The organism is Deinococcus sp. YIM 77859 (assembly GCF_000745175.1).
Taxonomy (GTDB): Bacteria; Deinococcota; Deinococci; order Deinococcales; family Deinococcaceae; genus Deinococcus.
In genome coordinates this window covers 2534494-2636324 of record NZ_JQNI01000002.1, presented here as the reverse complement: position 1 = coordinate 2636324, position 101831 = coordinate 2534494, and the positions used below count along the sequence as shown (strand labels likewise).

Here is a 101831-nt window from a genome sequence, read left to right as displayed (position 1 = left end):
CGCCTGCGCGATGGCCAGGCCGTCCAGGGTGGAGGTGCCGCGCCCCACCTCGTCAAGAATCACCAGGCTGCGGGGGGTCACCCCGTGCAGAATGGCGGCGAGTTCGCTCATCTCGACCATAAAGGTGGAGCGTCCTCCGGCGAGGTCGTCGCTGGCCCCGATGCGGGTGTGAATGGCGTCGTAGATGGGAAGCTCGGCGTGGTCGGCGGGCACAAAAGAACCCATCTGGTGCAGGAGAGCGCAGAGGGCCACCGTCCGCAGGTAGGTGCTTTTGCCCGCCATATTGGGTCCGGTCAGCAGCAGGGTATGCCGGTGCGGGCCAAGTTCAGCGTCGTTGGGCACGAACCTCCCGCCCGCCGCCCGCTCCACCACGGGATGCCGGGCCTGTACCAGCCGCGCCGTGCTCGGGGCGGTGCTGGGCCGCACCCAGCCGCTCTCCACCGCGATCTCGGCCAGCGCCGCCAGCACGTCGAGTTCGGCAAGCGCTCCAGCCGCCTCCGCGAGGGCTTCGGCGTGTCCTGCCAGGCCGTCACGCAGCTCGGTAAACACCTCGAGTTCGAGCCTTTGAGCGGCAGCCTCCAGCCGGACGATCTCGCGTTCGCGCTCGCGCAGATCGGGGCGGGTAAACCGGGCGCGGTCCTTGAGGGTGGCGATCTGGCGGTAGTCGGCCGGAACCCGGCCCAGGTTGGCGCCACTCACCTCCAGGTAGTAGCCGAACACGTTATTAAACCCCACCTTGAGGCTGCTGATCCCGGTGCGTTCGCGTTCGCGAACCTCCAGCTCGGCCAGCCAGGCGCGGTGCCCCAGGGCCTCGGCTCGCAGGGCGTCGAGCTCGGCATGAAAGCCGTCGCGAATCAGGCCGCCCTCGCCGAGGCGCAAGGGCGGGTCGTCCACCAGCGCGGCCCGGATCTGCGTGACCACCTGGGGCAGGCCCGCCAGACGGGCACGGATGCCCGCGAGCAGGCCGTCTTGGTCGCCCAGCAGCGCGGCGGTCTCGGGCAGCAGTTCCAGGGTGCGGGCCAGGGCCGCGACCTCACGGGGGGTGGCCCGGCGGGTGGCCACCCGCGCGGCAAGCCGTTCGAGGTCATGGGCGCGGTACAGCAGGGCCCGCACCGCTCCGCGCAGGTCGGCCCCACGGGTAAGCGTCTCCACGGCGTCGAGCCTGGAACGAATGCTGAGTTCGTCCAACAGGGGCGCCCGCAGCCAGGCGCGCAACCGCCGCCGTCCACCGGCCGTGCGCGTTTCGGCCAGCACGTCCATCAGGGTCATGCCCTGGGGAGACTGCGGGGTAAACACTTCCAGCGCCCGCACCGCCGCGTCGCTCAGGCGCATATGGGCCCCGGGTTCAAAGCGCACCACCCGCCGGACCATCTCCAGCCGGCCCTGCTGGGTGCGGCGGGCGTACCCCAGCACCGCGCCGCAGGCCCGCACCAGCGCGGCCGTCGTCAGCGAGCCGGGCACCTCGGCCAGGGTCTGCACGAGTTCTTGCCGGGCCGTCTCCGCCTCAAAGTTGGCGGGCGAGAGCATCACCGGAAAGCGGGCCTGAAAGTCGGCGAGCAGGGCCCCGTTGCTGGCGAGTTCGGGGGCGAGCAGCACCTCGCGCGCGCGGTGCCGAGCGAGTTCATCGTAGAGGGCCGCACGAGTATGAAAGGCCGCGCAGCGAAACTCGCCGGTCGAGACGTCAAGGAGGGCGAGCCCGTAGCCGTCCCCGGTCGCCACCGCCGCGAGATAATTCTCGTCGGCCGTGAGGAGCCGCTCTTCGGTCACCGTGCCGGGCGTGAGCAGTTGGGTCACCTTGCGGTCAACCAGGCCGCCGCCCGGCTCTTCCAGTTGGTCGGCGACGGCCACGCGCACGCCCGCCGCAAGCAGCCGCTCGACATTCTGGTCCAGCGCCCGCACCGGAATGCCCGCCATCGGCGTCGAGAAATCCTTGCTGCTCTTGTGGGTGAGGGCGATCCCCAGCAACCGCGAGAGCCGCTCGGCGTCCTCGCCAAAGGTCTCGTAGAAGTCTCCCACCTGAAACAGCAGCAGAAAATCAGGGTAGGCGTCGCGCAGGGCCACGTACTGCTCGAGCATAGGCGGCAGCACCCCCGACCCCGTTCCCTTCAACACGCTCTGCGGTACGCCCACCGACATGGGCGGAGAATAGCGTACGCCGTTCTGTTGTGGGCGGAATGGCGGTGACCCTTGAGAGGTGGGCAACAAGGAGAACCGCCCCGCGCGAAGGGCAGGGCGGTGGGAGGGAAGGAAGGGGTCAGCGGAAGAAGGGGAGGGCCTGGGCGACCTTGAGAACGGGCTGCGCCGCAGCCGAGCGGTTCAGCGACTGCTGGCCCAGGGACAGGGCCGAATCATTCTCCAGGTAAAGCCACTGCGCGGGCAGCGAGCCGGTCTTGAGGCTAAGCGTGCCGCCCTGCTTCGTGGCAGAGAGCGTGAGCGTCATCTTGTTCCAGCCCGCTTGCAGCTGCACGTTGATATTCCCCGTGACGGGGACGCCGTCCTGGGTACAGTTCAGTCGGCCCGATAGCCCCGCCGCCTTGTCGGCATAGACATATAGACCCCCTTCCATGCTGACCGACTCCAGGGTGCCGCCACTGGTCCTCACCTGGAAACCGGCGGGGGCAATCTCACCGCTCTTGCCCGCCTGCACGCGGAACGTGGCCACGTTCCCCCGCGCGTTGCTCGCTCCAGAGGTCGTGAGGCTCCCCGTGCAGCCCTCGGGCAGATCCGAAGTGAGGTCTAGGTTCGAGAGCAGCGCGGCATCCAGGCTGGGCAGCGTCAGGCTGAATCGGCCGTCGGCCGTGAGGTCAGCCGTGACGAGGTTGTCCTTGCCCTCCACCGAGACGAGAACCTTGCCGGCACCGCCCGTCCAGCTGGAGTACGTGATCGTCCCCGAGGGACTGGCGCTGAGCTCTTTGACCTGACCCGAGACCGTTTCGGGCTGCGGCGTCGAGGGCGTGCTGTTGCAGGACGCCAGCAGGAGGGTGGAACCGAGCAGCAGAGCGGCGGCTTTTTTCATACGTCTCTCACCCTATAAGCGGGCAGTGACCGGGGCAAGCAGATTTGCCCGGCAGCGTCCTCCCCCTGCACCGCGTCCCGCTCCCCTTGCCCTGCACGCAGCCTCCCGTAGCATGCGGGCATGAGTCCCGAAGTGTACGACCCTCGCATGGGCTACGATCCCCGCCGCAAGCTCACCGACGGCGACGTTCAGAGCCTCAAACCGGAGGGCTGGTGGGGAGATGACGGCAAGCTGTTTCGCGAGTTTCCCTTCGCCACGTACCAGGCCGGAGTGGATTTCGCCGTGCGGGTGGCAGCGCTCGCAGAGGCGCAAAACCACCATCCCGACCTTCACATCTTTTACCGCAGGGTGCGGGTCAACTATTTCACCCACGACGCGGGCGGAGTCACCCTGCGCGACATCGAGGGCGCGCGGGCCGTCAATGCCCTGTGGCGCGAGGTGACGGGCGCTTGAGGACGGTTCACCCCGTAGACCTCCTGTGGGACCGCGTGTCCCCACGGCGCCGGTACGAACTCACCGTGACGGTGGAGCCCTCTCACCTCGACGACCTGCACCACGTCAACAACACCGTGTACCTGGTCTGGTGCGAGCAGGTGGCCCGTGCCCACGCCCTCAGCCTGGGCATGGGCACGGACGCCCTGAGCCAACTCGGCGCCGTCCCGGTTGCCCGGCAACACGTCATCACGTACCACCGGCCCGCGCTGCTTGGCGACCGCGTCCGCCTGCGCACCGTGCTGGCCGAGCACGCGGGTGTGCGCAGTGTTCGCGCCTACAGCCTCGACCGCGCAGGCGAGCCCGGCCAAGCGGCGGAGCGCCTCGCGGAGTGTCAGACCGAGTGGGTCTGGGTGGACCCGACGACCGGGCGGCCCAAGCGTACGCCGCAAGCGGTGCTGGAGGCCTTTGGCTTTTAGGGGTGGGGAGCACGTCAGCGGTCGAGCGCCACCCGCAGCCCCAGGAGCACCATCGCCCCCCCGGTGAGCCGTTCGAGGAGGGCGCGAACGCGGGGTGTGCGAAGCCGAGACGCCAGCGTGCCCATCAGCAGAACGAGGGTGCCCAGCCACACCACACCCCAGCCGAAATGGATGAGGGCCAGCACCAAGGCCTGCGGCAGCGCGTCCTCTTCCGGCAGCACGAACTGCGGCAACACCGTGAGGTAGAAGAGCGCGACCTTGGGGTTCAGGACATTGGTGGTAAGCCCCTGGAGGAGAGCGCCGGTCAGGCTCAGCGCCCCTCCCTCGGTGGTGGGGACCTGGGCCGTGTGGCGGGCTTCTCGCCAGGCCCGCAGACCCAGATACAGCAGGTACGCGGCGCCGGCCAGTTTGACCCCCTCGTACAGGGCAGCGCTCCGAGCGAGCACCACGCTGAGCCCCAGGGCGCTGAGGGTGGCGTGGAAGAGCAGGCCGCTACACACGCCCAGCACCGCGCCCCACCCCGCCGCGCGCCCCCCCGCCAGAGCCGCGCGAATCACCAGGGCTGTGTCTGCCCCCGGCGTGACGGTCAGCAGCAGGGAAAACACAGCAAAACCGAGCAGGGTGCCGTCCATTCCCGCAGCGTAAGCGGCTGCGGTGCCCGCCGAGAAGCCCGCCCTAGGTCACCCGCCCCGCCGCCTCCACCGCCCGGTAGGCCCCGGTGTCGAGCAGTTCGCGCAGGACCTGCACCGTCGTCTCGAGCTCCGCCTCGGTGTTGTAGAGGGCGACGGGAGCGAGGCGCAGGATATCGGGGGCGCGGAAATCGGGGGTGATGCCGCGTGCCCGCAGCGCGAGGCTGAGGGCGTGGGCTTGTGGGTGGGCCAGGGCGACGTGACCGCCGCGCCGGGTGGGTTCGCGCGGCGTGACCACCCGCAGTTCGGGAAGGTGCCTCTCCACCAGCGCCATCAGGTACGCGGTCAGCTCCAGGCTGCGGGCACGCACCTCGGCCAGCTCGACGGTATCAAACACGCTGAGTGCCCCCTCCAGCGCCGCGAGCGCGAGGATGGGCGGCGTGCCGAGCTGGTAGGCGCCCGCACCAGCCGCGGGGCGAAAGGTGTGGGCCATTTCGAACTGCGTCGCCTTGTCGTGGCCCCACCATCCGCGCAGGCCGGGGACGAGATGATGGTGCCGCTCGTGCAGGTAGAGGCCTCCCGGCGCCCCGGGTCCAGCATTCACGTACTTGTAGTGACACCACACCGCGAAATCCGCGCCCCAGTCGTGCAGCTCGTGCGGCACGCTCCCCACGCTGTGGGCCGCGTCCCAGCCGATCAGGATGCCGCGTTCCCGCGCGGCGCGGGTCAGCCCCGGCACGTCCAGGAGCGCTCCAGAGCGGTACAGCACCGTCGGCAGCAGGACCAAGGCCACGTCATCCGTCAACGCCGCTCGGATCTCCTCCTCGCGCAGCGTCTGGCCGTCGCGGGCGGGAATCAGGCGCAGCTCGGCGCCGAAGCGCTCGGCCCAAGCGTGCAGCGCGTACACGTCGGACGGAAAATCGAGTGCGGTGGCGACGAGGTGGCGCCGCGCACCCTCCGGACGGTAGAGGGTGGCGAGCAGGGCATGCAGATTGGCGGTGATGCTGCCCGTGGCGATGACTTCATTGGAACGCGCCCCCACCAGCCGCGCGAGGGCAGGCGACAGCGTCTCGGCCAGCTCAAACCAGTGGTCCCAGCCGCTCACCGCGTCGCGCTGCCACTCGTCCAGACGGCGCAGCACGGCAGCGCGAGCCGCGTGGGGCATCACGCCCAGGCTGTTGCCGTCGAGGTAGATGCCGGGGGGCATCGCGAAGAGGTCACGTCTCATGCCCTCTCCTCCGGCAGGGTCCCCGCAGGCAGCAGCAGGGCGCGGGCCGGGGCCCCGTCGACACCAACAAGCGGCAGCGGCAGGCACACGAGGTCGTATTCTCCATCGGAAACCGCGCTGAGGTTGAGGCCCTCCACAATGAGGATCCCCGTCTCCCGGCAGGCCTGGTGGGCGGGAAGCGTCTTGCTGGTCAGCGGATCCACGCTCGGGCTGTCCGTGCCGATGAGCCGCACGCCGCGCCGCGCCGCCTCGCGCACCAGTTCCGGGGCCAGGGCCGCAAAGTCTTGGGGAAACTCGGCCCAGTGGGCGGGCTGACCCGTGTGCAGCAGCAGCCGGGGCGGGAGGCGTGCTGGCAGCTCCGCCAGGGCGGTGGCGGGCACCAGGCCCTCCTCGGCCCGCACGGTGACCACCCGGCACGGTCCCAGGTAGGCCGCGAGGTTCACTTCGTCCAGGCGCGCCCTGCATCGTCATAGTGCCAGGGAGCGTCCACATGGGTGCCCGTGTGGGTGCTGGTGCGCAGCTCGCCCGTGTTCACGCTGTCTCCCCGCGCGATACGGGCCAGGGGCTCGACCCGAAAGGGTGCGTCCCCGGCCAGGTGGGATGTCCGGGGGTCAGCCGCCTTGAAATGTCGATCATGGGGAGAAGATAGCGGGAAGCGATCACGTTCCCGGTGTGCTGCCCGGAAATACCGCCACACGCCCCACCATGTAGGCGCAGCCGTACAGGAACAGGGTGACCACCGGCAGCACGCGCAGGCCGCGGCGCGGGTGAACGAGGCGCCCTTGCAGCAGCACCTCAGTGACATACAGGCTCAGCAGGGCAAAGCCCGCGTACATCCAGTGCTCCCAGTTGCGGCTGGGATCCACCGGCAGGCCGTATTTGGTGACGCCACCGCCCACATCCGTCGCGCTGGGCACCCGAGCGCCCCCCACGGCCAGGACCACGCCGGTCACGACCGGCAGCAGTGTCAGAACCCAGGTCAGACGCAGCCACAGCAGAAAACCCGGCCGCACCTCGCCCCGCAGGGCTGGACCCAGACTCCACAGGAACAGCACCAGGGTGGCGAGCGCGTAGGGAGTAGGAAAAAGAAGGGCCAGCGCGCTATTGAACTGATACCCGTGAATCAGCCGCAGAAGGTCCATGTGCCCCAGCGTACCCCGTGGGTTGGGAGCCAAGGGCCCCTCACGCCGCCGGGCCCAGCGTGACCGGGGCTAGTCCACGGCGGGCAGGTGCAGCTCGGCTTCTGCGGGCAGGTAGGTGCCGGGCCGCAGGTCTGCGCCGTCCGCCACGCGGCGCAGCGTCACGCCCTCGGGCAGCGCGGCAAGGAGCACGCGCGGCCCGCTGGGTGTCACGCTCAGGCCGCGCAGCGCCGGAGCCTGCAGCGCGGCCCCCACGTCGGTGATCCCAGGGCGCAGGGTCAGGGCATGTTCGCCGTAGGGCCCGCACACGTGCAGGGTGACGCCATCGGCCCGCAGGCGCAGGGGAAGCCCCAAGCCGGCGAGCTGACCCAGCGGAGGCTGACCCGCCCGCGCCGCGCGCGCTACAGCGATGCTCAGCGAGGTCCCGGGGCGAGCACCTCCCCTTCGCCCAGGGAGCGCCCTTCTGCGTGAATCTCCAGGTCGGGAGGCAAACGCAGCAGCCGCAGGCCCAAGCGGTCCTGCTGAAACCGCAGGCCGCTGAGGTGCGGCACGCGGGCCAGTTGCCCCAGGTCAAAGGGGCTTCCCAACGGGATGGGCACAGGCGTCGCGGTTCCGTCCGCACTCAGGAGGGCCAGCGTGCGGTCTTCGCCGTACCGCAGACCCCGAACCTGGGGCGGGGGGGCGGCGAACACGGGCGCGGGGGCGGACCGAGCGCGGGGGCGGCGCAGGAAGAGCACGAAGAGCAGCGCGGCGGCCAGCAGCCCCAGCAGCGCGCCCAGGAGGGCCAGGGGACGAGGGGCGGACAGCGCCCCACCCGTCACGGGGGGCAGGCGCAGGAGATGTCCCGCCGGGCCAACCAGGGCGGGCGTCACGCGCTGCCCGTCCACCAGAGCCGTATTGGTGAGCCTCAGGGCCACCTCACGGCCGCCGGGCAGGTGCTGCCATTCGCCGGTTAACCCTGCGGGCAGGCGCAGCGTGCCGAGGTCGGCGTCCCCCTCCAGGCGGTAGCGCAGCGTGACCGTCTCGCCGGGCGCCAGGGTCCGGTCAGCGCCGGGATTCAGCCAGCCTAAGCGGGGCGCCGAACCAACCTTGAGGCGCAGCAGCACGCGGCGGGGAAGCCCCCCGGGGTGGCGGGCGGCGCACACAGCAGGACGGGCGTCCCAGAAAGCAAGCGTCCCTCCACCCGCAGTCGGGCCGAGCCGCCCCGCGCCTGCGCTTCCGCCAAGGCCACCCCGGCCTCCCCCGGCGCCAGCGTGAGGGGCGTGCCATCGGGGAAGGGCACCGGAACGCGGGCAGGATCGCTGACCGTGGCGAGGGTATACCCAAAGCGCCCACCCCCCAGCTGCGGCACCTGCCCCACAGGAACGGTCAGGCCCTGCGCGTAGCGGCTCTTCCGCAGGGCAGCCTGGGCGTCAGCGGGAATGGTGGTGCCCAGCGCGAGGTAATGCAGCGTGTCGAGCGGCCCACGAGCACGAAAGGCCCCCAGCGCGCGCGCCGCCGTCTGGTCAGGGTCCGGGTCGTTATCTATGCCGTCGGTCAGGACAAAGACGGTGGTCGCGTACAGCTCGGAGGCTGCAAGCGGCGCCAGGGCCTGGGCCAGGCTGCGGTAAAGGTACGTGTTTTGTCCGTCTGCTCGCAGCGCCGCCAGATCACGGTTCCAACGGGCGTGATCGCGTGGCAAGACGTACGACCGGCGCGCGCGCAATCCGCTGTCAAAGGTGAACAGTTCGACGCGGTCCGGCCGCTCTGATCGCACGTAGGCATTGATCGCCCCCTTGACCCGCTCAAAGATGTCCGCTCGTCCGTCCCCGATCCCGCGCATGCTGCCACTGGTGTCGAGCACAAAGACGGCCCGCGTTCGGCTGGGGAGGGCGCCGCTGGGGAGGGTGCAGGCAGGAGCCGCCGGAGCCCGCCTGAGGGTAACGCCGGGCACAGCGCCGCTCGGGGACAGACTTCCCGGCTGAGCGGACGCGCCCACAAGCAGGACGGCGGCAGTGAGAGCAGCGGCAGGATGCATACAGCCTCCCTATTCTGCCCGCCGGGCCGAGCGGCGTGAAGGGCTGCCCCGGCAAACCGTGCGGGCCGCTTTCCCATCACACGCGAATCAGACTGCCTTTTCTCTGCCGGGCGACACAGACAAGTCCTGACCCCTGATTACGCTTGTTACGTAATCCATTTGACCCATTTCAACTTCGGTTGTATACTGGAAAAACCTTCGGAGGCGCTCGTAGCGCCCATTTTTACCGCAATAAAGCCGTATTGCCCCGCAGTGGGAACACAGCAGGAGGACCATGACACAAGCTCCCCCCCAACAGGCCAGCACCCCGGACACCTACACGGCCGACTCCATCTCCATCCTCAAGGGCTTGGAAGCGGTTCGCAAGCGCCCCGGCATGTATGTGCAGGGCGGCACCGGCGTCGACGGGTACCACCAGCTCCTGACGGAGATTATTGATAACGCCATCGACGAGGGTTTGGCCGGTTTTGCCACCGAGGTCCACGTCATCATGCACGCGGACGGCTCCGCGACCGTTACGGACAACGGACGCGGCATTCCGGTGGACGTGATGAAGTCCGAAGGCCGCCCGGCGATCGAGGTGATTTTTACCGAGCTGCACGCGGGCGGCAAGTTCGGCGGCGGGGCCTACAAGGTGTCCGGCGGCCTGCACGGCGTCGGGAGCAGCGTGGTGAACGCGCTCTCCACCTACCTTGACGTCACCGTCAACAAGGGCGGTCAGCTGCATCACATCCGCTTTGAGCGGGGCGCCGTCACCACGCCGCTGGAGGTGCTCGGCCCGACGCCCAAGGACGTCAAGTGGGCCACCAAGGTCACCTTCCACCCCGATCCCACCGTGTTCAGCGAGTTCGAGAACCTCTTTCACTATGACCGCATCCGCGGAAGGTTGCGCGAACTGGCGTACCTGACCGGGCTCAAGATCGTGGTCCGTGACGAGCGGACCAACCTCCACGGGGGCGAGATCCGCGAAGAGGTGTTTTTTGAAAAGGGCGGGATCGCCAACTTCGCCCGCGCGCTCGTCACCGACGACTCCAAGCTGCTGTACGAACAGCCCATTGTGATGCGCGGCACGCACAGCGGCGTCGAGGTCGAGGTGGCGTTTATCCACGCGAACACCTACAGCAGTGACAACATCCTGACGTACGCGAACATGATTCGCACCCGCGACGGCGGCACGCCCCTCACCGGCTTTAAAACCGCCTACACCCGCATCCTGAACAAGTATGCCAAGGACAAGAACCTGATCAAGTCGGGCAACCCGGTTCCCAGCGGCGACGACCTGCTGGAGGGGATCTACTGCGTGGTGTCGGTGAAACTCGGTGAGCCGCAGTTCGAGTCGCAGGCGAAGGTCAAGCTGCTGAACAGCGAGGCGCAGACGGCGGTCAACGCCATCGTGGGCGAGAAGTTCGCCGAGTTCCTGGAGGAGAACCCGAAAATCGGGAAGACGATTGTTGAAAAGGCCGCCGAGGCTGCCCGCGCCCGCGAGGCCGCCCGCAAGGCCCGCGACATCGTTCGGCGCTCCAACCCCCTGGAAAACGACGACCTCCCGGGCAAGCTGGCCGACTGCTCGTCGCAGGATCCCGCGGAATCCGAACTCTTTATCGTGGAAGGCATCTCGGCCGGCGGTTCCGCGAAGGGGGGCCGCGAACGGCGCTTCCAGGCGATTCTGCCCCTGCGCGGCAAGATCCTCAACGTCGAGAAGGCAGAACTCAACAAGATTCTCAAGAACGCTGAGATTCGCGCTCTGATCGGGGCGATCGGCGCGGGCGTGGAGGGCACCGGGGACCGAATGCACTTCGACCTCTCCAACCTGCGCTACCACAAGATCATCATCATGACGGACGCGGACATGGACGGCGGGCACATCGCCACCCTGCTGCTGACGTTCTTCTACCGCTACATGCGCCCCGTCGTGGAGGCCGGTTACCTCTACATCGCGCAGCCACCCCTGTACCGCATCCTGGTGGGCCGCGAGAAAAAGGGCACCTACCTCTACACCGAAGAGGAACTCAAGGCACACGTCGCCCGCGCCACCAAGGAGGGCAAGAAGTACGAGATTCAGCGCTTCAAGGGACTGGGCGAGATGAACGCTGACCAGCTCTGGGACACCACCATGAACCCCGAAACGCGCGCCCTCAAGCAGGTCAGGGTCGAAGACCTGATGATCGCCAACGAGGTGTTCGAGAACCTGATGGGAAGCGAAGTGGGGCCGCGCAAGCGGTTCATTCAGGAGAACGCGCGCTTCGCCGAAATCAGCGTGTAAGGAAGTGAGGAAAAGAAGCCGCCTGCTCGTCGCAGGCGGTTTTTGTTGCCGTCCACCCGCCAGGCACAAAGACCATACCGACCGGACTGCGGCCAACAACAGCCTGAGTCCGGCGAGAAGGGTGTAGGCCAGCCACCTACCCGAAATACCCCAACAGATCCATGAGCACCCGCGCGTAATCGTCCGGCTTCAGCCCCTTTTTCTCCACCTTGACGGAGGGCGGAAAGGTCGTGACCTCGGTTTTGTGGGGGAAGCGCTTCAGGCCCGCCGCGTCGTAATCCAGCGCCTTATAGGCAAAGGTGACCTGCAGATGGGTCATCGTCTCGCCGATGCTCAGCGCCCGCTTGGCGACAGCGGTCAGCCGCAGCTTGGCGAGGTCGATGAAGTTCTGGACTTCGGGGGTGGGTGGACCGTACCTCTTGCGCAGGTCGCGCTCGACGCGGCTAACGGCCTGAAGGGTGCGGGCTTCCGAGAGCCGCCCGTAGGTGGCGATACGCGTCTCCTCGTCACCGCCAAAGTATTCCGGTGTGAGGCGGGCGTTGATGGGGAGGTCGATGGAGACGGAGGGCGGCGTCTCCACCTTCTCACCCTTGAGCCGAGCGACGGCCTCGGCGAGCATCTCGGTGTACACGTCGATGGAGACGGCCTGCACGTGCCCGTGCTGCTCTTCGCCCAGGATGTTCCCGACCCCGCGAATCTCCATGTCCTTTTCGGCGAGGAGGTGCCCGGAACCCAAGTCTTGCAGGTCGGCGATCGCCCAAAGGCGGCGCTGCGCGTTCTCGGTCATGCGCGGCGGGTAAAAGAGGTAGGCGTAGGCGGTCTGCTGCCGCCTTCCGACGCGCCCGCGAAGCTGGTAGAGCTGAGCCAGGCCCAAGCGGTCTGCCCGTTCGATCAGGATGGTATTCGCCTCGGGGATGTCCAGCCCGGTCTCGACGATCGTGGTGGAGAGCAGCACGTCAAAGGCCCCCTGCTCAAAGCCGAGCATGATCTCTTCGAGCTCCTCCTCGTTCATGCGCCCGTGTGCCACGCCGATGCGCGCTTCCGGCACGAGGTTGCGGAGGTACAGGCTGCGCGCGCCGATGGAGGCGATGCGGTCATGGATGTAAAAGACCTTGCCGCCGCGCTCGATCTCCGTGAGGATCGCGTCACGAACAGTCACCGGGTCGAAGGGGGCAAGCACCGTCTGGATGGGCTTGCGACCCTTGGGCGGCGTCTGGATGGAGCTCATGTCGCGCAGGCCGACCATACTCATGTAGAGGGTGCGCGGGATGGGCGTAGCGGAGAGGGCCAGGGTGTCCACCGCCTTCACGCCCTCAGGGATCTCCAGCTTGCCGTCTTTCGGCACCTCGGGGAGGCCGCGCAGGGCCCGCAGCTTCTCCTTTTGCCCCACCCCGAAGCGGTGTTCCTCATCGACGATGATCAGGCCCAGGTCCCTAAACTGCACGTCGCTCGAAAGCAGGCGGTGCGTGCCGATGATGATGTCCACCTTGCCCTGCGCGAGGTCCGCCAGGATCGCCCGCGCCTGCTTGTCCCCGGTGAAGCGCGAGAGGCCCTCCACACGCACCGGCAGGTCCTTGAAGCGTTCCACAAAGGTGGAGGTGTGCTGCTCGGCGAGCAGGGTTGTGGGAACGAGCATCGCCACCTGCTTGCCGTGCCCGACAACGCGGTGTGCGGCCCGCAGAGCGACCTCCGTCTTGCCAAAGCCCACGTCGCCGGAGATCAGGCGGTCGGCGGGGTGGGGAGCTTCGAGGTCCTTGAGCGTTTCCCGAAGGGCCGTCTTCTGATCCGCCGTGAGCTCGAACTTGAAGTTCCGCTCGACCTGCGCGTCCCACTCGGGCTGCGGGGGGAAAGCGTTGCCGGGCGTGACCTGACGGGCCGCGTACTGCACAAGCAGCCGGGCAGCAACCTCCTCGGCGTTCTTGCGGGCCTTTTCCTTCGCCCGCGCCCAGTCCTTTTTGTCAAAGGAGGACAGCACGGGTGGGTCATCGGTGGTGCCGGGGTGGCGGCGCAGCACGGGCAGCTGTTCGATGGGCACCGCGAGCCGGGCCCCCCCACGGTACTCCAGATTGAGGTAATCGCGGGTGACGCCCAGCACCGTGCGCGTCTCCAGGCCCTGGAACTGCCCGATGCCGTGTTCGGGGTGAATCAGGTAGTCGCCCACGTGCAGGCCCAGCGCGTCCGTGACCGGCTTTCCGGCCAGCCGCTTGCCCCGCAGGGCCGAGCCGCCCTGGAAACCGTAGATCAGGTCTTCGGTGAGGACCACCGTGCGGTGCTCGGGGATGGCAAAACCGCCCTCACCGTTCGCGCGCAGGAAACCAAGAGCCCCTTCCTCCACGCGGGGCACGCTCAGCCAGGGAATCTCAGGGGTGCCCAGCAGCTTGTCGGCCAGATACGCGGCGGTGCGGTCGTGGCGCACCAACACCAGGACGCGGTAGCCCGCCCCGCGCCACTCGTCCACGTCGCGCGCCAGTTCCGAGAGGCGGGCGCGGTAGAAGGGCAGCGTCTTGAGCCCCAGATCGAAGTCCGTGAGGTCGAGCGGCGCGCGGCCAAAACTCGTGACCTCCCGCTCCCGCAGCCGGGGCCAGAGGGTGTCGACCAGCGGCCCCAGCGAGGAGGCGTAGAACTCGGGGGCGTCGAGAAAGACCCGGCCCGGCAGCAGGTCGAGGCGGGTGGCGTCCCACTTCACTTCGGTGAGGTAGTCGGCGGTGGGTTCCAGGGTGAAGGTCTGGAGGCGCTCGCCGGTCAATTCGCCCGCCCCCAAGCGGCGCAGGGTATCCAGTTCGTCCCCGAAAAACTCGGCGCGAATCCACACCGGGTCTTCCCCGTTCGGCACGCCCGCCCCCGGCCCCAGCCGCAGCTCCAGCGTGTCACCGCGCAGGAGATAGCCCGTCTCGTCGTCTGCGGGGTCCTGGAGACGCTCGTAGCCCAGGCGTTCCAGCCGGGCAAGGAGCTCCTCGCGCGGATAGCTCCCTCCCACCCGCAGGGTGAGGGCGTGTTCCTCGGGGTGGGCCGGAAAGAGGTCCAGGGCCGTCGTCACGTCCAGGACAACGTGTTCCGCTCGTGCGTCCCAGTCGCGCAGCCCCGGATTCACGCTGACCGGCGCGCCTAGGGCTCCGGCAGAGGCGTAGAGGCCCAGGCGTTCGGGCGTGGTCAGCAGCACAGCGGGGCCGGGATGGGCGGCAAAAAGCGCCGCACGCGCCACCTGCGGCAGCAGGAGCACGTTTCCGACCGGCGCGGTCGGCATCAGTCTGGAGAGGTTGGGGGCGGCGACCGTCACCGGAAGATTGTACGCGGGCCGCGCCCAAGGGAGGGGGAGCAAGGGAACGGTCGGAACAAACGTTCGCCCCCTCTTAGATTACAAATTCAATCAACTTCTCTGCTACGCTCTCTTCGATGAAGCGGACGCTCCTTTTCCTCCTGACGCTGACCCTGGCCGCGAGCACGGCGCAGGCGCAGCAGGCCAAAGAACTTCGCCTGGGAGTCTTTCCCAATGTGACGCACGCCGCCGGGCTGGTCGGGATCCAGCGCGGCCTCTTTCAGAAAGAACTCGGGAACGTGCGGCTGGTCGTCAAGGAGTTTGCCAACGGCTCGCAGGTTAATGAGGCCTTTGCGGCGGGGGCGATCGACGCGGCTTATGTCGGCCCCGGCCCGGCGATGAACGCCTTCCTGCGCGGCGTGCCCATTCAGGTGATGGCGGGCGCGGCCAATGCGGGTGCCGTGCTGGTGGCGCGGGGGGACAGCGGGGTCCGCAACGTGAAGGGGTTGAGCGGCAAAAAGGTCGCGGTGCCCACCCGCGGTTCCACCCAGGACATCAGCCTGCGGCACCTGCTGCACGAGAACGGCCTGCGAGCGACGGACGAGGGCGGCACCGTCACCGTCGTGCCCATCGATCCGGCCAACATGCCCGCGGCCTTTGCGAGCAAGCAGGTGGACGCGGCGCTCGTGCAGGAGCCCTGGGGGGCCATCATGGAGTCGCAGGGGGCGCGGCTCATCGCGGGCGAAAAGGCCATTTGGGCGGGGGGCAACTACACCACGACGGTCCTGGTGGTGAGCACCCGGTTCGCCGCGCAGAATCCCGAGATCGTCAAAGACCTGCTGCGCGGGCATCTCGCCGCCATCAACTTCATCCGGAAGAGCAACGCGGGGGCACAAAAGGCCATCGCGGACCAGATCGAGGCCTTTACCGGCAAGCGGCCCAACACGGCGGAACTCTTCAAGGCGCTGGCCCGGACCAAGGTGACCTGGGACATCAACCTGGGGACCCTGGCCGAGTACGCCCAGCTCAACAAGGAGGCGGGCTTCGCGCGCGACGTGCCCGATCTGAACCGCTTCGTGAACCTGAGCGTGGTGCGGGGGCTGGCGAAGTAAGAAGCGGCCGGCCCCCGCTGGGGCTTCTCTGTTGCTGACCGCCGGACGCTGGGGGCTGGCCGCTACACTACCCCTATGACCGGACCCAAAAAAGGCTCCAGAGGCCGCCCCCCCAAGGGCAACACGGCACAGGGACGCGGGGGCAGCACGCGGCCGGTGCAGGCGGAGCGCACGGGCTCGGGCGCAGCGCGGGGCGTCCACCCGGCCCGCCGCCAGCCGGGCGAGCGACCCTTCGCGCCCAGCCCAGCACGCTCGGCCCCACCCAAGGCGAAAAAGTCAGCCCCGCCGGAGCTCAAGCGGGTCGAGCTGAGCCCACCCGCTGCAGACACGGTCTTTCACGACCGGGACGGCGAACCGCTGACCTTTCCGGACAGTGCGTTGCGGCGCGTCGCGGCACGCCTGCTATCCGAGAAGAAAAAGGCGTGGCGCTACCGGGCCTTTCCCTTCCCGCTCTTTACCGAGAAGGGCCACGAGCAGTCTTTCTTCTTCGATTTCTACGTCTACGACAACCAGGACAGCGTGATTCGGCTGATCCTGGTCGTTCCCTTCGAGTCACGCGAGGTGTGGGACCGGGTTGGGCGCTTCAAGCGGCAGTATCCCATGTACCGCTATGAGCTGTGGACGCCGGAAAAACTGGGCGAGTTGCAGGGGCCGCGCGGCCGCCTGGGCTTCTGAGCCCACAAGACCTTCCTTGATCCTTGACCAGAGTGCGCATCTGTAAGCCGACTCTGGCAGCAGATGAGAGGTTTCTGGTAACGTTTCCAGACATGGGCGGCGACTTCGCGGGTTGACCCGGAAGCCGCCGCTTTTCAGGATTTTTGTTTGAGCACTGGGCCATGTGCCCGTGGAGGCAACATGACGACCACTGAACCTGCTCCCTTCCCTGGCCTGACCGCCAACACCCCGGTCCGCGTTCGTCCCGGCAGTCCCTATCCGCTCGGGGCGACCTGGGACGGCAAGGGGACCAACTTCGCGCTGTACTCGGAACACGCCACCGGCGTCGAACTGTGCCTCTTTGACGAACAAGGCCAGGAGACGCGGTACCGGTTGCCGGAACGCACGGCCTTTGTGTGGCACGGCTACCTGCCGGGGGTGGGGCCGGGGCAGCGGTACGGGTACCGGGTGTACGGCGAGTACGCGCCGGAAAAGGGCCTGCGCTTCAATCCGAACGTGGTGCTGCTCGACCCCTACGCCAAGGCCCTCGACGGCACGGAACGCTTCGAGCGCGGCGTCTTCGGCTACGTGCCGGGAGGTGACGACCTCACCATGCAGACGGCGGAGCAGCGCGGCGCACCGCTGGGGATCGTGATCGATCCGCTGTTTAACTGGGTGGGGGACCAGAAGCCCAACATTCCCTTTCACCAGTCGGTGATCTACGAGACGCACGTCAAGGGCCTCACCATGACGCATCCCGATGTGCCCGAGGCTCTGCGCGGCACCTATGCGGGTGTGGCGACCGAACCGGTCTTGCGGTACCTCAAGGAGCTGGGCATCACCGCCGTCGAGTTCCTGCCGGTGCATCAGCACGTGGATGATCCCTTCCTGCTCGAGAAGGGCCTGACCAACTACTGGGGCTACTCCACCCTGAGTTTTTTCGCGCCGGACGTGCGCTATTCGGCGGCGGCGCGGCGGGGCGACCCGGCGGGAGCCGTGCCCGAGTTCAAGAACATGGTGCGGGCCCTGCACGACGCGGGGATCGAGGTGATTCTCGACGTGGTGTATAACCACACCGCCGAAGGCAACCACCTGGGGCCGACCCTGTCCTTTAAGGGGATTGACAACCCGACGTACTACCGTCTGGTGGCCGACAACCCCCGCTTCTACTTCGACTACACCGGCACCGGCAACAGCCTGAACGTTCGGCATCCGCAGACGCTGCAGCTCATCATGGACTCGCTGCGCTACTGGGTGACCGAGATGCACGTGGACGGCTTTCGCTTTGACCTCGCCTCCACGCTCGCGCGTGGGCTGCACGAGGTGGACCAGCTCTCCTCCTTCTTCACGATCATTCACCAGGACCCGGTGCTCAGCCAGGTAAAACTCATCGCCGAGCCGTGGGATGTGGGCGAGGGCGGCTACCAGGTGGGGAATTTCCCGGTGAAGTGGGCGGAGTGGAATGGCCTATACCGCGACTCCATCCGCGCCTTTTGGAAGGGCGAGGGCGGGCTCGCCTCCGAGATCGGCTACCGCCTGACGGGCTCTTCGGACCTGTACCAGAATGACGGCCGCAAGCCCTATGCCTCCATCAACTTCGTGACGGCGCACGACGGCTTTACCCTGCGTGACCTGGTCTCCTACAACGAGAAGCACAACGAGGCCAACGGGGAGAACAACCAAGACGGCCACAACCATAACCTCTCCTGGAACTGCGGCGTAGAAGGCCCCACCGACGACCCGGAGGTGAACCGCTTGCGGGCCCAGCAGCAGCGCAACTTCCTGGCGACCCTGCTGCTGGGGCAGGGCACGCCGATGATCCTGGGCGGCGACGAGATCGGGCGTACCCAGCAGGGCAACAACAACGCCTACTGTCAGGACAACCCCCTCAGCTGGTACGACTGGACCAACCTGGACGCCGACCTGCTGGCCTTTACTCGGCGGGTGATCGGGCTGCGCAAAGCCCACCCGGCGCTGCACCGCCGCAAGTTCTTCAGCGGCCGCACCATTCGTGGGGAGAACGTGCGCGATATCGTCTGGCTGCGCTTTGACGGCCAGGAGATGAGCGACGAGGACTGGAATAACCCGCAGACCCAGTCGCTGGGCATGTTCCTTGACGGCCTAGGCCTGGACGATATCGACGCCCAGGGCCGTCCCCTCACCGATGACCACCTGTTGCTGCTGCTGAGTTCCTCCTACATCGACCTGCCGTTCCGGCTGCCCGAGCTGGCGGGCTGTCAAACCTGGGAACTGCTGCTCGATACCAGTGACGACGGAGCCCGCGAATGGCGGCGGGCGGGGGAGGAAACGACCCTCAAGGCCCGCTCCCTCAAGCTCTACCGCTGTGCCCACGCTGAGCCGTCCACCCCCGCGGCCGACGAGGCGCAGGACTAACTTTCCGCCTTCAAAACCCCCAACTCAGCGTTGACCCGGCCCTCATCCCCGGCCGAGTCCCTTTCTCTACGCTGGCCCCTCGCCGCTGCCGTGAGGGGCACGGCCACAAGGAGTCTCGTAACCATTCCAAGGCTTTGGCCGTTGGCTTTCCTGGGGGTCATGACGTCGAACAAGTTTCCCAAGAATCAGGGGCGTGGTTGCGTCGCCCTTACCCGTCGAGCCGTATCGAAGGGCCATGTTAAACCCGCCCGCCCGGCTGCCCACATGGGCGACGGCTTGAACGGCGAGGTTGGCCGAGAGGCCCATCTCCCGCAGCACGGGGTAGGCGAGGTGGTGGAGCTTGAAGCGGCGGAACTCGGAATGCTCACGGGCCAACCGCAGCGCCACGTTCCATCCCGCCGCGAACAGCTCAGCCGTCGCCTGCGACGCCCCCGCCTGAACAGGGTCAGGCTTGAGCTTGCATTTGACGGTCAGCACGCTTTCCAAGGGGGCAACTCTATCATGCAAAGCTCGAAATACGCACTGGGCGTAACGGCCCTCGCCACCCACGGCGGCTCTATTCCTCCCACGCTTTCCAGCGTAGGTTTCCTGGAGGCTTCTTGATGACGATGTCCCCTGCTTCCGGTGCTCATCCTCAGAAAACGGCGCAGGACGCGCAAGCGCCCCGCCTGGGCGCGCACCTTCTGCCTGGCGGCGGCACCTGCTTTCGCGTCTGGACCACCACGACCACAGACGTGGCGGTGCGAGTCAATGGCGAGCCCCACCCCATGCACCCACAGGGGGAGGGTCTTTTTGAGCTGGTTCTCCCCGTCGGCGCAGGCACGCGGTACCTCTTCCTGCTGGATGGGGTGCCCACGCCCGACCCCTATGCGCTCTTCCTGCCTGACGGCGTCCATGGCGAGGCCGAGGTGGTGGACCTGCACGCCTATACCTGGCAGCACACGAACTGGCGGGGTCTTCCCCTCGCCGAGTGCGTGTTCTACGAGCTGCATGTGGGGACCTTTACCCCCGAAGGCACCTACCGGGCGGCCACCGAGAAACTGCCCGAACTGGCCGCGCTGGGGGTGACGGCCATCGAGCTGATGCCGCTGGCGGCCTTTCCCGGGGGGCGCGGCTGGGGCTATGACGGTGTGGCGCCCTACGCGCCCTACGCGCCCTATGGCCGTCCGGAAGACCTCATGGCCCTGATCGATGCCGCCCACGGGCACGGCCTGGCGGTCTTTCTGGACGCCGTGTACAACCACTTCGGGCCGGACGGCAACTACCTGAGTGCCTACAGCCCCCGCTACTTCACCGAACGCTTCCATACTCCCTGGGGCGCGGGGCTGGACTACGCCGAGCCGCACATGCGCCGCCTCATCACCGAGAATGCCCGGATGTGGCTGCGTGACTACCGCTTTGACGGCCTGCGGCTGGACGCCACGCAGGAGATGCAAGACGACTCGCCCGTTCACATCCTGCGCGAACTCGCTGACGAGGTCCACGCGCTGGGCGGCACCCACCTGCTCCTGGCCGAGGACTACCGCAACCTGCCCGAACTGGTCACCGAGTACCACCTCGACGGCATGTGGGTGGACGACTTTCACCACGAGGTCCGGGTCACGCTGACTGGGGACCGCGACGGCTATTACGCAGCCTTTCAGGGCGGCGCGGCGGCGCTGGCCAACGTGATCAACCGGGGCTGGGTCTACGAGGGGCAGGTCTGGCCGCTTGATGAGAAGCTGCACGGCGGCCCACAGCGGGGTAAACCCGCCGACGGTCTTGGCGCCGCCAGCTTCGTCTACTTCATCCAGAACCACGACCAGGTTGGGAACCGAGCGGTAGGGGACCGAGTGCATCACCTGGAACGCGTTCCTCTCGCCCTGTTTCGGGGAGCCTCGACGCTGCTTCTGACGCTGCCGATGACGCCGCTGCTCTTTCAGGGGCAGGAGTGGGCAGCCTCGGCACCCTTTCCCTTCTTCAGTGACCATCACGGCGAATTGGGCCAGCTCGTCAGCGAGGGGCGGCGGCGGGAGTTCAGTCTTTTCGAGGGCTTTGCGGGCGAGGTGCTCGATCCCCAGGCAGAGACGACCTTTCAACTCGCCAAACTGAACTGGGCCGAACGCGAGCAGGGCGAGCACGCCCGCACGCTCGCGCTCTACCGCGACCTGCTGCACCTGCGCCGCAAAGACCCCGTGCTGCGCCACCGGGACCGCAGCGGCCTGCGGGCCGGGCATGTCGGCGACGTGCTGTGGGTGCGCCACGTGACGGAGAGCGGTGAACGGGTGCTGCTGTGGAACGTGGGGCGGGAGGCGGCCGACGCCCAGGCGCTAGGCCTTCCCTTCTCGCTCCCCACTCCGGTGCTCCTGCACTCCGAGGGGCGCGAAGGAATGCGGCTCGAGCGCGGCGAGGCGGTGCTGCTGGGGTCCGACGCATGACCGCAGAGCGCACCCACATCCCCTCCGCGACCTACCGCCTCCAGCTTCAGCGCGAGTTCGACTTCGCTGCCGCGCGGCGGGTGCTGCCCTACCTCGCGCGGCTGGGAATCACTGACCTCTACCTCTCCCCCATCTGGAAAAGCACGCCGGGATCCACCCACGGCTACGACGTGACGGACCACGCCCAGATCAACCCAGAACTGGGGGGCGAGACGGGCCTGCGGCGGCTGGCAGCTCGCGCGCAGCACCTCGGCCTGGGCCTGATCGTGGACTTCGTGCCCAACCACATGGGCATTCAGGGCGGGCACAACCCGTACTGGGAAGACGTGCTCACCCACGGACAGGCCAGCCGCTACGCGCACTTTTTTGACATCTCCTGGCATCCGCTCAAGCGCGCCTTGGAGGGCAAGGTCCTGCTGCCCGTGCTGGGGGACCAGTACGGGCGGGTGCTGGAACGGCGCGAACTGCAGCTCATCCACGAGGGGGGACGCTTCTTTCTGACGTACTGGGAACGTCGCCTGCCGGTCTCGCCGCGCAGCCTGGCCGGGCTGCTGGGCGAACTGGCCGCAGCGGCCCACACCAAGGTCTGCGCCGAGGACCGTGCCGAACTGGCGAGCATCGCGCGAGCGGCGGCCAACCTGCCCGCCTCGGTCACCGCGGACCTCACCGACGCGGACCGCGTGGCGCGAGCAGAAGAGGCGCAGGTCATCACCCGCCGCCTAGGCGCGCTGCTGGACGCGTCTTCCCCGGTGCAAAGGGCGCTGGATGAGCTGCTGAGCGCCGTCAACGCCGATCCTGCTCGGCTGGACGCCCTGATTCAGCAGCAGAACTACCGCCTGGCCTCCTGGCGGGTGGCGAGCGAGGAGATCAACTACCGGCGCTTTTTTGACATCAATGATCTCGCGGCGCTGCGGATGGAGGACGCGCGGGTCTTCGCCTGGGCCCACGCCAAGCTGTTTGAGCTCATTCGAGACGGCGTGGTAAAGGGTGTGCGCCTCGACCACACCGACGGCCTCTTTGATCCGGCGGGATACTTCCTGTCGCTTCAGCGCGGCGCGGCCAGAGCGCTGGGCCGCGAGTGGAACGGCCCGGAGGACGGCCCCCTACCGCTGTACGTGGTGGCGGAAAAGATCCTGGAACCGGGTGAGCGGCTGCCGGAGGATTGGGCGGTGCACGGAACGACCGGCTACGACTTCCTGGCGCAGGTGAACGGCGTGTTTGTGGACAACACGAACGAGGAAGACGTGAGCGCCATCTATCGCCGTCAGACCGGAGACCGCGAGACGTACGCCGAGCACCTGTACCGGGGCAAGTACCTGATCCAGCGCCTCTCTCTTCCCGGTGAGGTCAACGTCCTGGCCGAGCACCTCGAGCGCATCGCAGAATCAGACCTGCGCTCGCGGGATTTCACGCTCTCGGCGCTGCGCGAGGCTATTCGCGAGGTGATCGCGGCGTTTCCGGTGTACCGCACCTACGTGCGTGCAGACGGCTCGCGCGAGCCTGGAGACAACGCGAAGATCAAGCAGGCGATCCGCGCCGCGCGCGAGCACAGCCGCCGCCTGGAACGGGACCTTGACCCCAGCCTGTTCGACTTCCTGGAGGCCGTCTTGACGCTCGACGCGCCCGACGCAGCCACGCGGGAACGGTACGCTTCCTTTGCGCTAAAATTCCAGCAGCTCACCGGCCCGGTGACGGCCAAGGGCGCAGAAGACACCGCCTTTTACCGCTATGCCCGCCTGCTCTCCCTCAATGAGGTGGGCAGTGATCCCGCTCACTTCGGGACGCCCCGCCGGGCCTTTCACGAGGAGGCCCTTCAGCGGGCCCAGCGCTGGCCCGCGGCGATGCTCAACACCAGCACCCACGACACGAAGCGCGGCGAGGATACCCGCGCCCGCATCAGCGTCCTCAGCGAGATGCCGCAGACGTGGATGGCGTACCTGAGCGCTTGGTCCCCCCTCATCCGGCCCCTGGAGCGCTCGCTTGACTCGGGCCGCGCGCCGCTGCCCCTAGATGTCTACGTCTTCCTGCAAACCGTGCTGGGGGCCTACCCGCTTGACGGCGAGCTCAGCGGCTTTGCCGACCGCCTCAGCGCGTACATGGTCAAGGCCAGCCGCGAGGCAAAACTGCGCACGAGCTGGCTGTCCCCCGACGCGGCCTATGAGGAGGCGCTGGACGGACTGGTGCGCGGCCTCCTCGCCAACGAGCGCTTTCTGGAGGGGCTGAGGGAACTGCACGGACGCATCAGTCCCTATGGGGCACAAAACGGCCTCTCGGCCACCCTGGTGCGCCTGACCGCGCCCGGCGTTCCGGATACCTATCAGGGCACAGAGGGCTGGAACCAGAGCCTGGTGGACCCTGACAACCGCCGCCCGGTGGACTATACGTGGCGAAACCGGACCCTCGCGCGCATCGAGAAACGCTGGCCGGAGGACGGCCTCAAGCTCGCCCGCGACCTCCTCGCTCGCTACGAGGACGGGGCCGTCAAGGTGCTGGTCACCTGGGCCGCCCTGCGGGCCCGGGCCGCCCACCGGGAGCTGTTTGGCCAGGGCAGCTACCGCCCACTGGAGGCGGGGAAGTACCTGCTCGCCTTTGCCCGCGAACACGGGGAGGACGTGGCGGTCACGGTCGCGCCTCGCCTGACCTATACCCTCACCCGCGAGCGAACGCCGTGGGCGCTGGGCGAAGTCTGGGGGAACCGGCAGCTCCCCCTTCCCCGCCCGGGCACATACGAGAACGTGCTGACCGGCGAGCGCTTCCGGGCGCGCGGCGAGAAGATTCCGCTGGCAAAGGTGCTGGAGGAGTTTCCGCTGGCGCTCCTGGTCCGGCGGGAGGGGTGAGGAAGGAAGCGTCCTCTAGGGCTCACCGCTGGCTCTCGTGCCTTTTCGGGAACCTTTTTCCTCCTGCCCGCGTACTTTGCCGTGTATGCAACTCACTGCGACTCGGACAGAATCTCTGGTTCGTACCTTTATGGCGCGGACGTACTCGTGGATGGCGGCAGGCCTGGCCCTCACCGCCGGGATCGCCTACCTCACCGCGCAGAACGAGGGGCTGGCCTCCCAGGTGATGGGCCTGCGGCTGCCGCTGATTTTGGCGCAGCTCGCCATCGTGTTTGTGCTGAGTTTGGCCGCGCAGCGCCTGAGCAGCGCCGTGGCGGGCCTCCTTTTCATCGCCTACGCCGCCCTGACTGGCCTCACCTTCAGTGCCCTGCTCCTTGCCTACAGCCCCACGGCGGTCACGGCGGCCTTCCTGACGACGGCGGGCACCTTTGGAGCGATGAGCGTGGCCGGGTACACCATCAAGCGTGACCTCAGCGCGCTGGGTCGCTTCTTCCTGTTCGCCGTGCTGGGTCTCCTGATCGCCATGATCGTGAACCTCTTTGTGGCGAGCAGCGCCCTGACCCTGGGCATCAGCATCGTGGGCGTACTGCTGTTCGCGGGTCTGACCGCCTACGACACGCAGATGCTGCGCAACCTGGCGCTGAGTGGCCTTGAAGGCGAGACGGCCGAGCGGGCGGCAATCAACGGGGCGCTCGCCCTGTACCTCGACTTTATCAACATGTTCCTGTTTCTCCTGCGGCTTTTCGGCTTCGCGGGGAGCAGTGACGACTGAGACGAACCCGCGCTGAGAAAGACCAGCACAAGCAAACAAGGCCCCGGCGGACCGCTGGGGCCTCTTGTTGTGCCGGGGCCTACCGAACGCCCGACAGCTTCAGCCAGTAGTAGTCGTACTTGCCCAGCGTCACCGGATAGAGGCCGCCATCCACAACGGGCGGGAAGTGACTGCCCCCCGCCAGGGTGACGGGCACAGCCCCCGGATACGCCGCGAGGTCAAGCTGTGCAGCCTGGGCGCTTCCGGCGAAGTTGCTGACAATCAGCAGGGTTTCGCCCTCAAAGTGGCGGGTAAAGGCGAGAACGGCAGGGTTACCGGTTTCGATAAAGGTCAGGTCGCCGTGGGCGAAGGCGGGGTGGGCACGGCGCACCTCGAGCTGCCGAGCGACCCACTTGAGCAGGCTGCTGGGATCCTGTTCCTGTGCATTGACGTTGACGCGCTGGAAGCCGTACACCGGGTCCTGAATGGGGGGATAGAAGCACTGCTCGGGCAGGGCCGTGGAAAAGCCGCCGCTGATCCCAGCATTCCACTGCATGGGCGTACGAACGCCGTTGCGGTCAGCCAGGGAGAGGTTATCGCCCATGCCGATCTCGTCACCGTAGTACAGGATGGGGCTGCCGGGGAGGGCGAGAAGCACGGTGGTGAGGAGCTCGATGCGGCGGCGGTCGTTGTCCAGCAGCGGGGCCAGGCGGCGGCGAATCCCCACATTGATCTTCATGCGGTGGTCGGGCGCGTAGGCGGCGTACATAAAGGCGCGCTCGTCTTCGGTGACCATCTCCAGGGTGAGTTCGTCGTGGTTGCGCAGGAAGGTCGCCCACTGCCCGAAACGGGGAATCTGCGGGAGGCGGCCCATGATCTCGCGGATGGAGGTGGTGTCTTCCCGCTTCAGGCTCATAAAGAGCCGGGGCATCACCGGGAAGTTGAAGCACATGTGAAACTCGGGCGCGGCCTCGCTGCCGAAGTACTCCACGACGTCTTCCGGCCACTGGTTCGCCTCGGCGAGCAGCAGGCGGCCCGGATATTCCTCGTCCACCATCCGGCGAAGCTTCTTGAGGATGGCGTGCGTCTCAGGCAGGTTCTCGCAGTTGGTGCCCTCGCGCTCGATGAGGTAGGGCACGGCGTCCACCCGAAAGCCGTCTAGCCCCAGGTCGAGCCAGAAGCGCACGACATTCAGCAGTTCCTCCTGCACCCGGGGATTGTCGTAGTTGAGGTCGGGCTGCGACGAGAAGAAGCGGTGCCAGTAGTACTTCCCGGCCTGCTCGTCGTAGGTCCAGTTGCTCGTCTCGGTATCGGTAAAGATGATGCGCGCGTCCGCGTACTCCGTGCCGGTGTCGCTCCAGACGTAGTAGTCAAAGTACTCGTTGGGGCTGCCGTCCGGCAGGGTAGGGCCGCGCCGGGCCGCCTGAAACCAGGGATGGTCACAGGAGGTGTGGTTGGTGACCAGGTCGCCGATCACCCGCAGGCCGCGCACGTGCGCCTCACGCAAAAAGACCTTGAAGTCTTCCAGGGTGCCGAGGTCGGGGTGGATGTTGACGTAGTCGGCCACGTCATAGCCGTCGTCGCGCAGCGGGCTGGGGTAGAAGGGCAGCAGCCACAGGCAGTCAACCCCCAGATTTTTCAGGTAGTCGAGCTTCCCGGTCAGGCCCGGAAAGTCACCCTTGCCGTCGCCATTGCCATCCGCATAGGTGCGAACGGAGAGTTCATAAAAGACGGCGCTCTTGTACCACTCGGAGGGGGGGACGGCCAGCGTCATGCGGCGCAGTCTAAAACGATGCCCCGAAGGGCTGCCAGAGGGTCCGCCGAGCAGGACGGCCGCCGACCCCCAGCAACGGCGTGAGCCAAGCAGCCTGAACCCGCTCGGGGCCCAGGTAGGCTGTCCAGACAGGCACGTTGCGGCGAATCGGAGGCGGCAAGCGGTAGGCACGCAACTGCTCCCAGCGGTAGGCCACCCCGTAGCGGCCAGCCACCCAACGCTCATGGTCAAGCAAAAAGGGCCGACACAGTTCCAGCCCCCTGGAGGCAGGCAGAACTTCGCCGTTGAGGCTGAAGCGGTGGCGGCGCCGTTCGAAGCGCAGCCTCCCCCCGCTGAGCTCCAGGGTAAGCCCCGAGCTGTGTAGCGTCAGGGGACCGAGGGTGTAGAGGCTGCTGCCCTGCGGCGCCGGCGCGCGGAGAAAGCCGCGCCGCTCCAGGTCGCCCCGGCGGGCATCCAAGCCCAGCAACCAGAACTGTACGGTCAGGGGACAGCGCACGACGGTGTGGAACCTTGCCATAAATTTGATAATAGCTTATCGTTATCAATATATGACGTCCACTCCCTCCGGTTCATCGGTTCCCATCACCGTTCTGTGTGGCTTTTTGGGCGCGGGCAAAACCACGCTCCTCAACCACCTGCTCACCCAGACGAACACGCGGAACATCGCCGTGATCGTGAATGAGTTTGGGGCGGTGAACGTGGACGCCTCCCTGGTGGTCCACACCGATGCAGAGACGATCGAACTGTCCAACGGCTGCATCTGCTGCACCCTGCGCGGCGACCTGCTGACGGCGGTTGACCGGTTGCTGCGAACGCGCGAGCTCGACCACATTCTGATCGAGTCCACTGGAATCGGCGAGCCTCTGCCCATCGCGCAGAGCTTTTGTCTGACCCCGGAGGAATTGGCGCTGGACCCTGACCTCCCCAACCTCAGTGGGCGGGTCCACGTGGACGCGATGGTCACGGTGGTAGACGCGGCGCAGTTTTTCTCGCTCTGGAACCGCGAGGATGTCTTGCCCGGCGATGCGTTCGAGCGGGGCTTTGGAGAACTGCTCGCCGAGCAGATCGAATTCGCTGACCTCGTGGTCCTCAATAAGCTTGATCTCGCGGCGCCGCAGGACGTCACGCGGCTCCGCGAGCTCGTGGCGATCACCAACCCGCGGGCCCGCGTCCTGGAGACCACGCACGGAGCGCTTGCGGCCGAAGAGGTGCTGCAGGTCGGCCTCTTCGACCCCGAGGCGGCCATGCGGCTTGACGCCTGGATAGAGGAGCTGGAACGTGAACACACGCCGGAGTCCGAGACCTACGGGCTAGGCACCCACATCTACCGTTCCGAACGGCCCTTTGACCCGCTGCGGCTCGAACGGGTGCTGGCCGGTGGTCTCCCGCCGAATGTGATCCGCTCCAAGGGTTGGATTGATCTCGGTGACGGTCTCGCGACCCTGTGGAACCACACCGGACGCCAACTCGTCCTCGAACAGGCGGGCCCCTGGCACAACCCGGCCGACGCCTCCAGCGAGCTTGTTCTGATCGGGACCGCCCTCGATCCGGCAGCGCTCGACGCCCTGCTTGACGAGGCCCTGGCCGAACCCACCGCCGAACTGTGAGCTTCCTCCCTTCCCACCCGAGTTGAAATTGATAAGGATAAATCAATATGCCAAGAGTGTGTTTCTTGACTGGAAAAAAGAACCGTGTGGTGAACCGGGTGACCCGGCGCGGTCGGGCGCGGGCACAGGGCGGCGTCGGCCGCAAAACGACCGGAGTCACGAAACGGGTTCAGAGGGCCAATCTTCAGAAAAAGCGTGTGCTCGTCGGGGGCAAGCCCAAGCGGGTGCGGCTCAGCACCCGAGCCCTGCGCCAGCTGAGCCGCGGTCCTGTTCAGGGAACGGTGCTGGCGTGAGACGAGCGCTTCTGGCCACCCTGCTCGGCGGCCTCGCTGCCGCCAGCTCGCCTGCCAGCCGGGCCGCCCCCATGCCGGTCAGCGCCACCACCACGATCGTGGCCGATTTTGTGCGGGCCGTGGGCGGTGAGCGGGTACAGGTCAACGTGATCGTGCCCACTGGCGGCGATACCCACACCTTCCAGCCCACGACGACCGCCATCCGTCACCTCAGCCGCAGCCGCGCCCTGTTTGCCAACGGCGCGGGTCTGGAGCCCTGGCTCCCCAAACTCCGGGCGGCTGCCCCCCGGGTGCCGGTCACCGAGCTGACGCGGGGCCTCAAGCTCCACGGGGCTGATCACGGGCACGAGGAGCACGAGGAGCACGACCACGGAGCCCTTGATCCCCACGCCTGGTGGGATCCTACCCTGGCGGCGGGCTACGTCCGTAACGCGCAGGCAGCCCTCACCCGTCTTGACCCGGCGGGCAAGGACACCTACACGAGGAATGCCGCCGCCTACATCCGGCAGCTTCAGGCGCTCGACGCCTATGCCAAGCGGCAGTTTGCGAGCCTGCCCGCCGCCCGCCGACAGTTCATCACCAACCATGACAGCCTGCACTACCTCGCCGAACGGTACGGGCTCAAGGTCATCGGAGCCGTGATTCCGGGGGGCAGCACCGAGCGTGAACCCAGCGCCCGCGAGCTCGCCGCGCTCGTGCAGACCGTGCGCAAGCAGGGCGTAAGGGTGATTTTTACCGAGAACACTGTGAACGCTCGCCTGGCCCAGACCCTGGCCCGGGAAACCGGTGCGAGCATCGCCCCGCCGCTCTACACCGATGCCCTCGGCCCCAAGGGCAGCGCGGGCGAAACGTACCTCAAAGCCTTCCGCTACAACGTGGACACGATGGTGCGGGCGCTCCGCTAGGGTGACCTGGAGGCAGGATGTTCCGTTCCGTACTGACCCTGGCCCTCGGCGCTGTGTTGGCCGCTGGCCCTGTGGCGCGCGCCTTTCCCCTCACCGTTTCGCACGACGTGGGCCGCACCCACATCGAGCGCCCGCCCAAGCGTGTGGTGGCCTTGGGGCCGCACGCCCTTGACCTGCTGCTGTCCCTGGGGGTCCAGCCCGTCGGCTACGGCGAGGCCGCCCAGCTGGGTCAGCGCAACTTCGGCGCGCCCATACGGGACATCCGGTATCTGGGGAGCCGCGTGCGAGGAACACCGATCAACGTAGGGGACCGCTTTCAACCCAACCTGGAAGTGCTGACCGCCCTGCGGCCCGACCTGATCGTCGGGGAGAACTTTGCGTCCGGCGTGTACCCACAGCTCAGCCGCATCGCCCCCACCCTGCTTTTCCGGGGCATCCGGCGAAACGACTGGCAGCGCACCCTTCCGCTGCTGGCGCGGGCGCTCGGCCGTGAGGCGCAGGCCGCGCGGGTCATCAAGCAACACCAGGAGCGGCTCGCTCGTGCCCAGCAGCAGCTCTCCCCCGCCCTCAGGGGCAAAAACGTGCTGGTGCTGTGGAACGCGGGCGGCACCCAAAAAGACCTCTTCACCGTGCTTGGACCGGAGGACTGGACGGGCGCTCTGTTCGAAGACCTCGGCATGAAGCTTCTGCTTCCCGGTGCCCGTGATCCCGCCCTCGCCACCGATGGCGGCTACAGCACCCTCGGCGTGGAGGCCCTCGCTGGGCTTGACCCCGACGCCGTCTTTGTCATCGCCTCGGGCAAAAACACACCCACCCGTGCCCGGCGGGACTGGGAAGCTGGCCCCATCCCCTCTCGGCTGCGGGCCAGCCGCAACGGCCACGTCTGGTTCCTGGACGTGCAGTTGTTCAGCCGCATTCGGGGACCCATCGCCACCGAACTTGCCCTCCGGGAGTTGCAGCGCCAAGGGGGGTTGGCTGGTAGATGATTTCGGCCTCGCAGTATCAGCGGCCCGCGCGGTATCCTCAGGGGATGCTGGGCGTGGAGAACCTCACGGTGCGGTACGGCACCCACACGGCGCTGGAGAACGCGACGGTGCAGTTTGCGCCGAGCACCCTGAGCGCCGTGATCGGGCCCAACGGGGCGGGCAAAAGCACCCTGCTGAAAACGGTGGTGGGGTTGACGCCGCCCACAGCGGGCCGGATCACCTTTGGAGAGGGCGGGAATGCGCGCGAGAACGTCGCCTACGTGCCGCAGCAGCAGACCCTCGACTGGGCCTTTCCGGTCACCGTCTGGGACGTGGCGATGATGGGGCGCACCGGGCGGCTGGGCTGGTTGCGCTGGCCGGGCCGCACAGACCGGGAACGGGTGGCGGAGGCGCTGCGCCAAACCGGCGTGTACGAGCTGCGCGGACGGCACATCGGGGCCCTGAGCGGGGGGCAGCGGCAACGGGTCCTGCTCGCGCGGATGCTGGCGCGGGACGCCCGCATTCTGCTGCTGGACGAACCGCTGACCGGCGTGGACGCTGCCACCCAGGAACAGCTTATGGCCCTGCTGCGCGCTCAGGCCGACGCGGGCCGCGCCGTGGTGATGGTCACCCATGACCTCGAACAGGCGCGGCGCTGGTGTGACCACCTGGTGCTGGTCAACCGGCGCGTAATCGCGGACGGCACACCCCAGGAGGTCTACACACCGCACAACATCGAAGCCACCTTCAGTGTGAGTCATCTGGGTCACACCCACGCGGAGGCCTAGCGTGGACTGGCTCACCGATCCCCTGCAATTTGACTTCTTCCTGCGAGCGCTCGCCGCCGTCGTGCTTGTCAGTGTGCTGTGTGCCCTGGTCGGGGCGTGGGTGGTGCTGCGCGGCCTCAGCTACATCGGGGACGCGATGAGCCACGCGGTCCTGCCCGGCATCGTGGGGGCGTTCCTGACCGGGGGGAATCTGCTGCTGGGCGCCCTTGTGGCCGCGGTTCTGACGGCGCTCGGCATCGGCGCGGTCGGGCAACGCAGCGGGTTGAAACAGGACAGCGCCATCGGCATCGTCTTTGTGGGGATGTTCGCCCTGGGCGTGGTGATGCTCTCGCGCGCGCCCACCTTCACCACAGATCTCAGCAACTTCCTGATCGGCAACCCGCTGGGCGTCACCCCCGCTGACCTGTGGGGGGCTCTTGGCGTCACGGTTGTCGTGGGGGCGCTGCTCACGGCCGTCCAGAAGGAACTCTTGCTCGCGTCCTTCGATCCTACAGAGGCGCGGGCCATCGGTCTCCCGGTGCGGAGGCTCAACAATCTGCTGCTCATTCTGATCGGGTTGGTGGTCGTCCTGACCGTACAGCTTGTCGGGACCACCCTCAGTGTCAGCCTGCTGATCACGTCGAGCGCCGCAGCACGGCTGCTGGCCCGCAGCCTGAAAAAGATGATCGGGCTGGCCGCCCTGCTGGGGACCGCGGGCGGCGTGACGGGCCTATACCTCAGCTACTTCCTGAACACGGCGCCGGGCGCGACCATCGTGCTGGTGAACACGGCGCTGTTTCTGCTGGCGCTGCTGCTGAGGCGGCGGGAGGGGGAGAGTTCCTAATCCCCACTCGCCCTGCTTGCCCGCTGAAGCGGCATCCGCCGCAGCACCGCCCACACCAGCAGCGTGCCGAGGACGGCAAACACCGCGCCCAGCAGGAACGCCGCACCGGGGAAACGGAAGGGGGCGCCGCCCCCGTTGAAGTAGGCGAAGACGGCGGTGGCGATGACCGGGCCCACCACGCCGACCAGGCTGTTGAGGCTGGTGATTGCGCCCATCACCCGGCCCTGCTCGGTTTCCCCCACCTGACGGCTGATCAGGCCCTGGATGGCGGGCTGGGCGAGGCCACCAAGCGCCCCGAAGATCAGCGAGAGGTACAGCAGAAACGGGGTACGCGCTGCGCTGAGCACCAGGAATTCCCCGATGGACATCGCCAGGCCCAGCAGGATGGTGCGCCGCTCGCCCAACACCGCGATCGACCGGCCGATAAGCCCGGCCTGCACACCCGCGGTCAGCAGACCGAAAACCGCGAGGGCCACTCCGTTTTGGGCGGGCGACCAGCTCAGCACCGTCTCGGTGTACAGCACCCAGGTGCTAAAGATCACCTGCCCCGCCAACCCCAGCAGCACGAACGTTCCCGCCAGGTTGCGGGTGATGGCGTACTCGCCCAGGGCCCTCAGCGGCGTAAAGGGGTTGAGGGCCCCGCGCTTGAGCGCCTGCCCCCGCGCCGAGGCGGGCAGCGATTCGGGCAGCACCAAGAGACCGTACAGGAAGTTCAGCGCCGTGAGGCCCGCCGCGACCAGGAACGGGAGCCGCAGCCCGAGGTCACCCAGGAAGCCGCCCAGCGCCGGACCCAGGATGAACCCCACCCCAAACGTCGCGCCCAGGAGGCCAAACTGCCGCGCACGGTCCTCGGGCGGCGATACGTCGGCGATGTAGGCATTCGCCACGGTCAGGCTTGCGCCCGTCACGCCCGCGATGATCCGGCCCAATAGCAGCCACCCCAGGCTGGGGGCGAAGTAGAGCAGCAGGTAGTCAAAGACCATCCCCAAGAGGCTGAGGAGAAGCACCGGCCGCCGCCCGTAGCGGTCCGACAAGGCCCCCAGAATGGGCGCGCAGAGAAATTGCATCACCGCATACGCCGCCGTCAGCCAGCCGATGAAGCGTGCGCCCGCCGCCTCCGACCCGGCCAATTCCTTGACCAACCCCGGCAGCACGGGAATGATCAGGCCGATGCCCATCACATCGATCAGGGCAGTTGCCAGAATGAAGATCAGAGCCGCAGGTCGCTGACGCATAACGGCTCACTGTACGCGCCGCCCGTCAGGGGTGGGAGAGCCATCTGACTTAACGTGAAAGGCTAGACGGTCAGCAGGACGCGCCCGTTCACCTCCCCGGCTTCCACCAGCGCGTGTGCCCCGGCCGCTTCCGAGGGGATTGCTCGCCAACAGAGGACTTCGGGACTGCCGTGCTGCTCGGCCAGGATGGCGCGGGACATGTGGGTAGCACAGCACGAAAAACCGCCCCCGGGGAAGGGGCGGCGTGTAACCGGGTGAGATTCAGTAGAACGTGGTGACGCGCTCGACGCTGTGGCGGTGGTGCGGAAAGCCTTCTTCCGCGCGCTTGCCGATGGGCAGCATTCCGGCAAACTGAACGTGGTCGGGCAGGCCGAGGAGTTCGCGGACCTTCTGGGGGTCAAAGCCCAGCATGGGCACCGTGTCGTACCCCAAACCACGGGCGGCAAGCATCAGAAAGCCAAAGGCAATGTTGGCCTGAGTGAGGCCCCACTGGCCGCGCTGGGCCACGTCCTGACCCGCAAAGCTCTGGCGCAGGCGTTCGGCACGGGTCTTGATCTGCTCTTCGCCCATGCCCGGGTGGACGGTTTCCTCTGCCGTTTGCAGCACGTCCTCCATATCGCTGTAGACCACGATCACGGCGGGGGCGCTCGTCACCTGGCTCTGGCCGTAGGCAGCCTCCTGAAGCTTGGCCTGGAGTTCGGGGTTCTGAACCACGGCGAAGCGGGTGGGCTGCACGTTGTTCGCGGTGGGCGCCAGGCTGGCAAGGCGCAGAATTTCGCGCAGGTCATCCTGGTTCATGGGCTCGGGCTGAAAGCGGCGGATGCTGCGGCGGCTCTCGATGGCCTCGGTGACGGTCAGGGGACGGGTCTGAACAGCAGTCATGGCGCTAGAGTATTTCCAGCACTTTGAAAAGTCAAGCGGTGTGATTTGCGGCGCAGTTCGGTTCGGTTGAAGGTGTACAGTGGGGGCATGAGCACCGCACACACGGGATTTTGTCCGGTTTACCGGGCCATCGGCGTGTTGCAGGAGAAGTGGGTGCTGCATATCGTCCGCGCGCTGCTGGACGGCGAGAAGGGTTTTAACGAACTCGCCCGTGCGGTGGGCGGCTGCAACAGTGCCACCCTCACGCAACGCCTCGAACACCTCGAAGCCCTCGCCCTCATCACCAAACGCACCGAAGACACCCAGGGCAAGCTGGCCCGCAGCGTCTACAGCCTCACCCCCGCCGGGCGCGAGCTTCAGGGCGTGATCGACGCCATCGGCACCTGGGCCCGCGAGCACCTGCGCGAAGATGCCGCCCAGCCCGTTTGAGCCCTCCTCTCCCCCATTCACCGTGCTCCGCCCGCAAGCCGGTTCCCGGGCACGCGGCCCAGCCAAGAAAACGCTCCAGCCGCAGCCGGAGCGTCTCTTTCCAAACGCTCGCCTACTCCAGTACCGCCTCGTGCGTGATCTCCACGTTCCCGGTCATCACGCGGCTGAGGGGACAGACCTGGGCGGCCTTCTGCACGTAGCCCTCAAAGGTGGCCTGGTCGATGTTGCTGCGGGCCGAGCCGCGCACGACAAGGCGCATGGTGCTCACCTTGAAGCCCTGGCCCTCGCGGACCATCTCGCAGGTCGCCTCGGTGCGCAGGTCGCCCGGCTCGTGGCCGTCGGCGGCCAGGAGCGCCGCGAGTTGCATGGTAAAGCACCCGGCGTGCGCGGCGGCGAGAAGCTCTTCGGGATTGGTGCCCGCCCCCTGCTCAAACCGGGTCTTGAAGGAATACGGGGCGTCATTCAGGACGCCGCTGCCGGTGCTCACGGTTCCCTGACCGCTTCTGAGGTCGCCCGTCCAGTGGGCGCTGGCCTTGCGCGCGATATCTGCCATAGAGGGCAGTTTGCGGCAGGCACGGGGCGCGGCGCGTTCAGGGTCGCTTAACGTCAAGGATAGACTGGCCGCTATGCAGCCAGCACGCTGGGAACCGTCCGCCTGGGATCTGCCCGCCGTACCCGTGCGGAGCTATGTGTGGCACGCCGAGAGCCCTCGCGCCGCCGTGCTGCTCGCGCACGGGCTGGGGGAATACGCCGGGCGGTACGTCGAACGCTATGGCCGCCTGGTTCCGGCGCTGGTCGAGGCGGGCTTCACGGTGTACGCCTATGACCAGCGCGGGCACGGCCGGTCGGAGGGCCGCCGGGCGGTGGTGGACGCCGCTGTTCTGGTCGAGGACCACCTGCGGGCGCGAGAGGCGCTGCGGAGTCAGCCGCTTCCCGTGTTCGCCTTTGGGCACTCGCTGGGCGGCTTGGTCACGGCAGCCAGCGTGGCGCGCGACCCGCGCGGCCTGAGCGGCGTCGTGCTCTCCAGCCCCGCCCTCCTGATCGGTGAAGGGGAACCGGCGTGGCGCAGGGCCCTGGCCCCGGTGCTGGCCAGGCTCGCGCCGGCTGCCCCCGTCACCGCGCTCGACAGCGGGGGTCTTTCGCGCCTTGCCGACGAGGTCGAGGCGTACCGGGCTGATCCCTGGGTCCACCAGGGCAAGGTTCCTGCCCTGACCGCCGCTTCCATGCTGCGGCTCAGCGGTGAGCTGTGGGCTCACTACGCCCGCTGGACCCTGCCCACCCTGGTCATCCACGGCACCGCGGACCGCCTGACGGACGTGAACGGCTCGCGCCGCTTTGTGAACGCCATTCCCGCCCCCGACAAGACCCTGCGCCTCGTCGAGGGCGGCTACCACGAGCTCCTCAACGACGAGGAGCGGGAAGAGGTGCTGGGCTGGATCCTGGCCTGGCTGCGCAGCAGAGCGCCGCAAGCTGCGGGTTAGGCGAGGCCAAAATCCTGCGCGATCAGCCGGGCGGTCATCTTTGCGCTCATCATCACGCTGGGAGTCCCCGCGCCGGGCTGCACCCCCGCCCCGACAAGGTAGAGGTGGCGCACGTCCTCCGAGCGGTTGTGCGGACGGAGGTAGGCACTCTGGGCCAGCGTGGGCTCGGGGCCGAAGGCGTTGCCCAGGTAGCTGTCGAGCGTCCCCGCGAAATAGTCGGGCGTCACGTACTCCAGGTGGGTCAGCCGCTCCCGCAGCCGGGGGATGTGGCCGCGTTCCTCCAAGAAAGCCAGCACACGCTCGACCAGCCGCGGTCCCTCCACGCCCCAGTTGATGCCGCTGCCACCATGTGGCACGGGAATCAGCGTGTAGGCGGCGTGGTGGCCGGGCGGCGCGAGGCTGGGATCGGTGAGGGTCGGGATGTGGAGATACTGGCTGAAATCCGCGCCCAGCACCTTCCGGCCGAAGATCTCGCGCAGCAATTCCTCGTAGCGCGGCCCCAGGATGATGTTGTGATGCCGGAGGTTCAGGGCACGGCCGTCATCGCGGAAGCCGAAGTAGATCACCAGCAGGCTCATGCTCTGGCGAGCAGCCTTGACACGCCAGTCGCTGTTGACGAGGCGGGCCGTCCGGGGCACGCGCTTGAGGTAGGTGTTCGCCCAGTCCCCATTGCTAATGACAAGGTCGGCGGGGCGTTTCTCGCCCCCCTTCAGCCGCACGCCGCGCGCCACCCGCGGGCCGAAGGGGCGACGAACGGGCTTGCCCCATTCATCCGTCACCAGAATCTCTTCGACCTCTGCCCCGTACTCGATTCGCCCGCCCAGTTCCTCGAATTTGCGAACCAGGCCCCGAACGAGGGCTCCGGTCCCCCCCAGCGCGTAGTGAATGCCCCAGGTCTTCTCGACGAAGTGGATCATCGCGTAGATCGCCGGAACGCTGAGCGGATTGCCGCCGATCAAGAGCGTCTCGAAGGAGAAGACCTGCCGCAGCTTGGGCGACTGAAAGTACCGGCTGGTGAAGGAAAAGAGCGTTCGCACCGCGTCCAGCCGCAGCAGGTCAGGCACCACCCGCAGCATCGTGCCGAGGTCGCCGAAGTGGGTGTAGCCCAGTTCGAGGAACCCGCGCCGGAAAATCGCCTCGGCGTCCGCGTGAAAGCGCTCGTAGCCCGCCAGGTCCTCCGGGGCGAGGGCCGCGATCTGCCGCCGGGTGCTCTCGGGATCGCCGTCGTAGTCGAAAAAGGTGCCGTCATCAAAGATGATGCGGTAGAAGGGCAAGATGGGCACCAGACGCACGTAGTCGCGCGTGCGCGGGCCGCCGCTCTCGCCTTCCCGCACGCGCTCGCCGGTCAGCACCGCAGGCGGAAAGTCGGGCTGGTCCAGGAAACTTTCGTCCCGCTGAAGGGCGAACAGCTCCTCGATGAAGTGCGGCACCGTGATGACGGTCGGGCCCATGTCAAAGACGTAGCCGTCCGGCGTGCGTTTCTGGTAGGCGCGGCCGCCCGGCCCGTCCAGTTTCTCTAGGATGGTCGTGTCAAAACCTAGGCTCTGTAGGCGGATGCCCAGGCTCAGGCCGCCGAAGCCCGAGCCGATGATCAGGGCCTGTTTGCGCCGGTAAAGGGATGAGTCGGTCATAGGTGTGTGCGGAGCCGTCTCCTGATCTCGCCCGAGGGAGCTCCTCAGGGCGGCGAGCCCCGCACCTCCCACCACGCCTGGGGCAGCATCAGCAGCTTGCGGGTACCGCTGACATGGGCGCGGCGGCGGAAGTTGTCGAAGTCGCCCCGAGCGAGGTCATCGAGAATGCCCTCATAGGCGCGGGCAGCGGCCTGCACGCCAATGCGGGCACGGCCGTGCAGGCAGGGAATGCCGGTGCGGCCCTCCGCGTACCAACGGCGGGCAAGCGCGGAGAGGTCCCGCATCAGCGCGCGGTACTCGGGGGTTACGCGGCCTTCTTGTAGAGCAGCGCGGGAGACGCCGTATTCGCGCAGCAGGCTTTCGGGGAGGTAGATTCGCCCGCGTTCAAGGTCCTCGCCCACGTCGCGCAGGACATTGGTGAGCTGCATCGCCTGGCCCAGCCGCAGCGCGCGGCGCAGGGTCTCCTCGCCCCCGCTGTAACCGCAGATGGGGGCGATCATAAAGCCCACCACACCCGCCACTCGGCGGCAGTACAGGGCAAGGTCGTCCAGGTCGCGGTAGCGGTGGCCGTGCAGGTCCATCTGTAGGCCCTCGTGCAGCTCCTCAAAGGCCGCGAGGGGAATCGGCCAGTGGGCGGCGGCCCAGGCAAGCGCCCGGTCGGTGGGGTGCGAGCTGGGGCGGCCCGCAAAGGCAGCCTGTACCCGTGCCCACCATGCGGCAAGGGCTTTTTCGGCCTCGTCCCCGCGGCACTCGTCCACGCTGTCATCCCCCTCGCGGCAGGCCGCGTACACCGCCCACACGGCCTCGCGCTGCCCCGCCGGGAAAAAGCGCGACCCCAGCGAAAAAGTCCGGCTGTGCTGCCGCGTCACCTCCCAGCAGTGACGGGCCGCTTCCGCCGGGGGAGGCGGAACGGCAGGAGGGGGAGAGACGAGGTTGAGCATGAATAAGGTTCCTCTGCCTGCGAGTGTACGGGGACCGCGTGTAGGGAACGTCACGCTTTCTTACAGAAAAAGGCGCGAGACAGGCTTAGCCGCGCTCTTTCAGGTACCGCTCGAACACCACCGGGCCGACCTGTACGGCGTCGGTACGGATGCAGCCGAGCAGGTACCGGGACACCCAAGCCGGGTCAGGGAAGGTGAGGCCACCCAGGGCTGGCTGGGAAAGCAGCCGCTGAAGGGGGCCACCGGTGCGCGCCACATACATCAGCCACAGCTGCCCGCCGGGCCGAGTCAGCCGAGCGAGTTCCCGCAGAAAGCGGTCAGGCCGCCGCGTCTCGTTGAGGGTCGCGCCCACCGTCACGCCCGCGAAGCTTTCTGCGGGCCATCCGCTTTCTTCCAGGTCGCTGAGGCACCAGGCGATGTCCGCCCGTCGCTCCCGCCGCCGGGCCAGGGCAAGCATGGCGGGGCTGAGGTCAGCGGCGAGCACGCGGCACCCCGCTCGGGCGAGCACTCCGGCATAGAAGCCGCTGCTCGTGCCCGCATCCAGCCAGCACTCGCCGGGGCGAGGACGGCACAGCCCCAGGAACAGGGCAGCCTCGCGCGCCAGGGGGAAGGGCTGGCCGGTCAGCAGGGTCAGGGAACGGGCTCGCCAGAGGGGATAGACCCGAGCGGTCAACGGCCAGAAGTTGCTGCGCTGCGCCAGGGTGAGCGTTGCCCGGGGGTTCAGGTTTTCTTGGCTCTGGCGCGCTTCTCGCATGGGGTTCATTATGCTGGGCGTGGATTGGCCTCGCCCAAGTGGGGGAGGCTGGCGGAGGAAAGCATGCAAGAAGAACGCAAGAGCATCGGGGGCGCGCTGGTCGACGTGTTCGACGCGGCCGTCACGCTCGTCAAGGCAGAGATTCGCGCGGTCGCGCGTCAGGTTGGTGAAGTCGCCAAGGCCAAGGGCGTCGGCGTGGTGCTGCTGCTCGCGTCGGTCGGTCCCCTCGTGATGGGGCTCGTGTTCCTGATCCTGGCGGTGTTCTACCTGCTGATGCGGCTTGGCCTGGGGGCCTGGGTCGCGGCGCTCATCATCGCGCTGCTGGGCTTTGCCCTGACCGGCGTGCTGGTGATGTTGGGCCTGCGGCGCCTGAGTGCCGAACTGCCGCGCGACCCTGAAGAACGCCGCGTTCTGACCGAAGACGATCACCTCGAAGCCCAGTACCGAGCCGAGCAGGCCGCAACCACCACCGCCGCCCCCAGCGCCGCCCGCGTCACGGTGGCGAGCGCGACCACCATGACCGGCAGCGACGGGGCACATCCGGCACGTTCAGCGGGCGACTACCGCGTTCCTGCCGTAGCGACCGATCAGGTGGAGGGCCACGTGACCCGGCCCATGGCCCTCAGCGAGGAGGGCCGAACGGTGACGATCCCCGTCTACGGCACCAATCCCGACGGCAGCCAGCCCGCCCACGGCGGCAGCGTGACCGACTTTGGCGTCACCCCCCCTGAGGATGAACGGGGGCACTCGCCGCAGCGCGGGCACGGGGGCCACGCCGGGCATGACCCCAACGTTCAGCACCCGGTGGTGCTCAAAGACCATCCGGGCATCAGCGTGAGCACCGAGCCCACCTTCCGCGAGGACATGAAAAAGGAGGGATACTGATGGCAGACCGAGTCACGGTGGAGCGCGTGACGGTGGCCAGCACGCCGGAAGACCGCGTGACGATCGCTCGGGGGGCAGCGAACCACCCGCCGCAGGGGCGCGGCGACCGCAACGAACGCGAGGAGGCCCGCGCACGCCTCAAGGAGAGCGTGGACGCGCTCGCGCAGCAGGCGAGCCTGCAGGTGCAGCTGCAAAAAGAACCCCTCAAGATGCTGGGCGGAGCCTCGGCAGTGGGGGCGCTGGTGGGCCTGGTGATCGGACGTCAGTTTCGCCGCACCAAAAAGGTCTATGTGGACGCCTACAGCCCTGAAAAGCACCAGAAGGCCCTGATTCGGGCACAGAAAAAGGAAAAGGGCGGTGGCATCGGCGGCGCGCTCGTGGCGACCGTCACCACCCTGGCCGTCAAGACGCTGAATGACCGCGTGCTGACACCCCGCCTAGAAGGCTTTGCGGACAGCCTGCTGGAACGCGCCGGGCAGCGCTTGGGGCAGCCGTCGAGCGCGACCGGTGCGAGCAGCACGCGCGCTTCGAAGACGACCCAAGCGACCGAGCTCGCGGCGAGCACGGCCAGTACCGCTTCCGGGGGCGTAGCGAGCTTTCTGAAGCGTCAGGAGGGGAACGAGGTGGGCGACGCCGCCCGCGTCGGCGTGCCCGGCGGACCAGGCATGCAAAGCGCGCCGGGCACCAGCAGCAGCATTTCCGCGCCCAAAAGCACTGTGGAAGCCAAGGCACAGGGGAGCCCCATCCACCCGGAGGAACGGCTGAACCCGAACATTCGTTGAGGCGTCCTTCCCTGGCCCGGCCCGTCAGAGGCCGGGTTTTGTGTGCCCCTTTCTGATACGGCGCAATCACTTCTGCTAGCGTGGGGGCATGTCCGCCACCCGCAGCACCCGTCAGCGTGACGTGATTACCCGCGTTCTCGACCGCGCCGAAGGGCCCCTGGCGGTTGGGGAAGTGCTGGAACGCGCGCAGGCTGACCTGCCGGGGCTGGGCATTGCCACCGTGTACCGAACCCTTAAGCTGCTCACCGAGCAGGGCCATATCCACCCGGTGCTCCTTGACGGCGAGACGCGCTACGAGCGAACCGGGCGCGGGCACCACCACCACTTTTCCTGCACCCGCTGCGGCCGCGTCTTTACGCTGCACACCTGTCCGGTCGCGTTGCCCCGTGGTACGGTCTATCCCGGCGGCTTTATCGTGGAGGCACACGAGGTCACGCTGTACGGTCAGTGCCCGCAGTGCGCCGCGCTGGCTGCCCCGCCCGGTTGACCCTCCTGCCCCGCCCTGCTACCCTCTGTTCAGCTCCCGCGTGGAGCGACCCTATCCAGAGCGCCCGAGAGATCTGGCTCGTTGACGGCGCGGCAACCGGACCCCATCACGTCACGGTGCCAAGGCCAGCCTGCGAGGAGGTCAACGATGACCGCCCGCGGGAACGATCAGGGAAGGTCACGCGGCTGGAAACTTGCCCCGCCCCTTCTCGATGCCCGGGAGGGGGCGCGCCCTTTGGCGCCCAGCCCCCACAGGTCAGACGAATTTTTTCCTGTGAGGAGGGCCGAGTCATGGCTTCTAACTCCAACACGCTGCACTTCGAGACGCTTCAGGTTCACGCTGGGCAACGCCCCGACCCGGCGACAGGAGCACAGGCGGTACCGATCTACGCCACCAACTCTTACGTGTTCGAGTCGCCCGAGCACGCCGCGAACCTGTTTGGCCTGCGCGCTTTTGGGAACATCTACAGCCGGATTCAGAACCCCACAAACGCCGTGCTGGAAGAACGCATCGCGGCGCTGGAGGGCGGGGTGGGCGCGCTGGCGGTCGCGAGCGGGCACGCGGCGCAGTTTCTCGCGATCACGACGGTCGCGCAGGCCGGGGACAACATCGTCTCGACGCCGAATCTGTACGGCGGCACCGTCAACCAGTTCCGCGTGACGCTGCGGCGGCTGGGCATCGAGGTGCGGTTTACCAGCAAGGACGAGCGCCCGGAGGAGTTCGCTTCTCTTATCGACGACCGGACTCGGGCCGTGTACCTGGAGACGCTGGGAAATCCGGCGCTCAACATCCCCGACTTTGAGGGCATTGCCGCCGCCGCCCACGCGCGGGGTGTGGCCGTCTTCGTGGACAACACCTTTGGCGCCGGGGGCTACTACTGCCAGCCCATCCGGCACGGAGCCGACGTGGTGCTGCACTCCGCGAGCAAGTGGATCGGCGGGCACGGCAACGGCATCGGCGGCCTGATCGTAGACGCGGGAACGTTTGACTGGGGGAACGGGCGCTATCCCCTCTTCACCGAACCCAGTCCCAGCTATCACGGCCTGAACTTCTGGGAGGTGTTTGGGGCGGGCAACGCGCTGGGGTTACCCAACATCGCCTTTTTGATCCGCGCGCGCACCGAGGGTCTGCGCGACCTGGGCGCGACGCTCGCGCCGCAGCAGGCCTGGCAGTTTTTGCAAGGCCTAGAGACACTCAGCCTGCGAGCTGAACGGCACGCGCAAAACGCCCTCGCGCTGGCGAGGTGGCTCAGCGCACACCCGGATGTCTTGCGGGTGACGTACCCCGGCCTGAGTCACCACCCCCACTACGACCGGGCGCAGACGTACCTGCCGCGCGGAGCTGGAGCCGTGCTGACCTTTGAGCTCAAGGGGGGGCGGGCAGCCGGTGAGGCCTTTATCGGTGCGGTCAAGCTCGCGCAGCACGTCGCCAACGTGGGAGACACCCGCACGCTCGTCATTCACCCCGCCAGCACCACCCACTCGCAGCTCGACGAGGTCAGCCAGGCCGCGGCGGGGGTAACGCCGGGCCTGATCCGGGTCTCCGTCGGCATCGAGCACATCGACGATATCTGTGACGACTTTGCGCAGGCCCTCGCCACGGCCCTTGTGGACGCGGAGGGAGTATGACCGCCGTGACCCACGTGCCGGACCTTCCGCCGCCCCTCCCGGACCGCACCGTGCCCGAGCGATGTTTCCGGCAGCAGACGGTACGGCTTTTCCGGCACACTCCGCTGCTGCTGGACTGCGGGCAGGCCGTGAGTGACATTCGGGTGGCGTACCACACCTACGGCACGCCACGCGAACACGCGGTGCTGGTGCTGCACGCCCTGACCGGCACGAGCGCGGTGCATGAATGGTGGCCGGATTTCCTGGGAGAGGGTCGGCCCCTGGACCCCACCCGCGACTTTGTGGTCTGCGCGAATGTGCTGGGTGGCTGCGCGGGGACCAGCGGCCCAGCAGAACTCCCGCGCGTGAACGGCGAAGATCCTCCCCTCACGCTGCGGGACATGGCGCGGGTGGGCCGGGCCCTGCTCGAAGAGCTGGGGGTGCGCCGCGTCTCGCTGATCGGCGCGAGCATGGGCGGGATGCTGGCGTACGCCTGGCTGCTGGAATGCCCCGACCTGGTCGACCGGGCCGTCATCATCGGTGCCCCGGCCCGCCACTCTCCCTGGGCCATCGGGCTGAACACGGCGGCCCGCAGCGCCATCCGCGCCGCGCCCGGCGGCGAGGGCCTCAAGGTCGCACGCATGGTCGCCATGCTGAGTTACCGCAGTCCCCAGAGCTTTGCCCTGACTCAGGCGGGCTGGGGCACGCGGCGCCCCGGCACCCCCGACATCACGACGTATCTGGAACACCAGGGGGAGAAGCTCGCCGCCCGCTTCTGCGAGCGCACCTACCTCGCGCTGACCGGGGCGATGGACCGCTTCCAGCCCACGGATGAGGAACTGCGGAGCATCCGGGTGCCGGTGCTCGCCGTCGGCATCTCCAGCGACGTGCTGTACCCGCCTGCCGAGGTGCGCGCTTTCGCAGACCTGCTGCCCCGCGGACGGTACGCCGAGCTGAAGAGCGTGCACGGGCACGACGCTTTTTTGATCGATCCGGGAGAGTTGCCGGGGTGGGTGGAGGGCTTCTTGCACGGTTGAGGCCTCGCCGTTCAGCCGCGGACCATTCAGGAGAACACCATAGGGTTCAGGCAAACCCTGTGGTTTTCTCTTCACGTGACGTGCATAGTAGGGGGGTGTGCCGGTCCGCCGGGCTGCCGAGGTGAACCTTGACGAACTTTTTCACTGCACTGGATTTGATCGGGCTGATCCTGCTGTGCTTCTACACGCTCCAGATGTCCCTCGCGGCGCTCCTGCCCCGGCCAAGGCGGTGCCCGGCGCCGCAGCCCGGTCTGCGCTTTACCTTTTTGATTCCTGCCCTCAATGAGGCGCAGGTGATTGAGGCGACCGTGCGCAATCTCCGTCAGGTCGCGCCGGATGGGCGGGTGGCGGTGATCGACGACGGCAGCGATGACGCGACCGGGGTGCTGGTGTCGGCGCTCGCCGCTTCGGATCCGGGCGTGCTGCTGCTGCGGCGCACCTTTCCGGAAGCTCGCCAGGGCAAGGGCAGAGCGCTGAACTGGGCGGTGAGGAAGCTGCTGCACGTGCTGCGCGAGGAGGGGGCTGACCTCTCCCACGAGGTCTTTGTCGTGATCGACGCGGACGGGCGCATCGGGCCAGAGCTGCTGACCGAAGCGCGGCAGGTGATGGGCGACCCGGCGGTGATGGGCGCGCAGGCCCGCGTGCGCATTCGGCAGTCCACCACTCGCCTCCATGCCCGCAACCTCATCGGGCGAATGCTGGAGCAGCAGCAGGACGTGGAGTTTTTCATCACCCGGCATCTCCAGGTGCTGCGGACCCACTGGCACACCGCCGCCCTGTGCGGCAACGGCCAGTTTATGCGGGCCTCCTACGTGGAGGGGCAGTTCGCGCGGGGCGTGGACCCCTGGCCAGACGTGCTCCTCGAAGACTTCGGCAGCGGCCTTGAAATCCGTCTGGCACGGCCCACGTATCGCCTGGCCTTTCTGGAGCATCCGGTCACGCAGCAGGGGCTGCCCAACCTGCGCCGCTTTACCCGGCAGCGGGCACGCTGGACGCAGGGCACGCTGCAATGCCTGCCCTACCTGAGAAGGCTGTGGACGACTCCCGTTCCCCTCCTGGCGCGGCTGGACTTCACGTACTTCATCCTGGGGCCGTGGCTCAACCTGCTGATCGTGCTGACGCTGCTGACGCAACCGCTGCGCTGGGCGACCGGTACGCAAGGCCTGCTCCTTGACCCCACGGTGAGCCTGACCCTCAGCGTGCTGAATCTTGCCCTGCAACTCAATTGGCTGATCCGCTACCAGCTGGAAAACCGGCTGCCGCCGGGGCGCCTGCTCTTTACTGCCCTCAGCCTCCCGGTGTACGGCTTTGCCCTCTTCCTGAGCCTGCCGCTTGCCTTCAAGAACTACCTGACGGGCCGCCGCACCTGGGACAAGAGTGCCCGCCACGCAGAGCCTGAGGAGAGCGTGGGGGGCCCCCGTGTGCGGGCCGCTCCTTCTGGCGACTAGTTCGGGGAAGGGGGGAACCTCTCTCCCCCTCTCGCCTTTGCCCTACTCCACCCGCTCGCCGCGCTGCAGCTTCACCGCGCGCACCAGGTTCTGGTACATCAGGGCGCTCGTGAGGGGGCCGACGCCGCCGGGTACGGGTGTCTGCATGCGAACGGGCAGCTCCGGCAGGGCGTCGCCGACCACGCCGCCACCCTCCTCCTCGGGCCGGACGTTGATGCCCGCGTCGATGACGACATGGTGCGGCTGAACGTGTTCGGGCCGCAGCAGACCCGCGTGGCCGACCGCCACCACCACCGCGTCCTGCTCGGCGAGCACGGCTGCGAGATCGCGGGTATGTTCGTTACACAGCGTCACGGTCACGCCCCGGTTGTTGAGCATAAAGGCGAGGGGCCGCCCCACCGTGCGCCCGGGACCGATCACAGCCACGCGCCGTCCGCGCAGGTCGTCCCCCAGCGCCGCGCGCAGCAGAAAGCGCACGGAACGGGGGGTAGGTGGAAGCAGCGCCTCCGTCTCCCGGCCCGCGGCGATGAGAGCCAGGTTGGCGGGCGTGAGGCCCTCCACATCCTTGCGGGGGGCGATATGAAGCAGCGCGGCGTCGGCGTCCAGACCGCCCGCGAGCGGCAGCTCGAGCACGATGCCGTGAACCCCTGGGTCGTCAGAAAGTTCGCGTAGCGCCGCGTGCAGGTTCTCCTGCGTGGTCCCCGCGCCGAGGTCGCGCACGCCAAAGCGCACGCCCAGCCGCCCCGCCTGCCGCTCCTTGCTGTGGACGTACACCCGTGACGCCTCATCGTCCGAGGCCAGGACACTCACCAGCTGGGGCCGGAAGCTCGGCGTCAGGCGGGCCCACTCGGAGAGGGCCTCCCGCACGCCCCGCGTGACCTCGTCCGCGAGTGGCTTACCGATGAGTCGGGATTCTTGCATCCCCGCCCTCAATGCCGAAAGTGCCGCGAGCCGGTAAAGACCATGCTCAGGCCGAGCTCGTTCGCCGCCGCGATCACCTCAGGGTCGCGCTTGGCACCGCCGGGCTGGAGAAGCGCCGTCACGCCTGCCCCCGCCGCCAGGCGCACCACGTCGTCAAAGGGGAAAAACGCCTCGGAGGCAAGCACCGCGCCGCGCGCTCGCTCGCCGGCATTCTGCACCGCACGTTCGGCAGCCCAGATACGGCTCACGGCACCCGCACCCAGACCGACCGTCACTCCATCCCGCGCCAACACAACCGCGTTGGAGCGCGCGTGCTTGACGACGGCCCAGGCAAAGCGCAGGTCCAGCCATTCCTGCTCGCTGGGCTCGCGCCGCGTCACCACCTCGGGGCAGAGGTCATCCCAGGGGCGGGTATCGCGGCCCTGCACGGCAAAGCCCCCGGCGAGCGGGCGCACGTCCAGCGTACCGGGACTGGCGTCCGGAGCAGCCACCAGCACGCGCAGGTCCGGCTTCTTGGCGGCGAACCACGCCACCGCCTCGGGCGTCACGTCGGGCGCGATGAGGACTTCGAGGAAGGTGCCGCGCATGGCTTGTGCCGCCGCGAGGTCCACCGGTCGGCTCACGGCGACCACGCCGCCGAAGACGCTGAGGGTGTCCGCGTCGCGAGCTCTCTCCCAGGCGGCCCGCACGGTATCGGCCACCGCCACACCGCAGGGATTGGCGTGTTTGACGGCGACACACACAGCGCGGGTTCCGGCGGGATGGTCTTCCTGCCGCGCGAGCTCGGCCGCCAGCGCCCAGGCCGCGTCGGCATCCGCGTAGTTGTTGAAGCTCATGGGCTTTCCGGCGACCACCCGGGCATCAAGCACCGGGCCGCGCTCGGCCCCCAGGCGATACACCGCGCCCGGCTGATGCGGGTTTTCGCCGTACCGCACCTCGGCCACCCGGGAGAGGCTGAGGGTGAGGTGTTCGGGCAGCGTCTCCCCCGCCCCGTCCTCCAGGTAGGCAGCAATCGCCGCGTCGTACTCGCCCGTGTGGCGAAAGGCCTTGGCCGCGAGGCGACGGCGGTCCGCCGGTGAAACCTCACCCGCCAGGGCCAGAGGGTAGTCAGCGGGGTCCACCAACACCAGCACATCCGCATGGTTTTTGGCCGCGGCGCGAAGCATCGCGGGGCCGCCGATGTCGATGTTCTCGGTGACTTCCGCAAAGTCTGCTCCCCGCGCCACCGTCTCGCGGAAGGGGTAGAGGTTGACGCACACCAGGTCAATCGTCCCCAAGCCGTGTTCGGCGAGCTCGGCCAGGTGCCCTGCCTCGCGCCGGGCGAGAATGCCGCCGTGGATAGCCGGGTGCAGGGTCTTGACGCGCCCGCCTAAAATTTCCGGAAAGCCGGTCACGTCACTCACCGCCGTCGCGGGGACACCGGCCGCGCGCAGGGCCGCCAGAGTTCCCCCCGTGCTGAGAAGCTCCCAGCCCCGCGCCACCAGGGCCCGCGCGAAGTCCTCGATGCCCGTCTTGTCGCTCACCGAAATCAGTGCCCGTCTCGTCATGCTGCCTCCCAAGATGACGGACGCTCCCGCGTAGGCTGCGGGGCGTCCGACCCAGGCGCGCGGTCCAGTCTCTGCCGGTGGCTTCCCCGTGGTCGGCTCCACGTTCAGCGCCAGTCGCCACCGCTGTGCCGGCAGGATACAGCAGGACAGAAGCCGAAGAAACGCGCGGAGGTCCGCTCGCCTAGGGCAGCACGGGATACAGGTCGACCCGGCTGCCGGGGCGCACGTCCTCGCGGGCCGCGATCCCCACGGTCGCACTCGGGCCGGTGCGGCTTCCCAAGCGGGTCAGGAGGTCAACAAACTCGTTCACGTCAAGGCCCTGGTTGGTGATGTACTCGCTGGGCACGCCGCGGGTGGTGAGGTCGACGACGGTATCCTGCACCAGGTTCTGAATCTGGTTCTGGAGGTCGCGGGTGTCTCCCCCCAGCGTGATGGTCGCGCGGCGAATGGGCTGCCCGCCGCGGTACAGCATGCTGTTGGGGCGCGCGTCACAGATCAGGTCCACCGGGAAGCCTACCGCCGTGTTGTTGGCCGCGCGGCACTGCACAAAGGTGCTCGCATTCAAGCCGCGCAGCTTGGTTTCGAGGGCGGCGCGCGCGGGGGCGCTCAGGCGAGCCGCCGGATTCCCCTTCGCGCCCCGACTGCTCGCGGCGGCGGCGGCATCCTGCAAGAACGTGTCGAGGTTGCGCACGCTGGGAACGACCCCTGCGTACACCAGATCGTTCTTGGGAAAGGCGAGGTCCGCGCTGCGGCTGGCGCTGAGTTCGGTGCGAGCACTGGAGTATTCGTCCTGTAACTTGCCCAGGCTGGCGCGTGTCGAGGCGAGATCCCGCGCGAGCGTCTCGTTGGCGGCCCGCAGGTCGGCCTGCTGGGTGCGCAGCGCGGCGAGGTCGGCACGGACCCGGTCGCGTTCGCGCAGGGCGCTGTCCCGCTCGGCCCGCAGGCGGTCACGCGCAGCGATCAGGTCGCGGCGCTCAGCGGCGAGGCGGTCGCGGTCCTGCTGCGCGGCGAGCCGCCCCGCCTCGGCCTGGGCGCGGGCGGCAACGGCAGCGTCACGAGCGGCACGGGCCGCGTCCCGCTCCTGCGCGAGGGCATTGCGCTGGGCTTCGGTGCTCTGGCGGGAGGCTTCCAGCGCCCGGACCTGCGCGTCGAGCTGCGCTGCGCGCGTCTGGGCCGCTTCGGCCCGGAGCTGTGCCGCCCGCGCCCGGACCTGGGCCCGCGTCGCTTCGGCTTCTGCCTGAGCGGCGCGGGCATCGAGGGTCGCGACCTGCTCCCCCAACGCCTGAACCCGCGCGTCGAGGTCGCGGGCGCGGGCCCGGCTGGCCGCCAGGGCTGCCTCCGACGCCGCCAGCCGGGCCCGGCTCTGCTCGGCGCGGGCTTCAAGCGCCTCGCGCAGCTCCGTGAGTTCGGTCACGCGGGCCTGGAGCGCTCCAGCCTGGGCCTGCGCCGTCTCGCGGGCCGCCTGCGCCCCCCGCAGCTCCCGGGTGGCCTGGAGGAGGTTTGCGCGGGCGGTCTCCCGTTCTCGGCGCAGCCGCTCGGCCTCGCTCCGCGCGGTGTCACGCTCGCGCTGCGCCGCCTGAAGGTCCTCCTGCACCGCCCGCACCTCCTCCCGCAGGGCGTTGATCTGCGGGCGGAGCTGATCGGCCTGGGCAATGGTCCTGACCGCGCTGCGGTTGAGCAACAAAAAGGCGGTCAGGCTGGCAGCGCTGATCCCCATGCCCGAGAGCACCGCCACGATCAGGGCTGTGGTTTTGGGCCGCAGCCCAAACCAGCGCAGGTGCTTGCGGCCCACCTTCTTGGCGATGGTGTCGGCGGCATACGCCACCACGCCCGAGAGAATCACCACAAAGGGCAAAAAGAGCCACAGCACGCGCCCGCACCCGCCTTACAGCTCGAAGTCGTCGCCGAGGTAGTGGCGGCGGGCATCCTCGTCCGCTGCGAACTCCTGCGGAGTGCCCTGGAACTTCACTTCCCCGTCGAACATCAGGTACACCCGGTCGGTCAGGGCGATCGTCTCGCGCACGTTGTGGTCAGTGATAAAGACACCGATCCCGCGGCGGTCGCGCAGCTCGCGGATCAGGCGCTGGATCTCGCGAATGCTCTTGGGGTCCACGCCGGTAAACGGCTCGTCGAGCAGCAGGTAGTCGGGATCGGTGGTGAGGGCGCGGGCAAGTTCCAGGCGGCGGCGCTCACCGCCCGAAAGCTGGTAGGCGTAGCTGCCCGCGAGGTGCGTCAGGCCGAATTCGGCCAGCAGGGCGTCGGCGCGAGCTTCCTGCTCGGCGCGCGAAAGCTTCTGGTACTCCAGGATAGCCAGGAGATTGTCACGCGCGGTGAGCTTGCGAAAGGCACTGGGCTCCTGCGGCAGGTAGCCCAAGCCCAGCCGTGCCCGCTGGTGCATCGGAAGCCGCGTCACGTCCCGGTCCCCTAAACGAATACGGCCCCGGTTGGGCCGAATAAAACCCACCACCATGTAAAAGGTCGTGGTTTTCCCGGCCCCGTTGGGCCCAAAGAGCGCCACGATCTCGCCGGGCCGCACCGTGAAGTCCACCCCGCGCACCACCTGCCGCCGCCCGTAGCTCTTGCTGAGGCCCTCCGCCATGAGTTCGGGCCGCGGGAGGGCAGGCGTGACGGTGGGCAGGGCGGCAGGAGCAGTCACGCCTGGGAGCGTAGCACGGGGCCTCGGGTGGGGCGGTGAGGGAGGCGACGAAGGGAACCGGGCAACGGCCAACGACCGTGCTCAGCGGAGATCGAGACGCATCAGCGGCAGCACCCGCCCGGGCAAGACGGGTGAAGGCACCTCACCCACCCGAACAGCACCCATGGCGCGGTAGAACCCCTCGGCGTGCGGGTCACTCTCCAGCAGGAGGAACGCCCAGTTCAGCCCGCGAGCCCGCGTGACCGCGTCCTGCCACAGGAGGCGGCCCACTCCCCGCCCGATGAACTCCGGGGCGACAAAGAGGTCTTTTAGATACGGCTCTGCTGGCGGCTGCGCCAAGCTGTAAAAGCCCACCCGGCAGCCCTCCTCCTGCTCGGCCACGACGTACAGCCCTTCCTGGATATCCCGCGCCGAAACGGTGAGGTCAGCACGGCAAGCCTCCATCAAGTCGGCGCCGTACCCCCAAAAGGCCTTGGACGCCCAGGCGAGGTCACTGAGGGGCCCCGCCTCCTGGGGCTCCGCCTTTCGCAGGGTCAGCCGCATCAGCAGAGTCTACCCCCGCTGGCGCAGGCCGGGTCATGACCCCACGCCGTACACTACCCCCATGCTCTTGACCATCATCGTGCTGGATTCCGTGGGCGTAGGAGCACTTCCCGACGCCGCCCAGTTTGGGGACGCGGGCGCGCATACCCTGAATCACACGCTGGAGGCGGCCCCCGTCCCTCTGCCCCATCTGGCCCGCCTGGGCCTCTCGCGAGTGCCGACCGTGCAGACTTCACCCGGAACACTTCCGGCGGGTGAGGTGCAGGGTGCCTACGGCCGAATGCGAGAGGTGAGCCCCGGCAAGGACACCTCGACCGGGCACTGGGAATTCATGGGCGTGCAGCTTCAGCACGCCTTTCAGGTCTTCCCGCAGGGCTTTCCGCCCGCCGTGATGGACCGCTTCGACGCGGCGACGGGGCGCGGCCACCTCTGCAACAAGCCCTACAGCGGCACGGACGTCATTCGCGACTACGGCGAAGAGCACCTGCGGACCGGCTTTCCCATCGTGTACACGAGTGCGGACAGCGTGTTTCAGATCGCCGCCCACGAGGACGTGGTGCCCCTCCCGCAGCTCTACGCGTGGTGCCAGGCCGCCCGTGAACTTCTCCAGGGCGAGTACGCGGTGGCGCGGGTGATCGCCCGGCCTTTCCGGGGCGAGCATCCCTTCGAGCGAGCGAACGAGCACCGCAAGGACTTCTCGTTGGTGCCGCCCCATAACGTGCTCGACGCGCTGCGGGAAGCGGGGCGGGAGGTCACCGGCATCGGCAAGATTCCCGATATCTACGCGCACCGGGGCTTTAGCGAGGAGATTCACACCGACAACAACGCGGACGGCATCGCCAAGACCGTTGCGCGCATGCGCCGGGGCGGACAGGGCCTGATCTTTACCAACCTGGTGGACTTCGACGCGAAGTTCGGGCACCGCCGCGACCCCGCCGGGTACAGCGCCGCCCTCGCACAGTTCGACGCGGCCCTGCCGGAGATTCTCGCCGCGGTGCCGGAAGACGGGGCGCTTCTCATCGTCAGTGACCACGGCAATGACCCCACCTGGCACGGCACCGACCACACCCGCGAGTACGGGATGCTGCTGGGGTACCGCCCGGGCATCGGCGCGCTGGACCTGGGCGAGCGGGCCACCTTTGCGGACGTGGGCGCGACCGCCGCAGAGGCGCTGGGGGCACAGTGGAACGGGCCGGGTGAGAGTTTCTGGCCGGCCCTGAAATGAGCGGCGCGGCAGCGGAACCCGCTGATTTCCGGACGCAGCCGGAGACCTTTAGCCTGACACTCTTGCTGGGGGGACGCTACGCGGGCGAGCAGGAGTGGGCCCTGCATCCGGAACGCAGCGCGGTTGTCGCGCGGGTGCAGACCGACTTCGGCGGCGTGCTGCCGGAGGTGCGCCGGGTACAGCTGAGCCGCCTGCACCCCCGCCTGCTGACCAGCCTGCACTACGCCGAGGGTGACGGACGCGGCAAGGCCAGCTTCGAGACGACCTTTGACCGCCGCTCCGGCCTGGTGATCCTGCGCCAGGGCAAGGACGAGGCCACCCTGCCCCTCACGACCGAGTACCACGATCCGGTCTCCCTGCTGCTGTTCCTGCGCGTGCTCGGGGACGTGGACCGAACCCAGGTGCGCATGACCGGCGGCCACGTGCTGGTGCAGCGTCTGCCCGAGGCTGAAGTCAGTGGGGTTCCGGCCCGCACGTACTTCCTGCGCCCCGGCGGGGCCTACGTGTCCGTGGAGCAGGCTCCCCCCCACCGCCTGCTGCGCCTGATCCAGCCCACGGACTTTGGCCCCATCGAGGCGACGTTGCTCTCTCCCCGCCAGGCCCAAGCCGAGCGGCGACGGCGGCGGGCGCCGTGATGTCCGCACCCTGTTCCAAGCCTCAGGAGACGCCATGCACATTCTTCAAGGTGATGCCGCCCGTGCGGCCCTGACCCGTTCCTTTAGTGAAATCCCCGTACCCGAGAGTGTCCTGGGGCGGATCGAGGCGACCTTTGGCGAGAGGCTCACGCCCGAGGAGGTCGTCACGCGCATCCTGGCCGACGTGAGGGCCCGGGGTGACGAGGCCCTACGCGACTGGACCGAACGGCTGGACGGCAGCCGACCCGGCGCGCTCGAGGTGACGCGGGAGGAGATCGCGGCGGCACAGATCAGCCCCGAACTGCACGGGGCCATTCGCCTCGCCGTCTCGCGCGTCCGGGCTTTTTATGAGCAGCAGCCCGCTCGCGGCTTCCTGGCCGAGGGGCCCGAGGGAACGCTGGGCCAGCTTGTGCGCCCGCTCTCGCGCGTCGGCGTGTACGTGCCGGGCGGCCTCGCGCCCCTGCTGAGCACCCTGATTCATACGGCGGTTCCGGCGCGGGTGGCGGGTGTGCCCGAACTGATCGTGACGACGCCCCCCGGACGAGACGGCACCATTCACCCCGCTCTTCTCGTCGCGGCGCGTGAGGTTGGGATTGACCGCGTGTTCCGGGTGGGCGGCGCGCAGGCCATCGGGGCGCTCGCCTACGGCACGGCCAGCATCCCCGCCGTGGACAAGATCGCGGGGCCCGGCAACCTCTTTGTGGTGATCGCCAAGCGGATGGTGTACGGCCTGACGGGCATCGAGAGCCTGCCCGGTCCGACCGAAACGCTGGTGGTGGCGGACGAGAGCGCTCGCCCCCGCTTCGTGGCCGCCGACCTGCTCGCACAGGCCGAGCACCTGGGCGCAGAACCCGTCCTGATCTCCACCAGCCGGGACCTGCTTGTGGAGGTGCAGAACGAGCTGAATGGTCAACTCGAGGCCCTGCCTGAGCCCAACCGCTCCTGGGCGCGCGACAGCGTGACGGCTCGCCTCAAGATCGTGCTCGCCAGCGGGCTCGACGAGGCCCTGGACCTCGCCAACCTGTATGCCCCCGAGCACCTCTGCCTGCTCACCCGTGACCCCTGGAGTCTGCTTGGCCGTGTGCAGCGGGCGGGCGGGGTGTTCCTGGGCGAGGCGAGCATGGAGGCGCTGGGCGACTACGTGGCCGGTCCCAGCCACGTGATGCCCACCGGTGGCACCGCCCGCTTCATGAGCCCCGTCAACGTCCGCGACTTTCAGAACATCATCAGCGTCGTCGGCGTGAACGAGGAAACCCTGCGCCGGATCGGCCCAGCCGCCGCCCGCCTCGCCCGCGCCGAGGGCCTCGAAGCCCACGCCCGCGCCATCGAGAGCCGCTGGGCCGCCGAGGTGCCCGAGGCGCGCCCCTTGGAGACGCTGAAGGCGCTGGAGGAGGACTCGGGGCGCTAGGCAGCAGAGCAGGCAGGGGCATGGCTTTCACGCACTCCTCTGCCCAGCCGTTCTGCCCCATCGTTCCAAACCGGCGCAGCGCCGCTCCCTGCCCCCTCTGGAGGTGGGGCGATGCCCTGCCCATGAGACAACCCGCCTCCCAAACGCGGAAGGCGGTCACCTCTTCTGTCCCTACCCCCGCGTCGCCGGAGGCGTCTCCTCGCCGTCCGCCAGCCGGATCAGCCACATGAGTAGCTGCACGAACGCGAGCGCCATCGCCGGAAGACCCGCCAGCATCATGATCCATCCGCTGAGCTGCTGGTTTTGGAGCGGGGTGAGGTTCCACAGGCACAGCGCCGAGACGTAGGGCGTGTACAGCACCTCCCGCGAGTACAGCCACACGGCGGCGACCGCCATCATGGGGAGCGAGGCCAGCAGGCCGAACCAGCCCCGCGAGCCGACGTGAGCGGGCTGCACGCTGGGCAGCGGCCGCAGCACGACGCTCCATACCAGCAGGCTGCTCAACAGGTACAGGGCAGGCAGGAGCGCGGCAGCCGTATTCGTCACGACCGAGGCGTTCAAGCCCGCCGGAATATTCCAAAAAATGATGACGGCCGTCCACACGGCGAGGGCCACCCAGGGGTCAAGCAGCACCCCCAGAACGCGGCCCAGGGGGCGGCGCGGGTCCAGGCGGAGGCCGCGCGGAAGGCCCAGAACGAGCAGCGGGGGCACGACCTCCGCGAGGACCATCAGACGGGCCATGTACAGGGCCATGCTGTTGAGGGTGAAGGTGGTGGCGGCAGACTGCGTGGCGAGAATCAGCAGCCCTATCCCCAGCAGAAACAGCCCCACCTTCCAGAGGGGCCAGCGAGCCGCACCGGCGGGCGTGCGCCGGACCTGAGCGTAACGCCAGAGATAAAAGCCCGTGACGGCGAGCACGGGCACCCACACCAGCGGATCCACGTGCAGGGTGAGCAGCTCGGCGAGGCTTGGATTCAGGGTGGGGGCAGGCGGGGTCATGGGGCAGGGTTCTCCAGAACGTAGCGGATGTCGCGCACAACGCGGTCCACCTGCGGGAGCTGCGTGTAGTCCCACAAGACGCGCAGGCGGCCAGCAGCGTCGACCAGGTACGTGGCGGTGGTGTGGTTGAGTTGGTAGTTCTGCGGTCCCTGTACGTCGGCTTTTTGGTAGGCGACGCCGTAGGCCCGCGCCACCTCCGAGAGGGCAGGCTCCGGTACGCGCACCCCGGTGGCCTTTCCGAAAAAGTCCACATATGCCTTGAGGCGAGCGGGCGTGTCGCGGTCGGGATCCACGCTCACCAGCACGATCTCAAAGCGAGCACGCTCTTCCGGGGGCAGGGCCCGGCGCGCCCTGTCCAGGTACGCCAGGCTGAGAGGACAGATGTTCGGGCAGTGGGTGAACCCGAAGAAGAGGGCGGTGACGCGGCCGGTCCCCCCCGGCTGGAAGGCCCAGGGCTGGCCGTTTTGGTCGGTTCCCCGAAAGGGCTGGGCCGCCACAGGAGGCGCGTAGGCGGTGCCGTAGAAGGGAAAAGGACTTCTGACGCGCGCAAACACCCACGCGCCCCCCAACAACAGAGCCACGGCGAGCAGGGCGAGCAGGGCAGAGATGTACCAGGGCCGTGCGGCGGGGGCAGGGGTGGGAAGGTCCGTCACAGCGTCGCCCTCAGTGTTCGTGGTTCAGGCCCGGCAGGCGAACCACCGCGTTCACATTCAGCGTTCGGCCATCCTTGGCCGTGAGCTTGAGGCGCAGCGTCTCCCCCACCTTCAGCGGCCGCTTCAGGTCCATCAGCATGAGGTGGTCACCGCCCTGGGTGAGGTTCAGGGTGCCTCCGGCAGGCACGGTCAGGGTCCGCACGGCCTGCATGCCCAGGCGGCCCTGCGCGTCCTTGCGGGTGGTCATCAGCATGACGTGACCGGCGACCGCCGCAGACGCGCCCGTAAGGACCACCGGCGCCTTTCCGCTGTTCCGCAGGGTCATCAGAGCGCTCGTCTCGCTGGCGACGGGCGGGACAGCCACGACCGTCGCCCCCTGTACCGTGAGGGGCAGCGGCGCGGGGCGGGACTGAGCGGGCTGGCTGCGCGCGGCGTTCAGGGCAGCGGCGGGAAGAAGGACGGCAGCAAGCGCGAGAGCAGCAAACAGGGGAGTGGGTGTCGACATGAGGAGCCTCCTTGGAAAACGTTCTGGCCCGCTTTCCCGGAGTCTAGGCGGGCAGGCCAGGCCGGATTGTCCCCCGGCTCTCCTCCCTGAGGGCGGCGGTGGAACCTGTTCCACGGAAAGGGGTATGGTGGCAGAAGAGCTATGCGGAAACCCACGATTCAGGATGTCGCCCGGCGGGCCGGAGTGGGCGTCGGCACCGTGTCCCGGGTGCTGAATAACCACGCGGCGGTCAAGGACGTGACGCGCGAGGCGGTACTCAAGGCCATCGCGGAGCTCGACTATACGCCTAACCCACACGCGCGGCGCATCGCCGGCGGAAAAAGCTACACCATCAGCGTGTTGCTGCCGGTGGTCACCACGGAGTTCTACGTGCGGCTCCTCGACGGCCTAGAAACGGCCTTTCAGGAGGCGCGCTACGACGTCGCTATTTTCCCACTGCTGGACCGCTCGCGGCTGGAGCGCTACCTGGGGTCGCATACGCTCGCCTATCAGGCCGACGGCCTGGTGATGGTCACCTACAACCTCACCGGCCTGCTGAGCGAACGCCGGGTGCGCAGTCAGCAACCAACCGTCCTGGTGGATGCCCACGCGCAGAACGTGGACTGCGCCTTTATGGACAATGTGCTCGGCGGGCGGCTTGCCGGTGAGTACGCCGCCAGGCTGCCCGGCGAGCTGTATGCGATCTGGGTGGAAACCGAACTCGACCAGCTCTTCACGACCCGCGTCTTCAAGGAGCGCCGAGCGGGCTTTCACGAGGCGCTCCAGGCCGCTGGACGCGAGGTGCAGGGCGAATTTACGGCGAGTTTTGATGCCCTCGCGGCCCGCAACGTGGCGGCTACCCTGCTCGACGGTGCTCGGTTTCCCTGTACGGTCTTCGCCTCGGCTGACCTCCTGGCCGCCGCCCTGCTGGACGAGGTGCGCGTGCGGGGGCTTACCGCCGGACAGGACGTGCGCGTCATCGGCTTCGATGACCAGCCCTGGGCGGCGGCGCGCGGCCTGACCACCCTGCACCAGCCGGTTGAGCAGATGGGGTACGAAGCCGCGCAACTTCTCCTGACCCGCCTGGGCGGCTACCGGGGGCCACCCCGCGTCCGCCGCTTTGAGCCGCGCCTGGTTGTGCGCGACACCGCCTAGTCCCCGGCTCGGGCACCACTCAGGCGACGGGGCTCGGCGGGTTGTGGGGAGGGCGCGTGCTCCTCAGCGAGCAGCACGGCGTTGCGGCCCCGGCGTTTGACGGCGTACATCGCTGCGTCCGCACGGGCCAGCACGGCGTCGGGATGCTCACCGTCCAGGGCCGTCGCCACGCCGAAAGAGGCCATGATCCCCTCGATGGCCCCGTACCGCTGGGCCAGCATCTGGGTACGCAGGGTGTTCAGAAGGGTCTGCACCCGCCACTCTGGAAGCGGCGGCAGAATCAGCAGAAACTCTTCCCCGCCCCAGCGGGCCGCCATTCCGCTGGGCGGCAGAAGCTGCTGCGCCACTCGGCCCACCCCGCACAGCACGCGGTCCCCCGCCGCGTGGCCATGCACGTCGTTGATGGCCTTGAAGTGATCGAGGTCAAACAGCACCAGCGTGAACTTCTCCCCAGTCGCGGCGAGCGACGCCAGCCGTTCTTCTGCTGCTCGGCGATTGGCAAGCCCGGTCAGAGCGTCACGGTAGGCCGCCTCACGCGCGGCCAGCAGGTGCAGGCGCTGCACCCCAAAGGTGGCCTGCACCGCAATCATGACAGCGCTGACCAGCAGGAACTGCACGGTAGCCGCTGTCAACCGCATGTCCCCGGCGCCGGGTCCAGCCAGGAGGTGGGCCAAACACAGCCCCAGCGTCACCAGGTACGTGCCGCCCGCCAGCCAGGCGGCCTGCGTGGGCGGATACAGCAGAAATGCCCCGGCATACAGCACCGGGAACCAGTAGGTGCTCTCGCTGAGCATGTGGGTTTCGGGCGCGAACACCCGGAACTGATGGTCGAGCGCCAACAGGAAGTACAGGGTCGTCGTCGCGTAGGCCAGCACCGCCGCCTGCTGAATCGTCAACCATCGCCGCGTCACGGCCAGTTGCAGACCCAGCAGCGTCAGCACCAGCGTCGGGAGCGCCACCCGGTCCAGCGGATCGAAGGTCGGTGCCTGCACCAGCAGCGCCGCCCCACAGGCCACTACGCCCAGGCAGACCAGCAGGCTGAACATCCGCCGTTGCGGCATCACCCAGGACAGGGAATCGGGAAACTGCGGCAAACCGGAGCGCATCGGACTCTTCACAGACCCTCCATGACGGTGCGGTGGAATCACCCCAGTGTAAGGGGTCCGTGGGGCTGGCAACGAACACATTCACCTGGGCGCAGCCAGCAGGCGTTCCGCGCCTTAGAAGCTGGATTCGGCCACGGCGGCTTCCGGGCAACGCACCTCGTGATGAACGCGGCAGCGAGCCTCGTAGGTCTCCTGAGCGCCGACCAGCACCACTGGGTCGTTCCAGCGGGCAGGTTGGCCGCCGATCAAGCGTTGCGAGCGGGTCGCAGGAGCGCCGCAAACGGTGCAGATCGCCGTGAGCTTCTCGACGCTCTCGGCGCGGGCCAGCAGGTCCGGCATGCAGCCAAAGGGCTCGGCACGGAAATCAAGGTCCAGACCCGCCAGGATCACCCGCACCCCCGCTTCCGCCAGATCGAGGACCAGCGGCCCGAGGTCCGGTCCGAAAAACTGCGCCTCATCGATGCCGACCACCTCCGGCAAGGTGTGTTCGGACGCCCGAAGAAGCGGTCCCTCGCCCGCAAGGTATGCGCGGATGTCGGCGGCGTCCCGCACCGCCACCGCCTCGATGCTGCGCCCCGCATGGCTGGCCACCTGGGTGGCGTGGTAGCGGTCATCCAGCGCAGGCTTAAACACCGCGACCCGCTGCCGGGCGATCACGGCCCGCGTGAGGCGGCGAATCAGCTCCTCGCTCTTGCCGCTGAACATCGGCCCGACGATGACTTCGAGGTGACCGCCGTGGTAGGGAGACTTCAGCACGTGGGGAAGTATGGCAGAGGGCAGAGCGCCAAAGCTCTCCCCACCCCCTGCACCCAAAAACGCCCCGCTGACAAGGCGGGGCGTTCAGGCTTCGCGCCTTACTTCTTCTTGTTGCGGTAGCTGTCACCGAAGCGCTTGTTGAACTTGTCGACGCGGCCCTCGGTGTCCACGAAACGCTCCTCGCCGGTCCAGAAGGGGTGCGCGCCGCTCCACACGTCCACGTGAATCTCAGGACGGGTGCTCAGGGTTTCCATAACGACCTTGCCCTGGTAGATGATCTTGGTGGGCACGGCTTTCGGGTGGATGTCTTTTTTCATGCTCTCTGCCTCCTCCGTCACGTCTTCTGTGCGTAACGGGCAACTCTAGGAGTTTAGCACGTCACCAGACGTAGTGGGTATGCCAGGCTTCACCGCGTTGCAGAAGCGGTCCTCGCGTCCCGGTGACGCGATGTCCGCCCTTGACCGCCGCACGCACCAGCAGGCGGGGGTCAAGGTCGGGGTACAGCGTGCGGGCGAAAGCAACCTCCTCGCGCACGTCGAGGCTGCCGCCACTGGCCACCGAATCCGTGCCCAGAGCAATCTCTACACCGGCTGCCGCAACCTGCGCCCAGGGAAAGGTTCCGCACGCCAGGTGCGCGTTGCTGCGAGGACAGGTGACGACCGTACAGCCGGCCCGCGCTACCCGGGCGATATCCTCCGGCGTGACATTGGCCAGATGCACCAGGGTTGGCCGAGCCGCGAGCACCCCCAGCTCGTCGAGATAACGAACAGGCGTGAGCTCCGGCTCCGGCGGGCGCCCGATCACCTCCGCAAAGGCGGGTGGAAAGAGCGCCGGGATTCGGCCCTCCCACAGCGGCCCACGGCCCGTACGGAACAGTTCTCCCTCGGCAGGATGCTCCGCGACGTGAATCTGGAGGGGCAGACCCTCGCCCGCAGCGTACTCGGTCACCAGGCGCAGCAGCCGGGAACTGACGGTGTAGGGCGTGTGGGGGCTGAGGCCGACCCGGGGACCGCCGGGCCGCTCCTGCCGGCGCCAAGCGTCCAGGCGCCCGCGCACCTGCCGAAAAATCTCGTCGGCACGCTCCGGAAAGGGCCCCAGCACCTCGTAGTACAGCACCCCGCGCAGGTCCTCGCGGGCAAGGAGCGCGTCCATCACCTCCGGGGCGTGCATGTACACGATGTCGCCCACGGCTCCTACGCCCAGGCGCGCGAGGGTATCGGCCCCGGCCTGCGCCCCCGCCACGCCCCGCTTCTCGCGCTGGGCGACCACCACTTCGGGCAGCCAGCGGAAATAGGGCAGCGCTTGGAAGGCATAGGCACTCATGTCGAGGTGCGTATGGGCATTGACGGGCGGCGGAGCGATCACGGCTCCGGCCCGCCGTTCCCGCGCCTGAGGGTAACGGACGCGCAGGGAGGTGGGGTCGCCCGCCGCCGCGATGGTCCCGTTCGCCACCACCACCCCACCGGGTGCGTGGCCTCCCCCAATGCCGGTAAAGAGCACGTCGCAGGTCAGGAGTTCGGGCAGGTGGGGGTCAGCAGGCTGAACCGTCATGAGCCGCATTCTGCCGCGCCGGGCTCCTCCCGGTCAGTGCCGGGCCTGTACCCGTCTCGCGAGCTCGCGCGCCACCGCCTCCGGTCCCTGCGCGAGCAGCGCGCCCGGAACGTGCCAGAAGCTCTGCTGCTCGAACTCCTCGACAAAGAGGCTGGCGAGGCCACGCGCGCGGCGGTCCACCTCCAGCCGCACGTCCAACCCACCGCCCGCTGCGGGAAACAGCATCAGTTCGAGTTCCTGAATGCCGGAAGCCCCATAGGGCGGCCGGAAGCTGAGCTCCTGCACAACCCGCCCATGGTGGTACTCCACCTCGCTGCCCGCCAGGCGGAAGCCAAGGCGACCTGCCGCCTCCAGCACCACCTCCATCTCGCGACTGGGGAGAATCTGAAGCTGATCGTGGTCGCCCGGATCAAAGGCTCCGGCGATGTCGGCATCGGTCACCAGCCACACTGCGGTGCCCGGCAGCGTGAGGGGCGTGCCCTGCGGGACGGTGAAACGGAAGGGCAGCTCACGCCGCTCGCCGGGACGCAGGTCGATGCTTCCCAGGACGGGGCGCGTCCACAGCGTATGGGTCACGTCCTGGTCCTCCGCTCGGTAGCGGGTGGCCAGCCCCATGTTGACGCGCTCGACGCGCTGCTCGACACTGCCCCCCTGAAGCACCACCACGCCGGTCAGCTCCTCGCCGATCCGCACCGCTCGGTGATGAACCTGCGTCTCCACCCGTGCGCCACCCACCCCGACGGCCGCCATCATCCTCTTCAGAAATCCCATACGGCTCACAGTACGGGGCAGGGGGCGAGAGCGTTCCCGGCTTTAGGCCTGGGCGCGCCGCTCGGCCATCATCGCCGCGCCGATGATCCCAGCGTCGTTTTGGAGGGCAGCGGGGACCAGTTTGGTGCGCTTTGTCTCGATATGGGGCTGCCACTTGTCGGCCTTTTTGCTCACGCCCCCACCGATGATAAAGAGGTCAGGGCTGAAGAGGCCTTCGAGGTACTGGAGGTACCGGCTGACCCGCTTGGCCCACTGCTTCCAGTTCAGGTCGTCGCGCTCGCGAGCGCGGTCAGAAGCCCAGGTCTCGGCGTGTTTATCCCCCTTGAGGTACAGGTGCCCAAGCTCCGTGTTGGGCACCAGCACTCCATCATGAATCAGGGCGCTGCCGATGCCCGTACCAAAGGTGAGCACCAGCACCACGCCGGGCACACCCGCTCCAGCCCCAAACCTCACCTCGGCCAGTCCTGCAGCGTCCGCGTCGTTGATCACGGTCACGTCACGCCCGGTCGCCCGCGTGAAGAGGGCGTCGGCGTCCAGACCGATCCAGCCCCGATCCACGTTCGCCGCACTCAGGGTCTTGCCGTGCTGCACGATGCTGGGAAAGGTCACCCCGACCGGTCCCGGGTGCCCGAAATGCCGAACGAGCTCGGCCACCACGTCCCGAACGGCGTCCGGTGCCGCGCCCTCGGGGGTGGGAATGCGGTAACGCTCCGCCACCAGCTTCCCGGTCGCCGTGTCCACGGGCGCCCCCTTGATGCCGCTCCCACCGATGTCGATCCCCAGGATCACGCTCATGGGCAACAGCGTACGGGACGCGGGGTGCTCCCCGGAACAGGGCGTTTCCTCATCCGTGGGCCAGGAGCGCCCGACGAGCGTCCCGGCGGCGGCGCTTGGTGGCGTACATCCGCTCGTCAGCCAGACCAAGCAGGGCCGCGCCGTCTTCGGCCGAGCGGTCGTCGACCATCCCGACGCTGGCCCCAACCGGCTGGGTGGTGACCTGCCGCGCAGCCAACACAGCGATATCCACCTGCTCAAGCACCTCCTCTTCCGTCAGGTCCGCCGCCAGCAGGATGAATTCGTCACCCCCGTAGCGGTACACCTCGCTGCCCGCACCCACGGCACCCTGCAACGCGGCGGCAAACACCCGCAGCACCTGGTCACCCTGCGGATGTCCCTCATGGTCATTGACCCCCTTGAAGCCGTCGAGGTCAATCACCGCCAGCCGAAAGGGCGTGCCCGCTTGCCGCCGAGCCGCCAAGGCCTCCTCGAAGGCCAGACGGTTCCCGATCCCGGTGAGGGAGTCTTGCCGAACGGCGCGGTCACGCGCCTCCAAGACGGTGCGGCGCTCCAGAGCCGCCCGGACGCTTCGCCCGGCGGCGTCCAACAGGGCGCGGTCACTGCGCTGCCACGTCGCGTGCTCGCCCGGTGCGGCCCGCACAGCCACGAGCAGAAAGGTCGTCTGCTCGTCACGGCCCAAGGGAACCCACGCGGCGGCCTTGACACCCGCAGCCACTGCCTCGGGGAGGGCGCCCGGTGCCCGGGGGTAGTCGTCCAGGTAGGTGGCGGTCCTCGTGTCGCGCAGGGAGCGGGTGATGCCTCCGGGCAGCTCCGGCAGACACTCCGCCAGGTTCCGCAGCGCCGGAGGAAGGTCGGGCCGGTGATGCGCCACCTGGATGGTGAGCGCCTCCCCTTGCAGGGCAAGCAGCCCCGTCCAGTCGGCCTGGACCGCTTCACCCACCAGGGCGGCGGCAGCCCGCGCGGCCTCCTGCGGGGTCAGGGGCAGATCGAGCAGCTCGCTCACCGCTTCAAGCACCCGCGCATGGGCAACCAGTTGCTCCAGCTCGGCCAGCTCCCGCCGCTGCCGGTCCACCTGCGCCTCCAGCTCACGCTGACGCAGCCGCAGTTCCAGCTCGTCCACAACGAGTGCCGCCAGATCCTGCAGGGTCGCGAGCTCGCCCGCGCTCAAGACGCGGGGCACCGTATCGGCCACGCAGAGGGTGCCCAACCGGTAGCCGCGCGGCGTCACCAGCGGCGCGCCCGCGTACATGCGCAGCCGTGCTGGGCCGGTCACCAGCGGGTTGTCCTGAAAACGCGGGTCACGGGTGGTGTCCGGCACCAGCAGCACCCCGTCTTCCAGAATGGTCCAGGCACAAAAGGACACCTCACGCCGCACCGCCGTATCACCGGTGCCAAAACAGGACTTGCCCCACTGGCGGTCCTGGTCCACGAAATGAATCGCGGCGACCGGCACGCGCAGAACACGGGCGGTGAGGCGAGTCAGTCGGTCAAAGGCAGCCTCTGGAGGAGTGTCCAAGACGTCATAGCGCGCCAGCTCCAGAAGACGCGCGTATTCATGGTCGGGGAGGGGCGCGGCGGACACACCCTCACGTTAGGCACCCGACTCTTTCCGCGCTCTTGCAAAACACAACAACCGCCCCCAGCAGAGGAGGCGGTCTTGGTCAGCGTTCGCTTAGCTGTTGCGGGCGCCCTTGGCGGTGTCCACCAGCGCCTTAAAGGCTTCGGGTTCACGCGCGGCGATATCGGCGAGCACCTTGCGGTTGAGGTCAACGCCCGCCACCTTCAAACCGGCGATGAAGGTGGAGTAGGTCATGCCGTGCAGCCTCGCGCCCGCGTTGATGCGCTGAATCCACAGGCGGCGGAAGTCGCGCTTCTTGTTGCGGCGGTCGCGGTACTCGTAGGTGGCGGCGTTCAGCAGCGTCTGGAAGGCGTTGCGGTACTGCTTGGAACGGCTGCCCCAGAAGCCCTTGGCGCGCTTGAGCACCTTTTTGTGACGGCGGCGGCGAACAATCCCAGTCTTAACGCGCGGCATGGCTCACTTCCCCTGGGCAAGCAGCCCGAGTTTCATGCGGGCCCACTCGCTCTTGGCGAGCACGAAACCCTTGCCCTTGCGGCGAATCTCATCGCCGCTCTTGCCGGTGTTCTGGTGGCGCTTGCCACTCTTGAACGCCATGACCTTGCCGGTCGCCGTGACCTTGACCCGGCGGGTCATGCTCTTTTTCGTCTTCATCTTTGGCATGGTTACTCTCCTGGAGTCCAGTCACGCTTCCTCTCGGAAGGTTCCTGTCTGGGGTGCGGGCCGCTCCTCTGCCTTTCGGCTGCGAAGCCGTTGGTCACCCTGCCCCACTTGACCAAGGGGGGATTGTAGCCGAGGCGGGAGGAAAAGAGCAAGAGGCAAGCGCGCTAGGCCGGGCTCTTCCCGGCAGTCAGCCACAGCGCCCGGTAGCCCGTGAGGCGCACGGTCGGCCCGTCCAGGCGCAGGACACTTCCGCTCAGCCGGTCGTGGGCTTCGTCCCCCAGCACGTCCCGCAGAACGTAGCTCGGCAGCATCACCGTCTCCTCGCTGAAGTTGTACACCTGCACCAGAGCGCCGAGGGGATGATCGCGGCGCAGCAGAAGCGTCCGTTCGTCGGGGCTGGGCAGAACCTGGCTCTCGATGCTGGCATGCAGGTGCGGGAGCTGGCGGCGCACCTGCACGAGGTGGCGCAGGCCCGCGTTCACCCGTCCGGCGGGCGAGAAGGGCTCTTGCCGGGCGCGCTCGGCCAACGCCCAGTCCATACGGGGGCGATGCACCCAGCGGTTGTCGGGGGCGTGCTCGGGAACCTCCGGAAAGGTGGAGTCATTCAGGAGGGCAAGTTCGTCCCCCATATACAGCAGCGGCACCCCGCCGAAGCCGAAAATGACTGTGTGCAGGAGCAGGAGGCGGCCTACCGCGTCCTCGATGCGGCCCGCATCCCCGCTTTCCAGCGCTGCTTCCAGCCCCGCCAGGCTGGCCGCCGAGCCGCTGATGCGCCGGTCACCGGTCGCGGGGTTGTGCTGAAACACCAGTCCGCGGGCAAAGCTGCCGGGAAACTGCCCGCTGTAGAAGTCCGAGAGAAAGTGGCGGTGCGCCGCGCCGCTGAGGCCCGCTCGGGCCGCGTCCTCGTCGCTGACCGCCCAGCCGATGTCGTCGTGGCAGCGAACGTACAGGCCCCAGGTGGTGTTCGTTGGTTTGGGCGGAAAGGCGCGCAGGGCTTCTTCAAAGAGGCGAGTCCTGCGGCTGGCGAGACTACTCCAAAGCTGCACCATCAGGCTGTTGTGGTAGGCCATATCGCTCACCTTGCCGTGGTGCACGCCCCTTCCCAGGTAGTGAAGCAGGTCGCTGGGGGCCACGATCGCCTCGGCCTTAAAGGCGACCGCAGGAGCGACGATGCGCGCGGCGGCCCGCAGGGCCCGAATCAGGTGATGCACTTCGGGCTGGTTCTGGCAGTCGGTGCCCAGCCGTTTCCAGAGAAAGGCGACCGCATCCAGCCGAAAGACCTCCACGCCCCGGTTGGCAAGGGAGAGGATCAGGTCCACAAACTCCAGAAACACATCCGGATTGGCCCAGTTCAGGTCCCACTGGTAGCGGTTGAAGGTGGTCCAGACCCAGCCCCGCGCCTCCTCGTCCCAGGAGAAGTTGCCGGGCGCGAAGTCGGGGAAGATCTCGGGCAGGGTGGCCTCGTAAGCGTCCGGGCCACGGCGGTCGGGAAAGATGTGAAAGTAGGCGCGGTACTTGGGATCGCCCGCTCGCGCTTTCTCGGCCCACTCGTGTTCGCGCGCCACGTGGTTGAGCACAAGGTCAAGCACCAGGCTGATGCCGCGGCCCCGAAGCGCCTGCGCGAGGGCCGAGAGGTCATCCATCGTGCCCAGGTCGGGCCGCACCGCTCGGTAGTCCTGCACCGCGTAGCCGCCGTCGTTCTCGCCTGCGCGCGGCTTGAGCAGGGGCATGAGGTGCAGGTACTTCACGCCGAGGCCCTCCAGGTAGTCCAGGTGTTCTCCCACGCCTCGCAGGGTTCCCGCAAACCGGTCGGCGTAGGCGACATACCCCACCATCTCGGGACGTTGCAGCCAGTCGGGCCGCAGCAGCCGGGCCTCGTCCAGCCGCCGGAGATCAGCGGGGCGAGCGTGAAAAGCATGCAGCAGAACCTCTACAAGCCGCTCTTGCAGCGCTCCTCCCCAGTCGCCGTAGACCGCTTGCAAGCTCTCCGCCAGGTCCTCTCCATAGCGCTCCAGCCGCAGCAGAAACGTCTGAGCATCACGGTCGTCGTCAAAAGCGCCCCGCACCTGCGCCGCCAGTTCAGAAGTGAGCACGTCTTCCAGCATACGGCGTGGAGCTCCATACTGGAAGCGTTTCCAAGATCAGGACAAGCAGGGGGAGGGCAGACAGAGGCCCTCCCCGGGAGTGGGGTTAGTTGACCTGGTCCTGGGTGATGTTGAGGTATACGGCCACGTCGTCCATGCTCTCGACGCTGGAGAGGGGGACGTAGTGGTGCTGGCCATCGGGGCTGCCGCTTTTGGTGAGCTTGAGCTGGTCACCCTCGATGTGGTCCACAGTGCCCACGTAGTCGCCGTTCTTGTCCTTGACCTGCATGTGTTCGCCCTGCTGCTGGAGGCGTTCGCGCAGGGCCTGCTGAATGCGGCCATCGATTTGGGCGGCGACATTCGGATCGTTCTGTCCGTCATTCTGCGTCATGGGGGTAGCCTAAGGGGCTTTTCCTGGACTTCCGATGACAACCGGCTAGAGCGTGCCGTTAGCCAACCTTGGGAGAATCTCCATCCGCCCGGCCAGGCCAAAGGGCCTCCACGCCCCAGCCGCAGACCATGCAGACTATGATGCCCCCTATGACGAAGGCAGGCGACAAGAAGGCGCAGCAGTACGGGGTCACTCCCCAGAGCGTGAATTTCAACGACTGGTACAACGAGGTCGTGAAAAAGGCCGATCTGGCCGACCATAGCCCCGTGGCGGGCGCCATGGTGGTCAAGCCCTACGGTACGGCCCTGTGGGAGAACATCCAGCGCTGGCTGGACGACCGGTTCAAGGCGACCGGCCACGAGAGCCTGATTTTTCCCACCCTGATTCCGATGAGCTTTATCACCAAGGAAGCCGATCACGTGGAGGGCTTTGCACCCGAGCTCTTTACGGTGGACCGCATCGGCACCGAGGAACTGACCGAGCCGTACGTGCTGCGGCCCACCTCGGAGACGATCATCGGCCACATGTGGAGCGGGTGGCTCAACAGTTACCGTGACCTCCCCTTCCTGCACTACCAGTGGGGCAGCGTGTTCCGCGCGGAGCTGCGGACAAAGGCTTTTTTGCGAACCTCGGAGTTCTACTGGCACGAGGGCCACACCGCGCACGCCAGTGAGGAAGAGGCGCGGGGCGAGGTGCGGCAGATGCTTGACCTCTACCACGAGTTCTGCCGCGACATTCTCGCGCTGCCGGTCGTGCGCGGCGAGAAGACGGCCAGCGAGCGTTTCGCCGGGGCGGTCGCCACCTACTCCATCGAGGGCATGATGCGCGACGGCAAGGCGCTGCAATCGGGCACCTCGCACTACCTGGGGCAGAATTTCAGCCGGGCCTTTGACGTCAAGTTCCAGACCCGCGAGCAGCGCGAGGAGTACGCCTACACCACCTCCTGGGCGATCTCCAGCCGCATCATCGGGGCGATCATCATGACGCACGGGGACGACTTCGGCCTGATCATGCCGCCCCGCATCGCGCCCATCCAGGTCGTGGTGATTCCGGTGGGCCGCAAGGAGAACTTCGCTGAGATGGTCGAGGAGGCGGAGAAGCTGGCCCGTGAGCTGCGCGCGCAGGGAATCCGCGTGAAGGTGGACAAGCGGGAAGGCGTCACCAACGGCTTTAAGTACAACGACTGGGAGCTCAAGGGGGTGCCCGTCCGCATCGAGCTCGGGCCCCGCGATCTGGAACAGGGCGCCGTGGTGGTCAAACACCGCAACGCGGAGGAGAAGGAGACGCTGCCGCGCGAGGAGGCGATCCGCGGGATGGCCGCCCGTCTGGACAGTATCCATACCTGGCTGCTGAAGCGTGCCACCGACTTCCTGCTCTCGCACACCGTTCCTGTAGACAGCTACGAGAACCTCAAGGACGCCCTTGAGAACGGCAACTGGGTGCGGGCCTTTCACTGCGGCGACGCGGAGTGCGAGGCCAGCATCAAGGAGGACACCAAGGCCACCATCCGCAACATCCCCCTCGATGATGCCGAGTTCTTCGCGGAGCGCGAGGAGGGCGCGTGCGTCCGGTGCGGGAGGCCGAGTGCGTACGGCAAGCGCGTGATTTTCGGGCGGCAGTACTGAGCGGTCACCGGTACCGCCGGAGCCTCACCTGAATTCCACCCTTTTCTCTCACCCCCTCCCCCTCTATACTGTTTCTCGTGATCCGCTCTGCGCTTACCAGCCGGGGACGCCGCGCCTAGCTCCAAGCTCGTGCGTGTGTCCCCGGCTGCGTGTGGCCGGGGCGTTTTCTTTGTTAAGGAGTGACCCATGACCCAACCCGAGATTCGTGAGCCGCGCGCCGAGCGCTACAACCCGCACGCCATCGAACCCAAGTGGCAGGCGCGCTGGGAGCAGGAAGGGCTGTACACCTTTCAGGAAGACCCCACCAAGACCAAGCACTACGCCCTGACGATGTTCCCGTACCCCTCGGGCAACCTGCACATCGGCCACTGGTACGCGAACGTCGCGCCCGATGCCCACGCCCGCTGGATGCGGATGCGCGGCTACAACGTGTTGTTCCCGATGGGCTTTGACGCCTTCGGCCTGCCCGCCGAGAACGCCGCGATCAAGCATGGCCTGAACCCGGCCACCTGGACGTACTCGAACATCGAGCATATGACGGCGCAGTTCCAGCGGATGGGCACCATGATCGACTGGAGCCGCAAGTTCGCCACCTGCGACCCAGAGTATTACCGCTGGAACCAGTGGTTCTTCACCGAGTTCTTCCGGCGCGGGCTGGCCTACAAAAAGGACGGGCCGGTGAACTGGTGCCCCAAAGACCAGACCGTGCTGGCAAACGAGCAGGTAGTGGACGGGCGCTGCGAACGCTGCGGCACCCCGGTTGAGCGCCGCAACCTGAGCCAGTGGTACCTGAAGATCACCGACTACGCCGAGGAGCTGCTGGACTTCGCAGGCACCGACATGCCCGAGCGCGTCAAGGCGATGCAGACGAACTGGATCGGCAAGTCGGTGGGCGCGGAGATCACCTTCGACACCCCCGCCGGGCCGGAGACCGTCTTTACCACCCGCCCCGACACGCTGATGGGGGCGACCTTCCTGGTGCTGGCGCCCGAACATCCCAAGGTGCCTGCGCTCACCACACCCGAGCAGGCGGAAGCCGTTCGGGCCTACGTGGAGGCGGCGGGCCGCAAGACCGACGTGGAGCGGCAGCAGGACATGGGCGAGAAGACCGGGGTGTTTACCGGCAGCTTTGCCACCCACCCCGTCAGCGGCCACCAGATCCCGATCTGGGTGGCTGACTACGTGCTGATGACCTACGGCACCGGCTCGATCATGGCCGTGCCCGCCCACGACGAACGCGACTTCGACTTCGCCCGCAAGTTTGGGCTGGAAATCCGGGAGGTGATTCGCCCGGAGGGCGGCGAGCCGCTGGACACCGCCCAGGGGCCGTACGTGGGCGAGGGCGTCATCGTCCACTCCGGCGAGTTCGACGGGCTGCCGGGCGGCAAGGCCAGCATCGCCACCATCACCCGGCGGCTGGAGGCACTGGGGGTCGCGAAGCCCAAGACCACCTATCGCCTGCGCGACTGGCTGGTCTCGCGCCAGCGCTACTGGGGCACCCCCATTCCCATCGTGTACTGCCCGGAACACGAGGCGCAGCCTGTGCCCGAAGATCAGTTGCCGGTGAAGTTGCCCGAAAACGTCGAATTCATGCCCACCGGCCAAAGCCCACTGAAGCTGGACCGGGAGTGGATGCGGGCGACCTGTCCGGTCTGCGGAGGACCCGCCGAGCGCGACACGGACACCATGGACACCTTTGTGGATTCAAGCTGGTACATGTACCGCTACCTGTCACCGCACGACGATGAGAGGCCCTTTGACCCCGCGCGCGCGAACCTGCTGCCGGTGGACCTGTACACGGGCGGGATTGAGCACGCCATCTTGCACCTGCTGTACTCCCGCTTCTGGACAAAGGTGATGCGTGACATGGGCCTGACCGTCCAGAGCGAGCCCTTTGCTCGGCTGCGCAACCAGGGCATCATCCTGGGCGAAGACAACGAGAAGATGAGCAAGAGCCGGGGCAACGTGGTGGACCCCGACGACCTGGTGCGCGAGTACGGCACCGACACGGTCCGGACGTACCTGATGTTTATCGCCCCCTGGGAACTGGGTGGCCCCTGGGATCCCAGCGGCATCAACGGCCCCGCCAAGTGGCTGGCTCGGGTCTGGGCACTGTACTTCGACGAGAAGGCGGCCGGGCCCGAGGAGAAGATCAGCGCGCAGGAGCTGCGTTACGCCGTCCACGCCACCCTGAAAAAGGTGAGCGGTGACTTTGAACGCATGAGCTTTAACACCATCATCGCCGCCCTGATGGAGCTGACAAACACGCTGGTCAAGGCCAAGCGCTCTCCGGTGTTCGGGACACCCGCCTGGGAGGAGGCGCTCGACCTCTTCAACCGGATGCTGGCGCCGGTCGCTCCCCACATCGCCGAGGAAATCTGGCGGGAGCGCGGCGGCACCGAGAGCGTGCACCTGCAAGCCTGGCCTGAGGTGGATGAGGCCGCCGCCACCCGCGACACCGTGACGATCGGCGTGCAGGTGAGCGGCCGGGTGCGCGGACAGGTGGAGATCAGCAAGACCGCCACGCAGGAAGAAGCCCTGGCGGCCGCCCGCGCAAATCCCGACGTGGCCAGGTTCATCGAGGGCAAGACGGTCGTGAAGGAGATTTACGTCCCCGGGCGGATCATCAACCTTGTCGTGAAGTGACCAAGCCCCGGGCTTCCAAGCTTCTCGGGTCAGTGGGCTGGGGGCAACTCCAGCCTGCTGGCCTCGGGATGGACGAGAGAAGGCGCGTATCCGCGAAACCTCAGCCCCTGACAGGTCGGGGACTGAGCTTCTTTAGGCTGCGCTGCTGTCTCCAGCCCGGCGGTTGGGTGAGTGCTCTTCGCTGCCCAGCGCGATGTATTCCTGGGCGAGTTCCCGGTCGTCCCGGGTCAGCGAGAGGAACGCAAGCACCATCAGCAGGACGGTGAGAGCGGCCATCACAAGGACAATTTCCATACCCCAGTGTGCCGGGCGCAAGCCCGTGGGTGATGGACTGGCCTTGAGGCAACCTAAGCGAGCACTTGAGACAATCTAGAGCACCAGCGGGCCGCGCTCGTCCGCCGCCGCAGGCGGCACCTGCTCGGGCCCCGCCGGGCTTTTTCTCAGGCTTTCTGCAGCGGGAGGCAGCGGGTTTTCCCGCAGTTCAGGAACCGCCTCCCGCAGCAGCCAGATCTGCTCGGCGTTGGCCTGGGCATGGGTGTCCTCGGTCATAGAGGGCATGGTGTCACAGCGAACGGCGGGGCGAGGCCGCAGTTGCGAGGCTCAGGGCGTCCGCGGCCAGAAGGCATCGAGTGCCGTTTTGACCTCCGGCAGTTTTTCGAATTGCGGCAACCCGTTTGTGCCGGGAATGCGAACGGCCCGAACGCCGGGCTGCTGCACGAAGAGGGGCAGACGCTCAAAGGTCACAAAAGCGTCCCGGTCGTACAACACCAACACGGGGACCCGCAGCGGACTGTAGAGCTCGCGGTAGGCGTCCGGGGTAAACAGCAGGCCGCTGATAAAGGACAGGGGCGCGTATTGGGCGCCGGGCCGGCGGCTGGTCTCCAGGCTGTACTCGCGTAGACCCGCATTCACTGGGCCACGAAAGGAACGGGAGAGGAAATACTCGATGCTGGGACGAGTCCGCAGCAGCCCATACAGTGGCGTCCCCACGGCCCGGAGGATGCGGTAGAGCCGCGCGGCCCGGTTCTCCGCCGTCGCCTCCTGGCTGCTGCCCCGAGGCTCACCCAGACCGCTGGGGCTGATCAGGGCGAGGCTGCGAATCCGGGCGTCGTCCAGCGCCGCCCGCGCCGCGAACTCGCTTCCGAGGCTCAGGGCCACCACATCCACCTCTGTGCCGAGCTCGGCCACCAGAGCCCGCAGCGCCCTGGCCATCAGCTCGGGCGTATACGGTACGTCCGGACGGTCACTCTGCCCAAAACCGGGCCACTCCAGCGCATAGAGGGGCCGCGTTCCCGCGTAGGCGTCCCACAGCGGCTTCATCTCGTAGGCGCTCGCCGCTGCGTTCACCGAGTGAACGAGCACGAGGGGACGGCCCTCGCCCCGTGGATCAGCGTAGTAGCCCACGCGGCCAAAGCCGGGCAGGGTCAGAAACCGCTGCTCTCCATTCACGGCGGGCCGCAGCGGTGAGGTGATCACCGGAGTCTGAAAGGTGCCCCGGGCCAACGCCGCCCCGGTCAGAAGCAGGGCCACCATGGTCCACCGGCGGGAACACTTCCTCTTGATCCTCATGCGAGGATCGTCTCGCCTCAGGAGCCGCAAAACTGTGCGAAGGCAAACAGCAGCCGGAGCCTTTAGTTGGGGGGAGCATCCGGCCACGCCGCCGCGTTCCCGCCCGCGTACGTCGCGGCCAGGTCACGCAGCAGGTGGCGGGCGAGCAGCGTGAGGGCGTCTTCCGTCACGTCGGCGAGGTGAAAGGTGCCCTTCTGGCCGTACTCCCCCACAAAGGCTCCCGCTTCACGACGCACCCGCACAAGCACCTCGCACAGGCCCAGGCGCAGCCAGGCGGCGTGCCAGCCCCCCAGCGGCGGGGGGCGCAGGCGGGCTGCGGGGTCAAGCACCAGGTCCAGGGTCACGTTGTTGAGGGGGAGCCCGGGGCCGCTGGCCGTTCGCAGGGCGTGGTACAGGGCGTTTAAAAAGGCCTCACAGGCACGTCCTTCGGCCTGCCGCTCACCGGCAGAGCGGCGGAGCGCGGCTTGCAGCGCGTCAAAGTCGCTCACGGCCTATTCGTACCATGCGCCCGGTATCCTGCGCGGCGTGACCCCGCCGCCGACTCCATCCATCCTGCTGATCTCCAACGGCACTGCGGAGGACCTGATCGGAGCGCGGCTGCTGGCCCACCTGGGCGGCAAAGCGCAGGTGCTCCCGCTTGTCGGTTCGGGGCGGGCCTATGCCGCCTTGCCCGGCGTGACCCGCGTTGGCGCAGCGCTGGAACTCCCCAGCGGCGGGTTTCCGTTCGGCAGCCTCGCAAACCTGTGGGCAGACCTGCAAGCGGGCCTGATCAGGGCCTCGCTCGGGCAGTGGCAGGAGGCCGCACGGGCAGCACGGGACGTGAGCGGCGTGGTCGTTGTGGGAGACGCCTATGCGCTGATGGTCGGTACCCTGGCCGCGCGGCGGGCCGGGGCACCGCTTGTGCACGTGCAGCCCCTGCTGAGCGCGCAGTACCGGGAAGGGCTGGGCGTACGGGAGGCGCTCTTGGAACTGAACGCGCTGGGCGCGAACCTGCCCATGCCCTACGAGTTGCAGCTCGCGCGTGGAGCACAGGCCGTGTACGTGCGGGATAGCGAGACGGCCCGGTACTACGCGGCACGTGGGGTGCGGGCCCGGTGGGCCGGAAGCTTTGCGATGGACGTGCTGCCCCCGCCCGAGCGCGACCTGACCCCCCTGACTGCCGGACGGCCGGTGCTCGCTCTGCTGCCCGGCTCACGCGAGGACCACCGGGAGAGCCTGCCCCTCATGCTCCGCGCGGCGGCCCACCTGCCGGACGTCAGGGCGCTTGTGGCCTGGCCACACGGCTGGGACGCCGTCACCCTCCCCCCCGGCTGGACGCTGGCGGTGCAAGACAGCGGCGCAGCCCTGGCCGCAGGAGAGGGGGCACAGGTCACCCTCTTGCGGGGGGCCTTTGGTGCGGTGGCGCGGGCAGCAGATGTGGCCGTCGGCACCGCGGGCACCGCGAACGAGCAGCTTGCCGGGTTAGGTGTTCCCGTCGTGACCTTTGCGACGCGTGGGCCGCAGTGTACGCCGGGCTTCGTCCGCCGTCAGGGGCGGCTCCTCGGAGAGGCCCTCAGCAGGGTGGAGGCTGATCCGGGTGCTGTTGCCGCAGAGGTCAAAGCGCTTCTCACCGACAGACGGCGACGGGCACGCGCCTCGCTGGCGGGCCTGACCCGCATCGGTCCGGCGGGGGCGCTCGCGGTGATCGCCGGAGAAGTCAGGCGCCTGACTGGGCGCTGAGCGCAGCCCTCTGCCGCTAGCCCCCGTAGCTCGCCCGCCATCGCCGTAGCCCCGCACGCCACCCGATGGGGCGCGGGGGCAGGTCGCGCAGCAAAACAGGTGTCAGGCCACGTGCTCGCAGGCCGCCAAGGAGCCGGTCAAGCAGCTCGGGCGTCACAGCCGGTCCGTCATGCAGCAGCAGAACGCTGCCGGGAAGGGTCCGGGCGAGCGCCTGCGCAGCCAGCACAGCGGCGGGCTCAGCCGTCCAGTCGCGGCTCTCCACGTCCCACAGGGCAACCTGACGGCGGGCCAGCCGGGCCAGGAGGCGGGTGAAGGGACTGTGACCGCCGTACGGAGGACGGTACAGGTGCGGGCCGGGTTCAGCCGCACGGGGATGCCAGCGCACCTGTGCCCACTCGCGCCAGGGAGAGAGCCACAAGGCATGGGTATGCCAGCGGCCGTGCGCCTCCACGCCATGACCCGCCGCCCGCAGCGCCGCCAGGTGTTCCGGCCAGCGCCGGGCAGCCGGGGCGGTTACAAAGAAGGTGGCGGGAGCTCCGTGACGCGCGAGAACGGCGAGCAGCGCGGGCGTCCTGTCGCTGGGACCGTCGTCAAAGGTGAGGGCGACCCGCGGTGCAGTCCGGTCCCCCGGCCCCAAAGCCCCCCACCCCAGCGCGCGGCCCAACAGGTCCGACAGCACGACGGCAAAGACAGCCGCGCTCAGGGACACCAGCCACCCCCGCCGCATACGCCTTAGGCGGGCTGGGTTCCCGCGGGGTTGCGGAAGGCACGGCGAAAGGCGGTGTAGCCGGCAGCGGTGACCAGAGCGAGAACCGCACCAACCAGAAAGGGGCCCCGCACACCCAAATGCGTATAGGCGAGGGTGCCCACGAGGGGTCCGAGGGCCGTTCCAGCGTTCTCGACAGTCATCAGGGCACCCCAGGCGGCGGGCCGCTCGGCTTCGGGCAGCGTACCGGTCACCAGGGCTGCCCAGCCGGGCGCAACCCAGGCGTAGCCCAGTCCGGCGAGGACCGCGAGCACATACAGCACGCCCACCGGCGGCAGAGCGGCAAACCCTGCCAGGGCCACCCCCAGCAGCGTAAAGCCCAGGGTGACCGCGAGGCGCGCGCGGCCACTGTCGGCCACCCGACCGGTCAACGGAAGACTCCCGAACGCCACCCCGCCACCCACCGCCAGGAGTGCCACCATTCCCCAGTAGCTCAGGCCCAGGCGCGGCGCAAGCGTCAACACCAGCGGCCCCAGCAGGGTCAGGGTGAGCGTCTGCATAAAGGCCGCGGGCAACAGGGGCAGCAGGGCCCGTAGGGCAACACGAACGGGGGTTTTGGGAGGGGGCTGCTCGGCTCCTTCCGCGCGGGCCAGGCGCCGGGGGACCGCGAGGGCGACCAATACGCCCAACCCCTGCACGCTGAGCGCGAGCAGGTACGGCAGCGGATCACTGCGACCCGCCACCGCCCCAAACAGCAGGAAACCGGTGCCCACAAGCGGCATCACCGCGAGGCCCACCAGGGTCAAGGCACGGCCCTGGTAGCCCTTGCGGGCCGCATCGGCGGTGAGGTTCATGGCGCCGGGCCACATGGTGGCAAAGGCCGCTCCGTGCAGCGCCGCGATCAGGACGAGCAGCCCCACGCTCTGCGCCAGAGGCAGCAGCGCCAGCGCCAGCAGGCTCAGCAGGCCGCCTCCCAGCAGGACGGGCCGCAGGCCGAAGCGAGCAATCAGGGCACCAGCTGGGCCGCGCATCATGGTGTCGGCGGCGAAGTGGGCGGTCCAGGCCGCGCCCACCGCGGTGAGGGGCAAGCCCAGGTCGCGCGGCCCAGCCTGCGGCAGGTAGGCAGCGTACAGGCCGCTGCGCACGAACTCAGCGCAGGCGAGGGTGAGGGCGGCGGCGGCCACCGCGCCCAGCGTCCCTGGGCGCAGCGGCAGCGGGGGAAGGCGGCCCATCACGTGCGTCCGCGCCGGGAGCCTGCTACCCTGGCGCGGTGCCGGACTTCACGGTCGTGATTCCCGCGCGCAACGAGGCGGCGTACCTGCCCCTTACGTTGCGCGCCCTGGAGCGTCAGACGCTCGCCCCTCAGGAGGTCATTGTGGTGGACCACGCCAGCCGCGACGAAACCGGGGCGCTTGCACGGGCTTGGGGAGCGCGGGTGGTCTGCTGCGTGGGCGGCGGCATCGCCCAGGCACGGCAGATGGGGCTGGACGCCGCGCGCACACCTTGGGTCGCCACCACGGACGCCGACTCGCTGCCTGCCCCGCAGTGGCTGGCGCAGTTGGCGCACGCGGCAGAGGTTCCCGGACGGGTCGCCCTCTACGGGCCCATGCGGTTCTGCGGCGTGTCGCCCTCGCTGAGGGTGGCTTCTGAGCTGGGGTACAGCATGTTCCTGCGCGTGTGTGAGCTGGGGGGCCGCCCCAACCTGGCGGGGGCAAACATGGCTTTTTCGCGCCAGGCGGCGCTGCTCGCCGGCGGCTACCCGGACGTGGAAGCCTACGAGGACGTGCTGCTGGGCCAGGCGCTGCTGCAGCTGGGCGAGGTCGCCTTTGTGCCGGGCGCGCTGGTGGAGACCAGTGCGCGGCGGCTGGCCGGAGGCTGGCTGCCCTTTCTGTGGCGGCATGCGCTGAACCTCAGCGGTCATAGGCGAGGGTACTTCGGGGGCTGAGCCCCCCCGCCTCGAGTGGAAAGGGCACCTCGCGCGGCAGCCCCAGCACCGAGGCGTACACGTCGAGCACCCGCTCAGCCACCCCGCCGGGAGTCCAGGAGGTGCCAAATGCCCGCGCCCCCAGCGAGAGCCGCTTCCACAGCGCCGCATCACCCAAGATGGCCTGCGCGTACCGGGTCAGGGCAGCGACGTCCCCGGGCGGCACCAGGTACCCGCTGCGCCCGTGCGCCACGCCGCTTAGGGTCCCGCGTGCCCCCACCGCCACCACAGGCACGCCCATCAGCTGCGCCTCCTGAAGCACCAGCCCCTGCGTCTCGGTGTCGCTGGCGAACAGAAAGAGCTCGGCCAAGCGGTAGTAGGCACCGATCTCCGTCCAGGGCCGAACGCCCAGGAAGCTCACCCGCTCCTCGACCCCCAGCCGCTCGGCGTGTTGCAGCAGGTGCTCGCGCTCCGGTCCCTCACCCAGGATGACCAGGTGGGCGCCGGGCAGCCGCGCCAGGGTATCCAGCACCAGATCAAAGCGCTTCTCGCGGGCGAGGCGGCCAACGGTCAGCAGGCGGCGGGCTCCGGCGGGCCAGGGGTTCGCAATGGGCGGGGCCGCGCGCAGCACCGCCGGATCCACACTGGTGGGAATCACGACCGAATTCCGCACCCCCATCTCCCGGATCACGTCGAGCATCCCGGCTGTGGGCGTGATGACAGCGTCGGCACGGCGGTAGTACAGGCCCATCAGGCGCGTCACAAAGCGCGTCTGTCGTTGCAGCAGGGTCATGCCCGGAACGTAGTGGGTGTAGGCCTCAACGTGCGTGTGGTAGGTGGCGACGTGCGGGACGTTCCACTTGCGCGCCAGCCGCGCTCCCGCCAACCCCAGGGTGAGCGGCGTATGGGTATGAATCACGTCGTACTTCGCCTCAAAGGCCCGGCGAGTCGGCCAGGCGAGGCGGTAGGTGGGCAAAAACACGTAGCGTACGCTGGGCACCCGCCGCACGTCCGGGCGAGTGTCCTGCTGTTCGGGGAAAAAGGGGGCCACCACGTCCACGTGATGCCCGCGCGCGCGCAGCTCGTCGCTGAGCAGGCCAACGCTGGTCACAATCCCGTTCTGATCGGGCAGGAACGTGTCGGTAAACAGCCCGATCCGCAGCGCCCTCATGCGGACCGCCCGCGCCGGAGATGGGTCAAGGAAACCTGAAGCATCACTGCACAGGAGCATACGACGCCGGAGATGAGAGTTGCGCGCGGCAAAAGCCCATGCACCCGCGCGCAGGTGAGCAGCAAAGCTCCGGTTCGCCTTGTTGCCTGCGGGCCAGGGACGAGTACAGTCGGTCTATGTCGGCCTTTTTTGCTGGGCAGTTCTGGCTCGCCCTCGTGCGGGCCGGGGCTTTTGGCGCTCTTCACGGCGGCCACCCCGGGGGTCCACATCTCGGCCTCACGGTTCCCGTCCCCACGGCAAAAGCCCTGGGAGAAGCCTTGGACGCCCTGGCGGCGGCGGACATGCAGGCCACGCTGCTCCTGCCCCCCGAGGTGGCCCGCCGGGAGCCGGAGCACCTCAGGTTCGCCGCCCAAGCCGGACACGAGATCGCAGGCTGGGGCCCGCCGCATGACCTCGCGGGGCTGGAGGTTCTGGCCGGTCAGCCCGTGACCGCCTGGGCCCTGGAGGAGGCGGACCTCAGACGCCAGTCCCTCACCTGGCTCGCCGCGCGGGGTGTTCGGCTCCTGCCCCTTCCCTCCCCTACGCCGGAACCCGGCCTGACGCTGCGGGTGCCGCCGGAGGACCTCAGAGGCGTGCTGCCCCGCCTCAGGGCTCTGGGCTACCGCCCGGTGCCCGTGCACAAGCTGCCACAGTTGCGGGCGGCCACGCCGCGTGACCTGCTGCTGCACATGTACCGCCGCGTGGTGGATGACCGTTTCGCACGGGCGCACGGGGTCGTACCCCTCACGGCGCGGGCCGACGCAGTGATGCGTGTCGCAGCGCGGCCCACTCCGCGGGGGCTGCCCTTTCCACCCGGCACGCCGGCCGCCGAGCTGCACCTCCACAGCCCGCGCCTGGTGGGCCTGGCCTCCCGCAGCGCCCTGGGTGCCTACCGGGCGTACCAGCGTTCCCTGCGGGACGTGGCCCAAGCACTGCGCGAACGCCCTGAGTTGCAGGGGGCACGGGTGGTGTTTGCCGTCACCCTCTTTCACGGACCGCTGGAGAAGCAGGGCTTTACCCTGCTGGCGCTTCCTCCCCTCCAAGCGCGTGTGTACGAGCTGGGCTTTCGCCTGATGCGCCTGATGTACGGCACGGCGGGTGCACCTTCGGAGACGGAACCGAAGCTGGCCTGGATGGAGCGGGAAGCTTTTTTGGCACAGCACGGCTGAGCCCGCAGCTGCGGGCAGGAGAGGTCAGCTCAGCGTTCGACGGTAAAGGTCCACACCAGCGGTTGGCCTGCCGTGCCGCCCGCGAACATCTTGGAGAAGGGCGTGAAGGTGATGCGGTGCTCTCCGGGCGCGAATACGCTCGCCTTGCAGGCAAAGTAATCGCCCTTCTTGCCGCTGCGGTCACGCGTGTCGCTGCACAGCGCAAAGGGTGCCTCGTTCTCCACGTCGCTCTTGCCGCTGTAGGTGAAGCGGACGCTGCGTACGCCTGCCGTCGTGTTGGCCCGGACGTTCAGGCGGGGCGGCAGGGCGGAAAGCTTCAGCCGCGCTCCGGCAGGAATAGGGTCATAGCCGGGTACGGGACGGTCAGTATCGGCATTGATCAGGGTGAGGCTGGTAACGGCCAGGGCTGGCGCCGGGGCTGCCGAGCGCACGACCGTGAAACTCACCAGCACGCCGCTGCCGGCTGCTCCGCCACCGTTGACGGCCGCGTGGGGCACGGCGATCACCTGATGGGTTCCAGGCGAGAACACGGAAGCGGGACACGCCTCGTAATCGCCCCCCTGGTCACTGCATAGGGAGTAGGGGGCGCTGTTTTGCACCCGGTAGTTCCCGTGGCTGTCCAAGCCGAAGCGCACGCTACCAACCGCTCCTAGGGTGTTTGCGCGCAGGTTGAGCCTTGCCGGCAACTTCGAGAGGTCCAGCGTGGCGGCGGCGGGAATGGGGTCGTAGCCGGGTACCGGCTGGTTGGTATCCGCGTTGATCAGCGTGAGGCTCGTGACGGTGGGACCGGTCGGGATCACGGTGATGCTCTGCGACCGGACCTGGGCGGCAGCGAGAGAGGCGAGAGGGAACAGCACGAGGGCTGGACCAAGCGCGCGGAAAGGGGAAAAGGTAGACATAGGGGTCCTTGGAGGTCGTGGCCGGGCAGAGACGATACCCCCCAATGGAGGGATTGACCGGAGGCTTACTGTGGGTGTACCGGTCCAAGATGACGCTGGGCTGACGGGAAGGCTCAGATGTCTTATCCGGGCAGCGTAAAGGTCAGCGTCGTGCCCTGGCCCGGCTGGCTGTCCACCTCTAGGGCGCCGCCCGCCAGGGCCACGCGTTCGCGCAAGCCGATCAACCCGAGGTGTCCGGCCTGGGCGCGGGCCTGTGCCTGCTGCGCTGTAAAGCCCTGGCCGTCGTCGGTGATGGCGACACGCACGCTGCTCGCCTCAAAGGCGACACGGATGGCGGCGCTGCGGGCACGGGCGTGCTTATCCACATTCGTGAGGGCTTCTTGCACGAGGCGAAACACGGTGAGTTCCAGAGCGGGCGCAAGGCGGCGCTCGGCGCCGCTCACCTCCAACCGGGTATCGGTCTGGGCCTGACCCGCCAACCATTCCAGCGCGGGCAGCAGACCCAGGTCGTCGAGCACACTGGGGCGCAGGTTGCGGGCAAAGCGGCGCACACTCTCAATCGCCTGCTGAAGGTCACCGAGAATATCGTCGGCGCGCTCGCGTTGTGAGCCTGTGAGCTCACGGGCCAGGCGGGCGACACGGCGGGAGGTGGCGATCAGCACCTGCGCGGTGTCGTCGTGCAGCTCACGGCTGATGCGGCGGCGCTCCTCCTCCTGCGCCTGGGTAAAGAGGGTGAGGTATGTTCGCAGCTCCACGGTGCGGCTGGTGGCGGCCTCCAGGGCCTGTCCGCGGCGCTGGATCTCGGCAGCGAGCGTCTGGAGTTCGGAAAGGTCACGGGCAACCGCCAAGACGCTCTGGGGGGCACCGGCCTGCCGAACGGCGCTGAGGCGCACCTCCAGCCGGTAGGGGCCGATCTCGATCTCGGCGCGTCCTCCGGTGGGGTGGGTCTGAACAGCGGCCCAGGCCGCGTGCAGGGCAGATCGCGTCGCGGGGGTCGGCAGGGTGAGCAGATTGGCCCCCGGCAGCGGTCCGGTCAGCGGCTCGAGCAGGCGCACTGCGGCGGGGTTGGCGTAGGTCACGGTGCCGTCCGGCTCCGCGCTCAGAATCAGGTCGTGCGCGCCCTCCGCGAGCTGGCGGTAACGGGCCTCCTCGCGGGCCAGGGCCGAAAGCAGCCGCTCCCGCGTCAGGGTGAGGGCCATCTGGTCGGCCACGCTGCGGGCGAGGGCCAGCACCCGGTCACTCGGGGGTTCGGTGCCCGGATCGTCGGCGTACAGAAAGCCCAGCAGGTGATCGGGGTGATCCCCACCGGAGTCACCGTGCAGGGGCACGATCAGGGCACTCCCCGCGACCGGCAGCGTGTGCCGCCGCGTGAGGGGCCGCGGCCCTCGCCCGAGCTGCGCCCGTAGCGCCGCGAGCTCGCTGCCCGAGGGAGGATGCAGGTTGTAGGTCGCGCAGCGCGTGATCTCGCCGCCTTCGCCGGTCAGGGCGATCAGCCCGCGCGAGGCGTTGAGGGCCAGCGTGACAAGGCGGATCACCTCGGTCAGCGCCCGGTCGCTCTGGTCTTCCCCAAGCAGCCGCCCGACATTGAGCAAGACGGCGGCTTCGCGTTCGCGCCGCAGCTCTTCCCCGTACAGCCGAGCGTTCTCAATGGCAAGCGAAGCCTGTGCGGCAAACACTTCGGTGAGAGCCAGGTCATCCTCATCCAGCGGCAACGGCTCTTTCCAGTACAGGGTCAGCGCGCCAAACACCTCGGCACGGGCGCCCAGCGGCAGGGCGATCACGCCGCGGTACGGGTAGCGGCCCGTCGCGAGCAGTTGGCGCGTGTAGCGGCTGCCCCCGCCCAGATGGGCCTGGGTGAGGTCATGCGCGACCACCAGTTCCCGCCGCTCGACCGCCCGCCCGGTGACACCCGCGCCGACCTTCGCCCGAACGCGCAGCACGTACTCGCTGGGGAGGCCCAGCGCGTTGCGGATGGTCAGGGTGCGGCCGTCCGGCTGAAGCTCGTAGACGCCCGCCGCGTCCGCGTGAAACAGGGACACCGCCCGCTCCAGCACGCGGGCCAGCGTATCGGGTAGGTGCAGGCTGCTCGCCAGCGCCGCCCCCGCCTCACGCAGCGCCTCGGCCGCCGCGCGCTTGCGCGTCTCCGTGCTGTAGAGCCGCGCGTTGTCGATGGCGAGGCTGGCCTGCTCGGCCAGGGCCAGCACCAGCCAGGTGTCGTCCTCGCTGACATGCGCACCCGGCGAGCGGCTGTCCACGTACAGCACGCCCAGAGGCCGTCCACGCGCGCTGAGGGGCGCGATGAGGGCCACGCCCGGATCAAGCTCCGACAGTCCCTGGGCCAGCGGTGTTCCCGCGTCGCGGGCCCGCTCGTACAGGATCACCTCGCCGCGCTCCATCAGGCGACCGAACGACACCGGCCCGACCACAATTCCACCCGTGAAGCTCTCGTCGAAGCCGTAGGTGAACACCTCGCCGATATGGGCCCGCTGTTCCCCCATCTCGCTGAACAGGCCGACAAACGCCCGGCCAAAGCCCAGGGCGAGCGCGGCTGTCTCCGCCGTCGCCGTCAGCACTTCCGGCAGGTCCAGGCTCCCACCCAAGCGCCGCACCAGCTGCTCCACCGTTTCCGCGACTCGGCCCCGGCCGCGCCGCACTTCACGCGCCTGCACGCCCTCCAGTGCCAGCGTCAGCAGCGGCGTCAGCTCACCGAACCGCTTGACCCCCTCCGGGTCGGCCCCCACAAATTCCAGCACGCCCCCACCAAAGGGCAGGCCATCCAGCATTCCTTCCGAGAGGTGCCGTCCTTCTGCCAATGCCCGAGCTGCCAGCGTTCCGTCACTCAGCCCCAGTCCCCGTCCCTCTTCGCCCACCACGTTCAGCGTGCCGCTCGCCACGGCCCACACCTGCACCCCGTGTGCCCGCACCGCGTGGCAGGCAAAGCGCGCAAGCGCCGCGCCAAAGGCCCGCACGGTGGGCGCAGCGCTGAGCTCAGGGGGAAAGGGAGGCAGGGGGGCAGGAAGGGGTGCGGAAGGGTTCATCAGTCCTGCCGGTTCTCTTCTCAAAGCGTCTTGGGATCGATCCATCCCCGCTTGATGCCGTACAGCACGGCCTCGGTGCGGCTCCCCACGCCCAGTTTGGAAAAGATGTTGGCGAGGTGGACCTGTACGGTGCGGGGGCTGATGTCGAGGTCGCGGGCAATCTCCTTGTTGGTGCGGCCTGTCGCGGCCACCCGCAGAACTTCGAGTTCACGGGGGCTGAGGGCGTCTTCGGGGGGCGTCGGGGTCTGCTGAGCGCTGAAGCGCTCGAGAACCTTGCGGGCAACCGCCGGGTGAAGGGCACTCTCTCCAGCGGCCACAGCCCGCACCGCACCCAGGAGGTCTTCCTCACTGGTGTTCTTGAGCAGGTATCCGGCCGCGCCCGCCTCCAGAAGGGCGAACACGTAGGCGTCATCGTCATAGCTCGTCAGGACCAGGACGCCCACGCCGGGTTGCTCGGCTTTGATGGCGCGGGTGGCCTCGATGCCGTTCATCCCGGGCATGGAGACGTCCATCAGGATCACGTCCGGACGAAGCTGCCGGGCCTTCTCGATGGCTTCTTCCCCGCTCTCGGCCTCGCCGATCACCTGCAGGTCAACTTCACCTTCGAGCAGCTCGCGGGTACCCTTGCGGACGACGGGGTGATCGTCGACCAGCAGCAGGGTGATGGGCCGCGTGGGGGCGGACAGCGCTTCGGTGGCGTCATGCATGGTTGCAGGATAAGGCGGCGGGCCGCCCATGAGGTCCCCTTGCTCGGGGCCGTCCTCGACCCACCCCAAAACATACCGCCTCCCACGTGGGGAGGCGGGCTTTGGCCTGGCCGGCTCAGCTCTTGCTGAGGTTCTTCCAGAGGGTCCCGGTGCGGAAGGCGATCATGGGGTTAAAGGTGTCTTCGCTGATGCCCTGCAGGTTGTCGCGGTAGGCGATGATCCCGGGGTTACTGGGCATCAGGATGTAGTACGCCTGCTCCTTGGCGCGCTCGGCGATTTGGGTGTAGAGCTCGTTGCGGCGATCGGTGTCGTTCGTCGTGCGGGCCTCGTTCACCCAAGCGTCAATCTGCGGGTCGGTGAAGCCCACCCGGGGGTGGTAGAAGCCTTCACTGCTGTAGAAGGTGTACACGAAGTTGTCCGGGTCGGCGTAGTCGGGCGCCCAGCCGGTCATCACCATCGCCTCGCGGCCCTGGTCGGCATTCTCCAGAATCTCGCTCCACTGCTTGGGCTGGAGATTGACCTTGAACTTGGGGTTGAGGGACTCGACGTTCTTCTTCAGCAGCTCCATCCCGGTCTGCGCGGCGACACTTCCGGCACGGTAGGTGGCGTTGAGCACAAAGCCCTTTTCCCAGACCTGTCCGCCCCACGCCTTTTGGAACGCCTCGCGCGCGGCATCCAGGTCGAACTGCGGCGGCTCAAGGTCAGGATTGTAGCCGGGGAAGGTGTCGGGCAGCAGGAAGTTGCGCGGTTCACCCTTGCCGCCCTGCACCTGCTGGATATAGGTGGGCACGTCAAAGGCGGCCACAAAGCCCCGGCGCACGTCGGCATCACTGAAGAAGTTGGCCGGAATGCCCTGGCCGTCCAGCTTGCCGCTGCCCAGCACCTCGGGGTTCTTGATGTCCTGGTTCATGGCGATCCCAAAGGCGCTCGTGTCCGGCAGGTTGTCCACGATCGCCACGCCGGGCTTGCCACGCAGCTGCTCCTCGATGATGGGACGGCCACCCGTCTCGATCAGGTCGGCGTCACCGCGCAAGAAGGCCTGCTGGCGAGCAGCCTGCTCGGGCACCACCTGAATCAGCACGTTCTGGATCTTGGCCTTTTCGCCCCAGTAGTCGTCAAAGGCCTCGGCGCGGAAGGTGGTGGCGTCCTTGCTCACGAAGCGGTACGCACCGGTGCCGCTGGGATTTTGTGACAGCGGGCTGTTCGTGAGGTCCTTGCCCACCGCCTCCTTCCAGGTGGCTTCGGTGCCGTCCCACTCGCCAATCTCTTTGGCATGCTCGCTGTCCACGATGCTCTGGCCCGCGTAGGCCAGCTTGGCCAGGAAGGCCGGGTCCGCCTTGGGCAGGTTAAACACCAGCGTCTCGCCATCGCACTTCACGGCGTTGCTGATCTTTTCCCAGGTGATGCTGGGGTCATCGTTGGCGTTGCTGCCGGTTCCCAAGAGGCTTTCGGCCAGGAACCAGTTGCCGCTCTCGCTGGTGTTGGTGACCAGGTTGCGCCGGAACGTGTACTCGGCGTCGGCACACTGAAACGCGTTGCCGGAGTGGAACTTGACGCCGTCGCGCAGGGTGAAGCGGTAGGTCTTGCCATCGTCACTGATCTGCCACTCGGTAGCGAGAAGGGGCTTGAGCTCCGTGAGGCTATTCCCCTCGTAGGTCACCAGCGTCTCGTAGATGTTCTCCACCACCTGGCCGCTGGCGGTGTCGTAGCTGGTGCCGGGGTCCAGCGTGGGGATATCGGAGCTTTCCTGCACGACGAGCACCGAGCTGTTGTTGGCGCCGGTGCTGCCCGAGGTGTCTGTGGTGGCGGTGGTATCACCGTTGGTACCCGCGTTGCCTGCGTTGTTTGGCTTGTCACAGGCCGCCAGGGTCAGCGCCAGCGTGGTGAGGGCCAGCAGGCCCAGGGGACGGGAACGGCGGTTGAACGTGGTCATAAAGGACTCCTCGAAGGCAGTGGAAGGAAGTATTCGGGCCTCGGCAAGGGGGGCCCAGCCGACAGGTCTCACGCCGGGAAACACGCGGGGGAAGCCTGCACAGCAGTGAATCCACACGCTCCTCCCCACAATGGGAAGCGGGGTTAGGCTAAGGCCTAGAGGTGAGCGTTCCTTGCAACTCCTCCAAGAAAGCTGAGGAGCAGCAAGCGCCACCGAAGCAGCCCCCCGGTCTGTTGCTTCAGCACCGCGCGGCGTGGGCAATGGCCCCGGCGGAGGATACACCACGCGGGGCCGGAGGGCGGCGTCTCCCCCACCGGGGGGATTGAAACCCTCAGCACACCAGCCTTGAGTCTAGCGGTGTAAGGTTTCCTAATGAGTTCAGACACCCTTTCTCCCTCCTTCCTGCTGCGCGGCACCGCTGCAAACGGCACGCTACGCTTTGTGGGCATCGATGCGGCAGCGCTGGTCGAGGACGCGCGTGTGCGCCATCACCTCAGCAAAACCGCTACGGCCGCTCTGGGGCGCGCCCTGGCGGCAAGCGCCCTTCTGGCCGTGGTCCTGGGCAAAACCAGTGACAGCCGAGTCACCCTGCGTATCCAGGGGGACGGCCCGATCGGCTGGATTGTGGCCGAAGGCAGTGCCGACGGCCAACTGCGCGGCTACGTGCGCGAGCCGGGCGCCGACCTGCCGGTTCGGGAGCGTGACGGCAAGCTCGATGTCAGCGGTCTGGTGGGCACCGAGGGCGAACTGGCCGTGACGCGGCTCCTCGACAACGGCGAACCGTACACCGGCAGCGTGCGTCTGGTCAGCGGCGAGATCGCCGAAGACGTCAGCACCTACCTGGGCGCCTCCGAGCAGATTCCCAACGCCCTGCTGCTGGGAGTCTACGAGGAAGGTGGCCGGGTGCACCGGGCCGGGGGGCTGCTGGTCCAGGCGATGCCGGGCGTGACAGAAGAGACGCTCGCACGGCTGGAAGCCAACATCCGCGGCATGGGCCAGCTCACCGACCACCTGCGCCGGGGGTCTTTGCTGGAAACGATGCATCAGGCGGCCGAGGGCCTGGACCTGGTGCTCGCGCCCGAAGCGCAGCCCGCCCACTTCCAGTGCCGCTGCTCGCGCGAGCGCGCGCTCGACAGCCTGAAGTTCTTCGGCCCCGCCGAGCGGCAGGAGATGATCGAGGAAGGCGGGCAGGAGATCGTCTGCCACTGGTGCAGCGAGCACTACCAGATCACGCCCGCCGAGATCGCCTCGCTCGACGCGGCGCAGGAACGCGCGCAGGCTTGACAGTTCCAAGGCTTCTCCCCTCGCCGGGATGAATGAACTCCGTAGGCACGCCGGGGGCAACTCGTCACGCCCACCCTACCCGCTGCGGATAATGCAGCCATGAAACGACCACTGCTCGCCGTGACGCTGGTGCTGGTGGGCCTGGGGCTGGGCGCCACCCTGTTGCGAGACCAGGTGCCCCTCTCGGGTGCCCAGCCGCCCCCGACGGCTCGCGACCAGGCCAGCACCGTTCAGACCGAGGCGGCCGCCAAACTCCAGAACGAGCAGAACACCATTGATATCGTGCGGCGCTATGAGCCGGGCCTGGTGTTTATCAGCACCGAACAGGAGGTGGTACAGCCCAGCCCCTTCCCCTGGCTCTTCGGCGGCGAGGAGCAGACGCAGGTGCAGCAGGGCGTGGGCAGCGGCTTTTTCGTCAACAAAGAGGGGGATATTCTCACCAACTACCACGTGGTGGCGGGGGAGGGCGGGCGAGGCACCGCCGACCGCATCCGCATCCGGGTCATGAACCGCGAAGAGACGGTCCCGGCCCGGGTGATCGGCCTCGCGCCGCAGTATGATCTCGCCCTCCTTCGTGCCGAGGGGCTGCCCGCCGAGGCCATTCAGCCCATCCCGCTGGGCGACAGCGACGCGCTCGAGGTCGGCCAAAAGGCGATTGCGATGGGCGCGCCTTTCGGGCTGGAATTCAGCGTGACCGAGGGCATCGTGAGCAGTGCCGAGCGGCTGATTCCCATCGGATTCTCCCAGAGCGGCACGGGCGAGGGCATCACCCAAAAGGCCATCCAGACGGATGCGGCGATCAACCCGGGCAACTCGGGCGGCCCGCTCCTGGATTCGTCGGGGCGTGTGATTGGGATCAACACCCAGATCTACTCGCCCAGCGGCGCGGTCACCGGCGTCGGGCAGAGCGCGGGGGTGGGCTTTGCCATCCCCATCAACGCCGCCAAGAACCTGCTGCCGCGGCTCCAGCAGGCGCGGGGCGGCGTGGTGAATCCGCCGCGGCTGGGCATCACCCCCGGTTTGATCGTGCAGGGGCCCAACCAGGTGGCGGCTGTAGGCCTGAGTGCGCTCACCAGCGAGGGCAAACGCGCCCTGGGCCTGCCCGAGACCGGGCTGCTCGTCGGCCAGGTCGCCCCGAACTCTCCCGCAGCCCGAGCGGGTCTGCGCGGGGGCGAGAATGTCCAGGACCTGCGCGGCGGGCAGATCGTCCTTGGGGGTGACGTGATTGTGGCGGCAGACGGCCAGCCGGTCGACGCCCTGGAGGACCTTCAGGCCGCCCTGCTCGACAAGCGGGAGGGAGACCGCGTGACCCTGCGGGTGGTGCGCGGCCGCCAGACCCGGAACGTGGAAGTTACCCTGGATGCCAGCGCCTTCCAGTAACGGGGAGAGCGGGGCCGCCAAGGTCTGGACCCACCTCCAGGCGGGGGACCGCGCCTGGCTCCAGGACCTCGCCGGCCAGGCCGGGCCGGGCGCGCGGGTCGCCCTGGTGGGCGGGGCGGTGCGGGACGCCCTGTTGGGCAAGACGCCCCTTGATCTCGACGTGGTCGTAGAGGGCACGGACGCGGCGGCCCTGGCCGCTCAGACGGGACTGCCCTTCCTGGTCCATCCAGCCTTTGGCAACGCGACGCTGACCCTGCCGGATGGCCGCCACGTGGACCTGGTGCGGGCGCGGCGCGAAAGCTACCCGGTGCCGGGCGCCCACCCCGTGCCCACGCCGGGTTCTCTGACCGATGACCTGCGGCGGCGAGACTTCGGGCTGAACGCGCTGGCTCTCCTGCTGGGGCCGCAGGGGCCGGCCGCCCTGCTCGACGAGGTGGGCGGCCGCGAGGACCTGCGAGCGAGGGTGCTGCGGCCCCTGTACCCCCGCTCGCTGCACGAGGACGCCAGCCGCCTGGTGCGTGGGGCCCGGCTGGCCGGGCGGCTGGGCCTCACCGCGCACCCCGAGCTGCTGCGGCAGGTACCGGACGCGCTGAGGATGGCCCCGCGCACGCCCCGCCTGAACACCGAACTGCGCCTGCTGCTGCACGAGCCGAGGCCGGGCCGAGCGGCGCAGGTCCTGGCGAACTGGGGCGCGGGCAGCCTGCTCCCGGAGGGCGCCCGCGAGCGGCTGGCGGCGCTTGATGCCCGGCGGGACGCGGGCCAGAACGTACCCGCGCAGGCGTACGCCGCCGCGCTGCTGTCCTGCGCCCCCGATCCTGCGGCTCTTGCTGACCGGCTGGGCCTGGGCGAGAAACCCGGAGCGCTTCTCGCCCGCGCCCTCTCGGATGCGCCCGTCCCGCCGGGCAGCCCGGAAGGTGTCCTGCGCGCCCTGCTGCGCCCGGACGCCTATCCCGTGCTCACCGGGCGGGACGTGGTGGCCCTTGGCGTCCCGCCCGGCCCAGCCGTGGGCGCTGCCCTCGCTCACCTGGCGGCGCTGCGACAGGCCGGGCAGGTCCGTTCGCCCGAGGAGGAGCGGGCGGCACTGAGCGCCTACCTGCGGCGCGTCCCGCCCTCCCCTTAAGGGGACCCCCTCTGGCCCTTAGAATGCGTTGATATGCTGCTGAGCCTCCTGACCCGCGACCCCGTCGCGTTCGTGATCGTCGCGGTGGCCCTCGCGTTCTCGCTGACCGTTCACGAGTTCGCGCACGCCTGGACCGCCGACCGCCTAGGGGACCCGACGCCGCGCCGGTATGGCCGCGTCACCCTGAATCCCGCCCGACACCTCGACCCCTTCGGCACGCTCCTCCTCCTCCTCGCGGGCTTCGGCTTCGCGCGTCCGGTGCCCATCAACCCCTCCAACCTGGGACGCTGGGGCACCCTGTGGGTATCGGCCGCCGGGCCCATCAGCAACCTGCTGATCGCCCTGCTCGCCGCCGTGCTGCTGCGCGTGCTGCCGCCCAGCGAGATCGTCTTTGTCGTGCTGCTGTACGTGCTGAGCATCAACATTGTGCTCGCCGTGTTCAACCTGATTCCCATCCCGCTGCTCGACGGCAGCCGCATCCTGGGCGCGCTGGTGCCCTCCCTGGGCCGCAGCCTCGCGCAGTTCGAGGCCCAGCCCTTCAGCTTTCTGGTTGTGATGCTCTTTATTTTTATCGCGCAGGAGCCCATCGGGAACATCATCGGCCGGGTGCAGCGCTGGGTGCTGGGGTTCGTGGGGCTCTGAACATCCCCACAAAAAGCCCCCGGTGTGAGGCCGGGGGTTTTTCGTGGGCGTGCCGTTTCAGCGCAGGTGAAACATCATCGCTACGTGCGCGCCGGTGCCCCCCAGAACAAAGAGGTGCCAGACCTCATGAAAGCCCCAGTGCCCCCAGCGGCTGCCGGGGCGGGGCTGCCAGCGCCGGGTCCCGTAGATCACGGCCCCGATCGAGTACAGGACGCCGCCCGTGGCCAGCCAGAAGATCGCCACCGGGGGCAGGTTCCGCACAAGCTGGGGCAGGAAGATCACGGCCAGCCAGCCCATGCCCAGGTACAGCAGGGTGCTGACCCAGCGGGGGAGGCGCAGGGTGAGCAGCTTAAGCCCGATCCCTGCCGCGGCAATGCCCCAGATCACCCACAGCACCACCTCCCGCCAGAGGCCCGTGAGCCCGTAGTACGCAACAGGGGTGTAGCTCCCCGCGATCAGCAGGAAGATGCTCGCGTGGTCCAACTTGCGCAGCCACAGCAGCCCGCGCTCTCCCAGGCGAAACGAGTGGTAGCTCGCCGAGGCGGTGTAGAGCCCCAGCATGCTCAGCCCAAACACCACGAAGGGCCACAGGTGCAGCCCGCGCGTATCCGCCCACCACAGCAGCGGCCCCAGCACGACCAGGGCCGCCACCGCCCCACCCCAATGGGTCAGGGCGTTCACGGGTTCGCGGAGGGCGGTCAGGAGACGCTTCACGCAGGACAGGGTAGCGGGATGCGAATGAAGCATGTGGGAGATGGGACCCCGTACAGGAGGGTTACCTCCCCCCGTAGTTGGGCGCTTCCTGCGTGATGGTCACGCCGTGCGGGTGGCTTTCTACCAGGCTGGCCCCGGTGATGCGGACGAACTGGGCGGTGTCGCGGAGCGTGGACAGGTCCGGCGCGCCGCAGTAGCCCATGCTGCTGCGCAGGCCGCCCACGAACTGGTAGAGCACCTCGCCGACCGTGCCCTTGTAGGCCACGATGCCCTCAATGCCCTCGGGCACGAATTTGCGGCTGCCCGACTGAAAGTAACGGTCACTCGAGCCCTGGTCCATCGCGCCCAGGGACCCCATCCCGCGGTAGCTCTTGTAGCGGCGGCCGTCGCGCAGCACCGTCTCGCCGGGGGCCTCGTCGGTCCCGGCCAGCATGGAGCCCATCATCACGGCGCTGGCTCCGGCAGCGATCGCCTTGGGCACGTCACCCGTCTGCTTGATGCCGCCGTCCGCAATCACAGGGATCCCTGCTTCGAGGGCCGCCGCCGAGGCTTCGAAGATGGCGGTGACCTGCGGAACGCCCACGCCGGTGACGACGCGGGTGGTGCAGATACTTCCTGGGCCTATGCCGACCTTGACCGCGTCGGCCCCCGCCGCGATCAGGTCCCGTGCACCGGCGCGGGTCGCGACGTTTCCGGCAATCACGTCCACGTCAAAGTTCTCCTTGACCCGCGTCAGCGCATTCAGGATGCCCTGGCTGTGGCCGTGCGCGCTGTCAAGCACGAGGACGTCTGCCCCCGCCGCGACAAGTGCCCCCGCACGGTCCAGCAGGTCGGCGGAAACGCCGATGGCCGCCGCCACGCGCAGGCGACCGAGGTCATCTTTTGCGGCGCGGGGGTACTTCACGCGCTTGGCGAGGTCCTTGATGGTGATCAGGCCCTTCAGGAAACCCTCACCGTCGGTCACGAGGAGTTTTTCGATGCGGTGGCGTTTCAAGATCTCCTGCGCCTCCTCCAGCGTCGTGCCGACGGGCACCGTCACCAGGTCCTCGCGGGTCATCACGTCCGCCAGAGGCGTGGACTGGTCCTCGATGAAGCGCAGGTCGCGGTTGGTGACGATGCCCAGCAGCTTCCCAGCGGGGTCGGTCACCGGCACGCCGCTGATGCGGTACTCGGCCATCAGGCGCTCGGCATCGGCCACCCTCGCCTGCGGGGGAAGGGTGATGGGATCCACAATCATGCCACTTTCACTGCGCTTGACCTTGCGGACCATCTCGGCCTGCGCGTCGACCGGCATGTTCTTGTGAATGACCCCGATGCCGCCCTCACGGGCCATCGCCACCGCCATCTTCGTCTCGGTCACGGTGTCCATCGCGGCCGAGACAAAGGGGATGTTCAGCCGGACCCGCCGGGTCAGCTGCGTCTCCACGTTCACCTCGTGCGGCAGCACGGTGGAGTGCCGCGGCACGAGCAGCACGTCATCAAAGGTGATGCCCTCCTGGCCGAATTTGTAGGCAAAGCGGTCCTCTTGCGCCGTGGGGAACGGGGCGGCGGGCGTCGTGAAAGCACTCATGCCCCGAGTGTACCCGCGCCGAAGGGGGGGCCGGCCAGCGTTGTCCGGTGCGCCCGGCCAACCGCCCCCCTTGCACGCCCAGGAAACGCGTGCTAGATTTTGCCTCGCCCGCTTGGGGTACACGAAAAGCAGCGGGGTCGTAGCTCAGCTGGGAGAGCGCGTCGTTCGCAATGACGAGGTCAGGGGTTCGATCCCCCTCGACTCCACCAAGAAAAGCCCGCCCGTCTGGGCGGGTTTCTTGTCTCTTGGGCTTTTGAGGGCTTACCGGGTTCCCGCCTTGCGCGCGATGCCGTAGGGAATGACGTGCGGGCGGCCGGTGTCCGGGTCGGTCAGCAGGTGCGCTTCGAGGCCGAAGACGTCGCGCAAGAGCGCTCGGTTCATCACCTCGGCGGGGTCCCCCTGGGCGTAGACGCGGCCATCCAGCACCGCGACGATCTCATCGGAGTAGCGCACGGCCTGGTTGAGGTCGTGCAGAACCATCACGATGGTCTTGCCTTCCTGCTCGTTGAGGCGGCGCACAAGGTGCAGCACCTCCAGTTGGTGGCTGAGGTCCAGGTAGGTGGTCGGCTCGTCGAGCAGCAGTGTCTGGGTGCCCTGGGCCAGGCTCATGGCGATCCACGCTCGCTGCCGCTGTCCACCGGAGAGGCTCTCCAGCGGGCGCGACGCGAAGACAGTCATGCCGGTCTGGTCCAGGGCCCAGGCGACGATGCGGCGATCTTCGGCGGTGCGCCCCCCGAACATGCCCTGATGCGGATGCCGCCCAAACCACACGAGCTCCTCGACGGTGAGGCCCTCGGGCGCCGTGGGACCCTGGGGCAGGATGGCGAGCTTTTGCGCGACGGTGCGGGTGGGGAGCGCATGCAGGTCCGCCCCGTCGAGCAGCACCGCGCCCGCGTTCGGCGAGAGCAGCCGGGAGAGCGAGCGCAGCAGCGTGCTTTTGCCGCTTCCGTTGGCCCCGATCAGAGCGGTCACCGCGCCGTCACGCAGGGTCAGGTTGAGTTCCTGAAACACCTGACGCGTGCCGTAGCGGAGGCTGAGTTCACGGGTAGACAGAACACTCATGGGTTCCCCAGGTACTTTTCCAGATCGTCCAGCACCAGATTGGCCGCCAGAATCCCGATCCCCAGGAACCAAACGTCGTCGTTGACCGGGATGGCCCGCCCGCTCTTCACCGCGCTCAGCCGTGCCCACAGCGGGCTTTTCAGGTACTGGTGCAGGTCGGTCGCCTCGGCGGGGCCGTAGGTGCTGTAGAAGAGGAAACTGCCGTCCATAGCCGGAATGCGCTCCGGCGTGGCCACCTCCATAAAGGTGTTCTGGCGCTGCGAGGCGGGCCGCTTGAGCCCGGCATCCGCCAGGATCGTCCCGATGAAGTTCGCCTGCTGCATCAGCCGAACCTGTCCGGGCACGAAGCGCACGATGGAGACGGTGGTGGTGTTGCGGTCTACCCTCACCTGAAGCTTTTTAAGCCGCGCGGCGTAGTTCGTGAGGAGCTTTTGCGCCTGCGCCTCCCGGCCCAGCGCGCGGGCGTTGAGCTTGAGGTTCTCCTTCCAGACGACCCCCACGCTTTCGGCCATCACCGTGGGCGCGATGCGCGACAGCTGCGGGTAGATGTTGCCATGCCGGAGCTTGCTGCTCAGAATCAGGTCCGGCTTCAGGGCCAGGATCTTTTCCAGGCTGGGCTGCTGAATGGTGCCCACGTCGGCGATGCCGCCCGTCCGGCCCTTCAGGTAGCCCGGAAATCCCGTGCCCAGCGCGGTGACCGCTCCGACGGGTTTGACCCCCAGCGCGAGCACGCTGTCGAGTTCGCCGGTATCCAGCACCACCACGCGCTTGGGGGACTTGGGCACACAGGTTTCCCCCAGCGCGTGTTCGATCACGCGGCCCGCGCAGGGACCGGGCTGGGCGAGCGCGGTGGGGAGGAGGGTGAGCAGGGACAGGGCGCTGAGCCACACAGGGAATCGGGGCATGGTCTTTCTCCTTGCAGGGAAGTCAGAGGGGGCGGCGTTGCTGCCGCAGCAGCCAGAGGAAGTAGGGCGCGCCCACCAGGGTGGTCAAGATCCCCGCAGGCACTTCGAGGGGGGGCAGCAGCGTGCGGCCCAGGGTATCCGCCAGCAGGACGAGCAGGGCACCGAGCAGCATGGCGACGGGGAGCAGACGGCCATGCAGACCGCCCACCAGCAGCCGGGCGAGGTGCGGAGCCAGCAGGCCGACAAAGCCCAAGATCCCGCTGCCGGTGACGGCGGCCGCAGCGAGGCCCACCGCGACCGTGAGGGCCACTCCCCTTGCCAGGTCCACCCGAGTCCCCAGCGAGGCCGCCACGCTCTCGCCAAACGCAAGAACATCCAGCCGCCGGGTGAGCAGCAGGCTGGCGGGCAGCAGCACCGCCGCCCAGGGCAACAGCCGAGCAAAGCGCGCGGCATCCGCCCCGTAGATCGTGCCCGCCAAAAAGGCCAACGCGCTTGCCACGCCGTCCGGGGCGCGAACGATGACAAGCTGCTGCGCGGCATTCAGGGCCGCACCAACCGCCACCCCAATCAGGGCCAGCCGGACCGGGCTCAGACCTCCCCCCGTACGCGCGAGCCCCACGACGAGCGCAAAGCCCGCCCAAGCCCCAGCAAAGGCGCCCCAGGGCAGGGCCCAGGGGGGAGACGCGGGCGCGAGCAGCAGCAGGACGGTGGCCGCCAGGCCCGCTCCGGCCCCCACACCGATCAGGTCGGGGCTGGCAAGCGGGTTACGAACCACCCCCTGCATCACCGCGCCGCTCGCGGCGAACATCGCACCGGACAGCGCCGCAACGCCGACGCGCGGCAGGCGCAGCTCGATCAAGATGCGCCGAGCCAGCTCGTCCCCACCGCCGGCGAGGACGCGCAGCACCTCCAGGGGGGGTGTGCGGACCGCCCCCACACCGAGCGCGACCGTTCCCACGAGCAGAAGCAGCGCCGCCAGGGCGGGCAGCAGCAGCCGAGTACGGCGGGCACCCACAGAGACCACGTTCGACACGTTCACTCGCGGAAGGCGTAGGCTGCCGTGGGCGCGCGATCTTGCAGCAGACCCGAGTTGATGGTCTGGGCCAGCATCTGCTTCAGGGCGATGGGGCCGCGCGCGCGAGTCCACAGGTCGCGGTCAAACTCGTACACTCGGCCGCGCTTCACCGCCGTCATCTTTTGCCACAGGGGATGTTTGGCCCACTCGCGCACGATGGGCCGCTCGTCGGCACCGGTAAACAGCACCAGGGTGGCGGGGTTAAGCGCTGCGAGCCCCTCGAGCGTCACCTCGTACTGCGTCTGGGCGCCCTGGGGCTTCACGGCGTTCTTGCGGCCCAGCTTCTCGATCAGGCTGCCCACGAAGCTTTCGGTGGAGTGCAGGGTCACGCTCTGCTCGGTCACGACGGCCATCACCACGGGGGGGGCCTTCCGGTTCGTAAAGGCCTGAGCTTTGGCCAGGAGCTGCGCCTGATCCCGCAGAAGCTGGCGGGCCTGGGCCTCGCGGCCAACCAGCCTGCCGATGTCCAGCACCTGCTGCATCACGTCCTCGTAGCTGCCGCGGCGGCTTTGGAAGGCGGCGGTGGGCGCGAGGCGCGCGAGCTGCGGGTAGAGGTCCCTGTGCACAAAGGCATCGGCAAGGATCAAGTCGGGCTTGACCGCCAGGATGGCTTCCAGGTTGGGCTGGGCGCGCGAGCCGATGCTGGTGACGTTCCGGGTAAGCGGCTGGAGGTACGGGGGCGCGCCGCGGTCGCCGCCCTGCGTGCCCAGGGCCCCGCCCACCGGGCGTACGCCGAGCGCGATCAGCGTGTCGAGGAAGCTGTACTCCAGGCCCACCACACGCTGGGCAGGGGCCTTGAGGTCGAGGGTGCCCCGCTCGTGCTTCACGGAGATGGCAGCGGCGGCAGCGCTGAGGGCAAGAGCAGAAAGCAGGCCGGCAGCAGTGAACTTGTTCATCAGACTCCTGGGGGCGAATGTTAACGGGAACGGTCGGCAGCGCCGCCGAGCCGCCGGGCCACCACCACGAAGAAGGGCGCGCCCAGCGCGGCGATCAGAATCCCTACCGGCACCTCGGCGGGTTTGTCGATCATTCGTGCAGCGATATCTGCCCAGATCAGGGTGGCGGCCCCTAGCGGCACGCACAGGGGCAGCAGCAGGCGATGGTCATTGCCCACCAGCGCACGGGCGAGGTGCGGCACCATCAGGCCGATAAATCCGATGGGGCCAGCGACGCTGACGGCGGCAGCGGCCAGCAGCACGGCGACGGCGGTGAGCAGCAGCGTGTCCCGCGCGGTGCGAACGCCGAGGCTGCGGGCCACGTCCTCCCCGAGGGCAAGCAGATTCACGCGGCCCGCGAGCAGCAGGGCCAGGCCCACACCGCCCAGAATCCAGGGGGCGATCAGGGCCGCTTGCAGCCAGGTGCGCCCGGCCACACTGCCGGCCAGAGCGAACAGAGCCCCCTGGGCGCGTTCTTCAAAAAGAATCTTGAGGCCGCTGGCCGCTGCACCCGCAAAGGAGGCAACCGCGACGCCCGCCAGCGCCAGACGCAGCGGCGTCAGACCCACCCCGCGCGCCACAGCATACGTGAAGGCCGCCGAGACCGCCCCCCCAGAAACGCGCAGGGCACGAACGCCCAGGCGGGCAGCCCGGGAAAAAACACCACCGCGACCAGAAGGGCCAGCGCCGCTCCCGCCTCCACCCCGAGAATGCCGGGGTCCGCGAGGGGGTTGCGGGTCACGCCCTGAAGCAGCGCCCCGGCGACCGCGAGGGCCGCCCCGGCCAGCGCTGCCACGACGGTGCGCGGCATCCGCAGCGTCCAGACCACCAAACCCCCGCTGCTGTCTTGCGGACGAAGCAGCAGCTCCAGCACCTGCGCGAACGGGAGCTCAAAGGCCCCGAGCGCCAGGGACGCCCATACGCCCAACGCGAGCAGCAGCAGGGCCGCTCCAAAAACCAGAACGCGGCTCACCCGCCGCCCGTCTGCCCGCCGGGCAAGAGCTGTCACGCGGGCCCGCCTTCCGCCAGAGCCACGACGAGGGCGAACCCCACCCGCCGAGCGAGGGGACGATACCGTTCAGGGGAAAAAAAGGGCAGAAGAGTCGTCACGAGATTCCGATTAACCCGACTTAGACAGTCGGAATAGGGTCAAGGTAGGGCAGTGCGAGCGCGCGTGTCAAGCAGAGGCGCGGCGGTGTTCAGCGTGAGCTTGACGGCTGGCGGCGCAGCCAGGCTTCGAGTTCAGCGGCCGGACGGGGAGGCAAAAAGGCGTAGCCCTGGGCAGTCGCGCAGCCCAGGGCGCGCAGAGCGGCCCACTGCTCTTCGGTCTCGACCCCTTCGGCGATCACGTCGAGCCCCAGGGTATGGGCAAACGCCACCACCACCCGCACCAGGGCCGTACTCTCCTCGGACGCGCCCAGGTTGGCCACAAAGGAGCGGTCGATTTTCAGCACGTCGGCGGGCACGTGGCGCAAGAGCCCCAGCGAGGACTGCCCCGTGCCGAAATCGTCGACGGCGACATGCATGCCCAGACGGCGCAGGTGCGTGAGCTGCCGCACGGCCAGCGGCACGTCGTGCAGCACAGCACTCTCGGTCAATTCGAGCTCGAGGTCGGCCGGAACCAGCCCCGCCTCCCTCAGGGCGCGGTGCACCTCGTCCAGGAAATCGGGCGCGGCGAATTGCCGCGCCGAGACGTTGACCGCAACGCGTTCCAACCTCAGCCCCGAGGCCCGCCAGGCCGCCAGCTGACGGCACGCCTCGTGCAGCACCCAGGTGCCGATGGGCACAATCAGGCCGGTTTCCTCTGCCAGCGGGATAAAGCAGCCGGGCGAGATCCGTTCGTCCCCCCGCCGCCAGCGCAGCAGGGCCTCGACGCCCACCACCCCCCGCACCGCGTGCACCTGCGGCTGATAGTACAGTTCGAACTCGCCTGCACCCAGGGCGCGGCGCAACCCCTGTTCGAGGTCGAGCACCTGTCCCGTGACGGTCATCTCCGGCCGGAACCGTTCCTGACCGTTGCGGCCACGGGCCTTGACGGTGTACATCGCGGCGTCCGCGTGCCGTTGCAGGGTGACGCTGTCGGTGCCGTCCCGGGGAAAGACAGCCAGTCCCACGCTGGCCGTGATCACCAGGGAGCGGCTTCCCAGCTGCAGCGGGATGCGCAGGCTCTCCAGCAGCTGCCGCGCATACCGGTCTGCCTCCTGGGGCCCGGAGAGGCCAGGCAGCACCACGATGAATTCGTCACCGCCCTGACGGGCCAGCGTGTCTTCGGGGCGCAGGGCCCGCCGCAAGACGCCCGCCACCGCGACCAACAGCTCGTCCCCAGCCGCATGCCCCAGGCTGTCATTGACCGCCTTGAAGCGGTCGAGGTCGAGAAAGAGCACCGCCACGTGCTCGCCGGTGTGCCGCGCCCGCGCCAGAGCCTCTTCCAGACGGGTTTCGAGCAGGCGGCGGTTGGGCAGGCCGGTGAGGGGATCGTGGGTGGCCCGCCGTTCCAGTTCTGCCGTGAGGTGCAGGTTCTCGCGCAGGATGAAATTCTGCCGCCCGACCACCACCAGGGTCACCAGGGCGGTTCCCAGGAGGTCTCCGTAGGTCCGCAGCGTGAAGCCGAGTTCCTGCGCTCCCAGGAGCGTGAAGCAGATCAGGATTGCGAGGTAGGGGCTCAGGGCGACGGCGTGCTGCGGCAAAGCTGCCCGCCACTCCCCCGGCCAGCCCACGCCGAGAACTGCCGCCAGCGCCAAGCCGATCAACCCCAGGGCAAACACACCGTCCATGACCTGGTTGGTCACGCTCCACGCTTCCGGCAGCAGGGCCGCGTACGCCACGTCGGCCACGAAGTTCGCCCCCGCGCCGACGCCCAGCCACGCCAGGGCCGCGGGCGGCAGCGGCACGCGTTCCTGAAAGAGGACCAGCAGCACCAGGCTGACCATCAGCGCGTCCTGCAAGGGGTAGCTCAGGTTGACCAGCAGCCCGGCCAGGCTGCGCTGGGCGGTGACAAAGGTCTCGGCGTAGACGAAGTGCCACAGGAGCACAAAGACGGTGATCACCACAACGCTGATGTCCAGCAGCAGCCGTGTTCGCGCCGGTCCCGCAGCCGGACGCAGCAGGCGGTAGAGGCCCAGGGTCATGAGCGGCGCAAACAGCGTGTACCAGAGGTCCGCCCAGGAGGGGAAGGGCGGCTCCCCTGCGGGCGTGAGCTCCCGGTACAGCAGGAAGACCACATCCCCCAACCACCAGGCCGTCAGACCCAGGGCGCACAGCCGCCAGTGGGGCCGGTGCTCCTCTGGGGCCTGGGCCGCTGCCCACCAGAAACACACCGCGCTCAGCAGGCTGATCAGCAGGGGCAGCCAGCCGGAAGCCCACCCCGACACCGGCACACCCAGGAGGGCGAGCAGCACCGAGAGCAGGGCCACCCCCAGTGCCAACACCAGCAGCCCCAGCAGAAACCGGGGGGTGCGCCGAAGTGCGCCTGGCCTGTTCATGTGCCCTCTCAGCTTAGGATGGAGACGAACCGAACAGAGAGAGAGGGGGGGGCAACATCGGCCAGCTGGGGGCCCTTCCGCGCCTGGTGACCCTCAGCGGCGAACGAGGGGCGTGAATTCGGGCTGCTTCAGCAGCGGCGTCAGGGCCGGGACATTCACCGGAAAGGCGAGGGTACGTCCCGCCAGGGTGAAGGCCACCCCAGCCGGAGCGCGGCGGGCGGCCACCTGAGCCCCGGGCAGGTCGGCGAGCGCCGCCAGGGCCACAAATGCCGTGCGGTTGAGGTACCGCACGGGAACGGTATGGGTCGGGCGTGGGGCGCTGGCCGACTGGGGCAGCGCGAGTGTGGCGGTGCGCGGCGTCAGGAGCGCGACGGAAAGGCCCAGCGCTCCGGCTGCGTCCGCCAGCGGCAGGTACACCTGGCCGTCGAGGACGCGCGCGGCCTGGCCAGCGGCCTGCGCGAGTTGTTCGGGAGTCCGAGCCGGGACGGGCGGCGTCACCGGCACAGCCGGGGCAGCGGGAGGCGTCACGGGGGCAGGCCGCTGCGCCCGTACGGCAGCCGCGCGTTTGGCTGCGGTACGGGCTTGGACTTCCTGGGTGTTCAGCGCACGCCCCCACCCGGCGGGCAGGTTGCGAAAGCTCGTCCAGGGGCCATCGGCGAGGGGGGCTTGTTTTTGAAGAGCGTTCAGGGTGCCGCCCTCGGTGGTGAAGTAGAGGGTGCCCTGGTCACTCACGGCGACATTCGTGTCGATCTTCTTGCCCGTGCTGATTTTCCACAGGAGCTGCCCATTCGGGGCGATGGCATGCAGGGTGCCGCCCAGGTCGGGCACGATCACGCTGCCGTCACTGAGTTCGGCCGCCGCAGCAGCGACCGGAGCGCCCGCCGCATACGTCCAGGCGTCCTCGCCCCCGGTGCGCACCGCGTACACGTTGCCGTCATAGCTGCCCACGACCACCAGGCCCGTGCTCGTGACGATGGGGCTGGCGTTCACGAACATCCCCGTAGGGCGCGACCAGCGCAGGCGTCCATCGGGCGCGACAGAGTAGATGCGGCGGTCACTCGACCCGAAGTAGATGTTCCCCTGTGCGTCCAGCGCCGGGCTGCTAAAGACCGTCGAACCGGCTCGGAAGGCCCACTTCAGCCGTCCGTCCGGGGCGAGGGCATACAGTTGGCCATTCTGTGCCCCAAAGTAGATGGTGCCGTCGGCGGCGACCGCAG

General features: G+C 68.3%; 95 protein-coding genes, 1 tRNA gene, 1 pseudogene and 2 riboswitches (1 of these 99 running past the window's edge). Of the genes and pseudogenes, 37 read left to right on the top strand and 60 right to left on the bottom strand.

Features of this window, described 5'->3' with window-relative positions:
- Both mutS and EI73_RS13085 read right to left on the bottom strand, forming a co-directional pair.
- Window positions 1-2136 (bottom strand): DNA mismatch repair protein MutS (gene mutS / locus EI73_RS13090; protein ID WP_034388313.1); only part of this gene is annotated, 2136 nt, incomplete at its 3' end.
- 118 nt (window positions 2137-2254) lie between these two features.
- Window positions 2255-3016 carry a hypothetical protein gene (locus EI73_RS13085; protein WP_034382898.1) on the bottom strand — a complete coding sequence of 254 codons (762 nt, stop codon included), beginning with the start codon at window positions 3014-3016 and terminating at the stop codon, window positions 2255-2257.
- Between the two features lie 120 nt (window positions 3017-3136).
- On the opposite strand from EI73_RS13085, the gene EI73_RS13080 reads away from it, so the two are divergent.
- Window positions 3137-3469, top strand: a complete 333-nt coding sequence (locus EI73_RS13080) for a 4a-hydroxytetrahydrobiopterin dehydratase (protein WP_051935335.1) — start codon at window positions 3137-3139, stop codon at window positions 3467-3469.
- Window positions 3466-3927, top strand: a complete 462-nt coding sequence (locus EI73_RS13075) for a thioesterase family protein (protein ID WP_231557238.1) — start codon at window positions 3466-3468, stop codon at window positions 3925-3927. The genes EI73_RS13080 and EI73_RS13075 overlap by 4 nt, the downstream gene beginning before the upstream one ends.
- 14 nt (window positions 3928-3941) lie before the next feature.
- Here the strand turns inward: EI73_RS13075 and EI73_RS13070 are convergent, their stop codons facing one another.
- From EI73_RS13070 to EI73_RS16720, 8 genes are all read right to left on the bottom strand, one after another.
- Window positions 3942-4559 carry a LysE family translocator gene (locus EI73_RS13070; RefSeq protein ID WP_034382900.1) on the bottom strand — a complete coding sequence of 206 codons (618 nt, stop codon included), beginning with the start codon at window positions 4557-4559 and terminating at the stop codon, window positions 3942-3944.
- 43 nt (window positions 4560-4602) lie between these two features.
- A complete protein-coding gene (gene kynU / locus EI73_RS13065) occupies window positions 4603-5784 on the bottom strand; it encodes a kynureninase (protein ID WP_034387350.1) in 1182 nt (393 codons plus the stop codon).
- Complete coding sequence (locus EI73_RS13060) at window positions 5781-6227, bottom strand: cyclase family protein (protein ID WP_369699467.1); 447 nt, start codon at window positions 6225-6227, stop codon at window positions 5781-5783. The genes kynU and EI73_RS13060 overlap by 4 nt, the downstream gene beginning before the upstream one ends.
- Window positions 6224-6481 carry a cyclase family protein gene (locus EI73_RS16975; RefSeq protein WP_369699466.1) on the bottom strand — a complete coding sequence of 86 codons (258 nt, stop codon included), beginning with the start codon at window positions 6479-6481 and terminating at the stop codon, window positions 6224-6226. Before EI73_RS16975 ends, EI73_RS13060 begins: the two co-directional genes overlap by 4 nt.
- On the bottom strand, window positions 6444-6926 hold the full coding sequence (locus EI73_RS13055; protein ID WP_034387347.1) for a hypothetical protein: 483 nt from the start codon (window positions 6924-6926) through the stop codon (window positions 6444-6446). Before EI73_RS13055 ends, EI73_RS16975 begins: the two co-directional genes overlap by 38 nt.
- 69 nt (window positions 6927-6995) lie before the next feature.
- A complete protein-coding gene (locus tag EI73_RS16730) occupies window positions 6996-7277 on the bottom strand; it encodes a hypothetical protein (protein ID WP_231557340.1) in 282 nt (93 codons plus the stop codon).
- A 59-nt stretch (window positions 7278-7336) separates the two neighbouring features.
- Window positions 7337-8029: a hypothetical protein gene (locus tag EI73_RS16725; RefSeq protein ID WP_231557339.1), complete on the bottom strand. Its 693-nt coding sequence runs from the start codon at window positions 8027-8029 to the stop codon at window positions 7337-7339.
- Window positions 7990-8940 (bottom strand): VWA domain-containing protein, encoded by a 951-nt coding sequence (locus EI73_RS16720; RefSeq protein WP_231557338.1) that lies wholly within the window; start codon window positions 8938-8940, stop codon window positions 7990-7992. The genes EI73_RS16725 and EI73_RS16720 overlap by 40 nt, the downstream gene beginning before the upstream one ends.
- A 274-nt stretch (window positions 8941-9214) precedes the next feature.
- Between EI73_RS16720 and EI73_RS13045 the strand changes: the two genes are divergently transcribed.
- Window positions 9215-11203 carry a DNA topoisomerase subunit B gene (locus tag EI73_RS13045; RefSeq protein WP_051935535.1) on the top strand — a complete coding sequence of 663 codons (1989 nt, stop codon included), beginning with the start codon at window positions 9215-9217 and terminating at the stop codon, window positions 11201-11203.
- A 136-nt stretch (window positions 11204-11339) separates the two neighbouring features.
- Here the strand turns inward: EI73_RS13045 and EI73_RS13040 are convergent, their stop codons facing one another.
- Window positions 11340-14480: a DEAD/DEAH box helicase gene (locus EI73_RS13040; RefSeq protein ID WP_034387343.1), complete on the bottom strand. Its 3141-nt coding sequence runs from the start codon at window positions 14478-14480 to the stop codon at window positions 11340-11342.
- Between the two features lie 116 nt (window positions 14481-14596).
- On the opposite strand from EI73_RS13040, the gene EI73_RS13035 reads away from it, so the two are divergent.
- From EI73_RS13035 to glgX, 3 genes are all read left to right on the top strand, one after another.
- The gene (locus EI73_RS13035) at window positions 14597-15571 is read left to right on the top strand and encodes an ABC transporter substrate-binding protein (protein WP_034387341.1); all 975 of its coding nucleotides are present in this window, start codon (window positions 14597-14599) and stop codon (window positions 15569-15571) included.
- A gap of 75 nt (window positions 15572-15646) precedes the next feature.
- Window positions 15647-16246 carry a hypothetical protein gene (locus EI73_RS13030; RefSeq protein WP_034387338.1) on the top strand — a complete coding sequence of 200 codons (600 nt, stop codon included), beginning with the start codon at window positions 15647-15649 and terminating at the stop codon, window positions 16244-16246.
- Window positions 16247-16426: 180 nt separating this feature from the next.
- On the top strand, window positions 16427-18619 hold the full coding sequence (glgX, locus tag EI73_RS13025; protein ID WP_051935534.1) for a glycogen debranching protein GlgX: 2193 nt from the start codon (window positions 16427-16429) through the stop codon (window positions 18617-18619).
- 66 nt (window positions 18620-18685) lie between these two features.
- Here the strand turns inward: glgX and EI73_RS16360 are convergent, their stop codons facing one another.
- Window positions 18686-19105 carry a hypothetical protein gene (locus EI73_RS16360; protein WP_156103542.1) on the bottom strand — a complete coding sequence of 140 codons (420 nt, stop codon included), beginning with the start codon at window positions 19103-19105 and terminating at the stop codon, window positions 18686-18688.
- A 116-nt stretch (window positions 19106-19221) separates the two neighbouring features.
- On the opposite strand from EI73_RS16360, the gene treZ reads away from it, so the two are divergent.
- The 3 genes from treZ to EI73_RS13005 all read left to right on the top strand — a co-directional run bounded on the left by treZ (window position 19222) and on the right by EI73_RS13005 (window position 24645).
- A complete protein-coding gene (gene treZ / locus EI73_RS13015) occupies window positions 19222-21036 on the top strand; it encodes a malto-oligosyltrehalose trehalohydrolase (protein WP_034387332.1) in 1815 nt (604 codons plus the stop codon).
- Window positions 21033-23873, top strand: a complete 2841-nt coding sequence (gene treY / locus EI73_RS13010) for a malto-oligosyltrehalose synthase (RefSeq protein ID WP_034387329.1) — start codon at window positions 21033-21035, stop codon at window positions 23871-23873. The genes treZ and treY overlap by 4 nt, the downstream gene beginning before the upstream one ends.
- 85 nt (window positions 23874-23958) lie before the next feature.
- Entirely contained in the window at window positions 23959-24645 is a 687-nt protein-coding gene (locus tag EI73_RS13005) for a Bax inhibitor-1/YccA family protein (RefSeq protein WP_034387327.1), read from the top strand.
- A 79-nt stretch (window positions 24646-24724) separates the two neighbouring features.
- On the opposite strand, the gene treS is transcribed toward EI73_RS13005, so the two are convergent.
- Entirely contained in the window at window positions 24725-26398 is a 1674-nt protein-coding gene (gene treS, locus EI73_RS13000) for a maltose alpha-D-glucosyltransferase (RefSeq protein WP_034387323.1), read from the bottom strand.
- Window positions 26399-26408: 10 nt separating this feature from the next.
- A complete protein-coding gene (locus EI73_RS12995; RefSeq protein ID WP_156103541.1) occupies window positions 26409-26915 on the bottom strand; it encodes a hypothetical protein in 507 nt (168 codons plus the stop codon).
- Window positions 26916-26946: 31 nt separating this feature from the next.
- Here EI73_RS12995 and EI73_RS12990 point away from each other — a divergent pair, with 31 nt between their 5' ends.
- The 6 genes from EI73_RS12990 to EI73_RS12965 are packed head-to-tail and all read left to right on the top strand — an operon-like array spanning window position 26947 to window position 31779.
- Window positions 26947-28005, top strand: a complete 1059-nt coding sequence (locus tag EI73_RS12990; protein WP_034387318.1) for a GTP-binding protein — start codon at window positions 26947-26949, stop codon at window positions 28003-28005.
- A 47-nt stretch (window positions 28006-28052) separates the two neighbouring features.
- Complete coding sequence (gene rpmB / locus EI73_RS12985) at window positions 28053-28298, top strand: 50S ribosomal protein L28 (RefSeq protein WP_034387315.1); 246 nt, start codon at window positions 28053-28055, stop codon at window positions 28296-28298.
- The gene (locus tag EI73_RS12980; protein ID WP_034387312.1) at window positions 28295-29203 is read left to right on the top strand and encodes a metal ABC transporter solute-binding protein, Zn/Mn family; all 909 of its coding nucleotides are present in this window, start codon (window positions 28295-28297) and stop codon (window positions 29201-29203) included. The genes rpmB and EI73_RS12980 overlap by 4 nt, the downstream gene beginning before the upstream one ends.
- Window positions 29204-29220: 17 nt before the next feature.
- Window positions 29221-30189, top strand: coding sequence for an ABC transporter substrate-binding protein (locus EI73_RS12975; RefSeq protein WP_051935533.1), 969 nt, complete (start codon window positions 29221-29223; stop codon window positions 30187-30189).
- 44 nt (window positions 30190-30233) lie between these two features.
- The gene (locus EI73_RS12970) at window positions 30234-30956 is read left to right on the top strand and encodes a metal ABC transporter ATP-binding protein (protein WP_034388303.1); all 723 of its coding nucleotides are present in this window, start codon (window positions 30234-30236) and stop codon (window positions 30954-30956) included.
- Between the two features lies 1 nt (window position 30957).
- Window positions 30958-31779 carry a metal ABC transporter permease gene (locus EI73_RS12965; RefSeq protein WP_034387310.1) on the top strand — a complete coding sequence of 274 codons (822 nt, stop codon included), beginning with the start codon at window positions 30958-30960 and terminating at the stop codon, window positions 31777-31779.
- On the opposite strand, the gene EI73_RS12960 is transcribed toward EI73_RS12965, so the two are convergent.
- From EI73_RS12960 to EI73_RS12955, 3 genes are all read right to left on the bottom strand, one after another.
- The gene (locus EI73_RS12960) at window positions 31776-33014 is read right to left on the bottom strand and encodes a tetracycline resistance MFS efflux pump (RefSeq protein WP_034387308.1); all 1239 of its coding nucleotides are present in this window, start codon (window positions 33012-33014) and stop codon (window positions 31776-31778) included. The two genes, EI73_RS12965 and EI73_RS12960, sit on opposite strands and share 4 nt — an antisense overlap.
- 62 nt (window positions 33015-33076) lie before the next feature.
- Window positions 33077-33214: a hypothetical protein gene (locus EI73_RS16355; protein ID WP_156103540.1), complete on the bottom strand. Its 138-nt coding sequence runs from the start codon at window positions 33212-33214 to the stop codon at window positions 33077-33079.
- Window positions 33215-33275: 61 nt separating this feature from the next.
- Window positions 33276-33896 carry a nitroreductase family protein gene (locus tag EI73_RS12955; RefSeq protein WP_034387307.1) on the bottom strand — a complete coding sequence of 207 codons (621 nt, stop codon included), beginning with the start codon at window positions 33894-33896 and terminating at the stop codon, window positions 33276-33278.
- A gap of 87 nt (window positions 33897-33983) precedes the next feature.
- On the opposite strand from EI73_RS12955, the gene EI73_RS12950 reads away from it, so the two are divergent.
- Window positions 33984-34325 (top strand): helix-turn-helix domain-containing protein, encoded by a 342-nt coding sequence (locus EI73_RS12950; RefSeq protein ID WP_034387306.1) that lies wholly within the window; start codon window positions 33984-33986, stop codon window positions 34323-34325.
- Between the two features lie 112 nt (window positions 34326-34437).
- Here the strand turns inward: EI73_RS12950 and EI73_RS12945 are convergent, their stop codons facing one another.
- Window positions 34438-34878 carry an OsmC family protein gene (locus EI73_RS12945; protein ID WP_034387304.1) on the bottom strand — a complete coding sequence of 147 codons (441 nt, stop codon included), beginning with the start codon at window positions 34876-34878 and terminating at the stop codon, window positions 34438-34440.
- 73 nt (window positions 34879-34951) lie between these two features.
- On the opposite strand from EI73_RS12945, the gene EI73_RS12940 reads away from it, so the two are divergent.
- A complete protein-coding gene (locus EI73_RS12940; protein WP_034387302.1) occupies window positions 34952-35806 on the top strand; it encodes an alpha/beta hydrolase in 855 nt (284 codons plus the stop codon).
- Here the strand turns inward: EI73_RS12940 and crtI are convergent.
- The 3 genes from crtI to EI73_RS12925 form a co-directional block, all read right to left on the bottom strand.
- Complete coding sequence (gene crtI, locus EI73_RS12935; RefSeq protein WP_034387301.1) at window positions 35803-37437, bottom strand: phytoene desaturase family protein; 1635 nt, start codon at window positions 37435-37437, stop codon at window positions 35803-35805. The two genes, EI73_RS12940 and crtI, sit on opposite strands and share 4 nt — an antisense overlap.
- 44 nt (window positions 37438-37481) lie before the next feature.
- Window positions 37482-38378: a phytoene/squalene synthase family protein gene (locus EI73_RS12930; protein WP_081909031.1), complete on the bottom strand. Its 897-nt coding sequence runs from the start codon at window positions 38376-38378 to the stop codon at window positions 37482-37484.
- Between the two features lie 85 nt (window positions 38379-38463).
- Window positions 38464-39141, bottom strand: a complete 678-nt coding sequence (locus EI73_RS12925) for a class I SAM-dependent methyltransferase (protein ID WP_051935532.1) — start codon at window positions 39139-39141, stop codon at window positions 38464-38466.
- A gap of 54 nt (window positions 39142-39195) precedes the next feature.
- Here EI73_RS12925 and EI73_RS12920 point away from each other — a divergent pair, with 54 nt between their 5' ends.
- The 6 genes from EI73_RS12920 (at window position 39196) to EI73_RS12895 (ending at window position 45378) form a co-directional block, all read left to right on the top strand.
- Window positions 39196-40017 (top strand): phage holin family protein, encoded by an 822-nt coding sequence (locus tag EI73_RS12920; RefSeq protein ID WP_034387296.1) that lies wholly within the window; start codon window positions 39196-39198, stop codon window positions 40015-40017.
- On the top strand, window positions 40017-40799 hold the full coding sequence (locus EI73_RS12915) for a hypothetical protein (RefSeq protein WP_034387294.1): 783 nt from the start codon (window positions 40017-40019) through the stop codon (window positions 40797-40799). Before EI73_RS12920 ends, EI73_RS12915 begins: the two co-directional genes overlap by 1 nt.
- A gap of 88 nt (window positions 40800-40887) precedes the next feature.
- Window positions 40888-41286, top strand: a complete 399-nt coding sequence (locus EI73_RS12910; RefSeq protein WP_034387291.1) for a Fur family transcriptional regulator — start codon at window positions 40888-40890, stop codon at window positions 41284-41286.
- A gap of 49 nt (window positions 41287-41335) precedes the next feature.
- Window positions 41336-41459: riboswitch (SAM riboswitch) on the top strand.
- 117 nt (window positions 41460-41576) lie between these two features.
- The gene (locus EI73_RS12905; RefSeq protein WP_034387288.1) at window positions 41577-42914 is read left to right on the top strand and encodes an O-acetylhomoserine aminocarboxypropyltransferase/cysteine synthase family protein; all 1338 of its coding nucleotides are present in this window, start codon (window positions 41577-41579) and stop codon (window positions 42912-42914) included.
- Window positions 42911-43930 carry an alpha/beta fold hydrolase family protein gene (locus tag EI73_RS12900; RefSeq protein ID WP_034387285.1) on the top strand — a complete coding sequence of 340 codons (1020 nt, stop codon included), beginning with the start codon at window positions 42911-42913 and terminating at the stop codon, window positions 43928-43930. The genes EI73_RS12905 and EI73_RS12900 overlap by 4 nt, the downstream gene beginning before the upstream one ends.
- A 128-nt stretch (window positions 43931-44058) precedes the next feature.
- Window positions 44059-45378: a glycosyltransferase family 2 protein gene (locus EI73_RS12895; RefSeq protein ID WP_034387282.1), complete on the top strand. Its 1320-nt coding sequence runs from the start codon at window positions 44059-44061 to the stop codon at window positions 45376-45378.
- A 42-nt stretch (window positions 45379-45420) separates the two neighbouring features.
- Here the strand turns inward: EI73_RS12895 and EI73_RS12890 are convergent, their stop codons facing one another.
- The 5 genes from EI73_RS12890 to EI73_RS12870 form a co-directional block, all read right to left on the bottom strand.
- Window positions 45421-46299, bottom strand: a complete 879-nt coding sequence (locus EI73_RS12890; protein WP_034387279.1) for a bifunctional 5,10-methylenetetrahydrofolate dehydrogenase/5,10-methenyltetrahydrofolate cyclohydrolase — start codon at window positions 46297-46299, stop codon at window positions 45421-45423.
- Between the two features lie 8 nt (window positions 46300-46307).
- Window positions 46308-47846, bottom strand: a complete 1539-nt coding sequence (purH, locus tag EI73_RS12885) for a bifunctional phosphoribosylaminoimidazolecarboxamide formyltransferase/IMP cyclohydrolase (protein WP_034387276.1) — start codon at window positions 47844-47846, stop codon at window positions 46308-46310.
- Between the two features lie 42 nt (window positions 47847-47888).
- Window positions 47889-47974, bottom strand: a riboswitch (ZMP/ZTP riboswitch).
- Window positions 47975-48027: 53 nt separating this feature from the next.
- The gene (locus EI73_RS12880) at window positions 48028-49716 is read right to left on the bottom strand and encodes a DUF3084 domain-containing protein (protein ID WP_034387273.1); all 1689 of its coding nucleotides are present in this window, start codon (window positions 49714-49716) and stop codon (window positions 48028-48030) included.
- Window positions 49717-49731: 15 nt separating this feature from the next.
- Entirely contained in the window at window positions 49732-50502 is a 771-nt protein-coding gene (gene lptB, locus EI73_RS12875) for an LPS export ABC transporter ATP-binding protein (protein WP_034387269.1), read from the bottom strand.
- A gap of 81 nt (window positions 50503-50583) precedes the next feature.
- A complete protein-coding gene (locus EI73_RS12870) occupies window positions 50584-51045 on the bottom strand; it encodes a GNAT family N-acetyltransferase (protein ID WP_034387266.1) in 462 nt (153 codons plus the stop codon).
- A 61-nt stretch (window positions 51046-51106) separates the two neighbouring features.
- Between EI73_RS12870 and EI73_RS12865 the strand changes: the two genes are divergently transcribed.
- From EI73_RS12865 to hisD, 3 genes are read left to right on the top strand one after another with little or no spacing between them, the layout of a single operon-like run.
- Window positions 51107-52270, top strand: a complete 1164-nt coding sequence (locus EI73_RS12865) for a phosphopentomutase (RefSeq protein WP_034387263.1) — start codon at window positions 51107-51109, stop codon at window positions 52268-52270.
- Window positions 52267-52905, top strand: a complete 639-nt coding sequence (locus EI73_RS12860; protein ID WP_034387261.1) for a hypothetical protein — start codon at window positions 52267-52269, stop codon at window positions 52903-52905. Before EI73_RS12865 ends, EI73_RS12860 begins: the two co-directional genes overlap by 4 nt.
- Window positions 52906-52939: 34 nt before the next feature.
- Window positions 52940-54313: a histidinol dehydrogenase gene (gene hisD, locus EI73_RS12855; RefSeq protein WP_034387257.1), complete on the top strand. Its 1374-nt coding sequence runs from the start codon at window positions 52940-52942 to the stop codon at window positions 54311-54313.
- Window positions 54314-54484: 171 nt separating this feature from the next.
- On the opposite strand, the gene EI73_RS12850 is transcribed toward hisD, so the two are convergent.
- From EI73_RS12850 to EI73_RS12840, 3 genes are read right to left on the bottom strand one after another with little or no spacing between them, the layout of a single operon-like run.
- On the bottom strand, window positions 54485-55312 hold the full coding sequence (locus tag EI73_RS12850) for a cytochrome c oxidase assembly protein (RefSeq protein WP_034387254.1): 828 nt from the start codon (window positions 55310-55312) through the stop codon (window positions 54485-54487).
- Entirely contained in the window at window positions 55309-55965 is a 657-nt protein-coding gene (locus EI73_RS12845; protein ID WP_034387252.1) for an SCO family protein, read from the bottom strand. Before EI73_RS12845 ends, EI73_RS12850 begins: the two co-directional genes overlap by 4 nt.
- A gap of 10 nt (window positions 55966-55975) precedes the next feature.
- The gene (locus tag EI73_RS12840) at window positions 55976-56470 is read right to left on the bottom strand and encodes a copper chaperone PCu(A)C (protein ID WP_034387249.1); all 495 of its coding nucleotides are present in this window, start codon (window positions 56468-56470) and stop codon (window positions 55976-55978) included.
- 141 nt (window positions 56471-56611) lie between these two features.
- Here EI73_RS12840 and EI73_RS12835 point away from each other — a divergent pair, with 141 nt between their 5' ends.
- Window positions 56612-57604, top strand: coding sequence for a LacI family DNA-binding transcriptional regulator (locus tag EI73_RS12835; RefSeq protein WP_034387248.1), 993 nt, complete (start codon window positions 56612-56614; stop codon window positions 57602-57604).
- Here the strand turns inward: EI73_RS12835 and EI73_RS12830 are convergent.
- The 11 genes from EI73_RS12830 to EI73_RS15670 all read right to left on the bottom strand — a co-directional run bounded on the left by EI73_RS12830 (window position 57601) and on the right by EI73_RS15670 (window position 67300).
- Window positions 57601-58722 (bottom strand): diguanylate cyclase, encoded by a 1122-nt coding sequence (locus EI73_RS12830; protein WP_081909030.1) that lies wholly within the window; start codon window positions 58720-58722, stop codon window positions 57601-57603. The genes EI73_RS12835 and EI73_RS12830 overlap by 4 nt on opposite strands.
- Before the next feature lie 102 nt (window positions 58723-58824).
- Entirely contained in the window at window positions 58825-59466 is a 642-nt protein-coding gene (locus EI73_RS12825; RefSeq protein WP_051935531.1) for a thymidine kinase, read from the bottom strand.
- 98 nt (window positions 59467-59564) lie between these two features.
- Window positions 59565-59783 carry a 50S ribosomal protein L31 gene (rpmE, locus tag EI73_RS12820; protein WP_034388295.1) on the bottom strand — a complete coding sequence of 73 codons (219 nt, stop codon included), beginning with the start codon at window positions 59781-59783 and terminating at the stop codon, window positions 59565-59567.
- Window positions 59784-59844: 61 nt separating this feature from the next.
- Window positions 59845-61017 carry an amidohydrolase family protein gene (locus EI73_RS12815; RefSeq protein WP_034387246.1) on the bottom strand — a complete coding sequence of 391 codons (1173 nt, stop codon included), beginning with the start codon at window positions 61015-61017 and terminating at the stop codon, window positions 59845-59847.
- A 33-nt stretch (window positions 61018-61050) separates the two neighbouring features.
- Window positions 61051-61788, bottom strand: a complete 738-nt coding sequence (locus EI73_RS12810) for a sporulation protein (RefSeq protein ID WP_034387243.1) — start codon at window positions 61786-61788, stop codon at window positions 61051-61053.
- A gap of 42 nt (window positions 61789-61830) precedes the next feature.
- Window positions 61831-62583, bottom strand: a complete 753-nt coding sequence (gene ppgK / locus EI73_RS12805) for a polyphosphate--glucose phosphotransferase (RefSeq protein WP_034387241.1) — start codon at window positions 62581-62583, stop codon at window positions 61831-61833.
- Between the two features lie 49 nt (window positions 62584-62632).
- Window positions 62633-64168, bottom strand: a complete 1536-nt coding sequence (locus EI73_RS12800; protein ID WP_034387239.1) for a sensor domain-containing diguanylate cyclase — start codon at window positions 64166-64168, stop codon at window positions 62633-62635.
- Between the two features lie 90 nt (window positions 64169-64258).
- Window positions 64259-64618: a 50S ribosomal protein L20 gene (gene rplT, locus EI73_RS12795; protein WP_034387236.1), complete on the bottom strand. Its 360-nt coding sequence runs from the start codon at window positions 64616-64618 to the stop codon at window positions 64259-64261.
- 3 nt (window positions 64619-64621) lie between these two features.
- Window positions 64622-64825, bottom strand: coding sequence for a 50S ribosomal protein L35 (gene rpmI, locus EI73_RS12790; RefSeq protein ID WP_034387233.1), 204 nt, complete (start codon window positions 64823-64825; stop codon window positions 64622-64624).
- A 164-nt stretch (window positions 64826-64989) separates the two neighbouring features.
- Window positions 64990-66930, bottom strand: coding sequence for an alpha-amylase family protein (locus EI73_RS12785; protein WP_081909029.1), 1941 nt, complete (start codon window positions 66928-66930; stop codon window positions 64990-64992).
- A gap of 85 nt (window positions 66931-67015) precedes the next feature.
- Entirely contained in the window at window positions 67016-67300 is a 285-nt protein-coding gene (locus tag EI73_RS15670) for a DUF2171 domain-containing protein (protein WP_051935530.1), read from the bottom strand.
- 140 nt (window positions 67301-67440) lie between these two features.
- Between EI73_RS15670 and proS the strand changes: the two genes are divergently transcribed.
- Window positions 67441-68925, top strand: coding sequence for a proline--tRNA ligase (gene proS / locus EI73_RS12775; RefSeq protein ID WP_197050777.1), 1485 nt, complete (start codon window positions 67441-67443; stop codon window positions 68923-68925).
- A gap of 186 nt (window positions 68926-69111) precedes the next feature.
- The gene (gene leuS / locus EI73_RS12770) at window positions 69112-71571 is read left to right on the top strand and encodes a leucine--tRNA ligase (protein WP_034387230.1); all 2460 of its coding nucleotides are present in this window, start codon (window positions 69112-69114) and stop codon (window positions 71569-71571) included.
- 132 nt (window positions 71572-71703) lie between these two features.
- On the opposite strand, the gene EI73_RS16350 is transcribed toward leuS, so the two are convergent.
- From EI73_RS16350 to EI73_RS12755, 4 genes are all read right to left on the bottom strand, one after another.
- Window positions 71704-71865, bottom strand: a complete 162-nt coding sequence (locus EI73_RS16350; RefSeq protein WP_156103538.1) for a hypothetical protein — start codon at window positions 71863-71865, stop codon at window positions 71704-71706.
- A gap of 75 nt (window positions 71866-71940) precedes the next feature.
- Complete coding sequence (locus EI73_RS12765; protein WP_034387228.1) at window positions 71941-72120, bottom strand: hypothetical protein; 180 nt, start codon at window positions 72118-72120, stop codon at window positions 71941-71943.
- A 51-nt stretch (window positions 72121-72171) separates the two neighbouring features.
- On the bottom strand, window positions 72172-73104 hold the full coding sequence (locus EI73_RS12760; protein ID WP_231557337.1) for an alpha/beta fold hydrolase: 933 nt from the start codon (window positions 73102-73104) through the stop codon (window positions 72172-72174).
- A gap of 98 nt (window positions 73105-73202) precedes the next feature.
- Entirely contained in the window at window positions 73203-73628 is a 426-nt protein-coding gene (locus tag EI73_RS12755) for a hypothetical protein (RefSeq protein ID WP_034387224.1), read from the bottom strand.
- A 37-nt stretch (window positions 73629-73665) separates the two neighbouring features.
- On the opposite strand from EI73_RS12755, the gene EI73_RS12750 reads away from it, so the two are divergent.
- Window positions 73666-74859: a lipid-A-disaccharide synthase-related protein gene (locus EI73_RS12750; protein WP_034387222.1), complete on the top strand. Its 1194-nt coding sequence runs from the start codon at window positions 73666-73668 to the stop codon at window positions 74857-74859.
- Between the two features lie 16 nt (window positions 74860-74875).
- Here EI73_RS12750 and EI73_RS12745 read toward each other — a convergent pair whose 3' ends face one another.
- Both EI73_RS12745 and EI73_RS12740 read right to left on the bottom strand, forming a co-directional pair.
- Window positions 74876-75568, bottom strand: a complete 693-nt coding sequence (locus EI73_RS12745) for a polysaccharide deacetylase family protein (RefSeq protein WP_369699465.1) — start codon at window positions 75566-75568, stop codon at window positions 74876-74878.
- Between the two features lie 23 nt (window positions 75569-75591).
- The gene (locus EI73_RS12740; protein ID WP_034387218.1) at window positions 75592-76797 is read right to left on the bottom strand and encodes an MFS transporter; all 1206 of its coding nucleotides are present in this window, start codon (window positions 76795-76797) and stop codon (window positions 75592-75594) included.
- A 38-nt stretch (window positions 76798-76835) separates the two neighbouring features.
- Between EI73_RS12740 and EI73_RS12735 the strand changes: the two genes are divergently transcribed.
- Complete coding sequence (locus EI73_RS12735; protein ID WP_034387215.1) at window positions 76836-77510, top strand: glycosyltransferase; 675 nt, start codon at window positions 76836-76838, stop codon at window positions 77508-77510.
- Here EI73_RS12735 and EI73_RS12730 read toward each other — a convergent pair.
- On the bottom strand, window positions 77476-78660 hold the full coding sequence (locus EI73_RS12730) for a glycosyltransferase family 4 protein (protein WP_034387212.1): 1185 nt from the start codon (window positions 78658-78660) through the stop codon (window positions 77476-77478). The genes EI73_RS12735 and EI73_RS12730 overlap by 35 nt on opposite strands.
- 176 nt (window positions 78661-78836) lie before the next feature.
- Between EI73_RS12730 and EI73_RS12725 the strand changes: the two genes are divergently transcribed.
- The gene (locus EI73_RS12725; protein WP_034387209.1) at window positions 78837-79868 is read left to right on the top strand and encodes a hypothetical protein; all 1032 of its coding nucleotides are present in this window, start codon (window positions 78837-78839) and stop codon (window positions 79866-79868) included.
- Window positions 79869-79897: 29 nt separating this feature from the next.
- Here EI73_RS12725 and EI73_RS12720 read toward each other — a convergent pair whose 3' ends face one another.
- The 4 genes from EI73_RS12720 to EI73_RS12705 form a co-directional block, all read right to left on the bottom strand.
- On the bottom strand, window positions 79898-80767 hold the full coding sequence (locus EI73_RS12720; protein WP_034387207.1) for a hypothetical protein: 870 nt from the start codon (window positions 80765-80767) through the stop codon (window positions 79898-79900).
- Between the two features lie 122 nt (window positions 80768-80889).
- Window positions 80890-83805 carry a GAF domain-containing protein gene (locus EI73_RS12715; RefSeq protein WP_034387204.1) on the bottom strand — a complete coding sequence of 972 codons (2916 nt, stop codon included), beginning with the start codon at window positions 83803-83805 and terminating at the stop codon, window positions 80890-80892.
- A gap of 20 nt (window positions 83806-83825) precedes the next feature.
- Window positions 83826-84512, bottom strand: coding sequence for a response regulator transcription factor (locus EI73_RS12710; RefSeq protein WP_034388289.1), 687 nt, complete (start codon window positions 84510-84512; stop codon window positions 83826-83828).
- A gap of 115 nt (window positions 84513-84627) precedes the next feature.
- Complete coding sequence (locus EI73_RS12705; RefSeq protein ID WP_034387202.1) at window positions 84628-86445, bottom strand: ABC transporter substrate-binding protein; 1818 nt, start codon at window positions 86443-86445, stop codon at window positions 84628-84630.
- Between the two features lie 372 nt (window positions 86446-86817).
- Between EI73_RS12705 and hslO the strand changes: the two genes are divergently transcribed.
- From hslO to EI73_RS12685, 4 genes are all read left to right on the top strand, one after another.
- Window positions 86818-87729, top strand: coding sequence for an Hsp33 family molecular chaperone HslO (gene hslO, locus EI73_RS12700; RefSeq protein ID WP_034387198.1), 912 nt, complete (start codon window positions 86818-86820; stop codon window positions 87727-87729).
- Between the two features lie 99 nt (window positions 87730-87828).
- Window positions 87829-89109, top strand: coding sequence for a S1C family serine protease (locus EI73_RS12695; protein ID WP_034387196.1), 1281 nt, complete (start codon window positions 87829-87831; stop codon window positions 89107-89109).
- The gene (locus EI73_RS12690; protein WP_034387195.1) at window positions 89090-90229 is read left to right on the top strand and encodes a CCA tRNA nucleotidyltransferase; all 1140 of its coding nucleotides are present in this window, start codon (window positions 89090-89092) and stop codon (window positions 90227-90229) included. The genes EI73_RS12695 and EI73_RS12690 overlap by 20 nt, the downstream gene beginning before the upstream one ends.
- Before the next feature lie 33 nt (window positions 90230-90262).
- Window positions 90263-90871, top strand: a complete 609-nt coding sequence (locus tag EI73_RS12685) for a site-2 protease family protein (protein ID WP_034387193.1) — start codon at window positions 90263-90265, stop codon at window positions 90869-90871.
- A 57-nt stretch (window positions 90872-90928) separates the two neighbouring features.
- On the opposite strand, the gene EI73_RS12680 is transcribed toward EI73_RS12685, so the two are convergent.
- Both EI73_RS12680 and guaB read right to left on the bottom strand, forming a co-directional pair.
- Window positions 90929-91585, bottom strand: coding sequence for a hemolysin III family protein (locus tag EI73_RS12680; RefSeq protein ID WP_034388287.1), 657 nt, complete (start codon window positions 91583-91585; stop codon window positions 90929-90931).
- 61 nt (window positions 91586-91646) lie between these two features.
- On the bottom strand, window positions 91647-93155 hold the full coding sequence (guaB, locus tag EI73_RS12675; RefSeq protein ID WP_034387191.1) for an IMP dehydrogenase: 1509 nt from the start codon (window positions 93153-93155) through the stop codon (window positions 91647-91649).
- A 133-nt stretch (window positions 93156-93288) separates the two neighbouring features.
- Between guaB and EI73_RS12670 the strand changes: the two genes are divergently transcribed.
- Window positions 93289-93364 (top strand) — tRNA-Ala (locus EI73_RS12670).
- Between the two features lie 52 nt (window positions 93365-93416).
- Here the strand turns inward: EI73_RS12670 and EI73_RS12665 are convergent.
- From EI73_RS12665 to EI73_RS12635, 7 genes and pseudogenes are all read right to left on the bottom strand, one after another.
- Window positions 93417-94217 carry an ABC transporter ATP-binding protein gene (locus EI73_RS12665; RefSeq protein WP_034387190.1) on the bottom strand — a complete coding sequence of 267 codons (801 nt, stop codon included), beginning with the start codon at window positions 94215-94217 and terminating at the stop codon, window positions 93417-93419.
- Window positions 94214-95122, bottom strand: coding sequence for an ABC transporter substrate-binding protein (locus tag EI73_RS12660; RefSeq protein ID WP_034387188.1), 909 nt, complete (start codon window positions 95120-95122; stop codon window positions 94214-94216). The genes EI73_RS12665 and EI73_RS12660 overlap by 4 nt, the downstream gene beginning before the upstream one ends.
- Before the next feature lie 22 nt (window positions 95123-95144).
- Window positions 95145-96155, bottom strand: a complete 1011-nt coding sequence (locus EI73_RS12655) for a FecCD family ABC transporter permease (RefSeq protein WP_369699464.1) — start codon at window positions 96153-96155, stop codon at window positions 95145-95147.
- 2 nt (window positions 96156-96157) lie between these two features.
- A complete protein-coding gene (locus EI73_RS12650) occupies window positions 96158-97093 on the bottom strand; it encodes an ABC transporter substrate-binding protein (RefSeq protein ID WP_197050763.1) in 936 nt (311 codons plus the stop codon).
- A gap of 20 nt (window positions 97094-97113) precedes the next feature.
- Window positions 97114-98105: pseudogene (locus EI73_RS12645) on the bottom strand (FecCD family ABC transporter permease).
- 226 nt (window positions 98106-98331) lie between these two features.
- Window positions 98332-100614 (bottom strand): bifunctional diguanylate cyclase/phosphodiesterase, encoded by a 2283-nt coding sequence (locus EI73_RS15665; protein ID WP_051935529.1) that lies wholly within the window; start codon window positions 100612-100614, stop codon window positions 98332-98334.
- 93 nt (window positions 100615-100707) lie between these two features.
- Window positions 100708-101831, bottom strand: partial view of a PQQ-binding-like beta-propeller repeat protein gene (locus EI73_RS12635; protein ID WP_034387186.1) — the 3' portion only. The gene runs 475 nt beyond the window's last position; only the last 1124 of its 1599 coding nucleotides appear in the window; the start codon falls outside the window, past its right edge; it ends in the stop codon at window positions 100708-100710.

Bases quoted from the DNA above. Each gene is read 5' to 3' on its own strand.
- EI73_RS12690 (WP_034387195.1), top strand. From the start codon at position 89,090: ATGCCAGCGCCTTCCAGTAACGGGGAGAGCGGGGCCGCCAAGGTCTGG.
- EI73_RS12870 (WP_034387266.1), bottom strand. From the start codon at position 51,045: ATGCGGCTGACCCTGCGAAAGGCGGAGCCCCAGGAGGCGGGGCCCCTC.
- EI73_RS12760 (WP_231557337.1), bottom strand. From the start codon at position 73,104: ATGGTGGCCCTGCTTCTGACCGGGGCGGCGTTGGCCCGGGGCACCTTT.
- EI73_RS16720 (WP_231557338.1), bottom strand. From the start codon at position 8,940: ATGCATCCTGCCGCTGCTCTCACTGCCGCCGTCCTGCTTGTGGGCGCG.
- EI73_RS12860 (WP_034387261.1), top strand. From the start codon at position 52,267: ATGAGCGGCGCGGCAGCGGAACCCGCTGATTTCCGGACGCAGCCGGAG.
- EI73_RS12715 (WP_034387204.1), bottom strand. From the start codon at position 83,805: ATGAACCCTTCCGCACCCCTTCCTGCCCCCCTGCCTCCCTTTCCCCCT.
- EI73_RS12765 (WP_034387228.1), bottom strand. From the start codon at position 72,120: ATGACCGAGGACACCCATGCCCAGGCCAACGCCGAGCAGATCTGGCTG.
- EI73_RS15665 (WP_051935529.1), bottom strand. From the start codon at position 100,614: ATGAACAGGCCAGGCGCACTTCGGCGCACCCCCCGGTTTCTGCTGGGG.
- EI73_RS13035 (WP_034387341.1), top strand. From the start codon at position 14,597: ATGAAGCGGACGCTCCTTTTCCTCCTGACGCTGACCCTGGCCGCGAGC.
- crtI (WP_034387301.1), bottom strand. From the start codon at position 37,437: ATGACCGACTCATCCCTTTACCGGCGCAAACAGGCCCTGATCATCGGC.
- EI73_RS12695 (WP_034387196.1), top strand. From the start codon at position 87,829: ATGAAACGACCACTGCTCGCCGTGACGCTGGTGCTGGTGGGCCTGGGG.
- EI73_RS12815 (WP_034387246.1), bottom strand. From the start codon at position 61,017: ATGACGGTTCAGCCTGCTGACCCCCACCTGCCCGAACTCCTGACCTGC.
- EI73_RS12950 (WP_034387306.1), top strand. From the start codon at position 33,984: ATGAGCACCGCACACACGGGATTTTGTCCGGTTTACCGGGCCATCGGC.
- EI73_RS12710 (WP_034388289.1), bottom strand. From the start codon at position 84,512: ATGCATGACGCCACCGAAGCGCTGTCCGCCCCCACGCGGCCCATCACC.
- EI73_RS12650 (WP_197050763.1), bottom strand. From the start codon at position 97,093: ATGAACAAGTTCACTGCTGCCGGCCTGCTTTCTGCTCTTGCCCTCAGC.
- EI73_RS12835 (WP_034387248.1), top strand. From the start codon at position 56,612: ATGCGGAAACCCACGATTCAGGATGTCGCCCGGCGGGCCGGAGTGGGC.
- EI73_RS12975 (WP_051935533.1), top strand. From the start codon at position 29,221: ATGTTCCGTTCCGTACTGACCCTGGCCCTCGGCGCTGTGTTGGCCGCT.
- treS (WP_034387323.1), bottom strand. From the start codon at position 26,398: ATGACGCTGGCCGTCCCCCCCTCCGAGTGGTACAAGAGCGCCGTCTTT.
- EI73_RS13080 (WP_051935335.1), top strand. From the start codon at position 3,137: ATGAGTCCCGAAGTGTACGACCCTCGCATGGGCTACGATCCCCGCCGC.
- EI73_RS12865 (WP_034387263.1), top strand. From the start codon at position 51,107: ATGCTCTTGACCATCATCGTGCTGGATTCCGTGGGCGTAGGAGCACTT.
- EI73_RS12810 (WP_034387243.1), bottom strand. From the start codon at position 61,788: ATGGGATTTCTGAAGAGGATGATGGCGGCCGTCGGGGTGGGTGGCGCA.
- EI73_RS13085 (WP_034382898.1), bottom strand. From the start codon at position 3,016: ATGAAAAAAGCCGCCGCTCTGCTGCTCGGTTCCACCCTCCTGCTGGCG.
- EI73_RS12665 (WP_034387190.1), bottom strand. From the start codon at position 94,217: ATGAGTGTTCTGTCTACCCGTGAACTCAGCCTCCGCTACGGCACGCGT.
- rpmB (WP_034387315.1), top strand. From the start codon at position 28,053: ATGCCAAGAGTGTGTTTCTTGACTGGAAAAAAGAACCGTGTGGTGAAC.
- EI73_RS12890 (WP_034387279.1), bottom strand. From the start codon at position 46,299: ATGCAAGAATCCCGACTCATCGGTAAGCCACTCGCGGACGAGGTCACG.
- EI73_RS12945 (WP_034387304.1), bottom strand. From the start codon at position 34,878: ATGGCAGATATCGCGCGCAAGGCCAGCGCCCACTGGACGGGCGACCTC.
- EI73_RS12840 (WP_034387249.1), bottom strand. From the start codon at position 56,470: ATGTCGACACCCACTCCCCTGTTTGCTGCTCTCGCGCTTGCTGCCGTC.
- treY (WP_034387329.1), top strand. From the start codon at position 21,033: ATGACCGCAGAGCGCACCCACATCCCCTCCGCGACCTACCGCCTCCAG.
- EI73_RS12720 (WP_034387207.1), bottom strand. From the start codon at position 80,767: ATGTCTACCTTTTCCCCTTTCCGCGCGCTTGGTCCAGCCCTCGTGCTG.
- EI73_RS12955 (WP_034387307.1), bottom strand. From the start codon at position 33,896: ATGACTGCTGTTCAGACCCGTCCCCTGACCGTCACCGAGGCCATCGAG.
- EI73_RS13005 (WP_034387327.1), top strand. From the start codon at position 23,959: ATGCAACTCACTGCGACTCGGACAGAATCTCTGGTTCGTACCTTTATG.
- rpmE (WP_034388295.1), bottom strand. From the start codon at position 59,783: ATGAAAAAAGACATCCACCCGAAAGCCGTGCCCACCAAGATCATCTAC.
- EI73_RS12725 (WP_034387209.1), top strand. From the start codon at position 78,837: ATGTCGGCCTTTTTTGCTGGGCAGTTCTGGCTCGCCCTCGTGCGGGCC.
- EI73_RS12990 (WP_034387318.1), top strand. From the start codon at position 26,947: ATGACGTCCACTCCCTCCGGTTCATCGGTTCCCATCACCGTTCTGTGT.
- EI73_RS12740 (WP_034387218.1), bottom strand. From the start codon at position 76,797: ATGGGCCGCCTTCCCCCGCTGCCGCTGCGCCCAGGGACGCTGGGCGCG.
- rpmI (WP_034387233.1), bottom strand. From the start codon at position 64,825: ATGCCAAAGATGAAGACGAAAAAGAGCATGACCCGCCGGGTCAAGGTC.
- EI73_RS12940 (WP_034387302.1), top strand. From the start codon at position 34,952: ATGCAGCCAGCACGCTGGGAACCGTCCGCCTGGGATCTGCCCGCCGTA.
- leuS (WP_034387230.1), top strand. From the start codon at position 69,112: ATGACCCAACCCGAGATTCGTGAGCCGCGCGCCGAGCGCTACAACCCG.
- EI73_RS12785 (WP_081909029.1), bottom strand. From the start codon at position 66,930: ATGCTGGAAGACGTGCTCACTTCTGAACTGGCGGCGCAGGTGCGGGGC.
- kynU (WP_034387350.1), bottom strand. From the start codon at position 5,784: ATGAGACGTGACCTCTTCGCGATGCCCCCCGGCATCTACCTCGACGGC.
- rplT (WP_034387236.1), bottom strand. From the start codon at position 64,618: ATGCCGCGCGTTAAGACTGGGATTGTTCGCCGCCGCCGTCACAAAAAG.
- EI73_RS15670 (WP_051935530.1), bottom strand. From the start codon at position 67,300: ATGACGCAGAATGACGGACAGAACGATCCGAATGTCGCCGCCCAAATC.
- proS (WP_197050777.1), top strand. From the start codon at position 67,441: ATGCCCCCTATGACGAAGGCAGGCGACAAGAAGGCGCAGCAGTACGGG.
- EI73_RS13045 (WP_051935535.1), top strand. From the start codon at position 9,215: ATGACACAAGCTCCCCCCCAACAGGCCAGCACCCCGGACACCTACACG.
- EI73_RS16355 (WP_156103540.1), bottom strand. From the start codon at position 33,214: ATGTCCCGCGCCATCCTGGCCGAGCAGCACGGCAGTCCCGAAGTCCTC.
- EI73_RS12970 (WP_034388303.1), top strand. From the start codon at position 30,234: ATGCTGGGCGTGGAGAACCTCACGGTGCGGTACGGCACCCACACGGCG.
- EI73_RS12995 (WP_156103541.1), bottom strand. From the start codon at position 26,915: ATGGCAAGGTTCCACACCGTCGTGCGCTGTCCCCTGACCGTACAGTTC.
- EI73_RS12925 (WP_051935532.1), bottom strand. From the start codon at position 39,141: ATGAACCCCATGCGAGAAGCGCGCCAGAGCCAAGAAAACCTGAACCCC.
- EI73_RS16350 (WP_156103538.1), bottom strand. From the start codon at position 71,865: ATGGAAATTGTCCTTGTGATGGCCGCTCTCACCGTCCTGCTGATGGTG.
- EI73_RS12960 (WP_034387308.1), bottom strand. From the start codon at position 33,014: ATGCGTCAGCGACCTGCGGCTCTGATCTTCATTCTGGCAACTGCCCTG.
- EI73_RS12910 (WP_034387291.1), top strand. From the start codon at position 40,888: ATGTCCGCCACCCGCAGCACCCGTCAGCGTGACGTGATTACCCGCGTT.
- hisD (WP_034387257.1), top strand. From the start codon at position 52,940: ATGCACATTCTTCAAGGTGATGCCGCCCGTGCGGCCCTGACCCGTTCC.
- EI73_RS12730 (WP_034387212.1), bottom strand. From the start codon at position 78,660: ATGAGGGCGCTGCGGATCGGGCTGTTTACCGACACGTTCCTGCCCGAT.
- EI73_RS12930 (WP_081909031.1), bottom strand. From the start codon at position 38,378: ATGCTCAACCTCGTCTCTCCCCCTCCTGCCGTTCCGCCTCCCCCGGCG.
- EI73_RS12685 (WP_034387193.1), top strand. From the start codon at position 90,263: ATGCTGCTGAGCCTCCTGACCCGCGACCCCGTCGCGTTCGTGATCGTC.
- ppgK (WP_034387241.1), bottom strand. From the start codon at position 62,583: ATGAGCGTGATCCTGGGGATCGACATCGGTGGGAGCGGCATCAAGGGG.
- hslO (WP_034387198.1), top strand. From the start codon at position 86,818: ATGAGTTCAGACACCCTTTCTCCCTCCTTCCTGCTGCGCGGCACCGCT.
- EI73_RS13030 (WP_034387338.1), top strand. From the start codon at position 15,647: ATGACCGGACCCAAAAAAGGCTCCAGAGGCCGCCCCCCCAAGGGCAAC.
- glgX (WP_051935534.1), top strand. From the start codon at position 16,427: ATGACGACCACTGAACCTGCTCCCTTCCCTGGCCTGACCGCCAACACC.
- purH (WP_034387276.1), bottom strand. From the start codon at position 47,846: ATGACGAGACGGGCACTGATTTCGGTGAGCGACAAGACGGGCATCGAG.
- treZ (WP_034387332.1), top strand. From the start codon at position 19,222: ATGACGATGTCCCCTGCTTCCGGTGCTCATCCTCAGAAAACGGCGCAG.
- EI73_RS12850 (WP_034387254.1), bottom strand. From the start codon at position 55,312: ATGACCCCGCCTGCCCCCACCCTGAATCCAAGCCTCGCCGAGCTGCTC.
- EI73_RS12900 (WP_034387285.1), top strand. From the start codon at position 42,911: ATGACCGCCGTGACCCACGTGCCGGACCTTCCGCCGCCCCTCCCGGAC.
- EI73_RS13055 (WP_034387347.1), bottom strand. From the start codon at position 6,926: ATGGACCTTCTGCGGCTGATTCACGGGTATCAGTTCAATAGCGCGCTG.
- EI73_RS12915 (WP_034387294.1), top strand. From the start codon at position 40,017: ATGGCAGACCGAGTCACGGTGGAGCGCGTGACGGTGGCCAGCACGCCG.
- EI73_RS12705 (WP_034387202.1), bottom strand. From the start codon at position 86,445: ATGACCACGTTCAACCGCCGTTCCCGTCCCCTGGGCCTGCTGGCCCTC.
- EI73_RS12660 (WP_034387188.1), bottom strand. From the start codon at position 95,122: ATGCCCCGATTCCCTGTGTGGCTCAGCGCCCTGTCCCTGCTCACCCTC.
- guaB (WP_034387191.1), bottom strand. From the start codon at position 93,155: ATGAGTGCTTTCACGACGCCCGCCGCCCCGTTCCCCACGGCGCAAGAG.
- EI73_RS13070 (WP_034382900.1), bottom strand. From the start codon at position 4,559: ATGGACGGCACCCTGCTCGGTTTTGCTGTGTTTTCCCTGCTGCTGACC.
- EI73_RS12920 (WP_034387296.1), top strand. From the start codon at position 39,196: ATGCAAGAAGAACGCAAGAGCATCGGGGGCGCGCTGGTCGACGTGTTC.
- EI73_RS12905 (WP_034387288.1), top strand. From the start codon at position 41,577: ATGGCTTCTAACTCCAACACGCTGCACTTCGAGACGCTTCAGGTTCAC.